This is a genomic window from Halomonas sp. Ps84H-12, from assembly GCF_024124725.1.
In the GTDB taxonomy this organism is placed as follows: domain Bacteria; phylum Pseudomonadota; class Gammaproteobacteria; order Pseudomonadales; family Halomonadaceae; genus Vreelandella; species Vreelandella aquamarina.
Genome location: NZ_JAMXSJ010000007.1, coordinates 1 through 113,431 on the forward strand (window position 1 = coordinate 1; position 113,431 = coordinate 113,431).

General features: G+C 54.2%; 110 protein-coding genes, 5 tRNA genes and 1 pseudogene (1 of these 116 cut by a window edge). 70 read left to right on the forward strand and 46 right to left on the reverse strand.

Going from position 1 to position 113,431, the window contains the following annotated elements; all coding sequences use genetic code 11:
* Positions 1-302: 302 nt before the first annotated feature.
* The 8 genes from NH344_RS04970 to ppnN all read right to left on the reverse strand — a co-directional run bounded on the left by NH344_RS04970 (position 303) and on the right by ppnN (position 6,460).
* A complete protein-coding gene (locus NH344_RS04970; protein ID WP_044630526.1) occupies positions 303-596 on the reverse strand; it encodes a hypothetical protein in 294 nt (97 codons plus the stop codon).
* 98 nt (positions 597-694) lie between these two features.
* Complete coding sequence (locus NH344_RS04975) at positions 695-1,501, reverse strand: hypothetical protein (RefSeq protein WP_044630527.1); 807 nt, start codon at positions 1,499-1,501, stop codon at positions 695-697.
* A gap of 113 nt (positions 1,502-1,614) precedes the next feature.
* Positions 1,615-1,959: a helix-turn-helix transcriptional regulator gene (locus tag NH344_RS04980; protein WP_044630528.1), complete on the reverse strand. Its 345-nt coding sequence runs from the start codon at positions 1,957-1,959 to the stop codon at positions 1,615-1,617.
* On the reverse strand, positions 1,943-2,209 hold the full coding sequence (locus tag NH344_RS04985; protein WP_044630529.1) for a type II toxin-antitoxin system RelE/ParE family toxin: 267 nt from the start codon (positions 2,207-2,209) through the stop codon (positions 1,943-1,945). Before NH344_RS04985 ends, NH344_RS04980 begins: the two co-directional genes overlap by 17 nt.
* A 14-nt stretch (positions 2,210-2,223) precedes the next feature.
* Positions 2,224-3,579, reverse strand: a complete 1,356-nt coding sequence (locus NH344_RS04990; RefSeq protein WP_044630530.1) for a site-specific integrase — start codon at positions 3,577-3,579, stop codon at positions 2,224-2,226.
* Between the two features lie 393 nt (positions 3,580-3,972).
* Positions 3,973-4,173: a hypothetical protein gene (locus tag NH344_RS04995; RefSeq protein ID WP_044630531.1), complete on the reverse strand. Its 201-nt coding sequence runs from the start codon at positions 4,171-4,173 to the stop codon at positions 3,973-3,975.
* 115 nt (positions 4,174-4,288) lie between these two features.
* The gene (locus tag NH344_RS05000) at positions 4,289-5,017 is read right to left on the reverse strand and encodes a sulfite exporter TauE/SafE family protein (RefSeq protein ID WP_089674423.1); all 729 of its coding nucleotides are present in this window, start codon (positions 5,015-5,017) and stop codon (positions 4,289-4,291) included.
* 60 nt (positions 5,018-5,077) lie between these two features.
* Complete coding sequence (gene ppnN / locus NH344_RS05005) at positions 5,078-6,460, reverse strand: nucleotide 5'-monophosphate nucleosidase PpnN (protein ID WP_044630533.1); 1,383 nt, start codon at positions 6,458-6,460, stop codon at positions 5,078-5,080.
* Positions 6,461-6,675: 215 nt separating this feature from the next.
* On the opposite strand from ppnN, the gene NH344_RS05010 reads away from it, so the two are divergent.
* Positions 6,676-7,578 (forward strand): LysR family transcriptional regulator, encoded by a 903-nt coding sequence (locus tag NH344_RS05010; protein WP_044630534.1) that lies wholly within the window; start codon positions 6,676-6,678, stop codon positions 7,576-7,578.
* 39 nt (positions 7,579-7,617) lie between these two features.
* Here the strand turns inward: NH344_RS05010 and gcvP are convergent, their stop codons facing one another.
* Entirely contained in the window at positions 7,618-10,512 is a 2,895-nt protein-coding gene (gcvP, locus tag NH344_RS05015; RefSeq protein WP_062360749.1) for an aminomethyl-transferring glycine dehydrogenase, read from the reverse strand.
* Between the two features lie 87 nt (positions 10,513-10,599).
* Positions 10,600-10,989, reverse strand: a complete 390-nt coding sequence (gene gcvH, locus NH344_RS05020) for a glycine cleavage system protein GcvH (RefSeq protein ID WP_172416131.1) — start codon at positions 10,987-10,989, stop codon at positions 10,600-10,602.
* A 409-nt stretch (positions 10,990-11,398) separates the two neighbouring features.
* On the opposite strand from gcvH, the gene NH344_RS05025 reads away from it, so the two are divergent.
* Positions 11,399-12,802 carry a sodium:alanine symporter family protein gene (locus tag NH344_RS05025; protein WP_089674425.1) on the forward strand — a complete coding sequence of 468 codons (1,404 nt, stop codon included), beginning with the start codon at positions 11,399-11,401 and terminating at the stop codon, positions 12,800-12,802.
* A 90-nt stretch (positions 12,803-12,892) separates the two neighbouring features.
* Positions 12,893-14,005: a glycine cleavage system aminomethyltransferase GcvT gene (gene gcvT, locus NH344_RS05030; RefSeq protein ID WP_172514454.1), complete on the forward strand. Its 1,113-nt coding sequence runs from the start codon at positions 12,893-12,895 to the stop codon at positions 14,003-14,005.
* A 68-nt stretch (positions 14,006-14,073) separates the two neighbouring features.
* On the opposite strand, the gene NH344_RS05035 is transcribed toward gcvT, so the two are convergent.
* The 3 genes from NH344_RS05035 to NH344_RS05045 all read right to left on the reverse strand — a co-directional run bounded on the left by NH344_RS05035 (position 14,074) and on the right by NH344_RS05045 (position 16,875).
* Positions 14,074-15,045 carry a LysM peptidoglycan-binding domain-containing protein gene (locus NH344_RS05035; protein ID WP_253027597.1) on the reverse strand — a complete coding sequence of 324 codons (972 nt, stop codon included), beginning with the start codon at positions 15,043-15,045 and terminating at the stop codon, positions 14,074-14,076.
* Complete coding sequence (locus tag NH344_RS05040; protein ID WP_074210608.1) at positions 14,982-15,863, reverse strand: acyltransferase; 882 nt, start codon at positions 15,861-15,863, stop codon at positions 14,982-14,984. The genes NH344_RS05035 and NH344_RS05040 overlap by 64 nt, the downstream gene beginning before the upstream one ends.
* A 112-nt stretch (positions 15,864-15,975) precedes the next feature.
* Positions 15,976-16,875: a LysR family transcriptional regulator gene (locus NH344_RS05045; protein WP_253027598.1), complete on the reverse strand. Its 900-nt coding sequence runs from the start codon at positions 16,873-16,875 to the stop codon at positions 15,976-15,978.
* Between the two features lie 204 nt (positions 16,876-17,079).
* On the opposite strand from NH344_RS05045, the gene NH344_RS05050 reads away from it, so the two are divergent.
* Both NH344_RS05050 and NH344_RS05055 read left to right on the forward strand, forming a co-directional pair.
* The gene (locus NH344_RS05050) at positions 17,080-17,778 is read left to right on the forward strand and encodes a CoA transferase subunit A (protein WP_044630541.1); all 699 of its coding nucleotides are present in this window, start codon (positions 17,080-17,082) and stop codon (positions 17,776-17,778) included.
* A gap of 49 nt (positions 17,779-17,827) precedes the next feature.
* Positions 17,828-18,490 carry a CoA transferase subunit B gene (locus tag NH344_RS05055; RefSeq protein WP_044630542.1) on the forward strand — a complete coding sequence of 221 codons (663 nt, stop codon included), beginning with the start codon at positions 17,828-17,830 and terminating at the stop codon, positions 18,488-18,490.
* Between the two features lie 147 nt (positions 18,491-18,637).
* Here NH344_RS05055 and NH344_RS05060 read toward each other — a convergent pair whose 3' ends face one another.
* Positions 18,638-18,901, reverse strand: a complete 264-nt coding sequence (locus NH344_RS05060) for a GrxA family glutaredoxin (RefSeq protein ID WP_044630543.1) — start codon at positions 18,899-18,901, stop codon at positions 18,638-18,640.
* Between the two features lie 150 nt (positions 18,902-19,051).
* On the opposite strand from NH344_RS05060, the gene hybE reads away from it, so the two are divergent.
* Together hybE and NH344_RS05070 are read left to right on the forward strand one after the other, a co-directional pair.
* The gene (gene hybE / locus NH344_RS05065; protein WP_044630544.1) at positions 19,052-19,492 is read left to right on the forward strand and encodes a [NiFe]-hydrogenase assembly chaperone HybE; all 441 of its coding nucleotides are present in this window, start codon (positions 19,052-19,054) and stop codon (positions 19,490-19,492) included.
* A gap of 82 nt (positions 19,493-19,574) precedes the next feature.
* Positions 19,575-20,348 (forward strand): 3-hydroxybutyrate dehydrogenase, encoded by a 774-nt coding sequence (locus NH344_RS05070; protein ID WP_062359867.1) that lies wholly within the window; start codon positions 19,575-19,577, stop codon positions 20,346-20,348.
* 51 nt (positions 20,349-20,399) lie between these two features.
* On the opposite strand, the gene NH344_RS05075 is transcribed toward NH344_RS05070, so the two are convergent.
* From NH344_RS05075 to NH344_RS05085, 3 genes are read right to left on the reverse strand one after another with little or no spacing between them, the layout of a single operon-like run.
* Positions 20,400-20,939 (reverse strand): response regulator transcription factor, encoded by a 540-nt coding sequence (locus tag NH344_RS05075; RefSeq protein WP_044630546.1) that lies wholly within the window; start codon positions 20,937-20,939, stop codon positions 20,400-20,402.
* A 36-nt stretch (positions 20,940-20,975) separates the two neighbouring features.
* Positions 20,976-22,247: an ATP-binding protein gene (locus NH344_RS05080; protein WP_058577964.1), complete on the reverse strand. Its 1,272-nt coding sequence runs from the start codon at positions 22,245-22,247 to the stop codon at positions 20,976-20,978.
* Positions 22,248-22,255: 8 nt separating this feature from the next.
* Positions 22,256-22,672: a hypothetical protein gene (locus NH344_RS05085; protein ID WP_044630548.1), complete on the reverse strand. Its 417-nt coding sequence runs from the start codon at positions 22,670-22,672 to the stop codon at positions 22,256-22,258.
* Between the two features lie 153 nt (positions 22,673-22,825).
* On the opposite strand from NH344_RS05085, the gene pyrC reads away from it, so the two are divergent.
* Complete coding sequence (gene pyrC / locus NH344_RS05090) at positions 22,826-23,863, forward strand: dihydroorotase (RefSeq protein ID WP_172514457.1); 1,038 nt, start codon at positions 22,826-22,828, stop codon at positions 23,861-23,863.
* 73 nt (positions 23,864-23,936) lie between these two features.
* On the opposite strand, the gene mtnN is transcribed toward pyrC, so the two are convergent.
* Both mtnN and folD read right to left on the reverse strand, forming a co-directional pair.
* Positions 23,937-24,647, reverse strand: a complete 711-nt coding sequence (gene mtnN, locus NH344_RS05095) for a 5'-methylthioadenosine/S-adenosylhomocysteine nucleosidase (protein WP_044630550.1) — start codon at positions 24,645-24,647, stop codon at positions 23,937-23,939.
* Positions 24,648-24,700: 53 nt separating this feature from the next.
* The gene (gene folD, locus NH344_RS05100; RefSeq protein WP_062359863.1) at positions 24,701-25,561 is read right to left on the reverse strand and encodes a bifunctional methylenetetrahydrofolate dehydrogenase/methenyltetrahydrofolate cyclohydrolase FolD; all 861 of its coding nucleotides are present in this window, start codon (positions 25,559-25,561) and stop codon (positions 24,701-24,703) included.
* Positions 25,562-25,771: 210 nt separating this feature from the next.
* Between folD and NH344_RS05105 the strand changes: the two genes are divergently transcribed.
* The 4 genes from NH344_RS05105 (at position 25,772) to NH344_RS05120 (ending at position 26,258) form a co-directional block, all read left to right on the forward strand.
* Positions 25,772-25,848 (forward strand) — tRNA-Pro (locus NH344_RS05105).
* 88 nt (positions 25,849-25,936) lie between these two features.
* Positions 25,937-26,013, forward strand: a tRNA-Arg gene (locus tag NH344_RS05110).
* Positions 26,014-26,075: 62 nt separating this feature from the next.
* Positions 26,076-26,150 (forward strand) — tRNA-His (locus tag NH344_RS05115).
* A gap of 33 nt (positions 26,151-26,183) precedes the next feature.
* A tRNA-His gene (locus tag NH344_RS05120) sits at positions 26,184-26,258 on the forward strand.
* Positions 26,259-26,377: 119 nt separating this feature from the next.
* On the opposite strand, the gene amt is transcribed toward NH344_RS05120, so the two are convergent.
* Positions 26,378-29,752 carry an ammonium transporter gene (amt, locus tag NH344_RS05125; RefSeq protein WP_253027599.1) on the reverse strand — a complete coding sequence of 1,125 codons (3,375 nt, stop codon included), beginning with the start codon at positions 29,750-29,752 and terminating at the stop codon, positions 26,378-26,380.
* 336 nt (positions 29,753-30,088) lie between these two features.
* Here amt and NH344_RS05130 point away from each other — a divergent pair, with 336 nt between their 5' ends.
* The 4 genes from NH344_RS05130 (at position 30,089) to NH344_RS05145 (ending at position 34,222) form a co-directional block, all read left to right on the forward strand.
* A complete protein-coding gene (locus tag NH344_RS05130; protein WP_172416137.1) occupies positions 30,089-31,330 on the forward strand; it encodes an FAD-dependent oxidoreductase in 1,242 nt (413 codons plus the stop codon).
* Positions 31,331-31,433: 103 nt separating this feature from the next.
* Positions 31,434-31,643: a putative motility protein gene (locus NH344_RS05135; RefSeq protein ID WP_054641201.1), complete on the forward strand. Its 210-nt coding sequence runs from the start codon at positions 31,434-31,436 to the stop codon at positions 31,641-31,643.
* A gap of 181 nt (positions 31,644-31,824) precedes the next feature.
* Positions 31,825-33,414 (forward strand): peptide chain release factor 3, encoded by a 1,590-nt coding sequence (locus NH344_RS05140; RefSeq protein ID WP_044630090.1) that lies wholly within the window; start codon positions 31,825-31,827, stop codon positions 33,412-33,414.
* A 19-nt stretch (positions 33,415-33,433) separates the two neighbouring features.
* Positions 33,434-34,222 (forward strand): TatD family hydrolase, encoded by a 789-nt coding sequence (locus NH344_RS05145; RefSeq protein WP_213262004.1) that lies wholly within the window; start codon positions 33,434-33,436, stop codon positions 34,220-34,222.
* An 11-nt stretch (positions 34,223-34,233) separates the two neighbouring features.
* Here NH344_RS05145 and NH344_RS05150 read toward each other — a convergent pair whose 3' ends face one another.
* Positions 34,234-35,184: a folate-binding protein gene (locus NH344_RS05150; protein ID WP_253027600.1), complete on the reverse strand. Its 951-nt coding sequence runs from the start codon at positions 35,182-35,184 to the stop codon at positions 34,234-34,236.
* Between the two features lie 189 nt (positions 35,185-35,373).
* On the opposite strand from NH344_RS05150, the gene NH344_RS05155 reads away from it, so the two are divergent.
* The 7 genes and pseudogenes from NH344_RS05155 (at position 35,374) to NH344_RS05185 (ending at position 42,399) form a co-directional block, all read left to right on the forward strand.
* Positions 35,374-35,571: a hypothetical protein gene (locus NH344_RS05155; protein WP_044630087.1), complete on the forward strand. Its 198-nt coding sequence runs from the start codon at positions 35,374-35,376 to the stop codon at positions 35,569-35,571.
* On the forward strand, positions 35,571-35,978 hold the full coding sequence (locus NH344_RS05160) for an OsmC family protein (RefSeq protein WP_044630086.1): 408 nt from the start codon (positions 35,571-35,573) through the stop codon (positions 35,976-35,978). The genes NH344_RS05155 and NH344_RS05160 overlap by 1 nt, the downstream gene beginning before the upstream one ends.
* A 25-nt stretch (positions 35,979-36,003) precedes the next feature.
* On the forward strand, positions 36,004-38,028 hold the full coding sequence (uvrB, locus tag NH344_RS05165; RefSeq protein ID WP_089674439.1) for an excinuclease ABC subunit UvrB: 2,025 nt from the start codon (positions 36,004-36,006) through the stop codon (positions 38,026-38,028).
* A 55-nt stretch (positions 38,029-38,083) separates the two neighbouring features.
* A pseudogene (locus tag NH344_RS05170) lies at positions 38,084-38,191 on the forward strand (endonuclease VIII); the annotation flags it as partial.
* 196 nt (positions 38,192-38,387) lie between these two features.
* Entirely contained in the window at positions 38,388-39,893 is a 1,506-nt protein-coding gene (locus NH344_RS05175; protein WP_058577954.1) for a fumarate hydratase, read from the forward strand.
* A 112-nt stretch (positions 39,894-40,005) separates the two neighbouring features.
* Positions 40,006-41,424: a cardiolipin synthase gene (gene cls / locus NH344_RS05180; RefSeq protein ID WP_137094603.1), complete on the forward strand. Its 1,419-nt coding sequence runs from the start codon at positions 40,006-40,008 to the stop codon at positions 41,422-41,424.
* Between the two features lie 57 nt (positions 41,425-41,481).
* Positions 41,482-42,399, forward strand: a complete 918-nt coding sequence (locus NH344_RS05185; protein WP_044630082.1) for a LysR substrate-binding domain-containing protein — start codon at positions 41,482-41,484, stop codon at positions 42,397-42,399.
* Here the strand turns inward: NH344_RS05185 and NH344_RS05190 are convergent.
* Entirely contained in the window at positions 42,396-43,490 is a 1,095-nt protein-coding gene (locus tag NH344_RS05190; RefSeq protein WP_253027601.1) for a bifunctional nicotinamide-nucleotide adenylyltransferase/Nudix hydroxylase, read from the reverse strand. The genes NH344_RS05185 and NH344_RS05190 overlap by 4 nt on opposite strands.
* A 176-nt stretch (positions 43,491-43,666) precedes the next feature.
* Between NH344_RS05190 and NH344_RS05195 the strand changes: the two genes are divergently transcribed.
* Both NH344_RS05195 and NH344_RS05200 read left to right on the forward strand, forming a co-directional pair.
* On the forward strand, positions 43,667-44,566 hold the full coding sequence (locus NH344_RS05195) for a YihY/virulence factor BrkB family protein (protein ID WP_230834197.1): 900 nt from the start codon (positions 43,667-43,669) through the stop codon (positions 44,564-44,566).
* A 17-nt stretch (positions 44,567-44,583) separates the two neighbouring features.
* Positions 44,584-44,862, forward strand: coding sequence for an acylphosphatase (locus NH344_RS05200; RefSeq protein WP_054641203.1), 279 nt, complete (start codon positions 44,584-44,586; stop codon positions 44,860-44,862).
* A 29-nt stretch (positions 44,863-44,891) separates the two neighbouring features.
* Here the strand turns inward: NH344_RS05200 and NH344_RS05205 are convergent, their stop codons facing one another.
* Entirely contained in the window at positions 44,892-45,842 is a 951-nt protein-coding gene (locus NH344_RS05205; protein WP_044630078.1) for a D-2-hydroxyacid dehydrogenase, read from the reverse strand.
* 198 nt (positions 45,843-46,040) lie between these two features.
* On the opposite strand from NH344_RS05205, the gene NH344_RS05210 reads away from it, so the two are divergent.
* From NH344_RS05210 to NH344_RS05270, 13 genes are all read left to right on the forward strand, one after another.
* The gene (locus NH344_RS05210) at positions 46,041-46,316 is read left to right on the forward strand and encodes a zinc ribbon domain-containing protein (RefSeq protein WP_054641204.1); all 276 of its coding nucleotides are present in this window, start codon (positions 46,041-46,043) and stop codon (positions 46,314-46,316) included.
* A 67-nt stretch (positions 46,317-46,383) separates the two neighbouring features.
* Positions 46,384-48,165 (forward strand): aspartate--tRNA ligase, encoded by a 1,782-nt coding sequence (aspS, locus tag NH344_RS05215; protein ID WP_044630076.1) that lies wholly within the window; start codon positions 46,384-46,386, stop codon positions 48,163-48,165.
* Positions 48,166-48,247: 82 nt separating this feature from the next.
* The gene (ruvC, locus tag NH344_RS05220; RefSeq protein WP_062359692.1) at positions 48,248-48,799 is read left to right on the forward strand and encodes a crossover junction endodeoxyribonuclease RuvC; all 552 of its coding nucleotides are present in this window, start codon (positions 48,248-48,250) and stop codon (positions 48,797-48,799) included.
* 68 nt (positions 48,800-48,867) lie between these two features.
* Complete coding sequence (ruvA, locus tag NH344_RS05225; protein WP_228168435.1) at positions 48,868-49,476, forward strand: Holliday junction branch migration protein RuvA; 609 nt, start codon at positions 48,868-48,870, stop codon at positions 49,474-49,476.
* Between the two features lie 55 nt (positions 49,477-49,531).
* The gene (ruvB, locus tag NH344_RS05230; RefSeq protein WP_044630073.1) at positions 49,532-50,569 is read left to right on the forward strand and encodes a Holliday junction branch migration DNA helicase RuvB; all 1,038 of its coding nucleotides are present in this window, start codon (positions 49,532-49,534) and stop codon (positions 50,567-50,569) included.
* The gene (gene ybgC, locus NH344_RS05235) at positions 50,566-50,982 is read left to right on the forward strand and encodes a tol-pal system-associated acyl-CoA thioesterase (RefSeq protein WP_044630072.1); all 417 of its coding nucleotides are present in this window, start codon (positions 50,566-50,568) and stop codon (positions 50,980-50,982) included. Before ruvB ends, ybgC begins: the two co-directional genes overlap by 4 nt.
* Positions 50,983-50,993: 11 nt before the next feature.
* Positions 50,994-51,689, forward strand: coding sequence for a protein TolQ (gene tolQ, locus NH344_RS05240; RefSeq protein ID WP_044630071.1), 696 nt, complete (start codon positions 50,994-50,996; stop codon positions 51,687-51,689).
* Positions 51,690-51,700: 11 nt separating this feature from the next.
* Positions 51,701-52,138 carry a protein TolR gene (gene tolR / locus NH344_RS05245; protein WP_044630070.1) on the forward strand — a complete coding sequence of 146 codons (438 nt, stop codon included), beginning with the start codon at positions 51,701-51,703 and terminating at the stop codon, positions 52,136-52,138.
* Positions 52,139-52,151: 13 nt separating this feature from the next.
* Positions 52,152-53,294 carry a cell envelope integrity protein TolA gene (gene tolA / locus NH344_RS05250; RefSeq protein ID WP_128082410.1) on the forward strand — a complete coding sequence of 381 codons (1,143 nt, stop codon included), beginning with the start codon at positions 52,152-52,154 and terminating at the stop codon, positions 53,292-53,294.
* Positions 53,294-54,580, forward strand: coding sequence for a Tol-Pal system beta propeller repeat protein TolB (tolB, locus tag NH344_RS05255; protein WP_044630068.1), 1,287 nt, complete (start codon positions 53,294-53,296; stop codon positions 54,578-54,580). The genes tolA and tolB overlap by 1 nt, the downstream gene beginning before the upstream one ends.
* A gap of 45 nt (positions 54,581-54,625) precedes the next feature.
* The gene (gene pal / locus NH344_RS05260) at positions 54,626-55,168 is read left to right on the forward strand and encodes a peptidoglycan-associated lipoprotein Pal (protein WP_044630067.1); all 543 of its coding nucleotides are present in this window, start codon (positions 54,626-54,628) and stop codon (positions 55,166-55,168) included.
* Positions 55,169-55,215: 47 nt separating this feature from the next.
* Positions 55,216-56,025: a tol-pal system protein YbgF gene (gene ybgF, locus NH344_RS05265; protein WP_044630066.1), complete on the forward strand. Its 810-nt coding sequence runs from the start codon at positions 55,216-55,218 to the stop codon at positions 56,023-56,025.
* A 33-nt stretch (positions 56,026-56,058) separates the two neighbouring features.
* Positions 56,059-56,820, forward strand: coding sequence for a YciK family oxidoreductase (locus NH344_RS05270; RefSeq protein WP_044630065.1), 762 nt, complete (start codon positions 56,059-56,061; stop codon positions 56,818-56,820).
* Positions 56,821-56,840: 20 nt separating this feature from the next.
* Here NH344_RS05270 and NH344_RS05275 read toward each other — a convergent pair whose 3' ends face one another.
* Together NH344_RS05275 and ubiG are read right to left on the reverse strand one after the other, a co-directional pair.
* Positions 56,841-57,512 (reverse strand): HAD-IA family hydrolase, encoded by a 672-nt coding sequence (locus tag NH344_RS05275; protein ID WP_044630064.1) that lies wholly within the window; start codon positions 57,510-57,512, stop codon positions 56,841-56,843.
* The gene (gene ubiG, locus NH344_RS05280) at positions 57,513-58,256 is read right to left on the reverse strand and encodes a bifunctional 2-polyprenyl-6-hydroxyphenol methylase/3-demethylubiquinol 3-O-methyltransferase UbiG (RefSeq protein WP_253027602.1); all 744 of its coding nucleotides are present in this window, start codon (positions 58,254-58,256) and stop codon (positions 57,513-57,515) included.
* A gap of 205 nt (positions 58,257-58,461) precedes the next feature.
* Here ubiG and NH344_RS05285 point away from each other — a divergent pair, with 205 nt between their 5' ends.
* From NH344_RS05285 to NH344_RS05310, 6 genes are all read left to right on the forward strand, one after another.
* Positions 58,462-59,754 carry a nucleotide sugar dehydrogenase gene (locus NH344_RS05285; RefSeq protein WP_062374466.1) on the forward strand — a complete coding sequence of 431 codons (1,293 nt, stop codon included), beginning with the start codon at positions 58,462-58,464 and terminating at the stop codon, positions 59,752-59,754.
* Between the two features lie 9 nt (positions 59,755-59,763).
* Positions 59,764-60,597, forward strand: coding sequence for a hypothetical protein (locus NH344_RS05290; RefSeq protein ID WP_253027603.1), 834 nt, complete (start codon positions 59,764-59,766; stop codon positions 60,595-60,597).
* A gap of 66 nt (positions 60,598-60,663) precedes the next feature.
* Complete coding sequence (locus NH344_RS05295; protein WP_253027604.1) at positions 60,664-62,514, forward strand: autotransporter assembly complex family protein; 1,851 nt, start codon at positions 60,664-60,666, stop codon at positions 62,512-62,514.
* Between the two features lie 48 nt (positions 62,515-62,562).
* Positions 62,563-66,558 carry a translocation/assembly module TamB domain-containing protein gene (locus tag NH344_RS05300; RefSeq protein ID WP_253027625.1) on the forward strand — a complete coding sequence of 1,332 codons (3,996 nt, stop codon included), beginning with the start codon at positions 62,563-62,565 and terminating at the stop codon, positions 66,556-66,558.
* Positions 66,559-66,574: 16 nt separating this feature from the next.
* On the forward strand, positions 66,575-67,192 hold the full coding sequence (gene msrA / locus NH344_RS05305; protein WP_044630059.1) for a peptide-methionine (S)-S-oxide reductase MsrA: 618 nt from the start codon (positions 66,575-66,577) through the stop codon (positions 67,190-67,192).
* Positions 67,177-67,719 (forward strand): cytochrome c, encoded by a 543-nt coding sequence (locus NH344_RS05310; RefSeq protein ID WP_230834196.1) that lies wholly within the window; start codon positions 67,177-67,179, stop codon positions 67,717-67,719. Before msrA ends, NH344_RS05310 begins: the two co-directional genes overlap by 16 nt.
* Positions 67,720-67,738: 19 nt before the next feature.
* Here NH344_RS05310 and can read toward each other — a convergent pair whose 3' ends face one another.
* A complete protein-coding gene (gene can / locus NH344_RS05315) occupies positions 67,739-68,386 on the reverse strand; it encodes a carbonate dehydratase (RefSeq protein WP_044630058.1) in 648 nt (215 codons plus the stop codon).
* Positions 68,387-68,549: 163 nt separating this feature from the next.
* Between can and gorA the strand changes: the two genes are divergently transcribed.
* From gorA to NH344_RS05335, 4 genes are all read left to right on the forward strand, one after another.
* A complete protein-coding gene (gene gorA / locus NH344_RS05320; protein WP_044630057.1) occupies positions 68,550-69,932 on the forward strand; it encodes a glutathione-disulfide reductase in 1,383 nt (460 codons plus the stop codon).
* A gap of 228 nt (positions 69,933-70,160) precedes the next feature.
* Positions 70,161-70,739 carry a diaminobutyrate acetyltransferase gene (gene ectA / locus NH344_RS05325; protein ID WP_044629105.1) on the forward strand — a complete coding sequence of 193 codons (579 nt, stop codon included), beginning with the start codon at positions 70,161-70,163 and terminating at the stop codon, positions 70,737-70,739.
* Positions 70,740-70,826: 87 nt separating this feature from the next.
* Positions 70,827-72,095, forward strand: a complete 1,269-nt coding sequence (ectB, locus tag NH344_RS05330) for a diaminobutyrate--2-oxoglutarate transaminase (protein ID WP_058577945.1) — start codon at positions 70,827-70,829, stop codon at positions 72,093-72,095.
* An 89-nt stretch (positions 72,096-72,184) separates the two neighbouring features.
* Complete coding sequence (locus NH344_RS05335; RefSeq protein ID WP_044629107.1) at positions 72,185-72,580, forward strand: ectoine synthase; 396 nt, start codon at positions 72,185-72,187, stop codon at positions 72,578-72,580.
* A 66-nt stretch (positions 72,581-72,646) separates the two neighbouring features.
* On the opposite strand, the gene NH344_RS05340 is transcribed toward NH344_RS05335, so the two are convergent.
* Positions 72,647-72,748 (reverse strand): DUF3833 domain-containing protein, encoded by a 102-nt coding sequence (locus NH344_RS05340; RefSeq protein ID WP_230834195.1) that lies wholly within the window; start codon positions 72,746-72,748, stop codon positions 72,647-72,649.
* Positions 72,749-72,924: 176 nt separating this feature from the next.
* Here NH344_RS05340 and NH344_RS05345 point away from each other — a divergent pair, with 176 nt between their 5' ends.
* From NH344_RS05345 to yidD, 6 genes are read left to right on the forward strand one after another with little or no spacing between them, the layout of a single operon-like run.
* Complete coding sequence (locus NH344_RS05345; RefSeq protein WP_044629108.1) at positions 72,925-73,761, forward strand: ATP-dependent zinc protease; 837 nt, start codon at positions 72,925-72,927, stop codon at positions 73,759-73,761.
* 38 nt (positions 73,762-73,799) lie between these two features.
* Positions 73,800-75,323 (forward strand): inactive transglutaminase family protein, encoded by a 1,524-nt coding sequence (locus NH344_RS05350; RefSeq protein ID WP_044629109.1) that lies wholly within the window; start codon positions 73,800-73,802, stop codon positions 75,321-75,323.
* Positions 75,320-76,318: an alpha-L-glutamate ligase-like protein gene (locus NH344_RS05355; protein ID WP_058577943.1), complete on the forward strand. Its 999-nt coding sequence runs from the start codon at positions 75,320-75,322 to the stop codon at positions 76,316-76,318. The genes NH344_RS05350 and NH344_RS05355 overlap by 4 nt, the downstream gene beginning before the upstream one ends.
* A gap of 31 nt (positions 76,319-76,349) precedes the next feature.
* Positions 76,350-76,799: a transcriptional repressor gene (locus NH344_RS05360; RefSeq protein ID WP_044629111.1), complete on the forward strand. Its 450-nt coding sequence runs from the start codon at positions 76,350-76,352 to the stop codon at positions 76,797-76,799.
* Complete coding sequence (gene hisI / locus NH344_RS05365; protein ID WP_058577942.1) at positions 76,799-77,272, forward strand: phosphoribosyl-AMP cyclohydrolase; 474 nt, start codon at positions 76,799-76,801, stop codon at positions 77,270-77,272. The genes NH344_RS05360 and hisI overlap by 1 nt, the downstream gene beginning before the upstream one ends.
* Positions 77,273-77,325: 53 nt before the next feature.
* Positions 77,326-77,601: a membrane protein insertion efficiency factor YidD gene (gene yidD / locus NH344_RS05370; RefSeq protein ID WP_253027626.1), complete on the forward strand. Its 276-nt coding sequence runs from the start codon at positions 77,326-77,328 to the stop codon at positions 77,599-77,601.
* A 3-nt stretch (positions 77,602-77,604) separates the two neighbouring features.
* Here yidD and NH344_RS05375 read toward each other — a convergent pair whose 3' ends face one another.
* Positions 77,605-78,021 (reverse strand): SufE family protein, encoded by a 417-nt coding sequence (locus tag NH344_RS05375; RefSeq protein WP_044629113.1) that lies wholly within the window; start codon positions 78,019-78,021, stop codon positions 77,605-77,607.
* Between the two features lie 38 nt (positions 78,022-78,059).
* Complete coding sequence (locus tag NH344_RS05380; protein ID WP_253027605.1) at positions 78,060-79,262, reverse strand: site-specific integrase; 1,203 nt, start codon at positions 79,260-79,262, stop codon at positions 78,060-78,062.
* A 139-nt stretch (positions 79,263-79,401) separates the two neighbouring features.
* Here NH344_RS05380 and NH344_RS05385 point away from each other — a divergent pair, with 139 nt between their 5' ends.
* Complete coding sequence (locus NH344_RS05385; RefSeq protein WP_044629114.1) at positions 79,402-80,445, forward strand: DNA-binding protein; 1,044 nt, start codon at positions 79,402-79,404, stop codon at positions 80,443-80,445.
* A gap of 56 nt (positions 80,446-80,501) precedes the next feature.
* Here the strand turns inward: NH344_RS05385 and NH344_RS05390 are convergent, their stop codons facing one another.
* Complete coding sequence (locus tag NH344_RS05390; protein ID WP_273681883.1) at positions 80,502-82,136, reverse strand: BCCT family transporter; 1,635 nt, start codon at positions 82,134-82,136, stop codon at positions 80,502-80,504.
* A gap of 226 nt (positions 82,137-82,362) precedes the next feature.
* Positions 82,363-82,968, reverse strand: coding sequence for a Fe-S biogenesis protein NfuA (gene nfuA / locus NH344_RS05395; RefSeq protein WP_054645091.1), 606 nt, complete (start codon positions 82,966-82,968; stop codon positions 82,363-82,365).
* 271 nt (positions 82,969-83,239) lie between these two features.
* On the opposite strand from nfuA, the gene metH reads away from it, so the two are divergent.
* The 4 genes from metH to NH344_RS05415 all read left to right on the forward strand — a co-directional run bounded on the left by metH (position 83,240) and on the right by NH344_RS05415 (position 90,608).
* Positions 83,240-86,944, forward strand: coding sequence for a methionine synthase (metH, locus tag NH344_RS05400; RefSeq protein WP_253027606.1), 3,705 nt, complete (start codon positions 83,240-83,242; stop codon positions 86,942-86,944).
* Positions 86,945-86,980: 36 nt separating this feature from the next.
* Positions 86,981-88,300: an MATE family efflux transporter gene (locus NH344_RS05405; RefSeq protein WP_253027607.1), complete on the forward strand. Its 1,320-nt coding sequence runs from the start codon at positions 86,981-86,983 to the stop codon at positions 88,298-88,300.
* Positions 88,301-88,420: 120 nt separating this feature from the next.
* Entirely contained in the window at positions 88,421-90,079 is a 1,659-nt protein-coding gene (locus tag NH344_RS05410) for a nitrite/sulfite reductase (protein ID WP_044629119.1), read from the forward strand.
* Positions 90,066-90,608 (forward strand): DUF934 domain-containing protein, encoded by a 543-nt coding sequence (locus NH344_RS05415; RefSeq protein ID WP_044629120.1) that lies wholly within the window; start codon positions 90,066-90,068, stop codon positions 90,606-90,608. The genes NH344_RS05410 and NH344_RS05415 overlap by 14 nt, the downstream gene beginning before the upstream one ends.
* Positions 90,609-90,665: 57 nt before the next feature.
* Here the strand turns inward: NH344_RS05415 and smrA are convergent, their stop codons facing one another.
* On the reverse strand, positions 90,666-91,256 hold the full coding sequence (smrA, locus tag NH344_RS05420; RefSeq protein WP_044629121.1) for a DNA endonuclease SmrA: 591 nt from the start codon (positions 91,254-91,256) through the stop codon (positions 90,666-90,668).
* 147 nt (positions 91,257-91,403) lie between these two features.
* On the opposite strand from smrA, the gene NH344_RS05425 reads away from it, so the two are divergent.
* Genes NH344_RS05425 through NH344_RS05435 form a run of 3 tightly spaced genes read left to right on the forward strand, consistent with a single transcriptional unit; the run spans position 91,404 to position 92,957 of the window.
* The gene (locus NH344_RS05425) at positions 91,404-91,880 is read left to right on the forward strand and encodes a gamma-glutamylcyclotransferase family protein (protein WP_253027608.1); all 477 of its coding nucleotides are present in this window, start codon (positions 91,404-91,406) and stop codon (positions 91,878-91,880) included.
* A 58-nt stretch (positions 91,881-91,938) separates the two neighbouring features.
* Complete coding sequence (wrbA, locus tag NH344_RS05430) at positions 91,939-92,565, forward strand: NAD(P)H:quinone oxidoreductase (RefSeq protein ID WP_253027609.1); 627 nt, start codon at positions 91,939-91,941, stop codon at positions 92,563-92,565.
* The gene (locus NH344_RS05435; protein ID WP_044629124.1) at positions 92,562-92,957 is read left to right on the forward strand and encodes a DUF2069 domain-containing protein; all 396 of its coding nucleotides are present in this window, start codon (positions 92,562-92,564) and stop codon (positions 92,955-92,957) included. The genes wrbA and NH344_RS05435 overlap by 4 nt, the downstream gene beginning before the upstream one ends.
* Here NH344_RS05435 and NH344_RS05440 read toward each other — a convergent pair.
* Positions 92,954-93,640 carry a cytochrome b/b6 domain-containing protein gene (locus NH344_RS05440; RefSeq protein WP_044629171.1) on the reverse strand — a complete coding sequence of 229 codons (687 nt, stop codon included), beginning with the start codon at positions 93,638-93,640 and terminating at the stop codon, positions 92,954-92,956. The two genes, NH344_RS05435 and NH344_RS05440, sit on opposite strands and share 4 nt — an antisense overlap.
* 196 nt (positions 93,641-93,836) lie before the next feature.
* On the opposite strand from NH344_RS05440, the gene pdxH reads away from it, so the two are divergent.
* Entirely contained in the window at positions 93,837-94,481 is a 645-nt protein-coding gene (gene pdxH, locus NH344_RS05445; protein WP_044629125.1) for a pyridoxamine 5'-phosphate oxidase, read from the forward strand.
* A gap of 77 nt (positions 94,482-94,558) precedes the next feature.
* Here pdxH and NH344_RS05450 read toward each other — a convergent pair whose 3' ends face one another.
* Complete coding sequence (locus tag NH344_RS05450; protein ID WP_253027610.1) at positions 94,559-97,306, reverse strand: bifunctional acetate--CoA ligase family protein/GNAT family N-acetyltransferase; 2,748 nt, start codon at positions 97,304-97,306, stop codon at positions 94,559-94,561.
* Between the two features lie 106 nt (positions 97,307-97,412).
* Between NH344_RS05450 and NH344_RS05455 the strand changes: the two genes are divergently transcribed.
* Both NH344_RS05455 and NH344_RS05460 read left to right on the forward strand, forming a co-directional pair.
* A complete protein-coding gene (locus NH344_RS05455; RefSeq protein WP_074210578.1) occupies positions 97,413-98,354 on the forward strand; it encodes a histone deacetylase family protein in 942 nt (313 codons plus the stop codon).
* Positions 98,355-98,423: 69 nt separating this feature from the next.
* The gene (locus NH344_RS05460; RefSeq protein ID WP_044629172.1) at positions 98,424-99,056 is read left to right on the forward strand and encodes an XRE family transcriptional regulator; all 633 of its coding nucleotides are present in this window, start codon (positions 98,424-98,426) and stop codon (positions 99,054-99,056) included.
* Positions 99,057-99,071: 15 nt separating this feature from the next.
* Here the strand turns inward: NH344_RS05460 and NH344_RS05465 are convergent, their stop codons facing one another.
* From NH344_RS05465 to NH344_RS05485, 5 genes are all read right to left on the reverse strand, one after another.
* Positions 99,072-99,422: a TusE/DsrC/DsvC family sulfur relay protein gene (locus NH344_RS05465; protein ID WP_044629128.1), complete on the reverse strand. Its 351-nt coding sequence runs from the start codon at positions 99,420-99,422 to the stop codon at positions 99,072-99,074.
* Between the two features lie 4 nt (positions 99,423-99,426).
* The gene (gene tusB / locus NH344_RS05470) at positions 99,427-99,717 is read right to left on the reverse strand and encodes a sulfurtransferase complex subunit TusB (protein ID WP_062361177.1); all 291 of its coding nucleotides are present in this window, start codon (positions 99,715-99,717) and stop codon (positions 99,427-99,429) included.
* Positions 99,718-99,729: 12 nt separating this feature from the next.
* A complete protein-coding gene (tusC, locus tag NH344_RS05475; RefSeq protein ID WP_062361175.1) occupies positions 99,730-100,095 on the reverse strand; it encodes a sulfurtransferase complex subunit TusC in 366 nt (121 codons plus the stop codon).
* Between the two features lie 12 nt (positions 100,096-100,107).
* Positions 100,108-100,497, reverse strand: a complete 390-nt coding sequence (tusD, locus tag NH344_RS05480) for a sulfurtransferase complex subunit TusD (protein WP_044629131.1) — start codon at positions 100,495-100,497, stop codon at positions 100,108-100,110.
* A gap of 101 nt (positions 100,498-100,598) precedes the next feature.
* Positions 100,599-101,279, reverse strand: a complete 681-nt coding sequence (locus NH344_RS05485) for a Bax inhibitor-1/YccA family protein (RefSeq protein WP_044629132.1) — start codon at positions 101,277-101,279, stop codon at positions 100,599-100,601.
* Positions 101,280-101,429: 150 nt separating this feature from the next.
* Here NH344_RS05485 and NH344_RS05490 point away from each other — a divergent pair, with 150 nt between their 5' ends.
* Positions 101,430-101,645, forward strand: coding sequence for a hypothetical protein (locus NH344_RS05490; RefSeq protein ID WP_044629133.1), 216 nt, complete (start codon positions 101,430-101,432; stop codon positions 101,643-101,645).
* A gap of 12 nt (positions 101,646-101,657) precedes the next feature.
* Here NH344_RS05490 and NH344_RS05495 read toward each other — a convergent pair whose 3' ends face one another.
* Positions 101,658-104,021: a putative inorganic carbon transporter subunit DabA gene (locus NH344_RS05495; RefSeq protein WP_044629134.1), complete on the reverse strand. Its 2,364-nt coding sequence runs from the start codon at positions 104,019-104,021 to the stop codon at positions 101,658-101,660.
* Positions 104,018-105,613, reverse strand: a complete 1,596-nt coding sequence (locus tag NH344_RS05500; RefSeq protein WP_044629135.1) for an NADH-quinone oxidoreductase subunit L — start codon at positions 105,611-105,613, stop codon at positions 104,018-104,020. Before NH344_RS05500 ends, NH344_RS05495 begins: the two co-directional genes overlap by 4 nt.
* A gap of 130 nt (positions 105,614-105,743) precedes the next feature.
* Between NH344_RS05500 and NH344_RS05505 the strand changes: the two genes are divergently transcribed.
* The 3 genes from NH344_RS05505 (at position 105,744) to NH344_RS05515 (ending at position 107,682) form a co-directional block, all read left to right on the forward strand.
* The gene (locus NH344_RS05505; protein ID WP_044629136.1) at positions 105,744-106,631 is read left to right on the forward strand and encodes a LysR substrate-binding domain-containing protein; all 888 of its coding nucleotides are present in this window, start codon (positions 105,744-105,746) and stop codon (positions 106,629-106,631) included.
* Positions 106,632-107,156: 525 nt separating this feature from the next.
* Positions 107,157-107,432: a BrnT family toxin gene (locus NH344_RS05510; RefSeq protein ID WP_044629137.1), complete on the forward strand. Its 276-nt coding sequence runs from the start codon at positions 107,157-107,159 to the stop codon at positions 107,430-107,432.
* Positions 107,410-107,682: a BrnA antitoxin family protein gene (locus NH344_RS05515; RefSeq protein ID WP_044629138.1), complete on the forward strand. Its 273-nt coding sequence runs from the start codon at positions 107,410-107,412 to the stop codon at positions 107,680-107,682. Before NH344_RS05510 ends, NH344_RS05515 begins: the two co-directional genes overlap by 23 nt.
* A 491-nt stretch (positions 107,683-108,173) precedes the next feature.
* Here the strand turns inward: NH344_RS05515 and NH344_RS05520 are convergent.
* Positions 108,174-108,264, reverse strand: a tRNA-Ser gene (locus NH344_RS05520).
* 58 nt (positions 108,265-108,322) lie between these two features.
* Positions 108,323-110,029 (reverse strand): potassium/proton antiporter, encoded by a 1,707-nt coding sequence (locus tag NH344_RS05525; RefSeq protein WP_054641126.1) that lies wholly within the window; start codon positions 110,027-110,029, stop codon positions 108,323-108,325.
* 147 nt (positions 110,030-110,176) lie between these two features.
* Here NH344_RS05525 and NH344_RS05530 point away from each other — a divergent pair, with 147 nt between their 5' ends.
* On the forward strand, positions 110,177-111,334 hold the full coding sequence (locus NH344_RS05530) for an ABC transporter substrate-binding protein (RefSeq protein ID WP_253027611.1): 1,158 nt from the start codon (positions 110,177-110,179) through the stop codon (positions 111,332-111,334).
* 32 nt (positions 111,335-111,366) lie between these two features.
* On the opposite strand, the gene NH344_RS05535 is transcribed toward NH344_RS05530, so the two are convergent.
* The 3 genes from NH344_RS05535 to NH344_RS05545 form a co-directional block, all read right to left on the reverse strand.
* Positions 111,367-112,170 (reverse strand): alpha/beta fold hydrolase, encoded by an 804-nt coding sequence (locus tag NH344_RS05535; RefSeq protein ID WP_074210572.1) that lies wholly within the window; start codon positions 112,168-112,170, stop codon positions 111,367-111,369.
* 16 nt (positions 112,171-112,186) lie between these two features.
* The gene (locus NH344_RS05540; RefSeq protein WP_074210571.1) at positions 112,187-112,855 is read right to left on the reverse strand and encodes a 7-cyano-7-deazaguanine/7-aminomethyl-7-deazaguanine transporter; all 669 of its coding nucleotides are present in this window, start codon (positions 112,853-112,855) and stop codon (positions 112,187-112,189) included.
* Positions 112,856-113,020: 165 nt separating this feature from the next.
* On the reverse strand, positions 113,021-113,431 hold the final stretch of the coding sequence (locus tag NH344_RS05545) for a propionyl-CoA synthetase (RefSeq protein ID WP_290443957.1). It continues 1,542 nt past the right edge of the window; the window shows 411 of its 1,953 coding nt (coding positions 1,543-1,953); its start codon lies off the right edge, out of view; its stop codon occupies positions 113,021-113,023.

The window sequence follows — 113,431 nt, forward strand, 5'->3', positions numbered from 1 at the left end:
ACCGCCAACTCTGTCGAAAGGTTATGGGGCACTATGCGTACTACGGGATAACCCACAACATCGAGTCTCTGCAACGCTTCCAATACAGGGTTCAGACAACCTGGATCAAGTGGCTCAGGAGGCGATCACAGAGAGGATGGTTCCCGTGGGAGAAGGCAAGGCAACTGTTGCTGACACTCCCGTTACCGCGAGCGAGAATCGTGCACCGAGCGTCCTTCGTGTGAACCTGACGGTTGAGGAGCCGAGTGCGTCAATCGCGCACGCTCGGATCTGTGGGGGGCCGGAACGAGCAATCGTCCGGTCTACCCGACCAATAACTCGGCAATGCTGCTCACGGCGTCACCGTCGCGTAACCACTCCAACACATCAGCCAGGCGATAACGGATACTGCGACCACGGCGCACAAACTTAGGCGCTGGGCGGCCAAGCAGTAGGCCAGTAATACGGCTCTTGCGGGCGGTGGCAGGCTGTGCGGGTATTAGGTGCGGGAATATGGCGCGTTCGGGCAGTTCAATTAAGGCGGGGTCAAAGCCAGCACGATAGCGCTCAAGGGCGCTATCTAGCAGGGCAGTAGGGGCTTGGGTTTTGTCAGTCATAGCAGCGTCTCGTTGTTGCTGGGGTACGCTGCTAATGGTGGGCTAGCCTCGAATCTAAAAATATGCGTTTAGCTAGCAGACTGTATATATGCTGGTGGTTACTTTCTCTCCCTCAGCCAGTCGTATATGGTTCGAAACTTTACTGGTTCACGCTTTGCAATTTCGTGAGCTGCTTCACGCAGGCTTTTGAACTCGCCTTTATCTTGGTCGTAGTACTCGTAGACTTGAGTTTTGATCCATTCAGTTTCTGAGTGCCTTGCTTTGGCAGCTTTTGAGGCTTTTTTTGATGACTCGTTTTGAATTAGCTCCCATTCCTTTAGCTTGCTTGAGAGACTATAAAACCATTGATAGCTGTCAGCTCCCAAGCCATCCATTAGCCATGAGATGATTAAACTGTCTAGCGCTTGAAGGATAAATGAGTTGATGCCGATCTCAATCCAACCTCGCTCGGCTTCATCGCAATATGGCCATGAACCGATCATCATATTTACTGCAATGGCAGCGCCTCCCATATCCTCCAGCTCTGAGAGTTCAAGAGGTTTCCGGTTCTCATTTACAAATACTTTGTTGCCCCGAGCGTACTCTTCACGGCATCGAATTAGCCAAGGAGAGATACTTAAGTAACAGATTTTTTCTAGTTGGCCATTATCGGTTAAACCTCCTTCAACTACCTTGTCGATTGCATCAAAAGCCTTCTTTCCTAAACGCCATGCTTCGTCGCTTTCAAATTGGCGTGATGTGCTGCTCATTAGACAAAACTGTGGAGTGCTTCGCTTGAATGTCTGGATGGCATCAAGCTCTCCCATTTGGTATTCAAAAATGGACAGTGTTTTTTTAGAGAATTCTTCCTGCCAATCGACTTCGTTAAATGTTGCAGGGTCTATGGCTACATAGTCTTCATACACAGCGCTACTCCTAACGCTTGCACTCCAATTAGGTTGGCTGGCTAACGCGGTGGAGTTATCCGCGCTTTCGGGTGTACGGCCCTAGCCAGCCAAAGCGTGCGGCAGTGGCCGCGTTACTCTTCTAGCGTGAGTTGGCGTACATGGATGCCCATAGCGGTCGCCAGCTTCTTTAGGGTGGTGTGGCGGGGCTTAGCGTTGGCGCTTTCCCACTGGGCAACTTGTGCCTGGGATACGTTCAAGCGTCTTGCTAGCTCGGCTTGTGTGACGCCAAGGTATTCACGCCAGCAGCGGTTTAGCGGCACATCATCGACCAAGTGGCGGCTGACAATTTCGTGAGGCAGCGTCAACGCATCCACTTCCCCGGCACGCTCTACCAGGGCAGTAAATTGCTCTAACGGCAGCACGGCATAGCGGCGGCCTGCCTGTTCGCTAATCTGGTAATCAATAGGTGCGTTCATCGCGTTTTTTCACCTCCTCGATAGAGACCACTTGCAGGCCCGTTTCCACATCGAACAGCACGCGATAACGGCCTACACGTAGGCGATATTGGTACTGGTGGCGGGTGAGGGGCTTAATGTCGTGGGTCTCTTTACACTCTGGCCAAGTGGCTAGGCTGCCCACCCGTTTAATGACCATGGCGCGGTCAGACGCATGTAACTTCTTGGCTTGTTTGGCCGCTTTGAGCGTCCATTGCACTTGATAGGTCATAAGGTTTTATAAGTTTAGGCGTTGGTTGAGACAACGGCAAGCGCTGGCAGTGTTTCTTGTGTAGCGTTCGGCGTCTGCTTTACCAGTGTTTCTACAATGTCGCGGGTGTGATCCGGGCGCAGGTGGGCGTAATGCTGAATGGTGGTCTGTATATCGCTGTGGGCCATGAGTTTAGAAACGGCGAGTAAGTCAGCTCCCGCCATCACCAGTTGAGAAGCGAAGTTGTGGCGCAGGGTATAAAGCACCAATTCATCAGGTAGCCCGGCAAGCGTGCGCACTCTGGCCCATGGCTTTTGCATGGCTGTTCTATCAAAGCGCTTTCCTGATTGCGGGTTGGGGAATACTAAGCCGCTCTTGGGCTTGCCTTGCTGTTCATGCCAAACATTCAGCACATAAGCGGCAGCGCTAGAAAGCGGAAAGGTCATAGGCTCAGCATGGTGGTGCGCGGTTTTCTCTATGGTCTTGCGGATCGTCTTAAACGCCAAGTTGACGTGCTCCCAACGCAGGCCCGTAATATCACCCGGTCGAAACCCGGTGTAGTACATGGTAAGCACCCATGGCATCACATGATCCACATACGTAACGTGATCCAGGTCGGGCAGGTAGGCTTTGCCATGGGCGCGACTGCTGCGGCGCTGCTCGCGCTTTTCCTGTTGATAGGCTTCAAGGCCAGCAAACAGCGCTTTCACTTCATCCGGTTCTAAGTAGCGACGTTGGCTTGCCTGCTCGGCTAAGTCGTCATCATTCAGGGCTGGGCGCTGTAAGTTCACACGCGCCAGCGGGTTGGTGGGAATCACGTCACGTTCAGCGGCATGGGCGAGAAGGCCGCACAACGCATCAAAGGAGCGCTTTAGCGTGCTAAAAGCGCGTGGCTTGTCGGCGCTCTCCTGCTCGGCCTGCCAGCGCTCCACATCTGCACGGGTAATATCGCCCATTGGCTTTTCCAGCCAGCTAGAAAAATCCTTCTCAATACGGCGTAAGGTGCCCGCACCATCCTTGCGGCGCTTCTGGTAGGCAGTGTAGGGGCCATTAAGGTAAGCGCGGAGCGTTTGCTGCTGCTGGCGTTGGCTTTCTACTTTGGCGGCTTCAATCGCGGCGCGTGGGTCGCCACCTTGTGCCACGATACCCAGCGCTTCGGCAGCATCCCGGCGAGCTTGGGCCAGCGTCAATGCGCCATAGGTGCCTAGCGTCATCATACGGCGCTTACCTGTTTTGGTGCGGTAGTAGAGTCGAAAGGTAAGGCCGCGTTTACCATAGCGCACATGAAAGCCGCCTAGCTCGGTATCCCATACATCACCAGAAGGCTGTTCACGCGCCAGCCTTTCAATGCTTTTGGCGGTCAGCTTTATACGGGTTTCCGTGCCTGCCATGGTGCGCCTCATTTTCTAGGTGACAAATAGGTGACACTTAGAGGATATATCTAGGCACATTCAGCAACAAGCGTAAACTAATGACTGAGTGATAAGTGGCTGTATTTGAAGAGTATATTTGCTTTCTTTTGTTGATGCTTGTTTCTGCTAATATACCGGGTAAACGCAATGGGGTTGCAAAGGTCGCAGGTTCGAATCCTGTCACTCCGACCAATACTAAAACGGTCGCTTGCGTTTATCGCAGCGGCCGTTTTTTTATGCCTGTTATTTCGGCTCAAAAATTGGCCCCCAGCGATAGGGGCCAAGGCGTGTTTGGGACTGTCGTACTAATTACTCCCAGTTACCTCGCTCGAGGAATGCTGTTTACCCATGTGCTCCGTTGGGGAAGGGCCATTAACCTTGCGCTTTATGGTCGGCGAGTGCTGTAGCCACCGCTTCTTCCCATTGGCCTGCGGTAATTCCCCAATGCTCCATTTCCGCTTGGTCGGGTGAACCTTCCGCAGCGCTATTGAGCTCTTCTGCGGAGTAGCGCTCAAAACAGTGCTTCGCAAAAGCTTTGGTTTTGCCATCTTGCAACTGGTTAATCATTTCCATGTATGACTCCTTTCCTTGATAAGAATCTGCCAATAATCGCGAGTGACTGCGCGGTTATTGCAGGCTTCAGTGTAGCGGCTCTCGCATCATTGTGCAGAGTGTTAACGCAATGATGTTATGTCAGCAGGGCATCCAAGATGATTTTCAGTGCGATGCTCGCCAACAAACACATAATGAGATTATCAAACCAGCGGTGGGGTAACCGCCTGCCAAGTTGTGCACCAATAGGCATGGCGGCGAGTATTACAAGCAATGCGCCCAGGCTGTAGAGCGTGCGCTCACCCGTAAGAATGCCAGCACTGAGTAGTGCAGGTATTTGCACGAGGGTAATGGCAACGAAAAATACCGAAATTGAGCCAATAAAAACGCGACGCTCAAGCTGCATGGCATTCAAAAAAGTGACTGAGGCAGGGGCTGACATGCCCGCAGCGCCTTGAAGCACACCCGCCAACAAACCGACGGGGAGTACAATTCGCTTTGCGACCGTAAAGGGTAGCGTTGCGGTACGCTTGGCCAGCTTGATGATGAGATACAGAAGGATTGCTGCAGCGACGCCTAGCGATAGCAGTGTTGGTGAGAGCACTACTAGCCCCCAGGTGCCAAGTACAATGCCAGCGCCACCGGCTACGGCAAATGAGAGTAGAAAGCGCAGGGGGAGAAGGTGCTGGCGGTACTGCCATACCTGAAGCGCATTGCTAAAAAGATTGGGAGCTACCAACACTGCAATGGCCAGCTTAACGTCATAAAGCATGGTCAATACAGGTACAACGACCACCGGCACTCCCGAGCCAATTGCTCCCTTAATAATCCCCGCAATGGCGAAAGTGAGCAGTGCAATAATCACGGCGAGTTTCCTTGAGCAGGCATCATGGGCGATACCTGCTATGGGTGAAGCGCTAAGGGCCTATCTAAGCACGTAGCAGGGCGTATAGGGTTGTCCATCAAGCTTCATGCGCCCTTGGGCAACAAAGGAGCTAAGCAACGCGTCTAAACGCTGCATCAATTCTGGCTCAGCGGTGAGCTCGAAGGGGCCATGAGCTTCAATGGCGCGAATGCCCGGCTCTTTCACGTTACCCGCCACAATGCCGGAGAAAGCGCGCCTTAGGTTGGCGGCCAGCTCGTGGGTGGGCTGCTGGCGGTGAAGGGCCAGGCCGCGCATCGCTTCGTGGGTGGGCTCAAAGGGTGCTTGAAACTCACGGGCGATGGTTAAGCGCCAGTTGTAGTAGAAGGCGTCTTGATGTTGGCGGCGGAAATCGGCAATTTGGTCAATGCCTTCGCGCATTGTGCGAGCAACGGCCACCGGGTCGCCCGTAATAATTGTGTAGTAGCGGCGAATCTCTTCACCGAGGGTGTATACCAGGAATTCATCGATTTTCTGAAAGTAAGCCGCGGAGTTGGCAGGGCCGGTAAAGATGAGGGGGAAGGGGATCTCCCGGTTGCTGGGGTGCAACAGAATACCCAGCAAATAGAGAATCTCTTCTGCGGTGCCCACGCCACCGGGGAAGACAATAATGCCGTGGCCTAGACGCACAAACGCTTCTAGACGTTTCTCGATATCCGGCATGACGACGAGCTCGTTAACGATGGGGTTAGGTGCTTCGGCAGCGATAATACCGGGCTCCGAGATGCCCAGGTAACGGCCATCTTTACGGCGCTGTTTGGCATGCGCTACGTTGGCTCCTTTCATCGGGCCTTTCATAGCCCCAGGCCCACAGCCGGTGCAGATATCTAAATCGCGCAAGCCCAAGTGGTAGCCCACATCCTTGGTGTACTCGTACTCTTCGCGGGAAATAGAGTGCCCGCCCCAGCACACCACTAAACTAGGGTCACGACCAGGTTTAAGAGTGCCCGCCTTGCGCAGGATATGAAACACCGCATTGGTGGTGCCTTCGCCCGTACTGAGATCAAAGCGCTTGTGGTGCTGAATTTCGTTATAAACATACACAATGTCGCGAATGATGGATGAGAGATGTTCGCGGATACCGCGAATCATGCGTCCATCTACAAACGCTTCTGCGGGCGCGTTAGTCAGCTTTAGGCGAATGCCGCGATCTTGCTGCAGTACTTCAATGTCGAAATCTTTATAGGCTTCGAGAATGGCCAAGCTGTCATCAGTAGCGCTACCGCAATTAAGTACGGCAAGCGCGCAGCGGCGCAGTAAATCGTGCAAACCACTTTTAGACGTGCTCTTGAGCCGATTAACCTCATGCTGCGAGAGGACTTCAAGGCTTCCTTCAGGAGAAATAATGCTGGAAATCGTGGCACGAGGCGCTGGGGTTTGCGTCATTAGTCTGGCTGTCCCTAAGAGTGTTAGTAACGAACCTGCATACTAGCACGGCGCTTGGCGCTGTTCAGCAATGCGGCTAAGCGCCCGTCTTAGCAGCGTTTGTGCTACGCTAGGGGCCTGCAAGCGCACGCGGCTGCGGGTGCGATAGCACGTCACAATAGTGCTTCACGTCAGCGCCTTACGATGATGGATAATGAGGATGTTGCTTAAACCCTATGTTTAATGCCCAATACTTTCGGACGTTTATAACGTTAGTGGAAACCGGTAGTTTCACACGAACGGCGCGTCGTTTAGAGATGACGCAGCCTGGGGTTAGCCAGCATATTCGTAAGTTGGAGAGCTATCTTGGCAAAACGCTGTTAGAGCGCCGTGGCAGAAGTTTTACCCTGACCGAATCGGGCCGCCGTGCCTATGATTACGCACTTAAGCTGTTTGCCGAACATGAGCAGTTCCGGCATGGCTTGGATGATGACTCGCTGGATAGCGGCGAATGCCGGATTGCATCCCCAGGCAGCGTAGGGCTGATGTTTTACCCGTATATTCTCGGTCAACAGCAGATGCACCCTAACCTGACCGTTAACTATAGCTTTGCGTTTAACCACGAGATTGTCAACGACCTGCTCGAAGGCCGCTACGATATCGGCATTGTGACCGAGCAGGTTAACCACCCTGAGCTCACTTGCACGGTATGGCACAAAGAGCCGCTCTGCTTGGTCGTACCTGCCGATTTTGCAGGCAGTACGCTGTCAGAGTTAATGGGTATCGGTTTTATCAACTACTACGATGGGATTAACCACGCCAACGCGCTGCTGCGGGCGAACTATCCCGATGAATTTCGCTCCATGACTCATTTCCGTCATCAAGGGTTCACCAATGAAGTGAGCATGGTGCTGGACGCAGTGGCGAGGGGGCTTGGCTTTACGGTGGTCTCGCGCTTAGTGCTCGAAACATCGCCGTGGCAGCGGCAGGTGAAGGCGTTAGCGCTTCCCCAAGCGATTAACGAAGTGCTCTATCTTCTTCGTCGCCAAGATTCTGTCCTACCTAAACGCTATGAAAAGCTGTTGAACGGCTTTCATGATCAGCGTCTCCAAGAAAAAACGCCCCTGATACCCGAGTAAACGGGCCAGAGGCGTTTCCTATCGCGCTATGGGTTCTGCTTAACGGCGATACTCGTCAATGCTGGGGCAGGAGCAGATCAACTGCCGATCACCAAAGACGTTATCGACGCGATTCACTGAGGGCCAGTATTTCGACGCCATCACTGCTTCGGTGGGGAAGGCACCTAGCTGGCGGTCATAAGGCCGCTCCCATGCGCTATCCATTAGGTCGGCTTGTGTGTGTGGCGCATTCACCAGCGGGTTATTATCCAGCGGCCACTCGCCGCTCTCTACTCGTGCAATCTCTTCACGAATTGCAATCATCGCATCGCAGAAGCGGTCAATTTCGTAGAGTGATTCAGATTCCGTGGGCTCAATCATCAGCGTACCCGGTACTGGGAACGACATGGTGGGGGCATGGAAGCCGTAATCCATCAAACGTTTGGCGATATCTTCTTCACTAATACCAGACGCGCTCTTCAGCGGACGAATATCAATGATGCACTCATGGGCGACATTGCCGTTCTGGCCGCGATAGAGAATCGGATAGGACGCTTCTAAACGCTTGGCAATATAGTTGGCGTTAAGAATGGCCAGCTCGGTGGCTTCACGCAGGCCACGGGCACCCATCATCTTAATGTACGCCCACGAGATCGGCAGAATGGAAGCGCTGCCAAAGGCTGCCGCCGACACTGCGCCGCTCTCTGGGTTAACGCCGTTGATGGGCGTCACCACATGGTTAGGCACAAACGGGGCAAGGTGCGCTTTAACGCCGATCGGGCCCATACCTGGACCACCGCCTCCGTGGGGGATGCAGAATGTTTTGTGCAAGTTCAGGTGAGACACGTCGCCGCCGAAGTCACCAGGGCGAGTGAGGCCAACCTGAGCATTCATGTTAGCGCCATCGACGTAAACTTGGCCGCCATGCTGGTGCACCACTTCGCATACTTTGCGAACGTGCGACTCAAAGACGCCGTGGGTGGACGGGTAGGTAATCATCACCGCTGAAAGCCGCTCGCTGTGCTGCTGGGCTTTGCGGGTCAAATCCTCTAAATCGATGTTGCCGTTAGCATCGCACTCCACCACCACCACTTCCATGCTCAGCATGGCGGCAGAGGCCGGGTTAGTGCCGTGGGCGGAGCTTGGAATCAAGCACACATCACGGTGAGCTTCACCTTGAGCTGCCTGATAGCGGCGAATCGCCAGCAAGCCCGCGTATTCACCCTGCGCGCCTGAGTTAGGCTGCATCGAGATATGGTCATAGCCGGTGACTTCGACTAAGAACGCTGCCAGCTCATCAATCATCTGATGGTAGCCCGCCACCTGATCACGCGGCGCAAATGGGTGCAGGTTGGAAAACGCAGGCCATGAGACAGGAATCATCTCGCTAGTCGCGTTGAGCTTCATGGTGCAGGAACCTAGCGGGATCATGGCATGGGCCAGCGACAGGTCTTTGTTCTCAAGACGCTTTAGGTAGCGCAGCATTTCGGTTTCGCTGCGGTAGCGATTGAAGGTCGGATGTTCAAGAAAATCGCTTTCCCGCTGGTAGGCGGCCGGAATACCGCTCAGCTTATCGGTCACTACCTGGTCATCCAACACTGCCACGGCCAGACCATGCTCATCGCCCAGCAGGACGTCGAATAGGGCGGCGACATCGTGAGCGGTGGTCGTTTCATCCAGGCTGATACCCACATCGCCATTGGCGAAGTAGTGCAGGTTGATATCGTGGGTCATGGCGCGGCCGTGAATCTTGCCTGCGTCTACCTGGGTAAGGCGTAGCGTATCGAACCAGGTGTTATTCGCTAGTTGAACGCCGGCTTGCTGTAAGCCGGTAGCCAGCACAGTAGTCAGGCGGTGAACGCGACCGGCAATTTTGCGTAGGCCTTCTGCGCCATGATAGGTGGCGTAGAAACCGGCAATATTGGCTAGTAGCGCTTGTGCGGTACAGATATTCGACGTCGCTTTCTCACGGCGAATGTGCTGCTCGCGGGTTTGCATGGCCATGCGCAGCGCGGTTTTGCCACGGCTGTCTTTAGAGACGCCGATAATCCGCCCTGGGATCGAGCGCTTGAGTTTGTCGGAGGTAGCGAAGAACGCCGCATGCGGGCCGCCAAAGCCCATGGGCACACCAAAGCGCTGCGAGTTACCTACGACAATATCCGCACCCATCGCGCCCGGCTCTTTCAGCAGCACCAGGCTAAGCAGGTCGGTGGCCACGCAGGTCATAATGCCGCGCTCTTGAGCCGCCTTTAGCATCGGGGCTAAGTCGCTGACGCTGCCGCTGGCAGAGGGGTACTGAACCAGAGCGCCAAACACATCGTGTTCGGCAAGGCTTTCGGCGGGGCCGGTGATCAGCTCAAAGCCAAAGAACTCGGCACGGGTTTTGACGACATCTAACGTTTGCGGAAAGAGGTCGTCAGCCACGAAGAACGCGTTCGACTTGCTCTTTTTATTGCCGCGCTTACACAGTGCCATGGCTTCTGCGGCGGCGGTGGCCTCATCCAGCAGGGAGGCGTTGGCAAGCTCCATGCCGGTTAAATCCATAATCACCTGCTGGAAGTTTAGCAATCCCTCCAGACGGCCCTGGGAAATTTCGGGCTGGTAAGGCGTGTAAGCGGTATACCAACCGGGGTTTTCCAGCACGTTGCGCTGAATCACTGCGGGCATGTGGGTGTTGTAGTAACCCTGGCCAATATAGCTTTTGCTGACGCGGTTCTGGCGCGCTAACTGGCTCAAATATTCAAGGGCTTCCGCTTCACTGCGGGGGTCGTCAAGGGCAAGTTCGCGACCTAGGCGAATATCGCTAGGCACGGTTTGCTCAATCAGGTCTTCCATGCGCTGCATATTGAGCGCTTTTAACATGGTGGCGACATCATCGGGGCTGGGCCCGTTATGGCGTTTGATAAAAGCATCGTGGTCGGCCAGTTCGGCCAAACGGCGTGATTCAAAAGGCATGGGGGGAGATTCCGGACGTAATGAGAAAACCGTGCAGAGGCGATAATAAAGCGCCTGCCGCAGGGGCAGGCGCTTTGGCTACATGACTTAGGCGTCGGCGCTCAGCGTCGCTTGATACGCATCGGCGTCTAAGAGATCTTCAAAGGCTTGGTCGGTAACACGCACTTTCATAATCCAGCCGCCTTCATAGGGGGCGTCGTTCACCGTTTCGGGAGCGTCTTCGAGGGCTTCGTTCACTTCAATTACTTCGCCATTGACCGGCGAGTAAAGGTCAGAGGCCGCTTTCACGGATTCAATGACGCCAAACTCTTTCCCTTTGCTTAGGGATTGGCCAACTTCGGGCAGTTCAACAAATACCACATCGCCTAGCGCTTCTTGCGCGTGGTCGGTGATGCCGATGGTGACGGTGCCATCTTGATGATCAAGCACCCATTCATGGCTGGCAGCGTAACGAAGATTGGCAGGAAGATTGCTCATAGTGATTCCCTTATAAAATCAGTGGACAGAACGAAAGCATACTAGCGCTTGTCGTTCGCCTTGGCGACTGTGGCCAGCTCGCAGTGAGCGTAAGTGGGTATATGGTACCGTGTTTCTTATCGGAAACAAATTTCTTCATTGCCTCCAAAAGGCTAAAAATGGATGCTCTTTTTCTGTTGTTTCAGTGCGCCAGCCAGTTTCAAAAAGAGCAGCTTTCTCTATCAGCAGGCGACATTGGCATGGAAGCGCACTAAGAAAATAGTGTAAAACATACCCATCATCCGTTTTTCCAGCGTTAATTAAGCGCTATGGTGGGAACGCTTGGTGATTCCATCTGCTATCGGATGGAGCGGGTGAACAACCTAACCTTCATAACAAATGCATTAATCAATTGGGTAAGGAGAGTCGTGTGGAAACGTTAACAAGCCTATTAGGGGCCATTAACGGCGTGGTGTGGGGCCCGTTAATGCTGATCCTGCTATTGGGGGTGGGTATCTACCTGCAGATTGGCTTGAAACTGATGCCGATACGTAAACTCGGCATGGGTTTCAAGCTAATGTGGCAAGGCCGCGATGCCAAGCCATCCGATAAAACCTCTGCAAAACCCGGCGATGAGGGGGAAATTTCTCCCTTTAACGCGTTGATGACAGCACTGTCTGCGACGATTGGTACCGGTAATATTGCCGGTGTGGCAACGGCCATCGCATTAGGTGGCCCAGGTGCTGTGTTCTGGATGTGGATTACCGCACTGGTGGGTATGGCGACCAAGTTTGCCGAGGCAGTGCTGGCAGTACGCTACCGGGAAACCGATAGCACCGGCTATCACGTGGGTGGGCCGATGTTTTACATCAAAAATGGTCTGGGCCGTAAGTGGCTGTGGCTGGGCGGTCTGTTCTCGTTCTTTGGTGCTGTTGCCGCGTTCGGGATTGGTAATACCGTGCAGTCTAACTCTGTGGCTGACGCCATGGATGCCACCTTTGGTGTTCCTCACTGGTTAACCGGCGTTATCATCATGGTACTGGCCGGTGCAGTGATATTGGGTGGCATCAAGCGCATTGCCAAGGTGGCTGGTAAGCTGGTACCGGTGATGGGCATTGCTTATGTGATTGCGGGCTTGCTGGTGCTGATCGTTAATGCGGGCCAAATCGGTGACGCCTTTGGGCTGATCTTCTACTACGCCTTCAACCCCATGGCAGCAGCCGGTGGCTTTGCCGGTGCTGCGGTAATGGCCGCCATCCGCTTTGGCGTGGCGCGGGGTATTTTCTCCAATGAAGCAGGTCTGGGCAGTGCACCGATTGCTCACGCTGCTGCGCAGACGAAAAACCCGGTTCGTCAGGGCTTGATTGCCATGCTGGGTACGTTCATTGATACCATCATCGTGTGTACCATCACGGCGCTGGTGATCTTGACCTCTACCGTATGGATGGAAGGCGAAGCGGGCGCTTCGCTCACCGCGCTCTCCTTTGATGCGGCGCTGCCTGGCTTTGGTAATCAGATCGTGGCCATTGCGCTAGCAATCTTTGCTTTTACCACCATTCTTGGCTGGTCGTTTTACGGTGAGAAATGCTGCCAGTTCCTGTTCGGTACGCGCTCTATTATGCTGTACCGAGTGCTGTTCGTACTGGCTATTCCGCTGGGTGCAGTTGCGCAATTGGGCTTTATCTGGCTGATGGCAGACACCTTCAACGCGATGATGGCGATTCCTAACCTCATTGCCCTGGCGCTGCTGTCTCCGGTTGTCTTTAAGCTCACTCGGGATTATTTCGCTGGTAAGGACGTGCTGCCGGGTGAAGCCCTGGATCATGATAAATAAGGCCTGCCTGTAAGCAGGTAATGCACGATGTAATAGAGCCGGGAAGCCTAGTAAGGCTTCCCGTTTCTCTTTTTTGACAGAGGAAATGCCATGACTGATCTGAAACACACGCCACTTCATGCGCTTCACACGCAGCTAGGGGCCAAGATGGTGCCTTTTGCCGGGTACGATATGCCGGTGCAATACCCGCTGGGTGTTAAAAAAGAGCATGAGCATACCCGCGAGCGGTGTGGCTTGTTCGATGTATCGCATATGGGACAGATTCTGGTCTCCGGAGAAAAGGTCGCTGAAGCGCTGGAAAGTCTTATCCCAGCGGACTTGGTAGGCTTGCAAAAAGGCCAGCAGCGTTATGGCCTTTTTACCAGCACCGATGGCGGTATTATTGATGATTTGATGGTGGTGAATGCTGGCGATCACTTCTATCTGGTGGTGAACGCGGCATGCAAAGACCAAGATATTGCCCATTTGCGCGCTAATCTTGGTAACACTCATCAAATCGATGTGCTTGATCGCGGTCTGCTGGCGCTTCAAGGGCCACAGGCCCGCGATGTGATGCAGCGGCTCTGCCCGCAAGCCTGTGAGCTAACGTTTATGCAACATGGTCGTTACACGCTGGCAGGATGTGACGTGTGGATCAGCCGCAGTGGTTATACCGGCGAAGATGGCTTTGAAATCTCTGTCGCGGCTGACGAGTGTCAGGCGCTTGCCGAAGCGCTGCTGGCCGAGCCTGAAGTAGAAGCGATTGGCTTGGGCGCGCGTGATTCACTGCGCTTAGAAGCGGGCTTGTGCCTATATGGTCACGATATGGATATGCAAACCACGCCTGTCGAGGCCGGCTTGATCTGGGCCATTGGCAAGCCGCGTCGCCATGGCGGCGAGCGAGCAGCGGGTTTCCCCGGAGCCGATGTGATTTTGCACCAAGTGGATACCAAAGATCATACCCGCAAGCGGGTTGGGCTGGTAGCAGAAGGGCGCGCGCCGGTGCGAGAAGGCAGTCTGCTGGTAGATGAAGCGGGCAATGAAATTGGCGTAGTGACTTCCGGAGGTTTTGGGCCAAGCGTCGGTAAACCTATTGCCATGGGGTACCTCGCCCGTGAGTGGGAAGCGCCCGGTACTACCGTCTACGCGTTAGTACGCGGCAAGCAGCTACCCATGAGCGTTTCCGCGATGCCATTTGTGGCCCCTGGTTACTATCGCGGTTAATTAGCGAGCGCAGTTAATTCAAAAAAGATGCAAAAGCCCCTCGCGGGGCTTTTGCATGCGGAATATGCTTACCTTAGCACCTGTCGTGGGTCGATGGGTTTCCCCCCCTGACGTAAGTCAAACAGCAGATCATAACGCTGTGTCGCGTTACTTTGTCCTACATCACACAGCTCATCACCTGTACTCACCTGGTCCCCTACGCGGACGAGAATCCGCTCGCAGAGCGCGTAAACGGTTTGCAAGTTATCGGCATGGTGCACAATCACGACATCGCCGAGCTGCCGCATGCTATCTGCAAAGCGTACTTCACCAGGAGCAACGGCCCTAGCACGAGCGCCTGCCTGAGTTGCCAACAACATGGGCTGTAGTGTGCCGCGGCTGTCGGCACCAAACTGACGAACCACACGATAATCCTCTAAAGGCCACGGCCATCGGCGTGCCGAAGCTGGCAAACTAGCGCTTGGCGTAGGGGCAGGCGTTGGTGCATTACGGTTATTGGCGCTACTAGCGGCTGAACTACTGCTTGATGATGCCGTTCTAGCGGTACTGCTAAGCGGTACGCTAATGATTTGCCCGACACGCAATGCCGTGGGGGAAGTGCCTTGGTTAGCACTCTGGATTCGCCCCGTTGTGGTGTTAAAGTGCCTGGCAATACCTGAGAAGGTATCACCGGGCCGGATTTGATAGCGATAAGGGCCGCCAGAAGGCGCTCGCTCCTGCTGGGTTGGGATCAATAGGCGCTGACCAACGGCTAAACGGCGAGAGTCAACCCCCGGGTTGAAGCGCTCTAGCCGTTCAAGTGGTACGTCAGCCCGTGCCGCGAGCTGCCCTAGCGTATCGCCACGTCTAACCTCTACCCAGTTGCCGCCAATAGCGCTGGCGCTGCTAGCGGCGGGCACCCGCTGGCTAGAGGAGGGGGCAGAGCTGGCGCAGCCAGTTAGCACGCTGGCCAATACACAAATGGTGAGCCAGTGGCTTAGTCGTGGTCGCTGAGGCGATCTAGCAAGGTATCTTTTTCCTGCCAGAGTGAGTTGATCCATGCGTGGAAGCGTTCCTTATGCTGCGGTTCGTCATGGTAGTTGGCAGTTTGCATCCATTCAGGAATGGCTAGCTGCCGGGCTTCAAGCGTAATGGGGGCTTCTTTACCGCATAAAAAACCCATAAACGTGGGTGATGGGTTGGTATAGCTAATAGTGACGTCAAGAATACCATCTAACTGATCACCCAGCAGGCTAAGTACTTGGGCAATTCCTCCTGCTTTAGGGCGAAGCAGATGCTGGAATGGACTTTGCTGCGACTCGCGTTTGGCGACGGTAAAGCGGGTTCCCTCGACAAAATTAAAAATAGCGATAGGGGCATGGCGAGCTTGGCGGCACATGCGCTCAGTGGATTCCCGGTCAACTGTGGCTAGCTGGGGGTTATTGGCGATCTGCTCACGGCTAAAGCGACGCATAAAGGGAAACTCAAGCGCCCAGAAAGCGAGACCAACAATCGGGATCCAGATAAGCTGGTGTTTGAGAAAAAAGCGCGGCATAGGAATGCGTCGGTGCAGTGCCATAAGCAGAATAAAGATATCGGTCCAACTGCGATGGTTGGAGATTACCAGCCACCACTGCTCAGGGCTTAATGTATCTGGCACGTTGATCGAGACATTAGGTTTTAACCAGTGCCGCATCCACCACAAATTGACGCCAATCCAGTTTAGTGCGACGGCACATAGCCCTTTAAGCAGCCACTCTTTTTGCCGCCGCCCAGGGACGATGACTTTGAGCAGCGTCAGAATAATCAGGGGGACACCCCAAACCAGCGTGTTCAACGTCAGCAGCAAGATGCTAACGCCCCCTTTAATAATTGGCATACCACAATCCTCACAGCAATTCGTCTGCGTGCTAAAGGCCTTTTAAACACGCGCTTAGCGATAAATGCTAATAGATCAGCGCCACGCTGCCCAGCATAACCGTATTAAAGCGTTATGCATCAATCGGTAGGGAAGGTGCTTTAACACTCGCAAGCAACACGCTACGCAGCGCATGCGCCGCCACGGAAAGCTCTTCCTGGGTCAGGATCCCCACTCGGCAAGCGATGCTTGGCTCGACAAGTGGTACGCAGCGCGCACCCAGCTCATGCATTTGCTGAATGCACATGGAAGGCACAGCGCTGACCCCTAGGCCTTCCGCGACCATTCGTCCGACGCTAGAGAGCTGGTGGCTTTCAAAGGCGACAGGGAGGTCTATATGGCGCTTTTCAAGCTCTTGCTCCAGTAAACGCCGTACCATGGAAGGGCGTTGTAGCGTGATAAAGTCATTCTCAAGCAGCTGCGTCCAGGGCAGTGTGTCGTGGTAAGCCAGGGGCGAGGTAGGAGGAACCACGGCGACAAACTGATCCTCAAACAAAGGTGTAAAACTTAAGCTTCCCTGGCCCTCCGGCGAGAAGGCAATGCCAATCTCTACCTGTCGGGAGCGCACCATATCCGTGACTTCTTCATTGATCACATCGTGCACCGTGACGTTGATTTTGGGGTACTGTTGTCGAAACTTAACCAGTGCACTGGGTAATAGATTGCAGGCAAAAGACGGCATGGCCGCAACGCTGAGTCGCCCTAGCTGTAACGTAAACCGCTGGCGCAGGCGTTCCTCGGTGTTATCCCACTGCGCCAGCAGATGTTTGGCAAGCGGGAGCAGCGACTCCCCCTCTGGGGTTAGTCGCACGCTACGGGTGCTACGGATAAGCAGTTTGCCGCCTAGCGAATCTTCTAACCCTTTGATGGCAAGGCTTAGGGCGGGCTGTGAAAGGTGCAGGCGCTCACATGCCTGGGTAAAGCTTAGGGTCTGTGCCACGGCTAAAAATGCACGAAGCTGCTTGACGGTCATGGCGTCTCTTTATAAGTTATTAAAATAAATTGATAAGAAAAACAAACTTAACAAATATATCATCTAGGACAACACTGGCAATACTGTTCTGATCGTCATACTCACTATGTATGGCGCGACATTCCAACAAACGCTTCTTGCACACTATTCTCGACAAACGCTCTCAACACCGATACGTACTCAACAACAATGTGAGGCATAACAATGGCAGGATTCGACAAGCGTGTAGCTTCTTACGAAGAAGCAATGGAAGGCATTGAAAGCGGCATGACCGTCCTCGCAGGTGGCTTTGGTCTGTGTGGTATTCCAGAAAATCTGATCGCAGAAATCAAACGTCGTGGTGTGAAAGACCTTACTGTTGTCTCTAACAACTGTGGCGTCGATGGTTTTGGCTTAGGCCTTCTGCTCGAAGATCGGCAAATAAGCAAAATCTTCGCCTCCTACGTAGGCGAAAACGCGCTGTTTGAGCAGCAAATGCTGAATAATGAAATTGAGGTGGTACTGACCCCTCAAGGAACGCTGGCAGAAAAAATGCGTGCTGGCGGAGCGGGCATTCCCGCCTTCTACACGGCTACAGGTTATGGCACCCCGATTGCAGAAGGCAAAGAAGAGCGTGTGTTCGATGGCCGCCACTATATTTTAGAAGAAGCCATTAAAGGCGATTTTGCGATTGTGAAAGGCTGGAAAGCCGACCGCTATGGCAACGTGATTTATCGCCATACTGCACAGAACTTTAACCCCATGGCCGCCACGGCAGGCAAGATCACCGTTGTAGAAGTTGAGGAGATTGTTGAACCAGGCGAACTGGAGCCAAGCCAGATTCATACGCCGGGTATCTACGTGGATCGTATTATTCAAAGCACATTCGAGAAGCGTATTGAGAAGCGCACGGTGCGCAGCTAAGTGCAACAACGCCAACAATCAACTAACTGCTAAGACAAGAGGTGGCACCATGGCTTTAACTCGCGAACAGATGGCACAGCGCGTTGCCCGTGAACTGCAGGATGGTTTTTACGTCAATTTAGGCATTGGTATTCCTACCCTGGTAGCTAACTATATCCCAGATGGTATAGATGTCATGCTCCAGTCTGAAAATGGCTTGCTGGGCATGGGGCGCTTCCCCACTGAGGAAGAAGTGGACCCCGATATGATTAACGCGGGCAAACAGACCGTTACCGCTCGTCCTGGCGCTGCCATTTTCTCATCCGCTGAGTCGTTTGCCATGATTCGTGGCGGACATGTGGACTTAACCGTACTGGGTGCGTTCGAGGTTGATCAGGAGGGCAATATCGCCTCTTGGATGGTCCCCGGTAAGCTCATCAAGGGTATGGGTGGAGCGATGGATCTTGTGGCTGGCGCAGAAAATATTATTTGCACCATGACCCATGCATCCAAACACGGTGAATCCAAATTGCTGGAAAAATGTAACTTGCCGCTCACTGGCGCCGGGTGCATCAATCGAGTGTTAACGGATCTGGCTTACCTGGAAATTAAAGATGGTGCCTTCATCCTCAAAGAGCGCGCGCCCGGCGTTAGCGTTGAGGAAATTGTCGAGAAAACTGCAGGCAAGCTGATCGTTCCTGACCACGTTCCAGAAATGACCTTCGACGAGTAACACTGAAAGCGAGCATGGTGAAATGGCGTGGGTCTTGGCTCACGCCATGCTTAGCTGTTTTTGGGTGAGTGCCAAGCCTCCCAAGTAATCCGGTAACAGTCAAAGCCTGAGTTAAGCGTCACCAGCGTTAAATATTCAGCAGTGGTGCTAAGAGGCCATTAATTGCTTATCACGGACAAACTGGTCGAATTCGGTAAAGCCGCCAATGTGCTGCTGGTCGACAAAGATTTGCGGTACGGTATGAATGGGTTTGCCCGCAGTTTTGGCGATATCTTCCTTGGTAACGCCTTCTGAGGGCATGTCTACATAGCGGTAGCCATCAATTTTGCCGTTACTCTCGAGGTGTTCGGCAAGATGCTTGGCACGTACACAGAATGGGCACGACATGCGCCCAAAAATGACCACAAACATGGCAACAACTCCTTTACGATACAGAAATAAGTAAGTGCTTGAATTAGGAATCAGCGCCCATTGTGGCGTAGGGCACAGGTTTTCGCCAATAGCACCACACTACGTGCCCTATAAAGCCGCACAATGAGCAATGGAACAGTAGGAGAAGCCATGCAAACCCTGGCTCCGCATGAATATGGTTATTTAGCTGAGCTTGCTAAGTGCTACCGCGATGAGCACTTAGCAGGACTTAAGCAGCAGGCGCACTTCAATCCGCGATTAGGCGTTGATGCGCTCTGTTTTCAGCATATTGAGTCGCGCATTAGCGGCGCCAGCGTGATGGCTGGCGCTTTAATTACGCCTTGTGAGCTATGGCTTGTCGCGCTGCCAGAGCAGTCTGCTTTACAAGCGCCGCTTGAGTCACAGTGTGCGTTAACGCTTCCTTCAGGCCGTTACTCACTGCAACTAGAGCGTTTGCCCGCGGGTATCGAGCTTTATAAGCGAAAAATCTTAGAAGATCTAAGCGATCTTGAAACGCTTCAAGAGACAGCACGATTAGCACAGCGCATGATGGAACAGCTAATGACCCCGAACGCTGTACCGCAAGGGTAGAGTAGGCAGAAGCTACCGGCGACTCCTATACTCATGAGCGTTTATACATTCATTACCGTGCAGTTAATAAAAGGACGTCTGAATGTCATCCCAAAAAGCTTCAACCCCTCGGGTTGCCGTGGTGACTGGTACCAGCAGTGGTATCGGTGAAGCCGTTGTTAAACACTTTTACGAGCAGGGCCACCAAGTCCTGGCCGTCGATTTTAATCCTGCTGGAAAAGAGATTGCAGAAGCGGCAGGCGCGGCGTTTTACCAAGCGGATCTCACCGACGCAGATGCATGCCGTGGCGCGATTGCTGAGGCAGTGAAACGCTTTGGTAGCGTGGATATTTTGGTGAATAATGCCGGAATTCAGCATGTCGCTTCTATCGAGACTTTTCCCGAAGAGAAGTGGCGGCAAATTATCGACCTGATGCTGACCGCGCCATTCCTTCTCACCCAGGCCGCTTGGCCTTATATGCGTGAAAAGGGCTGGGGGCGAGTGGTAAATATTGCCTCAATCCATGCGCAGGTGGCATCGCCGGGTAAGGCGGCGTATATCAGCGCCAAACACGGCATGATTGGGTTAACCAAAACCGCTGCGCTGGAAGGCGGCGAACAGGGCATTACCGCCAATGCGATTTGCCCTGCGTATGTTAAAACCCCGTTAGTAGATAACCAGATTGCCGATCAGGCCAAGCTGCATGGTATGGATGAGCAAGAGGTGATCGAGAAAATCATGCTCAAAAACGCCGCGATTAAGCGCTTAATCGACCCCTCCGAAGTTGCTCAGTTGGTTGCTTACCTGACGTCAGATGCGGCGGGCGCAGTCACTGGCGCTAGCTGGAATATTGATCTCGGCTGGACAGCACACTAATCCAACCCCCCGCCTGTTACGATAGCTAGTGGAGCTTGATAACGGGCGGGCTCAGCGGCGAACCGGGCGTTTTTGCAACTTGCGCTGTAGTGTGCGGCGGTGCATGCCTAGCGCCCGAGCCGTGGCGGAAATATTGCCATCATGCTCTTGCAGCACTTTTTGGATATGCTCCCAGGTAATCCGGTTGATGGAAGGGGGATTATCCGCCAGCTCGATATTGGGGTCAGCGTCAGGGTGTTCAAAGGCCGCCATCACATCGTCGGCATCTGCCGGTTTACACAGGTAGTTGATCGCGCCAAGTTTGATAGCTTCTACCGCCGTAGCAATGCTGGAGTAGCCCGTGAGCACAACGATGCGACAGCTTGGTACTGCGGAGAGCAGTTCAGGCAGCAGCTTAAGGCCAGAGCTATGCTCCAGCTTTAAATCAAGCGTGGCCATGGTGGGCGTAAACTGTGCCGCGATATTCAGCGCTTGGTCGGCGTCGTGAGCGACCATCACTTCAAAGCCGCGGCGGGTCAGTGCGCGGCTTAGTACGTGGCAAAACATTTCATCGTCATCGACAATCAGCAGACGTTGCTCTTGGTTCTGCATAGTACCCTCATTTGTCTAAATAGCTGCCGTCTCACCCTAGGTTGGTGCTGAGCAACGCGGCAGGGTGACCTCGGTCAGCGTTCCACCTTCTGGATGGTTATAAAGGCTAACGCCGCCGCCGAAGCGGTTAATCGTGGCGTGGGTGAGAAATAGGCCAATGCCCATGCCTTTGCTTTTAGTGGAGACAAAGGTATCGCCTAGCTGATCCGCAATTGACATCGCCACGCCTGGGCCGTGATCACGAATATCAATCACCACCTCCTCGTCTTGCCAATCCAGGCGAATAGCAATGTGCTCGGGGTTGGCATCGGCGGCGTTATTCAACAAGTTAGTCAGTGCTTGGTCTAAGGTGGCATCAACTGCCAGCCAAGGTCTGCCGCGGCGTTCAGCGACTTCAAAACGATGGCTAACATCGGGCCGAATTACGAGCCAGCGCTGTACCACGCCTGCCAGCCATACTTCCGCATCGAGTATTTCAGGTTCGGCCATGCGCCGACGGTCAGCATTGCTGACCAAGTGCTGCAGGCGCGATTTACAGATATCCACCTGCTGGCGCAGCAGCGCAATGTCTTGCCCTAGTGAGCTCTCTTGCTCCGCGTCCGCCTGCATCTCTTTCAATAGCACGGCCATCGTAGAAAGCGGCGTTCCCAGTTCATGAGCAGTACCCGCTGCTTGGGTGGCCACGGCGAGCACTTGCTCGTTGCGTAGCGCAGCCTCCCGGGTGCGGGAAAGCGCTTTATCCCGGCTGCGCAGGGCGTGGGCCATTTTATAAATAAAGAAGGTGACTAGGCCGGCAGAAAGTCCGAAGTTCAGCCACATTCCTAGGATATGTAGACTTAACGGGCCATCGCTACTGATATGTCCTAGCTGCGGTATCGGGTGGTAGTAAAACATCAGGAAGCTGTAGCCTGCCATGGCGCAGGCGGCGATGATCCACGCGTGGCGCCAAGGTAGGGTGGCTGCGGCAATAGTCACCGGCACCAAGTAGTAAGTGATAAACGGGTTGGTGGAGCCCCCTGAAAAGTAAAACAGCAGCGTGAGCCCTGCGATGTCGGCTAATAAATGCGATAAATACTCGCCATGGCTAACGGCTCTAGGCCTACCCAGCCGCCACCACGTGGCAATGTTCAACATGCCCATGGCAATGACTACGCTGACCACGGCTGTGACGGGCAATTTAAATGCTAGTAGTTCGATGCCTACAATAATGGCCATCAAAAACCCCGTCCAGGTGATCCCCCGAACGATGGTGAGCCGTACTAGATTGCGGTTAGGCGTAGAGAGCGGCAAGGGCAGAGCAGTAGGCATGAGGCGGCTTATTTACTTGATGTTTTGACGCTATGGATAACGAACTTAATAAATAGGGTCATGACAAACGTCATCCAACCCGCAGAGGCTAACAGGTTAAACAGCAGCATCTTAGGAGGGAGCCAGGCCGAGCCGAGCAACGCTTCCAACATAATGTGGAAAAACATCGCCAGTAGCAGCGGGAGCGCCAGCGTGTGAATCCACATGTCAGTGCGGCGCTTACGAATGTGGTAACGGCGCAGTAAATAGCGCATAGGTCGATGTGCCCAGCTAAACAGGACCAGCGTTGCCACCACAAATAGCATCGCCAGAGTAGGTTCGGTGCTTTGACGGTGCATTGATATAGAAATCGACCATGCGAGCCCCAGCCACGCCAATCCCTCGATGCTGGCGATAAAATCCGCATAGCGTCGTACGTTCTGCATAAACAACTGAATCCTTGATCTTACAGCGTGCCGCCATGATACGACACTTGCGCTTATCTGTGGGGGTGACGCGCAGATTTATCCTATCGCCGTATTGAGTATACTGTGGCAGCTCTCTGAACTCCCTTACCCAAGATCAGAATAGGATTTGCCGTGGACGCTATTACCATTACCCGCCCCGATGATTGGCACCTGCATTTACGTGATGACGAGGCGTTAAACGCCGTGGTGGGGCATACTGCTGCGCAAATGGGGCGCGCTATTATTATGCCTAACCTGAAACCGCCGGTGACGACGACAGAGCAGGCAATAGCATATCGCGAGCGAATCCTGGCAGCGCTACCAGAAGGTAGTGCGTTTGAGCCTTTGATGGTGCTTTATCTGACGGATACGACGCCACCTGAAGAAATTGAGCGCGCGGTAAAAAGCGGTATTGTTAAAGCCGTGAAGCTCTATCCAGCAGGGGCGACGACCAATTCTGCGTCAGGTGTGACGGATATTGCTCACTGTGACGCCACGATTGCTATGATGGCCAAGCTAGGCATGCCGTTATTGGTGCATGGAGAAGTCACTGATCACGAGATCGATATTTTCGATCGGGAAGCGATGTTTATTGAGCGGGTGATGAAACCGCTGCTGGCGCGTCATCCTAGTTTGAAAGTGGTATTCGAGCACATTACCACTCAGCAGGCCGCTGAGTTTGTGGCCAGCGCCTCCGATAACGTAGCGGCGACTATCACCGCTCACCATTTGCTGTTCAATCGCAACAAAATGTTAGCGGGCGGCATTCGTCCTCACTACTACTGCTTGCCTATTCTCAAGCGTGAACAGCACCGCCAAGCCCTGCTGAAAGCGGCGACCAGCGGTAGCCCGAAATTCTTTTTAGGCACGGATAGTGCACCCCACGCGAAAGGCGATAAGGAGTCGAGCTGCGGCTGTGCAGGTGCCTATACCGCTCCCGCTGCCATCGAGCTATACGCGACGGCGTTCGAAGAGATGCAGGCGCTGGATAAGCTAGAAGCGTTTGCTAGCCTGAACGGCCCACGCTTCTACGGCTTGGCGCCGAATACGGATACGGTAACCCTTGAGCGCCGCCAATGGGTAATGCCGGAGAGTTACCCCTACGCATCGGGACAAACCATTGTGCCGCTGCTGGCAGGTGAAACACTGCAATGGGCGATGAAAAAGTAACGCGCTGTATAAGTCTCAACGAAAACGGAGCCATTAAGGCTCCGTTTTCGTTAGCGCAGTTAGGCGATGACACTTACTTAGTTTCGCCCAGGGCGATGAGCATCTGATCCACCATCCGTGATGAGTGGTCGGCGGCAATATCGAGGAACTGCTCGAAAGAGAGGTGGTTGTCGCCACTGCCAGGGATGTCAGAGAGGGCGCGAATGACGACAAACGGGCAGTCATAGAGGTAGCAAGTTTGGGCAATCGCAGCGCCCTCCATTTCCACTGCCAGCATGGTGGGAAATTGGGCGCGTGTGGTGGCTACCCGCTCGGGGTCGGCCATAAAAGCATCGCCAGTGGCAATCATCCCTTCGCGTACGTTTACCTCGCCAAGTGCTGCAATCGCGCCGCGAGCGATGTCGCGCAAGCGGCTATCCGCATGATAGGCAGCCGGCATACCTGGTACTTGGCCTAGCTCATAGCCAAATACCACTGCATCGACATCGTGGTGGCGAACTTCATCGGAAATGATAACGTCGCCAATGGCTAAGTCGGTGGCAAACCCGCCAGCTGAGCCAGTATTGATGATCGCATCCGGCTGATGGCGCTCTAATAAAATCGCCGTGCCAACCGCCGCGTTCACTTTTCCAATACCCGATTGCAGAATGATTACTTCCAAGCCGTGGCGCGTACCGGTATGAAATACAAATCCGGCGTGCTCGTAGCGCTCAGCGTTATCAAGCTGCCCCGCTAAAATGTTCACTTCCTGCGCCATTGCGCCAATAATTCCAATCCGTTGCACTGTCGCATTCTCCGTCGTAATTCGTGAGGTTTAATTGTTGAAACGCTCAGTGCTTAATGCTGCTGATCGTGTCGTTCGGCGGCTTCAAGAGTGTTTTCCAGCAACGTGGCAACGGTCATGGGACCAACGCCACCCGGTACGGGAGTGATATAGCTGGCGCGCTCTGCAGCTGCAGCAAAGTCGACGTCACCGACGAGGGTGCCGTCATCTTGACGGTTAATGCCGACATCAATCACCACGGCGCCTGGTTTGATCCATTCGCCCTTCACAATGCCGGGCTTACCGACGGCAACAACGACTAAATCTGCACGGCTGACATGGCCGGCTAAATCCTGGGTGAAACGGTGGCATATCGTAGTGGTGCAGCCTGCCAGCATTAGCTCAAGTGCCATCGGGCGTCCAACGATGTTAGAAGCTCCCACAATGGTGGCGTCCATGCCGCGTACCGCGATACCGCTTTGCGCCAGCATGGTCATAATGCCTTTTGGCGTACAGGGGCGTAGTGAAGGTAAGCGCTGGGCCAGGCGGCCAAGGTTATAAGGGTGAAAACCATCGACATCTTTGTCAGGGCGGATGCGTTCCAGAATTGGCCGAGCGTCGAGGTGGGCGGGCAGGGGGAGCTGAACCAGAATGCCATCCACAGTTGCGTCGTTATTCAACTCATCGACCAATGCCTCTAACGCTTCCTGGGTGGTGTCCGCTGGCAGGGCATGTTGAAAAGAGAGAATGCCAGCCTGCTCACATGCGCGATGTTTATTGCTTACGTACACATGAGAGGCTGGATCTTCGCCGACCACAACAACGGCTAGTCCGGGTGCACGAGCGCCAGCTTGCTGACGTGCGGTAATTTTCTCGGCAACGCGTTGACGGACATTAGCGGCGATGGCTTTACCATCGATGAGTTGGGCGGTCATGTAATGAGATCCCTATGAAGGTTGAAAAGCAAAGCAAACTGACAAGCGCTGGTGGCAGAACGCGCTTTTAAGGGGGCAATTTTCGCATGGTAGCGCGGCAAGGCAAAGCGCCTATCGAATCAATCACTTTAAGTGTTGACTTTAAAATTAGAAATAGTAATATATGCCTCGCTTGAGACGGGACACGCAGCAACGTCTAAGGTAAGAAATCGGGATGTAGCGCAGTCTGGTAGCGCGCCTGCTTTGGGAGCAGGATGTCGGGGGTTCGAATCCCTCCATCCCGACCACGTACCTAGCACGGAAGGTGTTAATCTGCTTCTCCAAACTTTGGTTGTGGTCAAGTGCTCATCAGTATTCACTCTGGATACACTATGTGCGCCCATAGCTCAACCGGATAGAGCAACGGCCTTCTAAGCCGTAGGTTGCGGGTTCGAGTCCTGCTGGGCGTGCCAATCAAATACTTTTCAGTGTTTGTTCTCCAGTTGGGTATTCTCAAGTTTGCTTTTTGTCAGTGGTGGATGTAGCTCAGTGGTAGAGCCCCGGATTGTGGCTCCGGTGGTCGTGGGTTCGATCCCCATCATCCACCCCATTGACAAGGCAGCATTAAAAGTTTCAGGTTCTGGTGGATGTAGCTCAGTGGTAGAGCCCCGGATTGTGGCTCCGGTGGTCGTGGGTTCGATCCCCATCATCCACCCCATTAACCTGTAATTTACTCTCTTATATCTCTTCTTCTTTTACAAAGCTCTCCAGCGTCTCTGCTAGTTAAATAAGCATTTCTTTTTTGGCTTTTTTAGCCCTTGTCTATTTTATACCCCTCTATCGCGGCATCACTTTAATCTGGTTACCTGCTGTAGCGGTAATAGGCTCCGGTTTGCCCAGCAAATACCCCTGTGCATAGTCAATTCCTAATGAGCGCAGCTTGTCCAGCGTTGCTTGATTCTCTACGTATTCGGCAACTGTATCGATATTGAGCGCTTTGCCAACGGCGTGAATCGCCTCTACCATGGCGCTATCAATCGGATCGTGGTGGATATTGCGGATAAAATTGCCATCAATCTTCAAATAGTCGACTGATAGCTGTTTTAAGTAGCTGAAAGAGGAGAGTCCGGTGCCAAAGTCGTCCAGCGCGAATCGGCAGCCGAGTGCTTTCAGCGCTTGAATCAGTTCGCTCACCTTTGAAAGCTGCGCAATGGCTGCACTTTCAGTAATTTCAAAACATAAGGTGCCTTCAGGTAACCCGGCGCGACGTACCTGCTGTACCAACTCCTGACAAAAATCGCTGTCTGATAGCGAATCCCCAGATAAATTAATACCCCAGTGGCCTATGGTATGGTTCTCCGCGCAGCGATAACGGTCACCCAACCACGCCAACGTGTTGCGAACCACCCAGCGATCAATTCTGACCATAAAGTGATAGCGTTCGGCGGCGGGTAGAAAACTGCCGGGTGTAATGAGTATGCCGTTCTCCTCCAAACGCAGTAAAATTTCCCGATAGCCCGGCCCGTTGCCGCATACGGCGCTAATCGGTTGCGCGTAAAGTCGAAAGGCGTCGTTATCTAGGGCATTTTGTAGCCGCTGAACCCACTGCAGTTCGCCGTGACGTTCTAGCAGCAGGTGGTCGTTAGGTTGATAGCAGTGAATGCGGTTGCGACCAGCCTCTTTGGCGGTGTAGCACGCTGCATCGGCTGCGTGTAGTGTGTCAGATAAGCGTCTGGGATGTTCCTTGTCGATCGCTACCAAGCCAATACTGACGCCAATACCAAACGTGTGCCCCTGCCAAGCAAAGCGAAAGTGATCAATGTCTCGGCGTACGGCTTCACAAATAATCTTGGCCTTTTCTAGTGGGCAGTCAGGTAGCACCAGGGCAAACTCATCGCCCCCCAGGCGGGCAACCGTATCGCTATTGCGCACATGGGCTTTGAGCTTCATGGAAACTTGGCGAAGCAGTTCGTCTCCTGCTAAATGACCACAGGTGTCGTTAACGATTTTGAACTGATCTAAGTCTAGATAGCAGAGCACATGATGATGCTCCGTTTGGGCAAGCAATTTAGTGAGCAGTGTCTCGAACGCGCGCCTGTTCAGGAGTCCGGTAAGGTTGTCATGGGTGGCTTGGTAGTTAAGCTGCTCTGATAGCTTGCGCGTCAGACTCACGTCTTGAAACACCACAACGGCCCCCAGCGTGATGCCACCGCGGGAACGGATAGGGGCGGCGCTATGCTGAATGGGATAGCGTTTGCTGGTGCGATGAACAAGCTGGCAGTGCTCGCTGTAATGAACCGCTCGGTGCTGGGTGAGCACTTGGCGGGCAGGATTGTTGATCGGTTCATCGCTTAGCTCGTCACGTAGTTGATAAACCGTCTGGATAGGCTTATTGGTGACTGCTTGAAGCGGCCAACCGGTTAATCGTTCGGCTTCCGCGTTCATAAACGTGATATTGCCGCTGGCGTCGCAGGTAATAACGCCGTCGCCAATGGAAGCCAGCGTGGTACGGGCGAGGTCGCGCTCACGGTTCAGCTGCTCTTGAAGCTGTTTGCGCTCGGTAATATCGCGCACCATTCCCGAACACTCTGAGACTGAACCAGCGGCTCCTTCGCTTACCTGAATTTCTAGGTAGCGCACCTGCTGATCATCCGTACGCAGTTTGATTTCATGCAGCGCCCCAGGCGCAAGCGGTTTATTAGGCAGTAGCGTGCTGACAGGCTGGCCAATCAACTGCTCCGCATTAACACCAAAGAGGGCTTCCGCTCCTGGGTTTAGGCCGGTCAGCGTTCCGTCGGCTTGCCAGGTAATCACACCGTCGCGAAGATTGCGTAACATCACCCGGGTGTGGCCTACCGCGCGTTCAAGCGCCGCAGATACGCGGTTGTAGCTTGCTGCAATTTCCCCGACCTCGGTAAATGGGTCGGCATCAATGCGTTGGCGCATATCCCCCTGTTTTTCGTGCTGGCGCATATGCTCCAGAAGCTGATGAAGCTCATTTTGAGCCCCGTGTTCTGCTAGGTTAAGCCCCATTTTTTCCGCATCTTTGGAGGCGCGAAGGGGTAAAAAACGCCTCGTGATACGAAATAGCAGCCAAGCAATCCCAAAACTCCATAGGCCACACACCACCACGCCCAGTAGTTGCACCGTGAATTGATCAAAACGGCTAAGCGAGGTACCTAATTTATTTAGATCTGCCAGCCAGGGTAGGGCCAGGGTGCCCCATAGGCCGGTCACCAAATGTGCGGGGATGGCTCCCACCGCATCATCAATACGCCGTTTTAATAGCCATTCGCTTGCCAGCACCATGAGTACGCCGCTAACGCCTCCCATTAAAAAGGCGGCTGGTAAGGAAAGCGCATGAGCGCCAGCGGTGACGGCGACCAAACCTGCAATTGCGCCGTTAATGGCGTACATCACATCCGCATAGCGGCGCACCCGCCAACCAACCAGCATGGCGGATAAGATGCCGCCTACGGCGCCCAACATGGTATTCGCGATAATGCCAGGCACCGAGCTATTCAATGCCAGCGTGCTACCACCATTAAAGCCGAACCAGCCCAGTACCATAAAAAGGGCACCCAGCATGGCAAGCGGTAAATTTCCAGCAGGAAACGCAGTAGGGGGCTTGTCTACTTGAAAGCGCCCCTCACGAGGGCCTATCACCAGCACAGCGGCTAACGCGACCCAGCCGCCTACGCTATGCACCACGGTGGCCCCGGCAAAATCAATAAACCCCAGCGCCGCTAGCCAGCCTGGCGTTCCGCCCAGCAGGCCGCCCCATGCCCAGTGGCCAAATACCGGGTAAATCAGTAGTGCAATCCAGAAGGCCGTCCATAAATAGCCAAGGAACGGCATCCGCTCGGCGACTGCGCCAGCCACGATGGTGGCTGCCGTTGCGCAAAACATGGCTTGAAAAATAAATACAGTGACAAGCCAGGTGTCGGTCGACTCCAGTTCCCATCCAAACAGTGAGCTACCCATCCAGCCTGATTGGGAAGTTCCAAACATCACCCCAAAACCGACCAGCCAAAAGACACTGACGGCAATGGCAAAATCCGCTAGGTTTTTCATAGCGACGTTAATGGCATTTTTTGTTCGTGTGGTGCCCGCTTCCAGGCAAAGAAAACCAGCCTGCATGACGAAAACCAGCGCAGCTGCCCACAGTACCCAAAGCATATCGATGAGTGTTGTATCAAAGCTGTCGGTCATTGGCGTGATCCTTGTGCTGATCTGGTGCAAGGTGAACACTGACATGGTGCATTGTTAGGAAAGATGTCTTCTATTAATGCCGCGCTGTGGCTTCTGTCGCGGAAGGTTTCTGGGGTGTTAAACGCAGTGTTAACTGAGATTAAGCAAATGTTATGCCGTGCTTAGCAAAGTCATCCTTAATTAAGCTTTTTGCGTCATAAAAGACTAAAAAAATGTCTAAAAATAGTGTTTATAACTGTGCAAAAGCTGTTTGATTGGTGATATTTTTCAATATGTTACTTGTGTGATTAACAGCATATGGCTGGGCAAACAATAGAGCGAGAGGAGTGCATCATAATGGCGCGTCAAACGGTGGTTTTAGGAGCAGGCATGGTGGGTGTCAGTATTGCTTGGCAGCTGCAAAAGCGTGGCTATCAAGTAACGCTGGTGGATCGCCGCCAGCCTGGACGCGAAACCTCGTTTGGAAACGCGGGCATTATCCAGCGTGAAGCAGTTAGGCCTTATCCGTTTCCCCGTGATATGAAAACGATATTGAGTGTGCTTCCAAACCGTCGGGTCGATATCCGTTACCGGCCTGCCGGTATGGTCAATGCGGCCTCGCCACTGCTGAGTTACTGGCACCACTCTTCGTCACGGCTCTACAAAAAAATCGTGCCTGAGTACGCCTCGTTAATTCAGCTCTGTTTGGACGCCCACGCGCCGATGATTGAGGCCGCTGGTGCTGAGCATCTAGTGCGTAAGGAAGGGTGGCTTGAAATCTATCGCACGCCGGAAAAGCTCGCTAAGCGAGTTAAAGAGGCTGAAGAAGCCCGCGAGCTTTACGGCGTACAGTTCACCGTTCTTGATCGCGAAGCGCTGAGTGAGAAGGAGCCGCAGCTAGGCAATAAAATCATCGGCGCTATTCACTGGCTAGACCCCTGGACAGTCGCTGACCCGGGTGGCTTAGTGGCTGCCTATGCGGCGTCTTTTGAAGCGATGGGCGGACAACTGGTACAAGCGGACATCACTGGTGTCACTCAGCAAAATGATCGCTGGAAAGTGACGACCAGTGCGGAGTCGTTTGAGGCTGAACAAGTTGTCATGGCCCTTGGCCCCTGGGCTGGCCAATGGATGAAGCCGCTGGGTTACCATTTCCCCACGTTTGTGAAACGTGGCTACCACATGCACTACGCGACACAGCCAACGGCCAAATTAAACTACTGGTTGATGGACGCCGAGATCGGTTATTTGCTGGCACCGATGAATGCAGGTGTGCGGCTGACGACGGGGGCAGAGCTAGACCGCCTTGAATCTCCTGCGGATGAAGAGCAGCTGGGCGCTGCCGAAAAAGTGGCGCGGACAATTTTCCCGCTAGGTGAGCGAAAAGATAGCGCGGCGTGGAAAGGCGCACGGCCTTGCTTGCCAGATATGAAGCCCGTTATTGGCCCAGCGCCACGCCATCCTGGCCTGTGGCTAGCGTTTGGACATGGCCACCAAGGGTTCACCCTCGGTCCGGCGACAGGCCAGCTGCTGGCGGACATGATGGAAAACAAACCAACCGCCATTGATATGGCACCGTTTCGGGCAGACCGGTTTTAAATATGACGCCGCAGCCTGTTACATAATGAAAAAGTACAAACATGGCCTAGGAAGGCTGGGTTTGCTAGGCTGAATGAGTCACTCAATAGATTGAGGTGCAATAATGGATGTCGCCGCAAGTAATGCAGTTAGCACGGCACTGTATATGAACCAGGCGCAAACTGCTGAGCAGGCACAAATGCAACTGTTCAAGCAAGCACTGGATATGCAGTCCGAACAAATTACCGAGGTGCTCGCCTCTGCAGATACCGGGGCACAGCCTAGCTTGGCTCAAGAAGGTAGTGTAGGCACCCAGGTAAACACCTACGCTTAACCCTTCTGTTGCTAGAGACCCCAAACGCCGACCCTGTCGGCGTTTTTTATATCTATCGGCACGGCGCCCCGCATGTGATGGTATGCCGTTGAAGGCGAGTTGCGTTACCATAGGCACACACAACGCCGAAGGTTTGGCGCTACGTTTTAAGTCATCACGTTGTACCATCTTAGAGAACTCCATGTCTGACGCCCAATTAGCGCGCGAAGCTGAGCTACGCCGTACCTTTGCGATTATTTCGCACCCTGATGCCGGTAAAACCACTATTACAGAAAAGATGCTGCTGTTCGGGAACGCGATTCAGCTGGCGGGTTCTGTGAAAAGTAAACGCAATGATCGTCATGCTACGTCTGACTGGATGAAGATGGAGCAAGAGCGCGGCATCTCGGTGACCACGTCGGTGATGCAGTTCCCCTATGGTGGGCGTATCGTCAACCTACTGGATACGCCGGGGCACGAAGACTTCTCTGAAGACACCTACCGCACGCTGACGGCGGTTGATTCCGCGCTGATGGTCATCGACGGTGCGAAAGGCGTCGAGGATCGCACCATCAAACTGATGGAAGTGTGTCGTCTGCGCACTACGCCTATCCTCACGTTTATCAACAAAATGGACCGCGATATCCGCGATCCTATTGAAGTGATGGACGAAGTAGAAACGGTATTGAACATCCAATGTGCGCCCATGACATGGCCCATTGGCATGGGGCGTCACTTTAAAGGGGTTTACCACCTCTATAATGATGTTATTCATCTCTATACCCAAGGTCAGGGTAGTCGCATACCTGATGACAAGCGTATTGAGGGGCTAGATAACCCAGAAGTTGACGCCGTGCTAGGTGAAGAGCAGGCGGAAGAGCTGCGTATGGAAGTAGACTTAGTACGGGGTGCTTCCCATGAGTTTGACTTGGAAGCCTATCGTCGTGGTGAGCTAACGCCGGTCTATTTTGGTACCGCTATGGGTAACTTCGGTGTGCGTGAAATGCTAGACGGCTTTGTCGAGCACGCGCCGGCTCCGCAGCCACGTGAAACTGATACGCGTGAAGTGACCGCCCACGATGATCGCTTCACTGGATTCGTATTTAAAATTCAGGCCAATATGGACCCGAATCACCGGGACCGTATCGCCTTCCTACGGGTGTGTTCCGGCAAGTACGAAAAGAACATGAAAATGCGCCATGTGCGCATTGGTAAAGACGTCAAAATCGCTGACGCCCTGACCTTTATGGCCTCAGACCGCTCTCAAGTGGAAGAGGCATGGCCGGGCGATATTATTGGCCTGCATAACCACGGCACTATTCAAATTGGTGATACGTTCACCGTGGGTGAAGATATGCGCTTTACCGGCATTCCTCACTTTGCGCCTGAACTTTTCAAGCGCGTGCGCCTGAAAGATCCGCTCAAGATGAAAGCGCTACAGAAAGGCCTGCAGCAGCTGTCGGAAGAGGGTGCCACCCAGGTCTTTATGCCGATGGATAACAACGACCTGATTCTAGGGGCGGTTGGTACGCTGCAGTTTGATGTTGTCGCTCACCGCTTGAAGGAAGAGTATAAGGTCGACTGTATTTATGAAGGCGTTAACGTGCAAACCGCCCGCTGGGTGTATTGCAACGATGCCAAAATGCTTGAAGAGTTTAAGCGCAAGGCCAGTACTAATCTCGCCATTGATGGCGGCGGTTACCTGACCTACATCGCGCCTACGCGGGTTAACCTGCAAATGACCCAGGAGCGCTGGCCGGATATTCGCTTCCAGTCTACCCGCGAGCATTAAACCCCTTAAAGAGGGCAATATGCTGATAGACGCCCACTGCCATTTGGATGTAGCGGGGTTCGATACGGATCGTGATGCCGTGATCGCCGCCGCCCAGGCAGTGGGCGTTTGCCGTTTTATTGTACCTGCCACGGTGCGTGCGCGTTGGCAAAACGTATTGGCGCTGGGTGAGCGTGACGATGTCAGCATCTGCCTAGGGCTTCACCCGTACTTCATTGAGCAGCACCAGCCAGATGATTTGAAAGCGCTCGAAACCCTCATACTTCAGCAGCTTGCTGGCGCTTGCCCAGCCCGGCCAGTCGCCATTGGCGAATGCGGTATTGATGGGCGCTTTACGGATAGCCTAAATGAGCAATGGCACTATTTCGATAAGCAGTTAAACATCGCTAAACGCTGTAAGCTGCCCGTGGTGGTGCACTGCGTTAAGGCAAATGATACGGTCAGCAAGCGGCTTCGTCAGCAAGCGCTGCCAGGCGCCGGGCTCGTTCACGCCTTTTCCGGTTCTTACGAGCAGGCCGTCAAGTTTTTGGATCTTGGTTATGTGCTGGGGCTGGGCGGTGCTGTGACCTATGAGCGCGCTCAAAAGTTACGCCGTGTGGTGGCAAAACTACCCGATGATGGGTTTGTGCTGGAAACTGACAGCCCCGATATGCCGTTAAGCGGTTATCAGGGCCAGCGGAATGAGCCTTCTCGGGTAATGCTGGTGGCTCAGGAGGTGGCGAGGTTACGTCGGCAATCTTTTGATACCGTAGCAGCGCTGAGCAGTGACAACGCCGCACGAGTATTTAAGTTAACTAACGATGAGTGAAAATCCTGACCTCAAGCAAGTTGAGCCGCGATCTGCTCCGGGTCCAAGCGCTCAATGGGGTAGGGCATCTCATACAGCGTGATAGGCTGCTGTTGCCAATAAACTGCTAAATTCTCTTCCATGACCTTGGTGTTCATCACCGTTAGCAACTCTACCTGCTGCTTGCCGCTAAATGCGCTGCTGACCACTTCTCCCAACGTCTTACCGTTGTCATCAAGCAGTGACTCGCCAATCTCAGGAAGGGTGGCCGCATTAATACTAGCGTGAACTAAGCGTTTTTTCACTTGGCCACGAAAGTGAGCGCGGGCGACGACTTCTTGGCCTGTATAGCACCCTTTTTTAAAGCTAATGCCGCCTAATGCTTCCCAGTTCAGCATTTGGGGGAGAAAGTGATCCTGCTGTTTAGCGGTAAGCCAAGCAAGACCGCTGCGAATATCTGCAAGCTGCCACTCGTTGTGTAAAGCATCATCACTGTTGACGAGGTCGCTGGCATCCTCTTCAAACATCAACAGCCAACGGGGTTTGCCGGGCATCCGCAACGCCGTTCCCTTTGAACTGGTAGTGTGGGTATAAGGTTGGTCGGGCAGCGTGATGTCTAGTTGATTGGCAAGCGTATCTGCAGGCTCGCTGGCGCCTGCAAACGTGACGCTGCCTACCACTGAAAGCTCTGCTTTATAGAAAGCGGCAAATTTTTTCAGATGGGTGAGCAGTCCCTCCGCAAGAGAGGCATCTAGTACCAAGCGGAAATGGTCGCTGCCGAGCCTCAATAACTGCCCATTGGCCAACATGCGCCCTTTAGGGGTACAGAAGCAGGTGAGCGGTGCGAAAGTGCCATTCGCCAATCCCACCTGTGCGCTAGTTTGGCCCTGTAAGAATTTCTCCGCATCGGCCCCTTTAATATCGAGCGCGGCATACTGGGTCAAACGTACGGCGCTGGGGGGCTGCGTGTTCGCGGTGGCCATAGTCACTCCTGGGCGTAGTTAGTGGGATGTGTCAGTAAAGCGTGCTTGTAAAAGTGTGGGCAGAATAGGCAGATTGCAAGGCCTTGGGAGCATGCTAGACTCTTTGTCCTGTATCAGGTTTGCATAGGTAATTTCCTGTATACAGTCCCATTGTATGTGAGTTGACAATTATTCAGCAAAGGACGCGGCATGGCAGTTCAATCATTAAGCTTTCAAGGCGTCACTACCGCCGAACAAGTTAACAAAATCACCACCGCACTGATGATGCTTGACGGCGTCGATAGCGCCGAAGTGGGGCGCTATGGGGCGGAAGTGGAAGGTCGTGCTAAGCGAGAAGCGCTAATTAAAGCGGTTGAAAAACTTAATCTTCGCATCAAGGTATCGTAATGCATCCGCCTATCGTGGTGATTAGCGAACGAAATAGTGTTTTTCGTCAGCGTATCGAGGTAAGTGGTATGGAAGATCTCTATGCCGACGTACCCACTGCGGTGGGGGGCGATGATAGTGCCCCGGACCCCCACGACTATTTCGATATCGCGTTGGGAACCTGTAAGGCAATTACGGTCCAAATGTACGCCAAGCGCAAACAGTGGCCACTGGAAGGCATCACCGTCAAGGTTCAACGTGACGATAGCGAGGAGCGCAAAGGCGTTTACAAGCTAGATGTGACGTTAGAATTGCATGGCATCAGCGATCCAGAACAGCGAGCAAAGCTGGAAGACATTAGCCACCGCTGTCCGATTCAGCGCCTGATGACCCAGGCAACGATAGAGATAGCGACCCATACCGCGTAGGCCTACTTCCTCAACAGGAGCAACGATGAGCAAGGAATTTCGTCTGCAGTCAAAATTTCAGCCTGCGGGCGACCAGCCTGCGGCCATACGCGGGTTGATCAGTGGTTTGGAATCCGGGCTTGCCCATCAAACGCTGCTCGGGGTCACCGGTTCAGGTAAAACCTTCACCATGGCCAATGTGGTGCAGCAACTTCAGCGGCCCACCATCGTGATGGCGCCGAACAAAACCCTGGCGGCACAGCTGTACGGCGAATTTAAATCGTTTTTCCCCGATAACGCTGTTGAGTACTTCGTCTCCTACTACGACTACTACCAGCCCGAAGCCTATGTGCCCTCGTCAGATACGTTTATTGAGAAGGATGCCTCAATCAATGACCATATTGAGCAGATGCGTCTTTCCGCTACGAAAGCGTTACTGGAGCGCCGTGATGCGCTAATCGTGGTATCTGTATCGGCGATCTACGGTTTGGGTGATCCAGACCAATACCTGAAGATGCGGCTGCATTTCACTCGTGGTGAGCTGATTGACCAACGCGCCTTCCTACGTCGCTTGGCAGAGCTTCAGTACACCCGCAACGATATGGATTTCCGTCGCGGTACTTACCGCGTGCGCGGCGACGTGATTGATATCTTCCCGGCGGATTCGGATGAGGAAGCGGTGCGCGTTGAGCTTTTCGACGACGAAATCGATTCTATCCGCTTATTTGACCCGCTCACTGGCGATGTGCGCGGGCAAGTCCCAAGGATGACGATTTACCCAAAATCCCACTACGTGACGCCTCGTGAGACCATTCTAGAAGCCATCGAATCCATCAAAGCAGAACTCAAAGAGCGCTTGGAGTGGCTGCGTAAGCACGAGCGTTTAGTAGAGGCCCAGCGGCTTGAGCAGCGTACGCTTTACGATATTGAGATGATGCTGGAGCTGGGGTACTGCAACGGTATTGAAAACTACTCTCGCTACCTCTCTGGCCGTGCACCTGGCGAGCCACCGCCCACGTTTTTTGATTACCTGCCGGATGATGCGCTGCTGTTTATCGATGAGTCACACGTGAGCGTGCCCCAAGTAGGCGGGATGTACAAAGGCGACCGTTCGCGTAAAGAGACACTGGTCGAGTATGGTTTCCGCCTGCCGTCAGCGTTGGATAACCGCCCCATGAAGTTTGAGGAGTGGGAGGCTATATCGCCACAAACGATCTTCGTATCCGCAACACCAGGCAACTATGAAGCTGAGCACGCAAGCCAGATCGTCGAACAAGTCGTTCGGCCAACAGGGCTACTGGATCCGCAAGTTGAAGTACGCCCGGCCAGCACGCAAGTCGATGATCTGCTGTCGGAGATCGGTTTGCGAACAGCGGTAGGCGAGCGGGTGCTCGTTACTACTTTAACCAAGCGCATGGCAGAAGACCTGACTGATTACCTTGATGAGCATGGTATTCGCGTGCGCTACTTACATTCCGATATTGATACGGTCGAGCGGGTGGAAATTATCCGTGACCTACGCCTGGGCAAGTTTGACGTGCTGGTGGGCATCAACTTGCTGCGGGAGGGGTTGGATATCCCTGAAGTCTCTTTGGTGGCGATTCTGGATGCCGATAAAGAGGGTTTCCTGCGCGCCGAACGCTCGTTAATTCAAACCATTGGTCGTGCAGCGCGTAACGCCAACGGTAAAGCGATTTTATATGGCGACCGCATTACGGACTCCATGCGGAAAGCAATTGATGAGACCGAGCGTCGGCGCCATAAACAGATGGCGCATAACGAGAAGCACGGCATTACCCCCACGACGGTTACCCGCTCGGTTGCAGATATCCTAGAAGCCGCGCAGACGCCAGGTAAGAAGAGCAGTCGGCGTAAGGGCAATGAGCGTAAGGTGGCCGAGCTTAAAGGTAGTTACGATGTGACTGCCATGAGTAAGCAAGACTTGCTCACGGCCATTAGTAAGCTTGAAGATGCCATGTTTGAAGCGGCTCAAAATCTCGAGTTTGAAGAAGCGGCGCGGTTGCGCGACCAGCTCCATCAAATGAAAGAGAAGCAGCTGGCGCTAGGATAAGCGATGTCTGAAGATCCAGAGATTCGCCGCGCAGCGATCGCATTGAAAAACAGATTGGCGGTTCAGCGTATTTGAGCGCGCCGGGCTCTCGTGCCATCGTTGCGGCAGTGTGATTGAGCGCATGATGGTCGGGTCTCGGCGGCTATACTCTTGCCCACAATGACAGCCTTCTCCTTAGGATAAATTTTATACCGTTATCTTAATAGCTATGTTCAAACAATCAGACCAAAGCGCTACGTAACAGCCAGCGGTTACTCGGTGCATTGGCTGCCGCGTGATTCTCAATACGGTATACTTCCCGCACACTTAGACGGCCGCGAAGGCTGCAGCCAAGACGATAACCGAGGAGCTGTTAATCCATGACCGTGATTCGCCAGGACGACGTGATCCAAAGCGTTGCCGATGCTCTGCAGTACATCTCTTACTACCACCCGAAAGATTTCATCGATGCAATGGCCGCCGCTTACGAGCGTGAAGAGAACCCCGCTGCAAAGGATGCCATCGCTCAGATTTTGATTAACTCGCGCATGTGCGCAACAGGGCACCGCCCAATTTGCCAGGATACCGGCATCGTGACAGTGTTCGTTCACGTAGGTATGAACGTCACATGGGACGCCGAGCTAAGCCTCGACGACATGATCAACGAAGGCGTGCGCCGCGCCTACCAACTGCCGGATAACGTACTGCGCGCCTCGGTTCTTGCCGACCCGGATGGCAAGCGCCAGAACACTAAAGACAACACGCCCGCCATCATTCACCACAAAATTGTGCCGGGCGATAAGGTCGATATTCATGTGGCAGCGAAGGGCGGCGGTAGCGAGGCGAAATCGAAGTTTGCCATGCTCAACCCCTCCGATAGCGTGGTCGACTGGGTGATGGAACAGCTTCCCAAAATGGGTGCTGGCTGGTGCCCGCCGGGTATGCTTGGCATTGGTATTGGCGGTACCGCTGAAAAAGCAATGGAAATTGCCAAAGAAGCGCTATTAGATCCTATCGATATTCAAGAGCTTCAGGCCCGTGGCGCAAGCAACCGTGCCGAAGAGCTGCGCCTTGAGCTGTTCGATAAGGTGAACAAAAGCGGTATTGGTGCCCAGGGCCTAGGTGGCCTGACCACGGTACTGGATATCAAAGTCAAAGATTATCCGACCCACGCTGCCAATAAGCCGGTGGCGATCATTCCCAACTGTGCAGCCACCCGGCATGCGCATTTCACGCTGGATGGCTCTGGCCCAGTAGCTTTACCGGCTCCGAAGCTGGAAGACTGGCCGGAGATTACCCGTGAAACGGGCGATAACGTCAAGCGTGTCAATTTAGACACTGTCACGCCCGAAGAAGTCAAAACCTGGCAGCCCGGTGATACACTGCTGTTAAACGGCAAACTGCTGACGGGCCGCGATGCTGCCCACAAGCGTATGGTGGATATGATCGCCAAAGGCGAGCCGCTGCCGGTCGACATGAAAGGGCGCTTTATCTATTACGTTGGCCCAGTCGACCCGGTCGGCAATGAAGTGGTTGGCCCTGCAGGCCCCACCACGGCCACACGCATGGATAAGTTCACTCGGACGATGCTGGAGGAGACTGGTTTGCTGGGTATGGTCGGCAAAGCAGAGCGCGGCCAAGCTGCCATTGAGGCGATCCGTGACAACCAAGCAGTGTATCTCATGGCGGTGGGTGGCTCTGCTTATCTGGTTGCCCAAGCGATCAAAAAGTCACGCGTGGTGGGCTTTGAAGACCTGGGAATGGAAGCCATCTACGAATTTGAGGTGGAAGACATGCCGGTCACGGTAGCGGTAGATAGCCAAGGCACCTCTGTTCACCAGACAGGCCCGGCTAAATGGAAAGAAATTATTGCCGAAAAAGCATGATACGCTGAGGTGATATAGGCGTTGCTTAACCACAGGAGCCCCGTTCTAACGGGGCTCCTGTTTATGGAGTAGTCAGAAATAACAGGTCCTAACGGATGGTGAGGAATAGCGAATGGCCTCTTGGTTGCTAGGGACAGGGATCATGCTGATTCACGTGCTGGGAATGATCTCGGCGGTGATGGCATTAATGTCGAGCCGTACGTCACAGGGTGCAGTGGCGTGGATTATCTCACTGCTAACCTTTCCCTATGCGGCGGTGCCAGCGTACTGGCTGTTTGGCAGGCCACGTTTTTATGGGTATGTGACGGCAAGAGGCGCCAGGGATTCGGTGTTGCGCCGAGTGCTCGCTCGCTATCGACATGACGTAAAGCCCCATGTCGCTATTTCCGAGAATACCGATATTCAAGCGGTTGAACAGTTGGCCATGATGCCACTGACGAAAGGCAATAGCACCGAGCTGTTAATTGATGGCGATGCCACTTTTGACAGCCTGTTTGCAGGCATTAATCAAGCGCAGGATTATCTACTGATCCAGTTCTTTATCGTTCGCGATGATGAGCTTGGGCGGCAGTTGCTGCAGCATTTAATAGCGGCGGTTAAACGCGGTGTGCGTGTCTACTTCCTATATGACGAAATTGGTAGCCGCAAGCTTAATGAGGGTTATTTAAAAGAGTTGAGTGAGAGTGGGGTAGAAGTAAGCCCTTTCCGTTCGTCTCGTGGGCTTAAACATCGCTTTCAACTTAATTTCCGCAACCATCGCAAAATCGCTGTTGTCGATGGTAAGCAAGGGTGGGTCGGTGGCTTCAATGTAGGCAACGAGTATCTGGGCAAGAGTGTGAAACATGGCCCTTGGCGCGATACTCACTTAAAAGTACAAGGCCCCTGTGTGCTAGGCCTGCAAGAAGCCTTCTGGGAAGATTGGCACTGGGCGACAGGCGCCGTGATTACGTTAAACTGGCACGCTGAAAGCCACCCACAGCAAGACCAGCAGGTAGTCATTGTGCCTTCCGGCCCAGCCGATAAACAGGATACGGCTGGATTACTTGTTCAGCAGCTGATTCATAGCGCTAACCAGCGGTTTTGGGTTACAAGCCCCTATTTCGTACCTGATCAGGGCGTCCAAGACTCTTTACGATTGGCAGCTATGCGAGGCGTCGACGTGCGCGTGATGATCCCGGAGCGCCCCGACCATTTGCTGGTATTCCTCTCTGCGTTCTCTTTTTTACCGGATATGTTAAAAGCGGGCGTAAAAATATACCGTTATCAACCTGGCTTTCTACATCAAAAAGTCATGCTTATCGACCATTCATCCGCCGCTGTAGGTACGGTGAATCTTGATAACCGATCGTTTCGGTTAAATTTTGAAATCACTGCGTTCATTCCCAGCGCCGATTTTGCCAACGATGTTGCCACCATGCTGGAAGCTGATTTTTCCAAGTGCCGCCGAGTGACTCTCGATGAAGTGAGTCAGCGCCCCATGTGGAAAAAAGTCGTGTCCCGTGCTGCTTATTTGATGGCACCCGTACAGTAATCGTTTGCCCCAACCAAATGACGCAAGCCATCAACGTTCAAATAACAGGAGTCATGGGTGAATCTAGAAACAAAATGGCTAGAAGACTTCGTCGCACTGGCGAATACCCGCAGTTTTTCTGCCTCTGCCCGACAGCGCCATGTCACCCAACCTGCATTTAGCCGGCGTATTCGGGCATTAGAGCAGGCAGTTGGCGTTACCTTAGTGGACCGATCAACGACGCCGATTGGCTTAACCTCAGAAGGGCAGCTATTTTTGGTGACTGCCCGCAACTTAGTCGAACAGTTAAACGAATCGCTCAGCCATTTGCGAGGGCTCTCCATTGCCAACGAAGCATTGGATATCGTCGCGGCGCACTCGTTAGCGCTCAGTTTTTATCCGCCGTGGATCTCTAGGCTACAAAAAGGGCTAGGGGAGTTGCCAACGCGTTTGGTTGCCATGAACGTCGGTGAAGCCATTCATGTGCTGCGTGAGGGGAACTGTGACTTAATGCTGGCTTACTACGACCCTTTCGCCACAATGCAATTAGATGCGGAGGTATTTCCTTCGTTTTCGATCGGCAAGGTCAAGATGCTTCCTGTTTCGCTGCCTGACGAGCATGGGAAACCGTTGTTCTCTTTGCAGCGCGATAGCTCCATTCCTTATCTGGCCTATACTCAGGGGGCGTTTCTAGGTCGCAGCGTGCGGATGCTGCTGAAAAACGACCCGCTGCGCATGAAGCTTAGAACGGTCTACGAAACCGCCATGGCTGAAGGTTTGAAGGGCATGGTATTACAGGGCGTAGGGGTTGCCTGGATTCCTGATTTCTGTATTCGTGAGGAGCTAAAAACCGGTAAGCTTGTGCGAGCAGGCGATGAGAGTTGGGACATTCCACTGGAAATTCGCCTCTATCGCTGCTCTCTGGTCCACAAGCCGGGAGTAGAGCGCCTATGGCGGCAGATGATGAAGCTGCCGCGTGATTTCCTGCAGGCTTAAAGGGACCCAAAATCCGCAGGCAGGCCGAGGAAATTCTGAATAATAAAGAAGTGATCCTCAAAGAGGCTCTCTGGCTCCAAGTCGGCGAGTGCCACCCAGCGGGCATGGTCGCCACCCTTGACGGGTTTAAGGCGCGGCAGCTGCTGGTCAGGCCGCAAAGCAAAGTAGAACGCTTCGGCCAGTGTGCGCCCTCGCCAGCTACGGTGGGGCTCATCAAACAGCCGCTGGCCACGCAGAGAGCCTTTCAATACCGGTTCTGGCACTTTTAAGCGCAACCGTTCACGCAGCTCACGCAAACAGGCATCTAGTAATCGCTCATGGGGATTGATAAACCCACCGGGCAGCGCGAATAGGCCTTTCCCTGGGGCCGCAGTACGCTTCACCAGTAATACGTGCCCTGATTGCACAACCACCGCGTTAACGGTGACAAAGATGGGTGGGTAGGGCGCCTGTGACCATGCTTGTCGATACTGATCGAGCAACTGCTGCTCTTCCAACAGTCGATGATAGGCCTCGCCTTTGCAGAATTTACCCACGCTTTCTACCACGCCAGGGGGCAAGTCATGGTAAGCCCCCGTACTGAGGTAATCATTGGTTGAGCCAGGTGAGCGGAAAAGCCGCTCCCTAATTTGGCTGGCCGAAATGCCCTCCACGAGCGGTACGCTCACCGACTCCCATTGGGGAAAAAGCGATAAATAGTAGCTGGACTGCCCACGACTTGCGCCGATTAGACCAATCCTTGGCAACCGTGCATTGGCGGGAGCTGCTAAATCGCGCACTTTCCGCTGTACGTCCCTGACCCATACATCGTCGTTGTAAAGCGCATCCAGAAGCGGAGTGATTTCAAGTCGTTGATTATCCGCATTATCAAATCCTGAGCGGATCATGGCTTGGCGCTCATCAAAATGCCACGGGTTACGAAGCGAGCGCGCCTGCCAGGAGGAGCCCACCATGACGATTACCTGTCGAGCCTGTTTAAGGGCTTCGCAGATGATGGCAAGGTGGCCTAAATGGGGAGGCTGAAAGCGACCAATAAATACTAAGCAATCAAAGTCATAAGGCGTTACAGACCGAGCTGCATCTGAGTTCATTGCGTGTCCTTGATTGCTGAAAATGTGAGAATAAAGCGTTGCCATTATGGTCGGCCCCATCAGCCTCTGCAACGCAATCATACCTGCGCTGAGCGTTTTCATTGGGTATGCTTATTGATTAATCAGTATATAAGCGTTGTATGAAAACTCTGTGATTTGCTTTTAAGGGAATGATGATGCTTAAGTGCACGCTCGTTTTTTGGTGGAAGGTAATTCAAGATGCAACGTCACTCTGGCTTGAGCGTAACGCGTTTAGCTACGCTGGGTCGCTGGCGTTCTACACGCTGTTCTCGTTAGCTCCCACGGTGATTATTGCGGTTACAGTGATTGGCGTGGTCCTCGGCGAAGAGGCGGCTCATGGTCAGATCGTGGCGCAGTTACAAGGAACCTTAGGCACAGAAGCTGCCTTGGCAATAGAGCAGGCGGTTGCCCAGTCTCGCATTGAAGAGTCGGGGGTTCTGCCCACAATTCTTGGCTTTATTGCCCTTGTAATCGGTGCAACGACCGTATTTGCGCAGATGCAGTTCTCGCTGAATACCATTTGGGGGGTTAGAGCGAAGCCAAATAGCAACAGCGCACTTATTTTTATCAAAAACCGTTTGTTATCGTTAACCGTTGTACTGTCTATCGGCTTTATTTTGCTGGTGTCGCTAGTGCTTGGAGTGGTGCTTCGCGGCATGCTAGACGCGACAAACGACCTGTTGCCATTTGCAAGCCTACTAACCACCACCGCCGAGTCGTTAATATCACTTGCCATGGTCGCTCTGCTGTTTGCGACTATTTTTAAAGTGCTGCCCGATGTAGTGCTTCGCTGGCAGGATGTATTCATTGGTGCGGTGGTGACAGCAGTGCTGTTTACCATTGGTCGCAGTGTTATTACCATTTACCTCGCCTACACGGCCACGGCATCCACCTATGGTGCGGCGGGTTCGGTGGTTATGATTTTACTATGGGTATACTACAGCTCGCTTATCTTACTCTTTGGTGCAGCGTTCACGCGCTCGTTGCTACTACGACGTGGGCGTCCACTGGTGCCCCGCAATAGCGCTGTTCTGGTTAAGCATGAGCTGCTTTAACGACGGAGGAGTTTGTCATGGCCCATTGCTGCGTACGTGCCTACATAACAGGAAAAGTGCAGGGAGTATGGTACCGGCGTGCCACTCAAGAGCAGGCATTGATGCGTGGCTTAACCGGCTACGCTAAGAACCTGCCTGATGGCAGGGTTGAAGTGCTAATGTGCGGGCCCTCTTCAGCCGTTGCCGAGCTTAGCCAATGGCTTTGGCAGGGCCCAGAAGGGGCGCGGGTGACCCATGTCACACTTGAAACACTGGATGCTCATCACCACGCTCCTGACCACTTTTCGACCTATTAGGCACACGTTTAGTGTGCCTAGCTGGCAAGTTAGTGATTCTCTGTCTGCCACGCACGAATATTGTCGGCGGTTAAGCCGACGATGTTTTGCCGTGCTTCGGGCGTGATCCACGCGTTGTGCGGCGTTACGATCAGATTGAGGGGTTCTGCATTCGCCAGCGCATCTAATAGTGCGTGTCCATCTTTGGGTGGTTCGACAGGTAGCACATCGACGGCTAGACCACCGATGCTACCGCTACGAAGCGCTTCCAGCGCGGCTTCTTCATCAATAATACCGCCACGAGCGCAATTGACGATTAGCAGTGACGGCTTTGCTTTCGCTAGACGCTCTTTATTGAGAAGGTGCTTAGTAGCATCGTTCAGTGGGCAGTGCAGGCTAATCACATCTGCCGAGGGCAGTAGGTCATCCAGCGAAGGTCGCTGATCGTTTTGCTCGTTGCCAGGACGGGCGGCAAATGTGACCTGCATACCAAACGCCTCTGCAAGCCGAGCCACTTCAGACCCCAGCTCTCCTTGACCCACCATCACCAACTGCTTGCCAGCAAGCTGGAGTGTTGGGTGATCTTGTAAGCAGAAAAAATCACTCGCTTGCCATTTCCCATCGGCAATATCCGCTTGATAGCGGGGTAAGCGATTCGCCAGTGATAACATCAGCATCAGCGTGTGCTGCGACACACTAGCGGTGCCATAGGCCGACACGTTTTTAACTGTAATGTTGTGGGCTTTGGCAGCATCTAGGTCAATGTTATTCAAGCCAGTGGCCAGCACGCAGATCAATCGTAACGAAGGAAGCTGTGAAAGCGTCTCAGCATCCAGCCTTACTTTATTGACGATGGCAATTTCGGCATCTGCTAGGCGTTCACGCGCCTGCGCTGTGGTGCTTTGCTGATGTATTTCTAAGTGCGTGACGGCATCACGAATAGCCGTCAAATCAATGTCAGGGCCAAGGCTTTGGGCATCCAGTATGACCGCATTGGGCATTTTATTTCTCCATTAACTGCCGAAAGCCGCTTGGCCTTGCTCGGCAGGGGGCACAAAAGGGTATAATGACCGCTCTATCGACCGCAGTCTTGGAATTTATCTCGACAGGCCACATATTGTCAGCCTGGTAACATTAAGTTTGCCACGACACTGTCAACATAAAACCTGTCGGAGTTGAGCTTTTCAGGAGCCATCAACATGCCCATCTATGAGTACGAGTGCAAGGCCTGCGGCCATCGCATGGAAAAACTTCAGAAAATTAGCGCCGATCCGTTAACAAGCTGTCCTGCGTGTCAGCAAGATGATCTAGAGCGCTTGGTCTCAGCAGCCGGGTTCCGCTTAGCGGGTGGCGGTTGGTACGAAACTGATTTCAAAACAGGTAGCAAAAAGAATTTAGCTGCCGACGGTCAAGCAGCGGGTAGCGCGAAAGGCGATGTCGGCAGCACGTCAACGAAAAAAGGCGCCGCGGCGTAGCCGCGGCTGTCAGGGCCTTTAAAGGCTAAAGACAACTTAATTGCCACGAAACAGAACAGGATGTGACATGCGCAGCCATTATTGCGGCCAGCTTAACGAAACATTGGTGGATCAAACGGTCACCGTTTGCGGTTGGGTTCACCGCCGTCGTGACCACGGTGGGGTTATCTTTCTCGACATGCGTGACCGTGATGGTATCGCTCAGTTTGTCGTAGACCCCGATACCGCCGAGGCGTTTGCTAATGCCGACCGTGCACGCAGCGAATATGTTCTGCGCATTACTGGTCGTGTTCGGCTGCGTCCTGAAGGCACCCAGAACCCCAACATGCCCACCGGCATGATTGAAGTGCTGGCCAAAGAAGTTGAAGTACTGAATAGCGCAGCGACACCGCCTTTCCAGCTTGATGAGCATGGCAAAGTCGGTGAAGAAGTGCGTCTGAAACACCGCTATATTGATCTACGCCGCCCGGATATGATCGAAAAACTGCGGCTGCGTTCGCGTATTTCTCATAACGTACGTGCTTACCTAGAAAACCAAGGCTTTCTAGATATTGAAACGCCTGTGCTGACACGAGCCACGCCTGAAGGTGCCCGGGACTACCTCGTGCCTAGCCGTACTCACGCGGGCAGCTTCTTTGCACTGCCACAGTCTCCCCAGCTGTTTAAGCAGCTGCTGATGGTGGCGGGTTTTGACCGCTACTACCAAATCGCAAAGTGCTTCCGCGATGAAGACCTGCGCGCTGACCGTCAGCCTGAATTCACACAGATCGATATCGAAGCCTCTTTCGTGGAAGAAGACGACATCATGGGCATTACCGAAGCCATGATTCGTCAACTGTTCCAGGAAGTGCTGAGCGTCGAACTGCCGGAATTCCCGCGAATGACTTGGCAAGAAGCCATGGATCGCTTTGGTTCGGATAAACCCGATCTGCGTATTCCGCTGGAGCTCACCGACGTTGACGACCTGATGCAGCAGGTTAGTTTCAATGTGTTCTCAGGGCCGGCCAAGGCAGAAGATGGCCGCGTGGCGGCTCTTAAAGTACCGGGTGGTGCCAAGCTTTCCCGTAAAGAGATCGACGAATACACCAAGTTCGTAGGTATCTACGGTGCTAAAGGCCTTGCCTGGATCAAAGTGAACGAGCGTGCCAAAGGGCTAGATGGCCTGCAGTCGCCGATCGTTAAGTTCATGGAAAACGTGGTCGAAGAGCTGCTTGATCGTGTCGGCGCTGAAGATGGTGACATTATCTTCTTCGGTGCGGATAAAGCGCGTATCGTCAACGAAGCCATTGGCGCGCTGCGTGTCAAGCTGGGTGCCGACCTGAACCTTTACACTCAAGCCTGGGCGCCGCTGTGGGTCGTTGACTTCCCCATGTTCGAAGCCGACGACAATGGCCGTCTAAGCCCGCTTCACCACCCGTTTACAGCGCCCTCCTGCTCGCCGGAAGAGCTGAAAGCAGACCCGGCTAGCGCGCTTTCTCGCGCTTATGACATGGTGCTTAACGGTACCGAACTGGGCGGCGGCTCTATCCGTATTCACAATCAAACCATGCAAAGCACCGTGTTTGATATTTTGGGGATTGGCGAAGAGGAAGCGCAAGAGAAGTTCGGCTTCCTGCTGGATGCCTTGCAGTACGGCGCACCGCCCCATGGCGGCTTGGCCTTCGGTCTGGACCGCTTAGTCATGCTCATGGCTGGTGCGAAAACCATTCGTGAAGTCATCGCCTTCCCGAAAACCCAAAGTGCTGCTTGTTTGATGACCGATGCACCGGGTGAAGTCAGCGCTGATCAGCTCAAAGAGCTGAACATTCGCTTACGCCAAAAAGCCAAAGCGGAAGCAGCGGGCGAGTAAGACCGCCTTCACGTTTTGACGAGTACAACACCGACGCTTAGCGTCGGTGTTTTTGTTTTAGGCAGTGCCAAGAGAAAAATCCATGGACGAAAAACAGCTGGCGACCACGGTCAGAATTTTAGGCATTGACCCAGGCTCACGTATCACCGGTTACGGCGTGATTGATCTAATAGGCGTGAAGCCTCGCTATGTGGCCAGTGGCTGCATTCGTACGGCTGATGGTGCACTGGAGCAGCGTTTGGCGCAAATATATGCCGGTATTAGCGAAGTGATTGGCCTGCACCGCCCTGATGCTGTTGCAGTAGAGCGGGTTTTTATGGCTAAAAATGCTGATTCGGCCCTCAAGCTAGGCCAAGCCCGCGGCGCAGCATTGGTTTGTTTGGCTAACCATGGGCTGAGTATCGCGGAGTACGCCGCTCGGCAGATTAAGCAAGCGGTAACCGGGCAGGGCGGCGCTGATAAAAGCCAGGTGCAGCATATGGTCACCACGCTGCTCGGCCTGTCGGCGACACCCCAGGCAGATGCCGCCGATGCACTAGCCATTGCACTGACCCACGCTTTTGCTGGCAACGCCCTGGTGGCGGCGACTCCTTCACGCAGTAAGCGCCGCTCATCAGGGCGATGGCGGCTCTAGGCATTACTGGTCATCTGTACAGAGTGGCTTTATAGTGGCTGCTGTTTTGATTGGCTGCGAGGCATATAATGATTGGACGTTTAACCGGCCTGTTGTTGGAAAAACAGCCGCCCTGGATGGTGGTAGATGTGCATGGCGTTGGTTATGAGCTTGAAGCCTCCATGAACACCTTTGTAGCGCTGCCCGCTCCCGGCGAGCAGGTGTCACTCTATACCCATCTCACCATCCGTGACGATGCGCATTTGCTCTATGGGTTTGGGCGAGAGCATGAGCGAGCGCTGTTTCGCGCCTTGATCAAAGTGAATGGCGTAGGGCCGAAACTTGCGTTAGCGATCCTGTCGGGTATGGATGAAGATGCCTTTATGCGCTGTATCAGAGATGACGACAGCAAAGCGCTGACAAAACTGCCAGGCGTTGGTAAAAAAACGGCGGAACGGTTGATTATCGAAATGCGTGACCGCTTTCCTGAGTGGGAGCATGGCAACGATGCGCCGTTGGCTCTTGAAGCGACAAGCGTGCGAGCTGCTCCAAGGGATCATTTGGCGGATGCCGAAGCAGCCCTGGTGAGCTTGGGTTATAAGCTGACAGAAGCGACGAAAATGTTAGCCGACGTCGACCCCAATCAAACTACCGAAGCTTTGATCAAAGCCGCGTTAACCAAACGCATGTCCGGTTAGACCAGCACGAGTGCAATAGCGTGTACTCATTAGTCAGCACTCTAGAAGAGTCTTTATGTTAGAACACGACCGATTAATTGCCGCTGAGCCAGAGCAGGGCGAAGTGCGCATCGACTATGCTATTCGTCCGAAACATCTCAAAGACTATATTGGCCAGCCTCGGGTTCGCGAACAGCTTGAGATTTTTATTGGAGCAGCCAGGCTACGCGAAGAGAGCTTAGACCACACGCTGGTGTTCGGACCGCCAGGCTTAGGTAAAACGACGTTGGCGAATATTATCGCTACTGAAATGGGCGTGGGACTTAAATCTACTTCTGGCCCGGTGCTGGAGCGCGCGGGGGATCTCGCCGCTATGCTGACCAATCTTGAACCGGGCGATGTGCTGTTTATCGATGAAATCCATCGCCTCTCACCCGTGGTGGAAGAGGTCCTTTATCCCGCGATGGAGGACTTTCAGCTCGATATCATGATTGGCGAAGGGCCCGCCGCACGTTCTATTAAACTTGACCTGCCCAGATTTACGCTGGTGGGCGCCACCACTCGTGCGGGGTTGTTGACCTCACCGCTGCGTGACCGCTTTGGTATCGTTCAGCGTCTTGAGTTTTATAACCTGGAAGAGCTGACCGAGATTGTCGCCCGCTCAGCACGGCTACTAGGCGTTGAAACCAGCCATGAAGGTGCCATTGAAGTCGCGCGCCGCTCCCGTGGTACGCCGCGTATCGCCAACCGACTGTTGCGCAGAGTGCGGGACTACGCCGAAATAAAGGGAGATGGCGTTGTAGATGTGACATTAGCGGATGCGGCGCTCAATATGCTAAATGTCGATCACCACGGTTTGGATCACATGGACCGCCGTTTACTGCTGGCGATGATCGACAAATTCGATGGTGGCCCGGTGGGCGTTGACTCACTCTCTGCCGCCATCGGTGAAGAGCGCGATACCATCGAAGATGTGATTGAACCTTATCTGATTCAGCAGGGGCTAATGATGCGTACACCAAGAGGCCGTGTGGTGACTCGTCAAGCCTGGCTGCACTTTGATAAGACGCCCCACGAACAGTCAATTGATGTTGAGGGAGAACGTCGGCCATGACGGGCGAATTTAGCATACCAGTGCGTGTTTACATGGAAGATACTGACGCCGGTGGAATTGTCTACTACGTTAACTACCTGAAGTTTATGGAACGGGCGCGCAGCGAGTGGCTAAGAGAATTAGGCCTTAACCAGCAAACGTTGCTAGACGAAGGTACGCAGCTAGTGGTATACCGCATGGCCTGCCACTATGCCAAACCCGCACGATTGGATGAGGCACTGACGGTAACTGCCAACATTGCGGAAAAAGGTCGTTGCCGGATGACATTTGAACAACAGGTTCGGCGCGACGAGGAACTCTTGTGCTCCGCAACAGTCGAGATAGCCTGCTTAAACGCTACGACACTGCGTCCAAAAGCGTGGCCATTGTCGCTTAACACCACACCCCAGTCGAAAACGACATTAATTGATTGATGAGGGCAACTGTGAACGATAACACCATGTCCATTCCCCACTTAATAATGAGTGCCAGCGTTGTGGTACAGCTGGTCATGCTGCTCCTAGTGGTGGGGTCAATCCTCTCATGGGTGGTGATCTTTCAGCGTAGCATTGCGCTACGCCGAGCCAAGCAAGAGTACAACCAGTTTGAAGAGTCGTTTTGGTCAGGTGTTGACCTAAACGAGCTCTACCGCGAAATTCCCGCTGATGACCCTCGTCATGGAGCGGAGCACATTTTCCAGGCAGGTTTTCGGGAATTTAACCGCCTGATGCCTAAAACCCGCAGTGCCGATACGGTACTGGAAGGTGTCCAGCGCAGCATGCGAGTCGCCTGGTCGCGGGAAGAAGACCGCCTGACCCAACATCTTGTTTTTCTGGCAACGGTTGCCTCCGCCAGCCCTTATATCGGCTTATTTGGTACGGTATGGGGCATTATGGGCTCATTCCAATCGCTTTCCATGACCCAGCAAGCCACACTAGCGACCGTTGCACCCTGGATTGCAGAAGCGCTGATTGCCACGGCAATGGGACTTTTCGCAGCGATTCCCGCTGTTATTTTCTACAACCGTCTATCCAATAACGCTTCTCGCTTACTGGGTAAATATGAAGACTTTGCTGAAGAGTTTCACGCAATCTTGCACCGTAACTTGCAAGGACGTGACGGCAAACCTAGCGCTAGTTAAGGGAGTCTGCCATGCAAGGTCCGTTCAATCGTAGCGGCAAAAGCAAGCCGATGGGGGAGATCAACGTTGTCCCTTTTATCGACGTGATGCTGGTACTGCTTGTCATTTTTATGATTACTGCTCCCATGCTGACACAAGGCGTTCAAGTAGATCTGCCTCAGGTCACCTCTGAGCCTATTGAAACCCAGGAAGATAATGACCCGATCATCATCTCGGTAGATCGCGATGGCGGCTACTTTATTACTCTGGGAGAAGATTCGACGGCGGTTTCTCTGGAGCAAATGTCGGAGCGAGTGACTGCTATTCTTCAGCGTCGTCCCGGTACGCCTGTGATGGTGCGCGGAGATCGCAATGTGCCTTATGGCCAGATTGTACTGCTGATGAGCACACTGCAGCGCTCGGGTGTCGCCAACGTAGGGCTGCTCTCAGAGCCGCCCCAAGATGGTTAAGGGCGAGTCGCACATGGCTGTAAAACCACCGCGTGACCCTCAAGACGTTGGCTACACGTGGCCAACGATTTTGGCTGTTGCCGTGCACTTGCTCGTGGTTATCTTTAGCTTGGTCAAGCTGCCCAGCATGTCGGCGGAACCAGACTCTTCTTCGATCGTACAAGCGACGTTCGTGAGCACGGAAACGTTCACTGATCAGGCCCAGCAAGTCACTGAGCAACAGGCCGCAATGAACAATGCCTCTGAACCCGAAGAGCCCGATCCAGAGCCGCCTAGCGATGAGCCTTCCGCGGCGGAGCAGCAAGCTGCCGCCGAGGCAGCCCAGCGCGAAGCAGAAGCTGAGGCAGCGGAACAGGCTCGCGCGCTAGAACAAGCCCAAGCAGAAGCTGAAGCCGAAGCCGAAGCCCAGCGTCGCGCAGAAGAAGCTGAGCGATTAGCCGAACAGCAAGCGGCAGAAGCCCAGGCACGTGAAGCGGAAGAGCAGCGTGCGCAGGCAGAGGCCGAAGCCCAGCGCCAGCGTGAAGCGGAAGCAGAGCGTGCACGGGCGGAAGCCGAGGCTCAGCGCCAACGTGAGGCTGAAGAGCAACGCGCTCGGGAAGAAGAGGCCCAACGTGCCCGTGAAGCAGAAGCCCAACGCCAGCGCGAAGCGGAAGAACAACGTGAGCGTGAAGCCGAAGCACAGCGCCAGCGGGAGGAAGAAGCTCGTCGCCAACGGGAAGCGGAGGAGCAGCGCGCTCGCGAAGCAGAAGCCCAGAAACAGCGTGAAGCAGAAGAGCGTCGTGCTGCTGAGGCAGCCGAAGCGGCCATGCAACGTCAGTTAGCAGGCGAGGCAGAAGCGGCCGCTAATGCACAGCAGGCCCAACAGGCGGCAAACAGCTTTATTAACATTGTCCGGCGTGCTGTAGAGCAAGCGTGGGTTATCCCTCCAGGAGCGAGCAACGCAATGAGTGCTACGATACAAGTGAGGCTTGGTCCATCGGGTGAGCTACTAGCGACCTCTGTCGCTTCATCCAGCGGTGATAGTGCTTTTGATCGCTCAGCTATGCAGGCGGTGGAACATGCAGCACCGTTTGGCGAGTTACGTGACTTGCCAGCGGAACAGCAGCGTACTTTACGTCAATTTAATCTGCGATTTACCCCGGGGGATGTTCGCTGATGCAAACGTTAAGCAAAGTGTGGTTTTTTTGCATACTGCTACTAATCAGCAGCGTAGCAAGCGCCAATTTAACCATTGAGATAACGCGTGGTAGCGATCAGGCGTTGCCTATCGGGGTCGTGCCATTCGCAGGCAGCGAAGGCCTACCTGAAGATGTCGCGCAAATTGTACAAGACGACCTTGAACGTAGCGGATTTTTCGCACCGCTAGAGCGTAGTGCTATGTTCGACCGTCCAAGCCAAGCGTCTGACGTAGAGTTTGGCACTTGGAGATCGCTGGACGTGCGTTATCTCGTCGTTGGGCGCGCGCAGCAGACAGGCAACGGTTATGAGTTGCAGTTCGACCTGGTCGATATTAGCGGCCAACGTCCCATGATCAGTGAAACCGTGACTGCCAGTGGCAACGACCTTCGTGGTGCGGCGCACTACATCAGTGACCAAATTTTCGAGGCGATTACCGATATTCGCGGCGCTTTCTCAACCCGCATTGCTTACGTTACGGCTCAGGGCCTAGGCGATAACATGCAGTTTGGGTTGTATGTGGCTGATGCCGATGGCCGTCGAAGCCAGCAGGTGCTGACCTCGGATCAGCCCATTATGTCGCCCGCTTGGTCGCCGGATGGCCGCAAGCTGGCGTATGTCTCTTTCGAAACAGGCAAGGCGTCTATCTACATCCAAGACGTTAATACAGGTCAGCGCGTTCAAGCCACCTCATTTGGTGGTATCAATGGTGCGCCAACATGGTCGCCAGATGGCCGTCGTATCGCCATGTCGTTATCCAAAGACGGTCAGCCAGAAATTTACGTGCTGGACGTAGCTAACCGTTCGCTGGACCGTATTACTAACAGCAACAGTATCGATACCGAGCCCGCGTGGTCTCCTGATGGTCGTAGCTTGATTTTTACGTCGGATCGCAGCGGTGGCCCGCAGATTTATCAAACCTCGTTAGGCAGTGGAGAGACCAACCGACTGACCTTTACGGGCAACTACAACGCCCGTGCACGCTTTTCGCCAGACGGTGAAGAAATCTTTTTGATTCACCGTTCCAGCCGCGGTTTTCAAGTGGCGAAGCAGAATCTTGAGAGTGGCCGCTTAGTGGTATTAAGCGAATCAACAAGAGATGAATCTCCTAGTGTTGCGCCGAACGGGACCATGGTAATCTTCGCTACCCAACAGGGTGGTAGCGGAGTACTAAGTGCCGTTTCAGCCGATGGCCGCTCGTCATTTAGGTTGCCCGCAGCACAAGGTGATGTACGTGATCCCGCGTGGTCACCTTTCTTAAATTAATAGATGAACAGCACTAACTTCTGTTTTCAGGCAAGGAGTCTGATTATGCAACTTAAGCCGTTGGCTCGCTCATTAGCAGTCGCTTTATCTATCGTAGTTATCGCTGGCTGTTCCAGCACCGGCGGAACCCAAGACGGAGACTCGTACGGAAGCCAGGATGGCAGCAGTATGGGGTCTAGCACGTCTGGTGTTGGCACTAGTGGTCAGTATGGCTCAACGTCAGGTTCTGGCGCTGCTGGTCAGCAGGCGGATTCTCGTATTCCTGAAGTACGCACTATTTACTTCGATTACGATCGCGATACCATTAAGAGCGAATACGAATCTGTGGTAATGGCTCATGCGCGCTACCTGCGTGCTAACCCGAACGCCCGTGTTGTTCTTCACGGTCACACCGACGAACGCGGTACCCGTGAATACAACATGGCGCTAGGTGAGCGTCGTGCGGGAGCCGTACAGCGTTTCCTGAATATTCAGGGCGTATCACCTTCACAAATGAGCGTGGTTAGCTACGGTGAAGAGCGTCCGGCAGTGAGTGGCCAAAACGAAAGCGCCTACTCGCAAAACCGTCGCGTCGTCTTTAACTACTGATAGTATTGGCGTGCCCTGGCACGCCAACTGTATCACTCGGAGCTATCATGAATCACAGTCTCAAACGCTATTTTGAGAGGCTGTGCGGTGCGGGAGCCATAGCGCTCCCGCTGTCCGTATTGCCTTTATCCCTTCTGTCAGCATCCGCCTTGGCGCAGCAGCCGCTGGTCCAAGACCTCTCCTCAGGTTCGTCCAATAGCTTTTATCAGCAAACTCAGCGGCAAGAGTCGTCAGGCGGTAATCTTGTCCTGTTTAACCAAGTGCAAGAGCACCAGCAGGAAATTCAACAGCTGCGTGGCCAGATTGAAGAACTGCGTCACCAGTTAGAGCAACTGCGAAACCAATCGCAGCAGCAATACCTGGATATTGAAGACCGCTTGATGAGCAGCGCGCCCAGTCAAATTGAGCAGGCAACGCCTCAAGTTGAGCCAGAAGTAGCGGAGCAGGTTGTGCAAGCGCCTTCCGCCCGTAATGTAAGTGAAGACGCACAAGCGGCTTATCAAGCTGCATTTGCCCACGTTCAGGCGCGCCAGTTTGAAGATGCTATTGCGGCCTTTGAGTCCTTTGTGGCCGACCACCCAGAAAGTAGCTTGACGGCGAACGGCCATTACTGGCTGGGCGAACTTTATGCTGCAGAGGGTGAGTTAGATGCAGCTGATCAAGCCTTCACGCGCGTTATTGAGCAGTACAACGGTAGTACCAAAGTACCCGATGCACTCTACAAGCTCGGCTTGGTTAAGGCGCGTAAAGGCGAAGCAGAGCGTAGCCGCGAGCTGTTGGAACAAGTGCGGGATGACTATCCCCAAAGCAGTGCCGCTGGGTTGGCCAATGACTTCTTACGCCAGTCGGCGGGTTAATACCGTTTACTTTTTTAGCTTCAAGGAAACCTCATGAGCTGCAAAATCGACTATCAACCAGCGCCCAATCTGCTAGAAAATCGCGTCGTGTTGGTAACCGGTGCGGGAGATGGGATTGGCCGCGCGGCGGCATTAACCTATGCCCGTCATGGGGCTACCGTTATATTGCTAGGCCGCACTATTGCTAAACTTGAACGCGTTTATGATGAAATTGAAGCGGCTGGCGGGCCACAGCCGGCTATTTTTCCGCTCAATTTTGAAGGGGCGACACTCAAAGATTTTCACGATATGGCAGAAACGCTGGATAAAGAGTTTGGCCGTCTAGATGGGTTATTGCACAACGCTGGGCTGCTTGGCCGCATTACTCCGTTCGAGCAGTATAATCCCGAACTGTGGAGTCAGGTAATGCAGGTCAATATCAATGGTCCCATCTGGATGACTCAAGCGCTGCTGCCATTGCTCCAGGCGTCTGATGATGCATCGGTTATCTTCACTTCCTCCAGCGTTGGCCGTAAAGGGCGAGCGTATTGGGGTGCCTATTCTGTGTCAAAATTCGCCACAGAAGGATTTATGGAGGTGCTGGCTGATGAATTAGAGAATCAGACGAATGTTCGGGTGAATACGCTGAATCCAGGTGCTACGCGTACCCAAATGCGCCGCACTGCTTACCCAGGTGAAGATCCGTTTACACTGCGTACGCCTGAAGAGGTCATGCCCACTTACCTATGGCTGATGGGGCCTGATAGTAAAGGCGTTAGCGGCCAGAAGTTTGATGCCCAGCCGCCACGCGTCTAACGTTTCCACACTGGCGAAGGCTAATCAGTGCGGTGGTCATGAAGAGCGGCTACCAGCTCATCACACGTTGTAAACCACAGGTCGGCAGGCCAGCTCTGGTAGTCGTCTTCTTCACTGATATAGCCATAGCCCACGGCGACAGCCGTCATACCGGCTGCTTTAGCCGCTTGCATATCGCGAACATGGTCGCCGATATACCAGCACGCCTCGGGGGAAACACCGAGGCGTTTAGCTGCTTCCCAAAGCGGCTCAGGCGCAGGTTTTTTAACACTTAAGTCATCAGCGCAGAGCAGCGCCCCTGGCGTTAGCGCCAGCGCTTCCAAAAGCGGCAAGGTATAGCGCCGCGGTTTATTAGTCACAATTCCCCAAAGTCGCTCTTCACTGTGCCACTGCGTTAGCCACTCATTTAACGGCTCGAAAAGCTTGCTATGGACCGCCACCGCTTGCTCGTAAGCATCCAGCAAGAACTGCCTTGCCTCATCATGCTCGTCACTACCGCTTTCAAGGCCAAGCGCCAGCGTGACCAGGGCGCTGCCACCATTAGACACTTGCCCACGTATTTCCTGGAACGGCAGGGCCGCTAAGCCGTGATGGGCTCTTAACGCGTTAGTTGCGGCAGCCAAGTCGGGGGCGGTATCTACCAATGTGCCATCTAAATCAAACAGTATCGCCTGGGGGGAGGGTATCAACATTTACTCGCTCGCTTTGCGGCAGTACATCATGTAATTGACGGATACATCATGAGGAACCAGACGATAGTGCCGTGTAATAGGGTTATAAGTAAGTCCCGTTTGCTCACGCACCTCAAGAGATGCCGTACGCGCCCAGTTCGCCATTTCGGAAGGGCGAATAAACTTGGCGTAGTCGTGGGTACCACGGGGCAGCAGCTTCAACACGTATTCGGCCCCTAGGATGGCAAAGGCGTAAGACTTCGGTGTGCGGTTAAGCGTTGAGAAAAATACATAGCCTCCAGGGCGAACCAGTGTACTGCAGGCACGGATAACCGAAGCGGGGTCGGGTACATGCTCCAACATCTCCATGCAGGTCACCACATCGTAGTGCCCGGGCTCTTCAGCGGCTAAACCTTCAACGCTGATATGCCGGTACTCTACCGTAACGCCACTCTCTTCAGCGTGAAGCCGCGCCACCCCTAGCGGTGCTTCCCCTAGGTCAATGCCCGTCACGCTGGCTCCTCGATGGGCCATCGATTCGCTCAAAATACCGCCACCGCAACCTACATCCAGCACTTTCTTACCAGCCAGCCCAGCCCGAGCATCGATAAAGTCCAAGCGCAGAGGGTTAATATCGTGAAGCGGTTTAAATTCGCTCTCTGGATCCCACCAGCGACTGGCAAGTGCTTCAAATTTCGCAACTTCTGCGGCATCGACGTTGTCTTGATAGCGGCGAGTGGTGCTATCCTGAAGTGTCACTGACATGGTGTAACCCCCATCGGCAGTTGGTCTTGAGTGAAATGAATATGGTTTGCCATTTCGCGGTGGTTAGCGGCAAGGTGGCATCCACTCAAACGTTGAGTATTATGGTTATTCTAACCACTCCTAACGCGAAACGCATGGAAAGGAACTCAGCATGACGCCTAACACTTTATTTTATCGGCGCTTATTGGCCAGGGAGAGCATCTGAATGCGTGTATTGCTGCATGGTAGTGAATTAAGCGCCGCAACTGCGGCGGCGGCGCTTGCTTGGGTAGGTCATCACGTTGACTGGTTACTCCACGAGAGCGTTCCCTGGCCAACGCTGGCCAGTGCTGACTGGCTACGCCGAGAACCATCGCTGATGGCACAGATTGAGCAAGCCATGGCAGCAGGCAACTTAACCATCGTTGCTACTCCTGACGTCTCTGAAACGCCTGATATTGTTTGGTTAGCGCTTTCTCCTAGTCAGCGTCAGTCAGCCAATTCGCTTTTACAACACCCAATGTTTCAGGAGTACAGCGGCGCGGTGCTGGTCAATAATTCAACATTCCCAGTGGGCGAGACCGAGCGTTTGCATTCGCTAATGGGACACCAGCATAGCCGTGTGGCACTGCCTGACACTCTGGAAGAAGGGCGAGCCTGGCTCTCTTTTACTCGTCCAGTGCGCTGGCTGCTCGGGTGCGATGACGCCATGGGTGAGCAAATGACAAGAGAGCTACTGCGTGCCTTCAATCGTCGTAGCGAAGTGTTTCAATGCATGCCTTGTCGTGCCGCTGAACTGACCAAGCTGGCCATCAATGGTATGTTGGCTACCCGTATCAGTTATATGAATGAAATTGCAGGTCTTGCCGATACGTTAGGAGTGGACGTTGAGCATGTACGCCAGGGTATGGGCGCAGATACGCGGATAGGGTTTGAGTACCTTTATCCAGGATGTGGCTTTGGTGGCCCTAACTTCTCGCGTGATTTGATGCGCTTAGCCGATGTTCAGTCATCCAGTGGTCGCTACTCGGCGCTGCTTGAGCAGGTGATGGACATCAATGAGCAGAAAAAAGAGACGCTGTTCAGAAAGTTGTGGGGATTTTTTGAGGGTGATTTAGCAGGCAAAACGGTAGCGATATGGGGTGCCGCGTTCAAACCAGGCACCGCCCGGATTGATCATGCACCGGTGTTAACGCTGCTTGAAGCGCTCTGGGCACAGGGAGTCACGGTCAAACTACACGACCCGGCGGCTATTCCAGCGCTCTACTCGGCGGTTGGGCAGCGGAATGATTTAATGACGTTCGAGGATGATCCTTATCTTGCCTGCCAGGGTGCAGACGCCCTGATGCTAGTGACCGAATGGAAAGCCTACTGGAATCCTGACTGGCACCGCTTAGCCTCACTGCTACGCGAAAAGCTAATATTGGATGGACGCAATATCTACGACCCCACTTTTGTAGCCAGCTGCGGCTTACATTATCGGGGAATTGGACGACGCGCCGATCCAACGACGCCCTAAGGAAAACATATGTCCGATGTCACTTCATCTCAGCGTATTGTTCCCGACGTGGATCAAAGCCTGACAGCACAGCACTTACGCCATCGCAGGGGGCCGCGATTATGGCCGCTTTGGCTCGTATTGATTCTGTTGATGTTGCTATTAGGCGCAGCAGCAGTAGGGGTTTGGTACGAAAGAGAGAGGTTGCTAGCAGAAGTGCATCGTGTGAGTGGTGAGGTGTCTAATCTTCATGCAAGGCTCGACTCCGATGACACAGAGGCCCAAGATGCGATAACCTTTGTACAAGCTCAGATATCCACTCTATTCCAAGAGCAGGAGCAGCTGGCTGTGGCATTGACTAATACGCGTGAAGAGCTCTACGGGCTTCTCACAGAAAATGAAGAGCTTGTATCAAATGAGGCCCTTGAGACATTTTCACAACGATTCGAGCAATTTCAGGAGCAAGCAGCCCTTCGTGATAGCCAGCTAGCCGCTATTCGGACATCGCTAGATGCCTTAGAGCAAGCGGGTACCTCTGGTAGGCAAAATTTAGTGGAGGAGGTTACTCATTTAGAGGGGGTCATCAACCAGCGGCTCGATACCATGGAGCGCCAGGTAGCCAGCGACCGAACCGCTACTGAAGAGCAGTTGAGTATCTGGCGGGAAAATGTCGAGCAGCAGTTAACGCAGCTCTCTTCTACTGTCGCTGAAGTTAATACTCAAGAAGAGCCTGCTAGCCAAGCTGAATTAACAGCGCTGGAAGCGCAGTGGACCCAGCGCTTAAACACGCTTGAGAGCGACTTACGGCAGGTCCGGCAGGCGCAGCTAGCCTTTAGTGCGCAGATGGAAATGCTGCGCAATTAAATAGCAGCATCACGATGTGGAATAAACAAGCCACTAAGCCGGTGATAGGGTTAGGGATATAACGGTATGGGAAGACAACGGCGGTGGCCTACGGCCAAACAAGTGGCGTATTTACTGGTGCTGCCGCTGATGTCTGCTTCATCGGTCTCTTGGGCCCTTGAAGCAGACATCAGCGGTGTTGATGGGCGTGTGCTAGTTAATATTGAGGCCTATTTAGAAAATATTGAGGCCGACCAGTACACCGATGCCCGCTTGGAAGGTGAAATACGCCAGCGCACGCAAGAAGCCATGCGAGTATATGGCTATTACGAACCTGATATTACTGTCGAGCTAGATCAGCCGCCCATCGCCGTGCGTATTGAATCAGGGCCTCAGGTAGTGATTGAAGTACTCGACATCAGTATTACAGGGGATGCGAACAATGACCCCCCTTTCCAAGACGCGCTTGATGATTTTCCTTTAAAGCAGGGGGAACCGCTGCGTCATGCCCCCTGGGACAGTCTACGTAGCCAGTTTGCCGGTCTAGCTATTGAGCGGGGCTACTTCGACTGGGGGTTTTCAGATCGACGGATGGAAGTGCGCCCTTACTTGGAAAGCGCTCGCCTCTATATGGCCTTTGATAGCGGGCCACGCTATCACTTTGGCGATACATTTATTACGGGCAGCCATATTGAACCTGAGCGGCTGCGAAAAATGCAGACGTTTCGTGCTGGTGAGCCTTACCTAGCGGAATCCCTGGCCCGCTATAATCAGCGTTTAGCTGAAACAGGATGGTTTAGTTCTGTCTCCGTACGGCCCCGGCTGGAAACAGCTCAAGAATTGACAATCGCTCCGCCGAGTGGAGGGTCGCCCTGGTGGAACGAAGCCACTGCATCGCAGCCTGAACGCTCTAGAGTAAGTAGCGCAGCGCTTGCCAGTGCTCTCAGTATTAACAGCCGTGACGATACCCGCTTGCCCATCGATGTCAGTGTCGAACCGGCAGATCGCCACCAGTTTGAGGTAGGTATAGGTTATGCCACAGATGTAGGCCCACGCCTGCATTTTGGCTGGCAGCAGCCATGGATCAACCGGTTTGGTCACAGTCTGGATCATGATCTCTATCTTTCTGCCCCTGAACAGCGTTTTACGGGGGTATACAATATTCCGCTAGAGGACCCGATACGGGATAACTACCGCCTGCAGTATGGCGTGCGCAATATTGACGATGGCGACACAAAATCCTTGGAAGGCACCGTAGAAGTGGCTCGGCGTTGGGAATTTGAGAACCGTTGGGTACAAACGCTCTACTTCCGCACAACGTATGAAGACTTTACCCAGGGCGGCCAAGCTGATGAGGTTTGGCTGTTTTATCCAGGGATTCAGTGGTCGCGAACCCGCACTCGTCCTCAACGTTTTCCTCTGTGGGGCGATCGTCAGCAGTTATCGATTGAGTACTCTGACAGAGCCTGGGGGTCTGACGCCAAATTCACCCGGCTAACCGGCGATACCGAATGGATTCGCACCATCGGCAATGACAACCGCTTTTTAGCTCGATTAAGCATTGGCGCTATCGAGACCGGTGACTTTGACAAGCTTCCGCCATCGCTGCGTTTCTTCGCAGGCGGTGATCGCAGCGTACGCGGTTACTCCTACGAGAGCTTGTCACCGCGTAATGAAGAAGGTCGCTTACGTGGCGGCCAACAAATGCTGACCTCCACATTAGAGTATCAGCGTCGTGTTACGGGAGACTGGTGGGGCGCCACCTTTATTGATACAGGGGATGCGTTCGATAATTGGGGCCCGACTGGCCTTAAAACAGGTGCGGGCGTGGGCGTGCGCTGGGTGTCTCCCGTTGGCCCGATACGTTTCGACATCGCACATCCCTTTGATATCGACGACGCTTTCCGCGTGCACTTTTCGATTGGTCCAGAATTCTAGGAGAGCTCTTTGGCTAAGGTTGATTCAAAAGCGCCCCAAAACCGTCAGATGCTCTCACCTAAGCGCCGTACTTGGTTAGCGTTCTGGAGCCTGTTACGCCTTATCATCGTATTGCCGTTATGGCTGTTTGGGTTAATTGCCTTAGTTGCCGGGGTGGCGCTCTCCCCTTGGGGAACCGGGCAGCTGTTTTCCCAAGGTGAACAACGTGGTTTTTTCACCTACGAGCAGCAAGAGGGCGCGCTACTGGATAGCTTTCGTCTGCAAGGCTTTCAAATGGCTGTTGGTGGCACTCAAATTACGCTAGCGGATTTTGAGCTTGCCTGGGCAGAAGATTGCTTGCTATCCGGTCAGTTATGCTTAGACACGCTACGCGTTGAGGGTGCAGATATTCGCTTAGCTGAAAGCTCAGCAACCGAGGAGCCGCCACAGGAAAGCAATGCACCGTTCAGCATTTATCTGCCGTTTCCGATTGAACTGCGCGATATCGCTCTCAATAACGTACAGCTGACGCTGGCCGACGGTACACAAGTGGGCTGGGAAGCATTTGCTACTTCCATAACCGCCGAGCAGCAGCAAGTCACTATCGCACCTACCACACTGGAAGAGCTTTCTCTCTACTTGCCGCCATCTCCCGGCGTGCTGTTGACGCAAAAGATAGATACATCGCTAAACGCCGCCGGTATAGACGGCGCTATTCAGCTAGCTCAGCCGGCGAAGCCTGCGGCTGACAATGAGGCTATTGCCCTTAGCGAGCGTGAGCGGCTTACGCTTCCCGAGATTCAGCTGCCGATTAACGTAGAGCTGGCATCACTGTTAGTCACTGACGTAACAATAAGTGGCGCTGCTGAGTATCAGGTTGAGCGACTGCTTGTAGAAGCTCGGGCCGAGGGCAGCGACATAACGCTAAGCACTCTGGAGCTTGCCACACCTGATGCTGACGCCACCTTATCTGCCAATGTCACTCTAAGCGGCGACTACCCACTGGATGCTGCGGTTCGTGCAGAACTATGGCTACCCGAATTATTCCCAGCACTTAGCGGTGAGCAGGTGGCACTGAATCTTTCTGGTAGCCTTGCTGACCTGGCCGCGAATCTCAACGCAACCGGGCCCGTGAATGCGTCATTGACTGCACAAGTAGATGCGTTGGCTCCCACGCTCCCATTTGAAGCGCAACTAGAGAGCGACCGTTTGCAGTGGCCGCTAGTTGACAACAGCGAGATTCCAGAGGCGTCATCGGATGAACCTGCCACTACAGCTGAGAGCTACGTGCTAGAAAACCTTAGCCTTGGTGTCAACGGCAGCCTGGAGGCCTATCAAGTAACGCTTGAAACGAATGCCGAAGGCCCACAAGTGCCTGCCACCGCCATCCGTTTGAGTGGAGAGGGCGGTTTAGCCTCTTTCCATTGGTCACCTCTCACCCTCACTATTAATGATAGTGAGCTTAGCAGCGAGGGCCGGGTAAGCTGGGAAGAAGCGATTGAGGTCGATACCAACGTGCGCTTGGAAAATGTAGATCCATCGCTGTTTGTTCCGCAGCTAGCTGGCAATCTAAGTGGCGATATCGTCGCCAGCGTACGCCAGCGCGGCGAGCGCTGGGACATTAGCCTGCCGGAGCTAGATATCCAAGGGCAGCTACAGGAGTACCCACTCACGCTCAAAGCTTCTCTTGAGGCTAACAGCGAACTGGAAGTTGATATTGAAGAGCTGCTCTTTACCCAAGGTGATAACCGTCTAACGGCATCAGGACAACTCAGCCAAGAGGCGATGTCTCTTGAGGCCAATATCGCGCTGAATCAGCTCCAAAGCTTACATCCTGATCTAGCAGGGACATTAACCGGTGATATTCAAGCCCAAGGCAGTTTCTCCCGGCCAGAAGTGGTAGTAGAGCTGAATGGTCGCAGTTTACGCTTTGCTGAAAATAGGCTAACTACGCTCTCTCTGTCGGGTAATGTCGAGGGTCTTGACGACCCCGATCTCAATATCGAACTGGATCTGCAAGGCGTTAATGCAGGTGGGCAAGCGCTAGCGTCGGTCGCCCTTGACCTCACCGGGCGACTTTCCGAGCATGCCTTGCAACTCAGCACCACAGGCGAAGCCGATAACGTTCTGAGCCAAGCTAATTTGGCCTTAGACGGGCGCTTTAACCAGCAGGCTCAACAGTATCAGGCGCGATTAACCCCGCTGGAAGTTGATTCAGAAGCAGGGGACATTCGCTTGGAAGCGCCGCTGGATATCACTTACAACCTTGCTAACGGCCAGGCACGCTTAACACCTTTCTGCCTGCGTCGGTTGCAGGGTGGCCTCGTATGCTCTGAAGAGCCCATTACCGCGTCATCCGACCAGGGGCGTGCAGTGCTGAGTGTTCGCGAAGTGCCCATGGAGATGCTGGAACCTTTCTTGCCAGAGGAGTGGAGCTTTGAAGGTGATACCACGGCGGATCTAGTAGCCAACTGGGGGCAGGGAGGCGCCCAGTGGCAAGCCAATCTTCAGCTGCTCAGTGAGTTAGCCATCACGGCAGTCAATGATTATGGTCAGCCAGTAGAGCTTCCCACTATTAATCTGGATGCGAAAATTGAAGCCAATCAAGCACAGGCCCAAGCGGATGTACTGCTTGCTCTGTCGGAAGTAGGTGAGCTTACGCTTAATCTAGCGGTAAACGACCCATTGGGTCAGGGAGTGCTTGATGGTCAGCTACGGGCAAATAACATCACGTTAGCTCCCTATCGCCCTATGTTGGTGGGTATGGATGAGCTTGAAGGCGGCTTAAATGGCAACGTGCAAATTGGTGGCACCACAAGCCAGCCTGATTTACAGGGTGAACTAGCCTTACGCAGCCTGCGTATTAGCGGGCCCGATATTCCCATTACTATTGTGGATGGCGAGCTGGCGGTAGCCTTTGATGGCGAAGAGGGAAATATAGACGGTTTTCTCGCTGCCGAGCGAGGCCGGCTTTCGATTAGCGGTAACGCTTATTGGCCTACCGATGAAGCGTGGCGTATTGGCATAGACCTAAACGCAACTCAAGAGCCTTTGTTGGTGGTATTACCGCAGTTCGGTCGCCTGGAAGCCGCGCCAGATATTCGCATTCGTATTACCCCAAAGCGTCTGCAGGTACGGGGCAATGTGGATCTTCCCTGGGCTCGCTTAGAGGTGGGTGATCTACCTTCGTCAGCAACATCGCCAAGCCCGGATGAAATTATCATTACCGAGCGCGATGATCGTGAGGCTGAACGGCAAGCACGTCTTGCGGCAGAGGCTGGGAATGATCCCAGTGCAGCTGATGAACTGGCAGACACCGGTATGGCTCTGGATGTGCTGATTACACTGAATCTTGGGCGCGATATGCAAATTTCCGCCTATGGCCTGGAGTCAGGATTGGGCGGTAGCCTGGAGATTCGTCAGGATAGCGGAGCGCTTCAGCTGTTTGGCGACGTCAACTTAGTAAATGGCCGTTTCCAGGCATTCGGGCAAGATCTATTGATTCGTCGTGGTCAACTGATCTTTAGTGGTCCTCCGGGCTTGCCAGTGCTAGATTTTGAGGCCATCCGCAACCCGGATATCACCGAAGATGATGTGATTGCGGGGCTGCGCGTAACAGGCGATGCCGAACAGCCCAATGTGATGATCTTTTCAGAGCCCGCGATGGACGAGACCCGTGCGCTATCGTATTTGCTACGCGGCCGCGCGCCGGATGCTTCAGGTGGTGGTGTTGATAGCGCACTAACCACTGCGCTCATTGGTATGTCCCTTGGCCGCACCGGTGGGGCCGTTGGCTCTATCGGAGAAGCGTTTGGAATTGATGACCTGACACTTGATACCACCGGGGCGGGTGACGACAGTCAGGTAGCGGTGAGTGGCCAACTGTCTGATGATCTTCGCATTAGCTATGGCGTAGGTATTTTCTCCCCAATTGCAGAACTAACCTTACGCTATACGCTATGGCGGAACCTGTATCTACAGGCGGTGTCTGGTGCTAGCCAAGCCGTTGACCTAATTTACACGTTCACGCGCTCAGGCGATCCTTATATTTATCCGCAGCAATAGAATAGAAGAGGGTGTTATGACGCTATTTACGAAACAGCAAGCACCAGAAGGGCGCGATACCCCCATTGAGACCAGCGACCTTCATACCATTACCGGACACTCTATACACCCACCGTTTCCTGAAGGTTATGAGGAAATTGTATTGGGTATGGGATGCTTCTGGGGGGTAGAACGGCTGTTTTGGCAGCAGCCGGGAGTCTATGTGACGGCAGCGGGCTATGCTGGGGGCATCACGCCCAATCCAACGTACAAAGAGACTTGTACAGGCTTAACAGGGCATACCGAAGTGGTCAGAGTGGTTTATGATCCGAAAAAGGTAAGCCTTGAAAATTTACTGCAAATCTTTTGGGAACAACACGACCCCACCCAAGGAAACCGCCAAGGTAACGATATTGGCAGCCAGTACCGCTCGGCCATTTTCACGACTACGGAGGCACAGCTTGCCGCTGCTCAGAAGAGTGCAGAAGCTTTCCAAGAGGCCCTACAGCGTGCCGATAGAGGCCGTATCACGACGGAAATTAAGCCGCTTGACGTTTTCTATTATGCCGAGGCGTATCACCAGCAGTATTTAGATAAAAATCCAGGCGGTTACTGTGGCTTGAAAGGTACGGGTGTCACGTGTCCGATTGGCTGAGGGGTGAAAAGATGCTTCGTTGTTTGCAACCCCAACGCCTTACGCAGGCTACGTTAGCTGCTGCGGTGTTAGGCTTTTTCAGCATAGGGGCTCACGCTGAGCAAGCAGCCCCGGCAATGCCGCAATCTGTTGACGAGACGCCCTTTGCTAGCGAGCGTGAAGCGGTCATCTGGCGACAGGATGAGTTGAAAGACTTAGAGCGCCTGTTGAGGCAGCTGCGCTTTGACCTAGTGAATAATCAAGATGCTCAAGGTGCCGCCCCCCGACTAGCTGAGCTGCAAGAAAAAGCGACGCAAGCACATTTTTTACCTGCGTTTATCGCAGGTACCCATGGGCGAGGTTCAGATGCGAAACCAGAGATCTGGGAAGAATGGGATCAATTTGCGACGGGCTTCACGGACTTAGAGCAAAAGGTGTCCACGCTTGTGGAAGCAGCTGAGCAGGAAGATTACCGGGCAGCCACACGCGCTTTTTCAGAGGTTGGGTTAAGCTGCCGCAGCTGTCACCGCGCCTACCGTTACAATTAGGGCAGGCGAAGCGCTTAAATCAGTCGCTTGGTTGCACGCGATCAATACGATAAAGGGTCGCCACTTGCTCCAGGCCACTGATGGTGCAGTTTAAGTCTTTAACGCGGCCATCGCTTAGGCCATAAACCCAGCCATGCACTGAAATTTCTTGGCCTCGCTGCCAGGCACGCTGCAGAATTTTGGTTCGACACAGGCTGTTGACCTGGGCTTTCACATTTAGCTCGCACATGCGATCAATCTGATCTTCCATGGGCAGATGCTCTAGCGTGTCGCGGTGGCGGTTGTACTGTTCACGCACTGAGTGCAGCCAGTAATCGACAATGCCGCACTCGCCACCGGTGACAGCAGCCTTGATGCCACCGCATCCGTAGTGGCCAACAATCATGATATGTCTGACTTTAAGAACGTCCACCGCGTACTGCACAACCGATAGGGCATTCATATCGGTGTGATGCAATAAGTTAGCCACGTTACGGTGTACAAAGACTTCACCCGGTGGTAGCGCAATAATCTGGTTAGCCGGTACACGGCTGTCCGAACAGCCAATCCATAGATAGTCGGGGTTTTGCTGGCTAGAAAGGCGTTTGAAATAGTCCGGATCCTCTTCACACATCCGTTCAGCCCAAACGCGATTATTATCCAGCAGCGTAGCAATTTGATCAGACATCGAATCTCCGTGAGATAACATTATTCAGGGGTTGAGGGAGCCCATGCGTAGCGCAGCAGCATTTTTGTTACAAGGTAGGGCGTTTTAACCCCCCTTGCATAGAAGGTCAATCTTAGCGCTTACCTTAGCAGAGGGTAAGCACGGCAGTGGATAGGAGATAACCATGTCAGCGGATGCTGCATATGACTTCGATTTATTTGTAATTGGAGCGGGCTCAGGTGGGGTTCGCGCGGCACGTATGGCAGCAGCTACCGGCGCACGTGTTGCTGTTGCGGAAGATCGCTATTTAGGCGGTACTTGTGTCAACGTGGGCTGTGTACCCAAAAAGCTATACTCGTATGCTGCTCATTTTCATGACAGCTTTGATGATGCGGCAGGTTTTGGCTGGCGGCTGGCCTCACCAGCAACCTTCGATTGGCCTACGTTAAGAGATAATAAAACCAGCGAAATCAAACGGCTTAACGGCATCTACCAGCGCATGCTAGAAAGCGCAGGGGTAACACTGTTTAACGCTCGGGCCCGCGTTGTTGATCCACACACAGTGACACTAACCAATGCAGATGGCGAAGTGAGCGTCAGCGCCGAAAAAATCTTACTCGCGACAGGCGGCTGGCCCTGGGTACCCGAGTTTCCAGGGAGCGATCTTACCTTAACCTCTAACCAAGTATTTGACTTAGATAGCTTTCCTGAAAGGTTTTTAGTACTGGGTGGTGGCTATATTGCCGTCGAGTTCGCCAGTATTTTTAACGGATTGGGCAGCGAGACACATTTGATTTATCGAGGCGACCTGCTTTTAAAAGGGTTTGACCAGGAAGTCCGCGAGTTCACGCGTGATGAAATGGCCAAAAAGGGCGTTAACCTCCATTTTTCTGCCAACATTGCGCGCATTGAACGGACAGAGGGTGCTCTGCAGGTTGAGCTAACCACTGGGGAAACCCTAGAAGTGGATGCGGTGCTTGCCGCAACTGGGCGCAAGGCGAATACAAGCGGCCTGGGTATCGATGTACTAGGGATTGAGCTAAACAGCGAAGGCAAGCTGTCCGTGAATGAGCGTTATGAGACGCAGATTCCTTCAATACTAGCTTTGGGTGATCTAATCGCTGGGCCTGAATTAACGCCCGTCGCCCTGGCAGAGGCGATGCAACTGGTGGATATTCACTTCCATAAAAAAACGCCTAGGCCATTGGACTATGACACCATTCCTACTGCCGTTTTCTGTCATCCCAATATCGGTACGGTAGGCTTATCTGAAGAGGCGGCTAGGGAGAAGTTTTCCAAAATACGGGTCTACCGCACTGATTTCAGAGCCATGAAGCACACGCTTTCCGGTAGCCAGGAGCGCATGTTGATGAAACTGATTGTCGATGACGCCAGCGATGTTGTTGTCGGTGCCCACATGGTAGGTGAAGAAGCAGGCGAGCTGATTCAGGGTATTGCCATCGCCGTTCGAGCAGGCCTTACCAAAGAAGATTTCGACCGTACGGTAGGTATTCACCCCACTGGGGCCGAAGAGTTCGTCACCATGCGAACCCCCGCGCGCTATTAACCTTATTGATCAACAGCAATAGGCGAGCTTCGGCTCGCCTTTTTTGTCTCGCGCATCGGTATCACTGATCTAAACTCTGATGGTAGCCAGAAACTTGATGCTAGAGTACGTAACGCTCGTTTGATAACCAAAAATTATAGAAGATGCGAGGATGAATAATATGGTTTTTGAATTGCTCATAATCAGCTGTTATAATGATTCTCAAATTCGCTACAGCGAAGCATAACCATGAGTACGCCTATTAAGCCTTTTACACCTTCTGCCGAGCTGGCTCGCCCAACCGTTGCTGATGCCGTGGTAGGCCATGCCGAAATGCCGCTTTTTATTCGTAAGCCTAATGCTGATGATGGTTGGGGGATTTACGAACTCATCAAAGCGTGCCCGCCGCTCGATGTTAATTCAGCCTACGCTTATCTGCTGCTAGCAACGCAGTTCCGCGATACCTGTGCTGTGGCTACCAACGAAGAGGGTGAAGTAGTTGGTTTTGTATCCGGTTATGTCAAAGATAATGCCCCTGACACCTATTTTTTATGGCAAATCGCCGTAGGTGAAAAAGCTCGGGGCACAGGTCTGGCACGCCGTCTGGTGGAAGCGATTATGTCGCGCCCTGAACTTGACGACGTTCACCACTTAGAAACCACGATCACCCCTGACAACCAAGCATCGTGGGGGTTGTTCCGTCGCCTAGCTGCACGCTGGCAGGCACCTTTGAACAGCCGTGAATACTTTTCTACCGAACAGCTTGGGGGAGAGCACGACCCGGAAAACCTAGTACGTATCGGGCCATTCCAGACGGACCACATCTAAAGGCCGTCTCGATAGATCGTTTTCCCGCTCGTGTTGCCCTAGCTGTTTTAACTCGCTTAGCTCACATACTTGATAAGGAGGTCGCTAATGCAGACCCAAACACTCGAACGCATGGAATCCAATGTTCGTACCTATTCACGTTCGTTTCCTGTTGTCTTTACCAAGGCACAGAATGCGCGGCTGACCGATGAGAATGGCCGTGAATACATTGATTTTCTCGCCGGCGCTGGCACGCTGAATTACGGTCACAATAATCCCCACCTTAAACAAGCCATGATTGACTATCTCTCCAGTGATGGGGTGGTTCATGGCTTAGATATGTGGACAAGCGCTAAGCGTGACTACCTGGAAACCCTAGAGAACGTCATTCTGAAGCCCCGTGGACTTGATTATAAAGTCCACCTGCCTGGCCCGACCGGCACAAATGCAGTGGAAGCGGCCATCCGTCTGGCCCGTGTTGCTAAAGGTCGCCATAACATTGTGACCTTCACCAACGGCTTCCACGGTGTGACCATGGGTGCCCTGGCAACCACCGGTAACCGTAAGTTCCGCGAAGCGACGGGTGGCATCCCTACACAAGGCGCAAGCTTTCTGCCATTTGATGGCTACATGGGTGAGCATGCCGACACGCTGGACTACTTTGAAAAGCTCTTAAACGATAAGTCAGGCGGCTTAGATATCCCAGCGGGCGTGATTGTTGAAACTGTGCAAGGCGAGGGCGGTATCAACGTCGCAGGCCTGGATTGGCTCAAGCGCCTAGAAAGTATCTGTCATGCGCATGACATCCTTCTCATTGTGGATGATATCCAGGCAGGCTGTGGTCGCACGGGTAAATTCTTCAGTTTCGAGCATGCAGGCATTACGCCAGACATTGTCACTAATTCGAAATCGCTCTCAGGCTTCGGTTTACCGTTTGCACATGTGTTGATGCGTCCTGAACTCGATAAGTGGAAGCCTGGCCAGTACAACGGTACGTTCCGTGGCTTTAACTTAGCGATGGTGACGGCGACCGCAGCGATGAAAAAGTATTGGTCTAACGACACCTTTGCGCGTGATGTTCAGCGTAAAGCGCGTATCGTCGAAGAGCGCTTCCAAAAACTGGCCGCTATGCTGACAGAAAATGGCATGCCGGCGACCGAGCGTGGCCGTGGCCTGATGCGCGGTATTGACGTGGTATCTGGCGATATCGCCGATAAGATCACCAGCCATGCGTTTGAGCACGGTCTCATCATCGAAACCAGTGGTCAGGATGGTGAAGTGGTTAAGTGCCTTTGTCCGCTAACTATTCCGGATGAAGATCTGCTGAAAGCCTTAGATATCCTTGAAGCGTCAGTTAAGTCTGTTATTAAGGCATAGTGTAGCGTTACGCTAAATCGTCACACGCCATTACGTCCCTTACAGGAATAGGCAGCCAACAGCTGGCTGCCACGCAACGGAGCACGTTTATGATCGTTCGTAATCTCGAAGAAGCACGTAAAACAGATCGCCTGGTCACTGCTGAAAACGGTAATTGGGACAGCACGCGCCTTGTTCTGGCCAACGATAATGCAGGTTTCTCTTTCCATATCACCCGCATTTTTCCTGGCACTGAGACACACATTCATTACAAAAACCACTATGAAGCGGTATTTTGTTATGAGGGTGAAGGCGAGGTAGAGACCCTGGCCGACGGCAAAATCTGGCCGATCAAGGCCGGCGACATCTACCTGCTGGACCAGCACGATGAGCACCTGCTGCGCGGCAAGGAAAAGGGCATGACCGTAGCTTGTGTCTTTACTCCGCCAATCACTGGTAACGAAGTCCATCGTGAAGACGGCTCCTACGCAGCGGCAGACGACTAAGCACTACTGTATGCTAAGTACTGTCCGTATGAAAGCAGCCTAGCAAAATGCTAGGCTGCTTTTTTGCTAAGTATTGATCAGCCGACCATCCGGCTGCAGGTACATCCAGTCATCCATGGTGAAACCTAATAGATGCCCACCTACATCAATATCGAGCGGGTAGCGCATATGGTTTGCCAGGTAATAGGCTTTATTTGCTCAAGCAACTGATCAGCTAGGTTCGCATAATATATATTATGTTAAATCAGCTAAACTAGACGAATGAAAAACCGCAGCCATGTTGGACAAGCGGTCACCCTTCTCCTTATCATTCGTGCTCTTATTGTCCAAGGATATCCCTCGTTATGCGCTCAGGTGTTTTATGGCTAATGGCCGGTTTGTCGATGTCGTTTGCAGGCTGCGCAGTGACACAGCCAGAGTCAAATGAGCCGCCGCCGTTAAGCGAGGCGTCTTTTAATACCCGCATCCTTGAGCTTGAGACATCACTGGCCCAGCAGTGCGACGCCTCTACCGCGTTCATTGAGCAGCAGCTCAGCCAGCAGCAGGTACTGACGGCAGATGTTCGTGAGGTGGGCAGCCTGCTGCGCCATTTACGTCAAGAAGTTGCCAGTTTGGAAGCGCGTAGCGAAGATCCCGTCATTATTCGCGAAGAGTGCCGTGTTGAAGAGCCCGAAGATAATAAAACACTGCTTGGCCGCAGCGAATGGGTGGGCCTGCCTAGCATTGGCACCTATTTAAAGGCGCGGGTCGATTCAGGAGCCAATACGTCATCCTTATCTGCTTCCGAAATCACTCGCTTTGAGCGTGATGGTGAAGACTGGGTGCGCTTTAAGCTGGCACTGAATGAAGATGACGTGGTTGTAGAGCAGATTCGCGACGAGTGGATTGAGGCGCCTATTGAACGCCGCGTTAAAATCATCCAAGCATCTGGCGAAGAGTCCCGCCCGGTAATTTCACTGTTGATGACTTTAGGGCCAATTCGTGAAAACGTCGAGTTCACTCTGAACGACCGCTCGCATCTGGATTATCCGGTACTGCTTGGGCGTCGTTTCATGATGGATATAGCAACGATCGACGTTGCTGAAACCTATCTGCATGACCGCCCCGAATTCCCGGGTGGCGAACCCTCTGAAGAAGCGGCTGATGATGAAGCGGCCGATCAAGACGATACTGAAGAGTAATCACACTCCCCTGCCGCTTTACGCTGAAAGGAATCACCATGTCACGGTTGCCATTTTATTTTATCGTTGGATTGCTGCTGCTGGTTGGTATCGTCGCCAGCGTGCATCGCCATTTGCAGTTTGAGATTCCCTGGTTTCCAGGCGAGCAGCGTCAAGTATGGGAGATTGAAGCGGTTATTAACTTCAACGCTCAAAATGGCCCGGTACAGGTCGATCTAGCGCTGCCATCCCACCAGGCAGGATTCCGTGTATTGACCGAAAACACGGCATCTTCTGGCTATGGGCTGGCTTACCTGGCAGATGAGCTGGGTCGGCGGGCGCAGTGGACCATCCGTGAAGCGGTGGGCAGCCAGCAGCTCTATTACTCCGTTCAGATGCTGGTATCACCTGACTCTCGCGCTCCCATACAAACGCCGCCCGGCATCCCTGCTGTTACTCCCTGGGAAAGCCCCTACGATACGGCCGCTAGCCAGCTAATTGATCGTGCTTGGGATCGTAGCGCCAATAACGCTACGTTTGCCCGCGAGTTAATTCTCGATATTAATGGAGAGCGTCAGGGAGAAAATGCGCGCCTGCTGCTAACCCAAATGCAACCGTCAGCTCTGATTGTGCGCTTGCTGAATCAAGCAGGCGTGCAGGCCAGAGAAGTAAGCGGCTTACTGCTGGAAGATGGTCGTCGCCGTCAAACCCTCAGTAGTTGGATTCAGGTGTTTGACCAAACTGCCGAAGAGTGGACGCTGTTTAACCCAGCGACCGGCGAACAGGGGCAACCCGAGAACTTGCTATTATGGGAAACTGGCGGTCGTGCGGTGCTTGAGGTTCAAGGTGGCACGAATTCCCGTGTTTCCTTCTCAATGCTAACCCACTACCAGCCTGCTTCGGCGGCGGTGCGTAACCACTACTCCGACGACACGCTGCTAAACTTCTCGATTCACAGCCTGCCGCTGGAAGAGCAGGCGCTATTCCAGACGATCCTGTTGATCCCGATCGGTGCGCTAGTGGTTGTATTCCTGCGCGTACTTGTGGGTGTGAAAACGTCAGGGACCTTTATGCCAGTACTGATTGCTCTGGCGTTTATTCAAACCAGCCTACTGACCGGTTTGATTGGTTTCCTGCTCATCGTGGCGGTTGGCTTAATTATCCGTAACTATCTCTCGTACCTCAATTTGCTCTTAGTCGCGAGGGTCTCGGCGGTCATTATTACGGTTATTGCCATCATCTCGATCTTTACCGTGCTTGCGTACCGCATGGGCTTGAGCGCCGGGTTAACGGTGACGTTCTTCCCGATGATCATCTTGGCGTGGACCATTGAGCGGATGTCGATCCTTTGGGAAGAAGAAGGTCCCAAACAGGTATTGGTACAGGGCGGTGGCAGCCTGCTAACAGCGGTGCTGGCATTCCTTGCAATGAATAACCCGTGGGTACGCCACATCACCTTCAACTTCCTGGGTGTGCAGCTCATCTTGATGGCCTTTATTCTGCTATTGGGTAATTACACGGGCTATCGCCTGCTGGAACTTCGTCGTTTCAAACCCATTACCGAAGATGAGAAGCCTTCATGAGCTGGCTAAAAAACTGGACGTGGCCGACCCGCCTTCGGGATAAAGGCATTGTGGGCATGAACCGGCGTAATATTCGTTATATTGGCCGGTACAATGCGCGCCGGTTATATCCTCTAGTGGATGACAAGCTCAAAACAAAGCTACTGGCTCAGCAGTATGGCATTACCACGCCCGAACTCATCGGTACGGTGACGACACAGTTTGGCGTTAAGCATATGAGTGACATGCTTGACGGCCATCAGGGCTTTGTTGTCAAACCGGCCAAAGGGAGTGGTGGTAAGGGTATTCTTGTTATTGAAAAGGTAGAAAATGGCCTTTTCTACAAACCCAGTGGTGCCAGCCTGACGATGGAAGACATTGAGCGACACGTCTCAAACCTTCTCTCGGGCCTTTATTCATTAGGCGGCTCGCCCGATGTAGCGGTCATTGAAACGCTGATTAACTTTGATGAAAGCCTACTTGAGTACACCTACGAAGGTGTTCCTGACATTCGCGTGATTGTCTTTAAAGGCTATCCGGTGATGGCCATGATGCGCCTCTCCACGGCGGCATCCGATGGCAAAGCTAACCTTCACCAAGGGGCTGTCGGGGTTGGCTTGAATATCGCCACTGGAGCAGCGCTACGGGGTGTGCAGTTTGACCGCCCTTGCTATAGCCACCCCGATACGGGGCATGACCTGGCAAGCCTTGTCGTGCCCCAGTGGGAAACTCTCCTTCACCTGGCGGCGGGCTGCTACGAGATGACCGGCCTTGGCTACCTGGGGACCGATATGGTGTTGGACCGTAAGCACGGGCCAATGCTACTGGAGCTCAACGCCCGCCCCGGCTTGGCAATTCAAATGACCAACGGTGAGGGACTACGTCGCCGGCTGGACTTGATTGAGCGTCAGCCTGATAACGTGCCGGTGGCTAAGCGCGTAGCGTTCGCCCAGCACCACTTTGCGCGTAAAAGCGAGCTGGTCGATAACCCTGACACTCCCTCGGCAACGGCGTAGACTACACGCGAGACGTTCAACGAGTTATCTAATGACTGAAGCGAATACGCTATTGCAGCAAGCAGAATCTCAGTGTCACACGCGCGGCGTTCGGTTTACCCCGATACGCCGCCGGGTACTTGAGCTTATCGCAGAAAACGGTGGCGGCCTCAAAGCATATGATCTGCTGGATCAGCTCTCCACTGAGCATGCCGCTGCCCGCCCGCCTACTGTCTATCGCGCGCTGGAATTTCTGATCGAACAGGGGCTGGTGCATCGCATTGAATCGCAAAATGCCTATGTGGCTTGCGCATGCCCAGAGCACGCCCATGGCTTCCAGCTACTTATCTGTCGCCAGTGCGGCTACGTCGAAGAGCTGCACCTTGATGAAATTAGCGATCAGCTTGCCGCCCTGGCCCAGCGCCAAGGCTTCAACGTTGAGCGCCAAACGATTGAGCTTCAGGGCTTATGTCAAGCATGCCGATCCGTGAGTAATGCCTAATGTCCCAATTTGATGAACTCGCCCCTCAACAGCTTTTTAAGGCGTTAGAGTCAGCGACCACAACAACCTCCCTGCCCAAGCTTGCAACGCTACTAGATGCCGTTCGCTTTAATGAAGACGGCCTGATTCCCGCCATTGCCCAGCAACATGATACGGGCGAAGTACTGATGATGGCGTGGATGAACCGAGAAGCCCTGGAAGAGACGCTAACAACGCAGCGAGTTTGCTACTTCTCACGCTCGCGCCAAAAGCTATGGCGCAAAGGTGAGACATCTGGCCAGCAACAGCACCTTAAAAGCGCAGCGCTAGATTGCGATGGGGATACGCTGCTGGTTAAGGTGGAGCAAACTGGTCCCGCGTGCCATTCCGGCCGTCGCAGCTGTTTTTATGTGTCGCTCGGTGCAGACAGCGCCAAGATTACCAGCGAGCCGCTGATTGATCCGGCCACGCTATACGGTAAAAAAGCGCCGTGAAAAATTGGCTGTTCGCCATTAAACAGGTTTTTCTTAAGCTGCTAACAGCAGTGATGGTGGGCTGTATTCGCGTTTACCAATACACCATCAGCCCACTGCTTGGCCCTCGCTGCCGTTTCTGGCCAAGCTGCTCTTCCTATACCATCGAGGCCATCCAGGTGCACGGTCCTTTCAAAGGCGGCTGGATGGCTGTCAAACGCATCGTGAAATGCCACCCAGGCAGCCCAGGCGGCATGGATCCGGTGCCCGGTGGGCGCAGCGAAGCGCTCTGCCGTGAAAATGACGACCGCCCTACTGAGCGTTGCCGCTCAACCTCCTGCCGCCACTAACGTTTATCCTTGCTTAGCCACCTGATAGATACGCTCTAACATGGCGTGCAGGCCGTTACTGCGCGTGGGTGAAAGGTGCTTATCAAGCCCGAGATCTTTCAAGAAATGCGGCTCGGTCTGATTGATCTCTTCGGCTGTGCGCTCACTATAGATACGCAGCAATACGGCAATTAACCCTGATACGATGGCAGCATCCGATGTAGCCTTGAACACCAGTTTGTCGCCTGCCTGTTCATGGCACATCCACACGTTGGATTGGCAGCCTTGGATTTTATATTCTTCCGTACGACGCTCCTCCGGAAAGTCAGGCAGCTGCTTTCCCATATCAATAATGTACTGATAACGGTCCATCCAGTTATCAAACATCTCAAACTCTTCGACCAGCTCCTGTTGGGCTAGCTCTGCGCCTGAAGTTGCCATGGCGTATCCTTTGCGTTGATGAATCACAGTCGCGGCTATTATAACGTTTCAGCCCCTGCTTTTGGGGGCGTTTTCAAGCGGTGGCGCTGCTGCTCTTGATGCCACTCATCGGCTTCGGTGTGCAAATAACGGCTGGTGGTATCTAGCTTGGCATGGCGAGCGCTTTCCGCTAAGTAACGCAGGCTAACGCCGGATTGGGCTTGATGAGTGATCGCCGTATGCCTCAGCCAGTGAGGCGTTGCTCGGCGAAGCGCATTCACATACGCAGGCTTACCGCCCTCCTCTTCTAGCACATCAGCGGCCTTGGCAAAGGTTTCCTTAATCAATCGGTAAAGCTGGTTATCGCTAATGCCTCGGCGTTTATCCAGCGCACGAATGATTGGCGCTGGCTCATGGTAGCTTGGCAGTGCCTTTAGCCCTAGCGCTGCCCGCCATGTTTTCAAACTCTCCAGCATGTCATCAGGCACCGGTATACGAGCCTGTTTACTACCCTTGCCTATCACACTCCACCACCAGCGCCCCTCCACCTCATGAAAGTCATCCATTTGGGCGCTGGCCATCTCACTAATACGTGGAGCCAATAAATAGGCAAAGCTAAAGATGAAACGTCGACGCGCATCCTCGTAAATGAGGCGAGCATCATTACTACTCAAAGGCTGGTTTAACCACTGCCAAAACCAGGCCCACAGCGGTTGCTCCAGATAGCGCTCTACGGCCTGCGACTGATTATTCATCCGTCGCGCTTTATCGCGCATCAGCACAAAGGGGTTATGCCCAACCCACCCTGCTTCTACCAGCCAGCTAAATAAGCCCTGAAGAATAATCAAGCTTTGCCGGCGACTAGTGGGCGACAGTCCATTTCTAAATGGCCGCCACTCAGGATGCTCCCTTGGCTTTGAAGGCCCCACCCACGCCGCCCGTGGCTGAGGGTCTTCTAGAAAAGCTTCAAACTGGCGCAGCGCCTCACGGTTCATATCGCGTAAGCCTTTCCCTTGGCTGACCAGCCAAAGCAGCAGTCTCTCCGCTTCTCGGCGGTAGCTTTTTAGCGTTTGCGGGCTGTCACGGTACTCCGCCAGCCATAGCCACACGGCTTGGTAGTCATTTTCCGCCTCGATTCGCGGGTACTGAGTAGACGCGAGGACAGATTGGCTTGTTGGCCAGTGCTCCTCCTCTATCAGGCTTGGCATTTCAGCGCTCTCTTCGTCGTTATTCAATGGATTAAGTGTGGCGCTACGCCTCATAAAATTCAAGATAATGAGCGTAATCTTGAATCTATACACTATAAGATAAATAATATTACGTTTTATGTATTACGTAATTATTGTGTTTTTCAGACACAACCACGACAATAGCGCTCTCTAACTGCAAAGGATGACGACCATGGCACGCAGCGGAATTCAGTACAGTGACGTCCAGCACGCGATTGATACGCTGCTGGCCCGCGGGGACACACCCAGCGTGCAGCGCATCCGAGAAGTGCTCGGCACCGGTAGTTTTACGACCATCAGTGAGCATTTCCGCTTATGGCGTACCGAGCGTGAGCAGAACCGGGATGTACCGCCCCCCAAAGGCGTGCCTGAAGTAGTCGTTAATGTCGCCAGCGAGCTATGGCGCGAGGCCCAAGACGCCGCTAACCAAGCGCTGGTTCACTACCGTGAAGATGCCAATCGCCAAGTAGAAAGTGCTCAACAGGCAGCTGCCGAGGCTCGACAGCAGGCGGCAAACGCCGAGCAGCGTGAAAGCGCACTGGCTGCTCACTTTCGCCAGACTGAAGAGCGCCTTGAAACGCTTAATCGAGAGCTGGCAGAGAGCCAAGCCAATGAGCGCCACTGGCAGCAACAAGCAGAAAAGCTCCACCAGGAAGCTGCCCAACACCGCCATCAGCTAGACCAAACCCAGCAAGCGTTAAAAGAAGCGCAAACGCATTACAGTGAAAAGCTCGAAGAGCAGCAGAGGAGTTGGGAGCAGCGCTTAGCCCAAGAAGAGCAGCGCAACGAGGCATCAGAAGGAAAGTTGATGGCGCTATTGGATACGTTACGACAAGAACGCGCCCAGGAAGAGAGAGCGTTGCAGAAGCGCCTACAGCAGTGGGAGCAACGAGCAGATGCGCTGAGCCATGAGCTGAAGCAAAAAAATGACGCTCTTCAGGGTTATCAGCAAGAGTGTAGCTTGCTCAAGCAGCGCATCACCGAGCTTGAGCGCCAAAACGGTGAGCTGCATACCCATCGCAGCACGCTCGAAGAGTCGCTAGAGAAAGCGCACAAAGCACTGGAAACTCAGCGGCAGCAAACGCGAGACAGTGAGCACTGGCAAGAGCAGCTATGGCAGCGCATGGCTTCCTTGCAAGCGCAGCTGGCAGACCTGCCCAGCACGTTCGCCAGTAGCAGTGACGACACACCAGAGACAAAAAAGCCATCCCGATAACGGGATGGCCAATAGTGGTTAGGGCATTAAAAGATTAGGAGTAGCTGTCCAGTCGGTTAAGACTTACTGGGCTCACCGCTCTGCTCATCGGGTAACTCCCAAGTGCCCTTTTCGGTCCATGGATCGTTTTCCGGAAACTCTTCGATATTGATTTCTGGCTCATCGTAGTCGGGCTGGAAGCGCAAATCGTAGTGCGCCGCCCTAACCATAGAAACCATCAGCAACATGGAAATCAACAGCAGCGGCACACCGCTCACAATGCTAGCGGTCTGTAGTGTTTGCAGCCCTCCTAAGAACAGCAGAGACATTGGCAGCAGGGACAGCGTGAAGGCCCAAAACAGGCGGTGCCACCGCGCTGGCTCTTTATCGAGCTTCTTTTCTGCGGCAGAAGAGAGAATGTAGGCAATCGAATCAAAGGTAGTGGCAGTGAAAATAGACAGCAGAATCACCACTGCTAACGTCACCAGCCAAGAGAGCGGCAGTTGGCTCAGCACCGTATAAAAGGCCGCATTAGCTGACTGATCGTTCATCACCTGGATAACGTCCAGCGTGCCTGAAAGCTGTAGGTAAAGGCCATAGTTGCCCAGGATGATGAAAAACAGCGCGCAGCCCAGTGAGCCAAAGAAAATTGATCCGGCCACCATGGTTTTGATGCGGCGCCCTTTCGAAATGCGCGCAATAAACAGACCCACGGTTGGCGCAAATACCAACCACCAAGCCCAATAAAAAATCGTCCAGGATTGATGGAAACCGGTGTCTTCGAAGCCATTCAGATCACCGAAAGGCTCTGTCCACGTCGCCATTTGAACCAGGTTGCTGAGCATTAAGCCGATGGAGTTTAGGCCAGTATCCAAAATAAAGACGGTAGGCCCCATCACCAAGACAAACAGCAGCACAGCTAAACCAAGCCACATGTTGATGTCAGACAGCATCTCGATGCCGCCCTTCAAACCGCGCCATGCACTTACCGCAAAGATCGCCGTAGTGCCTACCAGTACCGCAATTTGGCTGGTGGCATTAGGGGTGAAGGAGAACAGACCACCCAGCCCTTCATTGATCAGCGGTACCAGAATACCTAGCGACGTTGCGCCGCCGCCCAGCATGCCAAAAATAAATAGAATATCAATGATGTTGCCCAGCCAGCTTCTAGCCAGCTTCTCACCTAGCGCTGGGCGAATGGCTTCACTGATGCGCAGCACTTTATGTTTACGCACGTGCAGGAAGTAAGCCATGGGCAGTGCGGGTACAAGGTAGATCGACCAAGCAATAGGGCCCCAGTGGAACATACCGTAAGTCGCTGCCCATGCGGTTGCCTCCTCAGAGAAAGGCTCCACATGAAAAGGAGGGCTCTGCAGGTAGTACATCCACTCGACCATACCCCAGAACACAACCGCCCCGCCGATGCCTGCTGCGAACAACATCGCGCCCCAGGAGAGCAGCGAAAACTCCGGCTCGGCGTCTACATCGCCCAGTTTGATTTGCCCTATATCGCTAAACACGATGTAGAACATAAAGCCCAGCGAAGCGACGCCCATGGCGAGATAGAGCACGCCAAAGTTAGTGGTCACGAAGCTTTGCGCTGCCATCACCCAGACGCGGCCCATCTCTGGAAACAGTATGAGCGGAAGCGTCACTGCAAGTAACAGGCCCAAAGACCCAAAAAAGATAGGTTTATGGATATTAGAAAACACAGATGAGCGTTTAATGGCCGTCTCTCCATGGCACTTTGTTGGGAATTCTCTTGCTATAACGGCTTAGAGAATAGCTTTACAATAGTGTTACATGGAATAAACGTTGACTGCCAGCAGCGGCTTCTATCGTCGATCGTTTTTGCATATAAAAGCGCACCACAAAAAAGCCCAGCAGAGTGACCTGCTGGGCTTTTGCGACGCTAGCTTAAAGTATCTGAATAATGCTTTAGCGGTAATAAGCGTTTGTCGTGTCGGTATGGTCAGTCACATCACGGATGCCTGCCAGTTCGGGGATACGATCCATCAGCGTTTTCTCTACGCCATCTTTAAGCGTGAGATCCACCGCTGCGCACCCCTGACAACCGCCGCCGAACGCTAGAATCGCCACGCGGTCTTCTGTCAGCTCGACGAGCTTAATCTCGCCACCATGAGCCGCCAATCCAGGATTGATTTCACTGTAGAGCGTATAGTTGATACGGTCTTCCAGCGGGCTGTCGGCATTCACCTTGGGCATTTTAGCGTTGGGTGCTTTAATCGTCAGCTGTCCGCCCATACGGTCGGCATTAAAGTCGACAACCGCTTCCTCTAAAAACGCCAAGCTGTTTTTGTCGAGAAATACACCAATTTTCTCAAGCTCAAGCTTAACGTCGGTGGGCTCTTCTTCCCCAGGACGGCAATAGGCTAAGCAGGTTTCTGCATAGGGCGTGCCGGGCTGAGTGATGAAGATGCGTACAGCGATGCCTTCAACATTCTGCTTTTCCAGCAGTTCCGCTAAGTAGTCTTGCGCACTGTCGGTAATGTTAATGCCGGGCGCTTCGATAGTCGTGGTCATAAGGGATGTTATCCTCCCGTGGTAGTGGCAAGGCCACATCACATGTCATTTGTCCCTATGGTAAGCAAAACCGCGTGCCGACACAATCCCGAGTGTTTTAGTCGGCTATTGCTCTCGCCTATGAGTGCGGCTAATAAGGATGCTGCAATAACTTCACGCCCACGCTTGCTGCCCTATGGGGCGCCCTTTGGTATGATAGCCGCCGCTCAACTAATGACGACGACGATAAAAATATCCTTTCTGACTGAGACGCTGGAGATTTCCCCCTGCCATGGCTGCTAGTGATTTGACTGCTTCCCTCACCCAACGCCTTGCCCAACGCATCCTGATTCTGGATGGCGGCATGGGCACCATGCTGCAGAATGCCCAGCTCAGCGAGGATGATTTCCGCGGTGAACGCTTCCGCGATTGGCCGTCGGATTTAAAAGGTAATAATGACCTACTAGCGCTGACCTGCCCGGATGTCGTCGCTCGTATTCACCGCGATTATTTGGAAGCTGGCGCGGATATCCTGGAAACCAACACGTTTAACAGCACCCGGTTATCCCAGGCCGACTATGGCATGGAAGACTTGGTGCCCGAGCTTAACCGTGAATCGGCACGCTTGGCACGCGAAGTGTGCGATGCGGTTGCCGCCGAGACCGATATCCCACGTTACGTGGCCGGGGTGCTAGGCCCAACGTCACGCACGGCATCACTCTCTCCAGACGTTAACGACCCTGCAAAACGTAACGTGACGTTTGATGCGCTGCGCGAAAACTACTACGAAGCGGCCAGTGCCCTGATCGAAGGCGGCGCTGACCTGATCATGATCGAAACGATCTTTGATACGCTTAACGCTAAAGCCGCTATCTATGCGCTTGAAGAGCTGTTTGAGGATCTTGGCCGCCGCCTGCCGGTGATGATCTCCGGCACGATTACCGATGCCTCCGGGCGCACGCTTTCCGGGCAAACCACAGAAGCCTTCTGGAACTCCGTGCGTCATGCCAACCCGCTCTCCGTGGGCTTGAACTGCGCGCTGGGTGCTGAAGAACTCCGCCCCTATTTAGAAGAGCTCTCCACCAAAGCCGATACGTTTGTGTCTGCTCACCCCAATGCGGGCTTGCCTAATGAGTTTGGTGAGTACGACCAAACGCCTGAAGAGATGGCCGCCATCGTCAGCGAGTTTGCCCAGAGTGGTTTAGTCAACATTATTGGTGGCTGCTGCGGGTCAACGCCTGAACATATCCGTGCCATTGCCGATGCCGTGCGCTCTATGGCGCCCCGCAAAATACCCGAGCGCAGCAAAGCGTGCCGCCTGTCAGGTCTTGAGCCGTTTAATATCGAAGCCGACTCCCTGTTTGTTAACGTTGGTGAACGTACCAACGTGACTGGGTCGGCACGTTTTAAGCGCTTGATCGTTGAAGAAGATTTCACCACGGCGCTGGAAGTGGCCCTAGAGCAGGTTGAGAACGGCGCGCAAATTATCGACATCAACATGGATGAGGGCATGTTGGAGTCGAAGGAAGCCATGGTACGCTTCCTGAACTTGATTGCGGGCGAGCCGGACATTGCCCGAGTGCCGATCATGATCGACTCCTCGAAGTGGGACATCATTGAAGCAGGATTAAAGTGTGTTCAGGGCAAGGCCGTTGTTAACTCTATCTCTCTGAAAGAGGGTGAAGCCGCCTTCCGCGAGCAGGCCACGAAATGTCGCCGCTTCGGTGCCGCCATTGTTGTTATGGCCTTTGACGAAGAGGGCCAGGCCGATACCTTTGCCCGCAAAACTGAAATCTGCGAGCGCGCTTACCGGCTGTTAGTGGACGAAATTGGCTTCCCGCCGGAAGACATCATCTTCGACCCGAATATTTTCGCCATCGCCACGGGTATCGAAGAGCACAACAACTACGCCGTCGATTTTATCGAAGCCACCCAGTGGATTCGTGAGCACCTGCCCCACGCTATGGTCTCTGGCGGCGTGTCCAACGTGTCTTTCTCGTTTCGAGGCAACAACCCCGTGCGGGAGGCGATTCACTCGGTCTTTCTCTACCACGCCATTCGTGCAGGCCTCACCATGGGCATCGTCAACGCGGGGCAGCTCGCAGTCTATGACGACCTGCCCACCGAGCTGCGAGAAGCCGTCGAAGACGTCGTGCTCAATCGCCGCAGCGATGGCACCGAACGCCTTCTCGATATTGCCGACAAGTATAAAGGCGATGGCAGCGGTGCCGCCAAGAAGGAGGATCTGGAGTGGCGCAACTGGCCGGTTAACAAGCGGATTGAGCACGCACTGGTCAAAGGCATCACCGCCTACATCGAAGAGGATACGGAAGAAGCACGTGCCCAGGCAGCCCGCCCCATCGAGGTGATCGAAGGCCCGCTGATGGACGGCATGAACGTGGTGGGCGACCTGTTTGGCGCTGGCAAAATGTTTCTGCCCCAGGTGGTCAAGTCGGCTCGCGTTATGAAACAGGCCGTGGCCTACCTGATTCCCTATATCGAAGCGGAAAAGAGCGAAGACACCCAGGCCAAAGGCAAAATTGTCATGGCTACCGTCAAGGGTGATGTACACGACATCGGTAAAAATATCGTCGGTGTCGTGCTGCAGTGTAATAACTACGAAGTGATTGACCTTGGCGTGATGGTGCCCACCGAAAAAATCCTCCAGGCAGCCATTGAACACAAAGCCGACATCATCGGCCTTTCCGGGCTGATCACCCCGTCGCTGGATGAGATGGTGCACGTGGCCAAAGAGATGCAGCGCCGCGGTATGAACCTGCCGCTGCTGATTGGCGGTGCCACCACCTCAAAAGCGCACACGGCAGTTAAAATCGAACCGCAGTATGAGCACCCCGTGATTTATGTCACCGACGCATCTCGCGCCGTGGGCGTGGCAGGCAGACTGCTAGCCCCCAATTTGAAGTCGGCCTACGTGGCCGAGATTCGCGAAGAGTACGAAAAAGTACGCGAGCGTAACGCCAAGCGCCGCCCGAAAGCCGCCGACCTGGATTACACCCAGGCACGTAAACGGCGCTTTCGCACCGACTGGAATAGCCACACGCCGACGAAGCCGAACACACTTGGCCTGATGACGTTTGACGATTATGACCTTGAAGAGCTGGTAGAACGCATTGACTGGACGCCTTTCTTTATGAGCTGGCAGCTCACCGGGAAGTATCCAAAAATCCTCAATGACGAAGTAGTAGGTGAAGCCGCACAGAACCTATTTGCCGACGCCCAAGTGATGCTACGCAAACTGATTGATGAAAAGCGCGTGCATGCCCGCGGGGTCATTGGTTTATGGCCCGCTAACAGCGTGGATGACGATGTCATCGAAGTTTACGCTGACGAAAGCCGCACCGAGGTAGTCGAGCGCTTACACCATATTCGCCAGCAAACCACTAAAGGTCGAGATGGCATCTGCTACAGCCTAGCCGACTTTATTGCTCCTAAAGAGAGCGGTAAAGCGGACTGGATTGGCGGCTTCGCGGTCACCACTGGCCACGGTGTCGATGAGCTATCCAAAGCCTATGAAGCGGCCGGCGATGACTACAACGCCATTATGGTGCAGGCGCTTACCGACCGCTTGGCAGAAGCCTTTGCCGAGCGGATGCACGAGCGGGTGCGTAAAAAGTTCTGGGGCTATGCGCCCGAAGAAACGCTGGATAACGACGCGCTGATTGCGGAGAAGTACCAAGGCATTCGGCCAGCGCCTGGCTACCCGGCCTGCCCTGACCATACCGAAAAGGCAACGCTATTCCGCCTGCTTAACGCTTCGGAAAATACAGGTCTTACGCTGACTGAAAACTTCGCCATGTGGCCGGCAGCGGCCGTGTCGGGCTGGTACTTTTCGCATCCGCAATCCAAGTACTTCTCTACCGGCAAAATCACCCGCGACCAAGTTGAAGTGCTTGCCGAGCGTAAGCGGATGCCGCTGGAAGAGATGGAACGCTGGCTGTCGCCGGTACTCTCTTACGACCCAGCTAAACCGTTCTAACGAATGTCGCCAGTGGTTCATCGCCAGGGAAAGGTCATGCGTTTGGCCTTCCCTATTATGTTGGGCATGCTCTCCCAGAGCGTGCTCAACCTGATTGATGCTGCGCTGATCGGCCATCTAGGCCAAGAGGCTCTGGCGGGCGTAGGCATCGGCGGTTATGCCATGTTTATGATGACGGCACTGGTCTTTGGGCTCTCCTCCAGCGTGCAGTCGCAAACCGCCCATGCTTCAGGTGTTGAAAAAGCTTGCACTGACCAGCCATTCACTACCCAGCCGCTTCGAGCTGGATTAATGATTAGCTTAGCCATTGGCCTGCCGCTCTCATGCCTTGCTTGGTGGCAAGCACCTGCCCTCATCCAACTGATCGCGCCCTCGAAGGAGGTAACGCAGATTGCCCTTGAGTACTTCCGCTGGCGCGTTGTAGCGCTCACGGTGATTGCGCTGACTCTTTGCCTGCGCGGCTACTGGAATGGATTGCAGCAGACGCACCTTTATCTGCGTATTATCGTGTTCGTGCATGTTGTGAACGTCGCCCTCAGCGCGGCGCTGATTTACGGTGTTGGATGGTTACCAGCATTAGGCGTGAACGGCGCCGCTATCGGCACCACTCTGTCGCTTCTGCTCGGGTTATTCATCTGGGCTGTCATTACGTGGCGGCAAAGCCCCCCGCTTACTCGCCTCTTACCTTCATGGCATGGCGTGAAGGTTACTCTGAAGCTCGCGCTTCCCCACTCGTTACAGCAGTTATGGTTTGCCGCAGGCTACATGGTGCTGTTTTGGCTGCTGGGCCAGTTGGGTACATCCAGCGTGGCCGTGGGCCATGTGCTGGTGAATTTATCTCTCTTACTGATTTTGCCGGGAGTCGGCGTTGGCGTGGCCGCCATGAGCCTTGTAGGCGAGGCCCTAGGCCGCGACGATCAACAGGCCGCGCACCGCTGGGGCATTGACGCCTTAAGTGTTGCCGGTATGCTGCTGACTGTTTTAGCGTTACCCATGCTTGTTATGCCCGAGCCCATTTTAAGCATCTTCTTTACCGATGAGTCGCTGGTGCAGTTGGGGAGACTGCCGCTGCAAATCACCGGCTTGATGATTGTGCTTGATGCTGCCGCGCTGGTGCTGGCGCAGGCATTGATGGGCGCAGGTGCGCAGCGTACCGTCATGCTGCTGACGCTGGGCATGCAGTGGCTACTCTTTTTGCCGCTGGCCTGGTGGGTGGGCATTTGGCTTGGCTATGGCCTTGTCGGTGTATGGTTGTCGCAGCTCTTTTACCGGCTTCTCAACTCCAGCAGCTTTTTGTGGGTATGGCAGCGACGCCGCTGGCTAGCCCACGGCTTTAAGATTGATGCTTCTAAATAGCATTTAACGATAAAAAGATAATTATATATTCTTTTGTAGAATATGACGCCCGCGTTAAGGTGACGGTACATTACCGTCCGTCTCGACGTGACCATTTCGCTTTTAGCAGGATCGTGCCCCATGTACCGTTATGATATTCACGACCAAACGCTGGTTGACGAGCGCGTAGCTCAGTTCCGCGATCAGATGGAACGCTACCAAGCTGGACGTTTGGGAGAAGAAGAGTTTCGCCCGCTACGGCTGCAAAACGGCCTGTATATTCAAAAGCACGCGCCGATGCTGCGCATTGCCATCCCATACGGGATGCTAGCAGGCGCCCAACTGCGTGCACTGGCCGATATCACCCGCCGCTACGACCGCGGCTACGGTCATTTTACGACGCGCCAAAACCTGCAGCTCAACTGGCCTGCGCTGGAAGACGTGCCAGATATCTTAGCTGAGCTGGCCAAAGTACAGATGCACGCTATTCAAACCAGCGGCAACTGTATTCGTAACACCACTAGCGACCAGTTTGCTGGTATTGCCAACGATGAAGTGGAAGACCCACGCCCCTGGTGCGAGCTTATTCGTCAGTGGTCTACCCTGCATCCGGAATTCGCCTATCTGCCACGCAAATTCAAAATTGCCGTGAGCGGTGCTGCCCAAGATCGCGCGGCTATTCAAGTGCACGATATTGGCCTGCGCCTGTGGCGCAACGATGACGGCGAGCTGCGCATTAAAGTGCTGGCCGGTGGTGGTCTGGGCCGCACGCCCATGATTGGCGATGTGGTGCGCGAAGACCTGCCCTGGCAGCACCTGCTGACGTATCTTGAAGCCTGCGTACGGGTTTACAACCAGTTCGGCCGCCGGGACAACAAGTTCAAGGCGCGCATTAAGATATTGGTGAAAGCGCTAGGCATTGAAGAATTCCGCCGCCGGGTTGATGAAGAGTGGGCCTACCTGAAAGATGGCCCGCAGACCCTTAACCAAGCAGCGGTCGAGGCAGCCAAGGTGCACTTCCCTGAACCCGAGCGTCGCCCGGTAGCAGCGAGCGCCACGGAAGATTTCGACAAGCTACGCAGTGAAAACCGCAGCTTTGCGCGCTTTGTGACCAATAACGTGACCGACCACAAAGTGCCGGGCTACAAAGCCGTCACGCTGTCGCTGAAGCGCCGTGAGCACGCACCGGGGGATGTCACCGCTGACCAGATGGAAGCCGTTGCTGATTTGGCTGACCGCTACAGCTTTGGTGAAGTGCGTGTTACTCACGAGCAGAACTTGGTGCTATCAGATGTGCCGGTTGACGAGCTAGAAGCGCTGTGGAAAGAGCTGGACGCGCTCGGCATGGCCAACCCCACGGTTGGCACGCTGAACGACATTATCTGCTGCCCCGGTGGCGACTACTGCGCCCTTGCCAATGCGGTCTCTATTCCAATTGCCCAGGCGCTTCAAGAGCGGTTTGAAGACTTAGACTTCCTTTACGACCTTGGCCCGCTGGACCTGAACATTTCAGGCTGCATGAACGCCTGTGGTCACCACCACGTCGGCCACATTGGTATTTTGGGGGTCGATAAGAAAGGCGAAGAGTACTACCAAATCTCGATTGGCGGTAACTCCACCGATGATGCCTCACTGGGTAAAATCTTGGGCCCCTCTTTCTTCCGTGAAGACGTGCCGGGCGTGGTTGAGAAAGTGCTGGAAGTCTACGTGGCCGAGCGTCACGAAGATGAGCGTTTCTTGGATACTTATCGCCGCATTGGCCTAAAACCCTTTAAGGAGCGTGTTTATGCCCAGCAATGACACCCAAACCGAAGTGGTTGAACAAACCCCGGTTCATGTAGATCATTTAATTGAAAACGGTGAGCTGGCCGCTGAAAATGCCTGGTGTGTCTCATACGATGCCGAGGCGCTACCCGAGCAGCGCCCTGCGTTTGTTCCACTGGCGCTATGGCAGGCGAACCAGGACGACAACGAACTCGCCCCTCTGCTCACGAGTGACACTGAACTCACTACCGAGCTTGGCAGCACGTTGAAAGGCGCTTCTGCCATTGCCGTAGACTTTCCGGCATTCACCGATGGTCGCGGCTACACCATCGCTCGCCTGCTGCGCGAGCGTTATGGCTATACAGGCGAAATTCGTGCGGTTGGCGATGTGCTGGTGGATCAGTTGGATTACATGCGCCGCTGTGGTTTCTCCGCCATGGCACTGCGTGATGACCAGCATCCAGAGGATGCCCTTCGCGCTCTGAACGCCTTTAGCGTACGTTACCAAACCGACGTTGAAGAGCGCCAAGCGCTATTTGAAAAGCGTTTAACGGCTAGCCATTAAACCGCTCTACTGCACTACAAACGCCGACAGGGGCCAGCCCTTGTCGGCGTTTTTGGTTTAACCACGCCGTTTCTGCTGGCGCTCGCGATTATTGGCTTTGGCGCGATCACTTTTTCGCAGCATCACCCAGGTTGCGCCTAATCCCCCTTCGGAGGGCTGAGCCGATACATAGGCTTGCACCTCATCAAACTGAGTGAGCCACTTGGCAATATAAGAGCGCAGTACGTTGGCCGGGCTATCCAGCTCCCGCCCACGGCCGTGAACGATTAATACCGAGCGCAGGTCGTGCGCATAGGCCTCTTGGATGAAGGGAAACAGCATTCGCCGGCACTCTGCCAGCGGGCGCCGTAGCATGTGCAGTTGCGCCTGCACACTGTAGCCACCGTGCTTTAATTTATCGACGACCCCTTGTTGAATGCCCTCTCGGCGAAACTCAATAGGATCAAACGGGGGCAGCAGATCAACAAAGTCGTCGGATAAAAAATTACGCTCATCTAAGCGCTCTGCAGCGCTTTCACGTCTGGCCAGCTGGGCTTCTGAGGGCCGTTGACGTTGGGGGCCTGTGTCTGCACGGTTACGCTGGGGAAGTGGCTTCACATCGCCAACGAGTGCGCGGAAATCCATCTCATCACGAAGTGACTGGCTCATAACAGGCTCCTCCGATAGGGTCCGATGCTTAGTCTGATGCCTAAGCGACGATGCTTATCGTAGCAAAATCACCGACACTGCTTAAGACTTGTCTTACGGCGGTCAGTTCTTCACCCTAGATAGCCATTCGTTGCCTAGGACATCAGCATGATTTGGTTAAAGCGGTTAGTGGTAGTCTCGCTACTCTGCCTAATGGGAGTGGCCACTTGGCTATGGTTGACCATGCTTAGCCCATGGTTCTACGAACGCCCGGAAGAGCTGCCGGACATCGAACAGCGCACGCACCAGGTCTTTGTTTATGGCACGCTACGTTACTTGCCCATTCGATGGGTGGTGATGGGCACCTCAGGCTCGCCTAAGCCTGCCCGCCTAGACGGATTTGAACGCCAAGGGCTGGATCTTTCCCGCAACGCAGACAGTCATGTCGATGGCTTACTGCTGACCGTTTCGCCCGAGGCCTTGCAGCGGTTGGACCGCTACGAGCGGCTGGGCATTCGCTATGAACGCGTTGAACAGACACTCGCGGATGGTAGTACTGCCTGGGTATACGTGCGACTCCCCATGGTAAGTGAGCTCGACATCCACCCTCCTGCCCACCAGATAGCTCTGGTAACATACGACTAGTTTTTTGTGGCCGTAGAGTCCCACCGACGGTCGCCACCCCTACTGTTTAGGACACGCCATGAGTGAAGCCACGCCGTACGTATTAATTCTGTATTACTCCCGTTCAGGAGCCACTGCAGACATGGCACGCCAACTAGCTGCGGGCGTTGAAAGCATCCCTGGTATTGAGGCGCGCTTGCGCACCGTGCCAGCAGTGTCGCCAACCTGTGAAGCGGTGGATCCAGAGATCCCAGAGGAGGGGGCTGTTTATGCAGGCCTGGATGACTTGCGCCACTGCAGCGCGCTAGCGTTAGGTAGTCCGACGCGTTTTGGCAATATGGCAGCACCGTTAAAGTATTTTCTCGACACCACCAGTAGCCTCTGGATGAACGGTGCGTTAATTGATAAACCCGCCAGCGCCTTCACCTCCACGTCCAGCTTGCATGGCGGCCAAGAAAGCACGCTATTGACGATGCTGGTACCGCTACTCCATCACGGCATGGTGTATGCGGGCATTCCCTACAGTGAAACCGAGCTGCTGAACACTCAGCACGGCGGCACGCCTTACGGGGCTAGCCATGTGTCAGGGGCGCGCAGTGATCGCCCGGTAGACGAGCACGAACGGGCTCTGTGCAAGGCACAAGGTAAACGGCTCGCGAAACTAGCGCTGGCAATGCACAAGATGCGCCTGGAGGAAACACCATGAGGCAGTGGTTAGAGGGGCTTGAGGAGAAACACGGGCTCGATAAATTAACTCGACAAGCACGACAGTTAGTAATCATCAGCTTTGTGCTGCTACTGCTACTGGTGATTTATCGTGGCTTCTTTGTACAGGGCGATACGTTTAACTGGCGGCCAGTCGTGGCGTTTGTGCTTCCACTGGTGCTGTTCTTGCCGTCTATTATTGGCCAGAGAGCTCGTGGGCACGCTTGGCTTGCGTTCGTCAGCCTGCTCTACTTCACCCAAGGCGTTATGTTAGCCACGCTACCGGGGCAAGGCATGCGTGGCGTTCTGGAGGCCTTAGTAGCCCTGGCGCTGTTTGCAGGCTGCATGGGCTATGCGCGCTTTCGTAGCCGCCAGCAGCGCCTTAACGGCTAATAAAACCAGAGCCAGCCACTCACGCCTGCTGCTACCAGCAACGCGCCAGTCGCATAGCGCTTTTGTACACGGTAAGCGGCAGGCTTTTCATCCGCTGGCACGTTTGAAAAACGCTTCACACCCGTCAGCATAGCGGGCACTAAGCGTTCGCCCTGCAGGGTATGCCAAACCAAACCCACCAGATGCAAACCAATCAATATCAGCAACAGGTCGCTATTCAACGAATGCAGCCGGGCTAGCACGTCACCTACTGATGGGCCCAAAAGCCCATACAGCGGTGCCTGAAAGAAAATATCATCGCTCAGAAATAGCCCGCTAAGCGCTTGAAAACCCAGTGACACTAGTAATAGTACCACCATCCATCCGCCTACCGGGTTATGGCTTGCATAGTGCGGTGCGCGCCGTGTTATCAGCGCTTTGGCGTACCCGGCCGCTTTCTTCGGGCCGTATAAAAAAGTGCTAAACCGAGCGTAGGGGGGGCCTACCAACCCCCAAATAAAACGGAACACCAACAGGCCAATAATGATGTAGCCTGACTGAGCATGCACTTCGATAGGAAATAAAAACGGTTGCCCCGTGGTTTTGGTGGTGTAAAACGAAATCACCACCGCCGCCAACAGGGACCAGTGAAACAAACGAATTAACTTATCCCATACGGCCATGCGTGTCGTGCGACTCTGCATCAAGCTATCCTCTAACGTCATACTGGTAGAGTTTCTCATTTATTGCTGTTTTCTCATAGAACGATTCAGCGCGCCTGCTAACGCTTTGCTACTGCTCTTATCGTTTGCAACCACAAACCGAACAACACTTGAGCTTTATCGGTAGACCAGCGAACATGACAATAATGCAACTTATCACTGCAAGGGAGCTTCACCGATGACACGAAAGATTGCCGACGTCAGGCGTGACTATGAGGGTGGGCGTTTAGAAGAAGCGCAAACCCCAGATAACCCGTTTGTCATGTTTGATGAGTGGTTCAGCTTAGCGCTGGAAAGCGAAGGCAAGGATGGCAATGCCATGACCCTCGCCACGGTGGACAGCCAGGGTCGTCCTCATGCACGCGTTGTGCTGCTTAAGGGATTCGATGAGCAGGGCATGGTGTTTTTCACCAACTACCATAGCTATAAAGGCAGCGAGTTAAACAACGTGCCTTATGCTGCCTTGACGTTCTGGTGGCCCTCCTTATCACGCCAAGTACGCATCGAAGGCCCAGTGGAGCAAGTGTCTGCAGAAGAGTCAGACGAGTATTTTGCCAGCCGCCCGCGCGGCAGCCAGTTAGGGGCTTGGATCGCGACCCAAAGCGTGGTCATTCCAGATCGCAACTGGATTGAGGAGCGTCAAAAGCGCTTTGAACAGGCTTACGAAGGCCAGGATATTCCGCGCCCTATCCATTGGGGCGGCTACCGAGTAAATCCTGAAATGATCGAGTTTTGGCAAGGGCAACCCAGCCGTTTGCACGACCGCCTGCGCTATGAGCGCCGTGATGGCGGTGAGTGGAGCCGGTTCCGTTTAGCGCCCTAATCATCTAGCGCGACATGTCATTCAACAAATGGCCTGCCGGTATTCCAGCAGGCCATTTGTTTGAGCGTGGCTTAGGCTTAATCCGGCTGGCTCTCCAAGCGGTGCCGTTGCCACTCGCTGTCGGGTTCGTTTAGCCGTAACACTGCATCAATCACCTGCTCTTCCATGTTGTACCGACAGCGGAAGCCAAGGTGCTTCATCAGTGCCCGCATCGGGTGGTTATCCACCATGATCTTGCCGATCATTTCGAGCGTGCCGATGCTGGTGCAGTAGTCGATCATCTTCTTCATCAGCAGGCTGCCAATGCCCAGCCCCTGAAGATCATCCCGAATGATAATAGAGAACTCAGTGCGGATATTGTCTGGATCATTCCAAACCCTCACCACTCCCAGCATCTCCTTACTGCCATCATCGTGCTGATGCTCGGCAATAAATGCCATTTGCCGGTCATAGTTGATATGCGACAGGATGGAGAGGTCCCGCTGGGTAAGGTTCGACTTGTTGTGGAAGTAGCGAAAACGAATGCTCTCTTCCGATAGCTGGCGGTGGAAGGTAGTAATGAGCGGAGCATCCTCGGCGCGAATAGGCCGCACCTCCACCTGCCAGCCGTTATTGAGTGTGACCCACTCCCTGAGCTCTTCCGGGTAAGGCATGATCGCAAAGCGTGCGGGGTGCCCCAAATCCATCGCAAAATCGACTGCCAGCATGCCGTCACGGTTTAGCAGCAGCGGGTTGAGCTCCAAACCACGCAGATCCGTCAGGTCAGAGGCCATTTGTGACAGCTTAACCAGCAGTTGGCAAAGGTGCTGAATATCTCGCTCGGGGTCGGCAGAGTGCTCACGAATCAATGACGCCGCATGAGTGCGGCCTACTACATCTGAGGCGAGGCTCATATTGAGCGGCGGCAGCGCCACTTGGCGGTCGGCAAGTACGTTAACCTTGTAACCGCCAATACCGAAGACGATCAGCGGCCCAAACACGGGGTCCCGAGTGATGCCTGCACAAATTTGCATAGAGTGTTTGCCACGCTGCATGGGCTGTAAGCAGTACTCACGAATGGCGTGTTCGGGAAATTTCTCTTGTACTTTATCGCCTAACCGCCGCACGCCCTCAGCGACTTGCTCCGGCGTTTCCAAGTCTTGCAGCAGCCCAGCGGAAATTTTATGCGGGTGCTTGCGATAGCGATAAGGCCGGCAGTTACCCTCATGAACCACTTTCAGCGCCTTGGGCCCCGGAAAGCGCTCGGCGACCACCAAAGCCTCTTCTGGCGAGTGCACATAGGCGCTGGTGGAGGTAGGAATGCCGTAAGCCTCCAACACTTGCGCGGTTTCAGAGTGGGTGAGTGTCTGCCTGCCCTGCTCTTTTGCCTGCTTGATCAGTGCTCGGCATTCTGCACGTATTTCCGGGCTGGTAGAAAACGGCAGGCTGGGGGGGATTTCATGCAGCAGCGCCTGCACACGCTGGTAATCCACCATGTGCATAAACGCCTTCACTGCCTTTTCAGGCGAGGTATAGGTGGGAATCCCTGCCAGGTTGCAGACATGGCGAGCATTTAGCGCTTCTTTCAAGCCCATCCAGCTAGTGAGTAAATTACGCTTAAAGGTTTTACGGTGATCGATCAGCGCTTGGGCGGTGACCTGGGAAGGCGCTAACCTCGTGGGGGCATGCACTACCAGCACGGCATCCACATTAGGGTCAGCGGTGACGATTTGCAGCGCCTCCACAAAACGCTCTGGCGTCGCGTTACCGCCTAAGTCCACAGGGTTTTCACCCGGCTTACTCATATCCACTTGGCTTTTATGCAGAGCCGCCTGGGTGTCTGGGCTGAACTCAGCGAGCTTGCCACCCGCGCTAATCAGCTTATCGATGGCCAGCATGGCAGGCCCAAGCCCGTTGGAAACAATCGCCAAACGGTCGCCGTGTAGTGGCTTCATGCGTGATAGCGTTTCCAGCGCATCGAGCATTTCATCCGAATCGTTTACCCGAACCACGCCTGCACGGGCGAAAGCAGCATCGAACACCACGTCGCGATTGGCGATTCCCGGTGTAGGGGGCATGCTGGAAATATCCGACTGCGGCGTGCGGCCACTTTTGATCGCCACCACCAAACGGTTACGGGAAGCATCCCGTACGGAGGTCATAAAGTGCTGGGCATCCGTTACCCGCTCCAGATGCAATAAGATGGCCTGAGCAGGGGAAAACTGGTTCACATAGTCGATCAAATCAGGCAGCAGGACATCAACGCTGTCCCCTACGGTAATCAAATGGGAGAAGCCAACATCGCGACCCGCTGCCCAGTCGATCATCGCGTTGGCCAGCATCCCTGACTGGCCTAGGTAGGCGACCCTGCCGGCTTTAACCGGCTGGCTGGCGTAGGAGGCATTGAGCTTTTTGCCGGGCACAATCAGCCCCATACACTCCGGACCAAGCACACGAATGCCTGACTCCCGGGCAGCTTGCAGCATGCGTTGACGAATAGAGCCTTTACTGCCCTCTTCACGGTCAAGGTAGGCCCCACCAGAGAGCACCAAAGCGGCTTTTACGCCAAACTTTCCGAGCTTTTTAATCAGTTTGGGGACGCCCTCAATAGGCGAACACACTACTGCAAGGTCTGGCACTTCCGGCAGCTCATCAACCGTACGCACACAGTCAACGCCAAACACCGTCTCGTAGCCCTTGAGGTTAACGGCCCAGAGCTTACCTCTAAAACCACCCTCTTGAAGGTTGCCCAAAACCAAACCACCCAAGGACTCAGGCTTTTCAGAGGCACCGAACACGGCCGCCGAACGAGGTTCGAAAAAATGATGCAAAAAACGTGTGCTCACGAATGTGCCTCCCCTGGAGTGAATGACTACTGTGTACGACTTATTGACACTGTCGCGCAAGTCCCCGTGGCGATTAAGGTAGCTTTATTGTTATCGGAGCGCTTGCATGATCACTGCCTACCTTACCCACCCCGACTGCGCATTGCACCACATGGGGCCAGAACACCCTGAAAGCCCACTGCGGCTGGAGGCAATTCGTGCGCGCCTATCACTCTCTGGGCTATTGCAGCAAACCATGCAAGCCGATGCGAAAGAAGCCTGCGATGTGGCCTTGGCAAGAGTACACCCCCTTCGCCACCTAAATGCGCTGGAAAAGTGCCTTCCCAAAGAGGGGATTGTCACGCTGGACAGCGACACTATGATGAACCCAGATAGCCTAAAAGCCGCACGAGTAGCCGCAGGTGCAGTCGTGCGTGGTGTTGATCAGGTGTTTAAACGCCAGGCAGATAACGTATTTTGCGCCGTTCGTCCGCCTGGGCACCATGCAGAAGCTGCGGATGCGATGGGCTTCTGCTTTTACAACAACATTGCCGTGGGAGCCGCTCACGCAAAGGCCAAATACGGCGCTAAGCGCATCGCCATTCTCGATTTTGATGTGCATCAATGTAACGGCACTATCGATATTTTTAAAAATGACCCCGAAGTACTGATTTGCACTAGCTTTCAGTACCCCTTCTACCCGTGGCGTTACCTGCGCAGCGAATGGCAGAACGTAGTGAACACGCCGTTAGAAGTAGGCACGGCAAGTCAGGAGTACCGTCGCGTGATAGAGCATCAGTGGCTGCCCGCACTGCACGCGTTCAAACCCGATCTCGTGATGCTATCGGCAGGCTTTGACGCACATAAAGATGACCCTATGGGCGACATCTGCCTAGAGGATGAAGATTTCTACTGGGTAACACACTTGGCTATGGAAATCGCGGCGCTCTACGCCGATAACAGAGTCGTGTCTGTGTTGGAGGGTGGCTACAATCCCACGTCATTGGCTAGCGGTGCCGAAGCACACCTGAAAGCGCTCTTGGGCCTGCCCTTCACCAATGTTCCCTAGCCGCACCCGCGGTTAGGGAGCTGTGGTACTATGCAGCCACTATGTTGGCCTCCATTCTACGTGACCGTTATGACCGCCACTTCTGAAGAGCACGCAGCGCTGCGCATCGCGTCAGGGCGCAAACCTTTTGTCGAGCCGTTACGCCTGGGCGAGCGCCTCAAGCAAATTCGCCTTGCCAATCAGTGGACGTTGGAAGATGTGAGCCAGCGCACCGGCATTGCTCGCTCCACGCTCTCCAAAATCGAGAACGATCAGGTGTCGCCGACGTTTAGCGTGGTGCAGAAACTGATTAGTGGTCTCAATATCGACCTGCCCCAGCTCTTTACGCCACCCAAACGCGAACGCTACACCATGGGTAGGCGCGATCTCACGCGGAAAGGAAAAGGGCAGTTGCACCCTACTCCCACCTACGAGCATGAGTTGCTGGGCCATCAGCTTGCGCAAAAGCGCATGATTCCGTTTAAAACCATCGTACGGGCGCGTAGTTTCGAAGAGTATCACCAGTGGGTGCGTCACGATGGCGAAGAGTTTTTGATGGTGCTGCACGGCGACATCATGCTTTATACAGAATTCTATGCGCCGCTGGTACTGGCCGAGGGCGACAGCATCTACTTCGATAGTGACATGGGCCACGCCCTAGTCTCTACCAGCCAAGACGATGCTGTCGTGCTATCGGTGTGTACCCGAGGGGATTTGGTTTAGCGCTAAGGTTGCTTACTACAAGCAGTTCGTGGGCTTCGGCAACCCAGCAATACGAGCCAAACGTTTCGGCGGGCTGCCGGGGAATAGGCTCATTAAATAGACCGAGCGCCCTTTTTCCTCGCCTAATGCTTGCTTGGTGGCTTTGACTAGCGGTCGCATCGCTGGTGCCATTTCATAGCGGGCATAAAAATCCCGCACCACGCGAATGAGCTCCCAGTGCTCCTCTGTAAGTGTTAGCTCTTCATCCTTAGCTAACAAATCGGCAACCCCCTCGTCCCAGTCCCCTTGCTTTACTAAATACCCCTCAGGGTCGAGTTTGATTTGTTTATTAGCATCAAGATAACGGTATAAATTTTCATCACTCATTGATTTAGTACCATGACAGAATCTTAGTATGCTGCTCAGTCAGTTCGACAAAGCCTTCCATATCCACCAGGATTGCTTGGCTATTGAGCGCAGCTCCGCTTAAGCCGCGAGAAGCCGCATCCTCTTTTAGCACACACACGCTCACATCAGCCGCCGCATCCCAACCTTGCCAATCAGCATGCAGTAACGCCTGCACGGCATCTTCAATCAGTAAAATACCATCGCCCTCCGCAACGGTAGAGAGCATCTGCGCGGCCGCTTCGCTGTGCGGGGGCTTGTTCAGAATATGTAACATGTTGCTGCCCGTTTAAAAATTCATGACATAGGAGTGACGCTGTACCAATTCGGGTAAGGTATCGTCGGCCACTACCGTCGCCCCATCCACTAGTTGGGCTGCTTGCAAGTTCAACGCATCCAGCGCGCTTTGAGGCACTAGCAGCTGATCGATATCATACATCTCCAGCATATCAATGGTCGGTAGCGTTGCCTTTTGTCCTGGCGCACCGGCTGCCTGCTCTTTGAGAAGCGCCAGCACTCCCTGGCCAAGAAACAATAGACTAACCGTTTGGCCAAAGGCCGCAGCGACCAGCGCTACATCTAGCCCTTCTCTCAAGGCATTGGAGCTATAGGGGGCATGGCGAATAATCACTAGCCGTTCGTGTTCATGACTCATTGGGCGCTCTCTCTAGGCAAATGTGATTAAACGGTCACAGCGCTGCTGAAGCGTCAGCAGTTGCCCTAACCCGGTTAACTCAAATGGCGCATCCAGATTAAAGTGCGCTTGCCCATGGCGTTTTGCCTCAGCTTCACTCATTACGCCACGGCGCAGCGCCGCCGCAATGCACACGTCCAGCATCACGCCATGCTCATGATGCAGCGCTATCCAAGCGTCGCGCATGTTGAGTTCATCCTGCGGAGGTGTCATTAAGCTGGAGGCGTTATGAATCCCTTCTTGATAGAAGAATACGCCCGCCACTTGATGGCCTCGGCTGATCACTGCTTTAGCAAAGCGCAGTGCCGAATGAGGTGCCGCACTTGTGTAGGGGGCACCCATGACTAATAAGCCGTACTCCATTGCATCATCTCGTGCCAATTCAACGAAAAAAAACAGACCCTACTGAGTAGGGTCTGTCATTGATGTCACTTCGATCAAGTGATCGCGTTCTTACTACCCAATCAATCGTTGCTCATGATGCCCAGAATAGACAGCAGGCTGACGAACAGATTGTAGATAGAAACGTACAGCGTCACGGTAGCGAGGATGTAGTTGGTCTCGCCAGCGCGGTGCACAATTTCGCTGGTTTGATAGAGAATCGCGGCAGACGCAAATAGCACGAAGCCTGCAGAAACCATCAGCGACAGCGCAGGAATGTTGAAGAAGATGCCTGCAACCATCGCCAGAATCAACACGATGGCACCTGCCATCAGGAAATTGCTGAGGAAGCTGAAATCTTTCTTCGTGGTCAACGCAACCGCAGAGAGGCCAATAAACGTCAGGCCGGTCATAGCCAGCGCATTCATAATCAGCGCACCGCCATTAGGCAACGTTAGGTACGCAGAAATAATTGGGCCCAGGGTAAAGCCCATAAAGCCAGTAAACGCAAAGGTCGACAGCAGTCCAACTGCGGAGTTAGCTGTTTTGTGAACCAGGAACATCAAGCCGTAAGCACCGATGAAGAATACAAAGATATTCATCTGCTGGATGCCCATCGCCACTGAGGCACCCGCGGTGACGGCAGAGAACAGCAGCGTCATTGCCAGCAGCGCGTATGTGTTGCGTAACACCTTATTGGCGCTCGCACTACTCACCGAACTGTGTGTTTGCGTTCTTGCCATATTCGAATCGTTAAAAGCCATGTATCTATGCTCCCTAGTAGTCATACTATCAACGGACAAGCATGCCGTTACCTAGTTCCAGACGCAAGTCTTTGTCTTCCACGCAATCCGCACGTTTTTACGCATCTCCTCTCGGCATGCTTTAACTCCCACATCGACTTGGACACTACAATGCGCTTTAAAATCCCCACTCCCCTCTCAGTAACGGGTATTTCTACACTTTCTGCCCTTACCTTTTCCACCTTATTACTTTCCACAACGGTCTATGGCTATACCCCTAGCGGCAAAGACATCACTTACGGCCTGAATGGCGAGAGTTTTGAAGGTTATTTGGTCTCCGCTGGAGAAGACGCTAAAGGCAGCGTGCTCATCGTGCCTCAGCGCTGAGTAGCTCGCCCCTCAAACGGCAACCGGCTGCCAGCCTTCTGGCGAATAGCGCTCAAGGCCGTTATCCCCCATCCGGGTGAGCCACAGCCAGCGGTGGTTGATTAAATCGGCCACTACCGGCTGGCGTTCAATAATCGCTTCGATGCGTTCTCTGGGCGCGTCGATCACCACGGTTAAGCGCAACGGCTCGTGATGAAGCTTCTCGCCATCGCGCAGCGACTGCTCCGGCAGGCCAATGCGCAGTTGGGGCGAATTACCTTCAATAACGCCCACATGGCCACCCACCACTGAATGCAGCAGCTTATTGCCAGCGCCGTACAGCCCAGGCACCACGGTAGACGCGTAGTACTGCAGGTTGATCCAACTGGCCACCAGCATCGGTGCCATCATCAGCCCTTCTAACACCTTGCCTTCTGGATCTTGCTCTGGGTGGTAGTCGTGCAAGAACGCGCGCCCTTCCAACGCTTTCCCTTGGGTACGCGCCCGTGGCGCTAAAATAAGCGCGGCGTTATTTACCAGCCCCCACTCAGGCCGTGGTTGCGACCAGTCGGCACCGCGCGTAGCGAAGGTTTTCAGGCGCTCAATAGGGTCGGCGTCATCCACCCCCAGGTCAGGTGCCCGCTCTAGACGAGTAGCCTCACCCGCCACGTGTACACCGCTTTCAAATGCGGCCAGCGCGTCTTCTAGCGCTTCGGGCATCTGCTCATCCCGATAGACGTGCACGCGGTCGGTGAGCGTGCAGTGGGTGGCGGCCAATACGTGAAAAGGGCTGGGCAACGTCATACCTGCGTGTTGTACGGCCTGCTGTACTTCTAGGTCGTTCAGCAGCGCAGCGGCCACTCGCGCATTCATGCCGCCGCCCTGCCCGCCGCAGGCCCCGCAGGTCAGCCCGGCGTGATGCGGGTTGTTTTCGCTTTGGGAGTCGTGGCCCACCAGCACCAGCAGCGACGCCGTGGGGGTTCCCAGCAGCGTTAGCAGGTTTTTCGCCAGCGCTATTTTTTCATGGCGGGCAATTGGCTCGCCGTCGTAGGTGTGAAAAAGCCCGGCGGGCGCTTCGCACTGGGGCACGGTTGCCTGTTTACGCAGGCTGTCTTTAATCAGCTTCCAGCCCCAGGCAATGCCGGTTGTTTCCACCAGGGTAAAGGTTGAAAGCGGCGCGTACTTCGCGTGGCGCACGCTTTGGCGCAGGCTCTCTTTTTGATAGCGCTGAACGCCCCGCTGCTGCGGCTGCAACGAGCCCACCCGATAAGTCGGTTTTAACAACCCCGGCACGCGGGGCTGGGCACGCTCAGGCCCTGTAGCCGCATCGGCCACCGGCATAGCGAAGAACCCCGCGACGCCTAATGTGGCAACGGTAGGGGTGGCCTGCTCTAAATGGCGACGGAACCGCTCAGAGCGTACATCGATACAGAACGCAGCCTGTACCTTGGGAGCGGAGGAAGACTCGGCACTCGGCGCGGCTAACGTTATGGCTAGCGCCCGCTGATAGCCCAGCTCATAGGCATGCTGCCAACACCACAGCGCCTCATGCGCAGAAGTAATGCCCGCATCGGCGGTTTGCCACTGGGCAAACCACTCGCTCTGTTGGATGCTGGTGAGCTGGTCAACGCCTATCCACTCCCATGCCAGTACCATGGCAGCCAGCTGGGTAATGCCCGCCTCTGCCTGCTGGTGGGCGGTATGCCAACCAATGCCTTGGCACCAGGAAGCCCAGCCGTTAATCCGTAACAACAGGGTGTGGGCCAGTACCTCAAACGCTTCTGGGGTGAGCGCCCAATCCTCAGCTATTTGCTCAACCGCTGCTGTGGGGTCATCTGGCAGAGCTTGTAACGCCTGGCGCTGCGCTTTAGGCCAGCGCAGATCGTGTTGTGCCGACGTTTTCCAGAAGTGATAAAGCGAAGGCACAAAACGGCTTGCCCAGCGCTGTTGATGGTGATCGAAGTAGCTGGCACAGCTTTCCGCCAGCGGGTCAAACCCATCATGCCCTGCCAGGGAATCCCAGGCGCTGCGTAGCGGCGTTACCGGCTTTGGCGGTGTTGCCAAGTAGCTCACTAAGCTCTGCTCGCTATAGGCGTAGCCGCCTTGGCGCAGCACCTGCTGCAGGTCTTGCGGGGTAATCCGGCCCGATTCCCAAGCATTACGATAAAACTCGGCAGGCATGGTCATCGGCTGCCCGGCCCGGCGGCTGAGCGCTTGGCTCACCTGCTCAATGGGCTGATGCTTCAGGCCCCACCAGGGGTTGACCGCAATCCACTGGTCCAGCGGCCACACCGGGGCAATGGCGTCGGTCGCGCGCTTTAGCGCATCGCGATACTGCTCTGGCGACGGCACTGACGAATGGTGTGAGGATGTGTCTACGGCAATAGGCTGACTCATGACCACTCTCCTTTTAAACCAGGGGCAAGCGATGAAGGACGCGACCAGGCACGAATGGGGGCTACCGCATCCACCGCACGCTGAAACGGCAGTGCCAGGTAAAGCCCCTGGCTAAAGTGAACGCGCCAGCGGGCTACCCAGGCAGCCTGAGGGAACAGCGTGACGGCTCCAGCGGCCAACACTAGGCTTGCCAGCATCAGTGTCCCTAAAAGTCCTGCCGTGAGTGTTAAGGGCGTGTAGGCGCTGGGCAGTGCAGGTGCCAGCACGCTGTGTAGCAAGGCATACAACGGCACCAGGGCAAGCGCCATTCCTACCAGCGCTAAACGCTTGGGTTTGGCGGTGCCCACCGGCATGCCCAACAGCGTGCTGCCCACCGCCAAGCTAAGCAGTGCACCCAGCAGCGGATTATGGCTAACCAGCGAGGGCCACAGCATCAGTACCATCGCCGCGACAGCGGCCGCAGGCAGCGCAAGAGAAAGACGCTGACGCAGCGGTGCAAGCGGCAGGCGCTCACAGCGCGAGGCCCTCACGGTACGGCCAGACGCCAAGAAGGAGTGAGCTTTGTAAAGCGAGTGCGCCAACAGGTGAGCCAGCGCCAAGGTGTACGCCCCTACGCCAATTTCAAACAGCATAAAGCCCATTTGCGCGCAGGTAGACCACGCCAGAGCATGCTTGACGGAGGTTTGGGTCAGCATCGTCATCACCGCGACCAGTGCGGTAAAACCACCCACCGCAATGAGCAGGTAGTGGCCCAGCGTTAGGCCATCAAACACCGGGAACAAACGCAGCCACACAAAGCCCCCCAGGTTAATCACCCCCGCATGCAGCAGCGCGGAAACCGGTGTGGGGGCTTCCATGACTTTGATCAACCAGCCATGCATCGGCACCTGGGCGCATTTGCACAGTGCCGCGATGGCCAGCGCCACTGAGGCGGCCTCCACCTGCCAGCCGCTAGAGGACGCCGCAGCGGCCGCAAACAGCTCAGGTAGCTGAAAGGTACCGAAACGTGCATATAAAAGCACTACCGCTACAACCAGCGCCGCATCGCCTATACGGCTAACCACAAATTTTTGCCATGCCGCCCGTTGGGCTTCCACACGCTCAGGGTAGAGCGTTAATAAGTGGTGCAGCGCCACACTCACTCCCACCCAGGCAATCAGCATCACGACCAAGTGATGGGTAAAGACCAGCAGCATCACGCTTGCCAGCACCACCAAACACCAGGGCAAAAACCGACGCTCGCCACGGTCGCCCTTTAGGTAGTTCTCTGCAAAACGCAGCAGCACCGTGCCTAACAAGCTGATCAGTAGCGCCATCCACACGGCCAAACCATCCGGATACAAGCCCAGCGGCTGAGCGGCTTCGGGCAAGCCGGTAGGTACACCCAGCGCATCCAGCACCAGTAGCCCGCCCACCGCTAGGCTCGCGACCAGCGCACTTGCCGTTAACCAGCGGCCTATTTGCCAAGCGCGCTTCAGCGATGCGGGCGTGCTGGCCCGTGCGCTGACGCCCGCCATCACTAACAGCGAAACCGGGACCAGTAACCACAGCGCTAGCAGTGATAGCACCGTTATGTTGATAAAATGTGGCATAGCCTTTCCCCTTCAGTCGTATGCCACAAACTATGCCCAGCTCGCCACCATATAAAAAATAGTTTATTTTTCAATAATCGTTCTTTAAAACAGAACGAATAGCCAACACGCAGCCTGAGGCCCCTCTGCCATGAAGCTCAACTACCATCACCTTTACTATTTTTGGCAAGTGGCGAAATCAGGCCACCTGACCCGCACGGCCGAAGCGCTGCACGTGTCACAGTCGTCGCTTTCCCAGCAAATTCGCCAGCTAGAGGAGCGCCTAGGCCAAGCGCTGTTTATTCGCGAAGGGCGGCAGCTGCACCTTTCCGAAGCGGGCAGGCTGGCGTTTGATTACGCGGAAACCATCTTCACCCAAGGCGAAGAGCTGAGCGCGCTGTTTGCTGAAGGCGGCCACGCCCATCGCGAAGTGGTGCGCGTCGGGGCAGTGGCCACGCTATCGCGCAACTTTCAGGAAGGATTTGTACGGCCGCTGCTGGGCCGAGACGACCTAGATTTGATACTGCAAAGCGGTGGTCTGGATGACCTGCTAAGGCGGCTTTCGGCCCACAAGCTAGACGTGGTGCTCTCTAACCAACCCGTGCGTGGCGATAGTGAACACCCCTGGCGCTCCCAGCGGTTAGCGCGCCAGCCGGTAAGTTTAATTGCAGCACCCCACCTCTCGCCGCCCCCTGCTTTTCCCAAAGGCTTAAACGGCCACGCGTTTATTCTGCCTGGGGTTGAAAACGCCACTCGCCACGCCTTCGACCAGCTGTGCAGCCACTACCGGCTAACGCCCAAGATTGCCGCCGAAGTCGACGACATGGCAATGATGCGCCTACTGGCGCGGGACACGCAGCACATTGCCGTTATGCCCCCCGTGGTAGTACGTGACGAGCTGCACAACGGCACGCTAAAAGATTACGGCGCGCTGCCCGGCGTATGGGAAGAATTCTACGCCATTACCATTCAACGCCGGTTTGAATCCCCCAGCCTAAAAGCGCTGCTCACTCGCTCTGGCGAATCGCTGTTGGATTAGCGCGTAGGCAAGCGCTCTACTTAGCCAACAAGCCCGCCACACCCCGCTCGGCGGCTTCAATGGCACCGCCTAAATACCCGGCATACTGTTCACCCCATTCGCTACCAATGCCAGTTAAGCAAAGCTGCCAAGGCCCCATCGCAAGCGCGAGCAGACGGTGCTATCCCATGATGCTCGCTGGGCTGTTGATAGGTGTGGGTAGCGGTGAACGTCTCCTGCGCCCAATCTTTAATCACATCCCGCGTTGGGTTAGCCGCCTCAGGGCCAACAACCTGGCGAGCTGAGCGCGGCAGTGCTGGCGCAAGGCTTCATCGCCCACCTGCGCTCGTACACGCTCAGCCCCCGCAACACACTAAGGTAGGTGGGCGCTTTACCTTCCCCGGCTTGCCCGCTTTCAAGCGGTGGCCAGGCAGCCCAAGCTAATAATGGAATACCCTACCCCAGCAAACAACGGCGTAGCTATGACCCTAGCGCCAGCTAGATAGAACTTTCCTTTCTTTCTTTTTGTCCATACAATTAAATAACATGATAATCGACTTTGACCCGAACAAAAGCGCTCGCAATGAGGAGGAGCGCGGCTTACCTTTCACAGCGGTTGAACGCTTTGATTGGGACGGCGCGCTATTCCATGAAGATGACCGCTACGACTATCCAGAACAGCGCTTCATCGGGTTGGGCAAGATCGGGCAACGGGTACACGTGGTGTGCTTTACGCCCATTGAAGGCGGCATACGGGTTATCAGCCTGAGGAAAGCCAACACACGGGAGGTAAGGCGCTATGAAAACGCGGCTCACGAATAAAGACGGTGAAGTAAGAGAACTCACAGACCAGGACGTTAAGCAGATGCGCCCTATGTCTGAGGTGTTGCCCGCTAACCTACAACGCGCCATTGGTCAGCGTGGCCGCCAGCAGGCACCCACCAAGGTAAAGACTTCCATCCGCTTATCGCCGGAAGTGATCGAGCACTTCAAGGCGCAAGGGGAAGGCTGGCAACGGCGCATAGATCAGGCGCTAAAGACTTACATTCAAGAGCACAGCCACAGCCGTTAAGGTGGCGCGTGGCTATAATTCCGATTCTCTGAAGGAATTACGCTAAATCAATGCGTTGCCCATAGTTTCAGCGTAAAAGGTGCGGATCGTCACCTTTTACGGCTGGCTATGACCACCACCTCCACAGCATCGAATGCTTGAGACTTCGGCTAAACAACAATCAACCGCACCCGGTGCGGCTCGCTCACATCAATTTCAGCGCTACTTGTCACCCGCACGCCCCCCCGCGGGAGTTCGGCGGGGCGTGTCGGCTGACTAGCGGCGGGATCGGTGGCGCTCGCTACAGCGCGGCGGCCCATATCGGTTAGGTGCCCAGCAGAATGAAAGGCTAGAAAGAAGGTCAGGAGGGAACCGACTTTTCACCATGAAACTGGAAATCTATCCAGTATGACTACCTGAGAATAGCTCTCAAAAAAATGGTTAGAAAAGTGGTTAGAATGCAAAAAAAATCAAAGCCCGCAAGTCGTTGACTCTACGGGCTTTTTTAATAATGGCGGAGGGACAGGGATTCGAACCCTGGATAGGCTATTAACCTATGCCGGTTTTCAAGACCGGTGCATTCAACCGCTCTGCCATCCCTCCGGCTTATGGGTGCGTATACTAACAGCTTCTCCTTGTAAGTCAACGCCTTTTGAATAAATTAGTAGAGCCTTAAGCCTACCCGGGTAATGTCGCCGCCTTCCATTTCACTGACGACCCAGTGAATGCCGTGCCAGTCCACGTCGTCCCCCACCACTGGGTGGCCGCCTACCCGCAGAGAGACGAACTCGGCCAGGGTCATCTCCTGCTCGCCGGGGCTCAGAGTCAAGCCGTAGGCTTGAGCGATGTCTTGCATTTGGGCGTTGCCGTCCAAAGTAAAGGTGCCAAAGAAGGCGCGCTCTTGCTTGAGCTTGGCATCGCCATTGAACAAGCGATTCAGGGCCACCAGGTCTTCACTGCGACCAATCACGCAGACCACATCCCCCAGTTTCAGTCGGGTGCTGCCTTTGGGGTGGAGCATGACATGGTTGCGGAACAACGCCGAGATCAAGGCGCCGGAGGGAAACCGCAGCAGCCGGATAGGCACATCGTCCAAGTCCTGGTTTTCTACCGTGTAGACGAACATTTCAAAATCGTTTTCCGGCAGGATGCCCAGTGGACCGCGACGGTTGGGCATGGTACCCGCGGGTACTTCTACTTTCAGCCAGCGGGCCATGAGGGTGAGAGAGCCGCCTTGAATCAGCAGCGACATCAGCACCACCGCAAAGGCGACATTAAAGTAGAGCGACGCGTTTTCGACTCCGCCAATCACTGGAAAAATGGCGAGCACGATCGGAACGGCTCCGCGCAGGCCGACCCAGGCAATGAAGAGGGTTTCGCGCCAACGGAATTTGAAAAAGGGTTTAATGCTAATCAAGACGGCCAGCGGGCGAGCAACGAAGATCAACGCCAACGCAACGAAGCCAGCGGGCAGGGCCACGTCCCAAAGCTCGCTGGGCGTCACCAGCAATCCCAGCACCAAGAACAAGCCAATTTGGCTCAACCAGGCCAAACCATCGTGTACGGGCAGGATGAAATTGAGGTGGCGGCCTGGCTGATTACCAATCATCAGGCCCGCTAGATAAATCGCTAAAAAGCCGCTGCCTCCCAGCACGCTGGTCAACCCGAACACGCTAAAGCCAAGTGCCAGCGCCAGCATGGCATAAAGACCAGGTGCCAAGTCCAGCCAGCGGAGCAGTTTAGCGCTAAGCCATCCGCCCCCAATGCCGACGGCCAACCCAATACCAAACTGAGAAACAAAGAACAGCAACGTTTCGCTGACAGCGCCGATGTCACCGACCAGCAGCTCTACCAGCATCAGTGTTAGAAAGATCGCCATCGGGTCGTTGGTACCCGATTCGATTTCCAGCGTCGCCCCTACCCGTTCGTTAAGGTTCACTCCCCGTCCGCTTAACATGGAGAAGACCGCCGCAGCATCGGTAGACCCGACGATGGCACCTACCAGCAGCCCTTGCACCAAGGAGAGATCAAATACCCACATGGCAATGACGCCGACGATGGCACTGGTAATGAAGACACCGAACGTCGCCAGAGAGAGCGCAGGACGAAACCCGACTCGGAACGTTTTAAGACGCGTGCGCAACCCACCATCGAGCAGAATCATGGCGAGCGCTAGATGGCCGATCGTAAAGGCCATGGAATAATCATCGAACTCGACGCCTAGCAGGCCTTCCTCTCCGGCCAACATCCCGAGGCCCAAGAAAATCAGCAGTATCGGTACGCCCACCATGGAAGAGAGACGACTTGCGAGGATGCTGAGCGCCATTAGGGAACCACCCACTAGGAAGAACGTATAAATTGCGTCCATGTCTCTCCATCTCTACATTAATGCCGTTCTATTATTGCATATCGTTGCTGAATTTACTGAGCGTGTTCGCTAGGTTTATGCAAGGGACTAGCCAGATGCTTTGCCTGACAGCTAAACTCCGCCGTCCTACCATCGGGAGTTGAGGTTATGTTGAACGCTTTTTGGCGTGAACGTTCATTTCTAGCACTTTCATTGTTCTTTTTTTTATTATTTTCATTTTCAGCAACTTACGCAAACGAAGAGCGTGATTCAGGAAACCTCGACGCCCCTCTTTCTTTAGAAAGCGATGTAGCGCTTCCTGAAGGGCTGTGGCCCGCAGGCGATAACAGCGCAGCTGAAGTGCCTGAAGAAGCGCCCAGTATGGCGGTGATTCCCCCGCCGCCTCTTGACCCGCCGCCGCTGAAACAGCTCACACTAATGCTAGACTGGTACTTAAGCCCCCAGCATGCCGCCCTTATCGTGGCGAAAGAGCGGGCCCTGTTTGCTGCCCAAGGGCTTGAAATCGAGCTATTAACCCCAGCCGACCCATCCATTGCGATTAAGCTGCTGGCGGCCGGAGAAGTTGATTTAGCGCTCACCCGCCAGCCGCTGCTACATTTACATGCCCACGATGGCGCGCCAATTACACGCATCGCCACGCTGATAGAAACACCGTTAAATGCAGTGATCGTGGCAGGTGAAGCGCCAGCACCCGCAGCGGTTGCCGACGCCCTAGCCGATTTACACTACGGTTATTCCACCCGCGAGGGGCGTGATGTGTTAGTGGAACAACTTCTGCCCCGTTCAGTGCGCCAAGTCGATGACTTCGTTGCGCCTGAAAGCGTCCATTTTGATGCCGCCGATGCACTACGTTCGAGCAGAGTAGACGCCGTGGCGGATGGTTTTTTTCATACGCTACCCCAGCAGCTCGCCTCCGATGGTATCGTCACTCATACCGTGCGCTACAGCGACATCGATATCCCGCGCCACGATGGGCTGATTCTATTAGCCAATAGCGACTCCGTTGCTCGTCAGGCCACCACCTGGTCGCGGGTGCTGATCGCTCTGGAAGAGGCCAGCAACTGGATGATTGAGCACCCCGAAGAAGCCTGGACGCTGCTGGTCACAACACACCCCGTACTGGATAACCCCATCAATCAAGAGGCGTGGGATGACCTGCTCCGCCGCGTTGCGTTAAGCCCTGCGGCACTAGACGAGCGGCGCTATGCGGCGTTTGAAAGCTACTTACAGAGTGCGGGAGTCACAGAAAATTCAATTCCCATCACGCGGCTGGCGGTGAACCCCCACTTACTGATGGAGCGCTAACCCCTGATGGAGCGCTAACCCGCACGCCGTAATTACGATTGCGCCGCTATAAAGGCGTCGATCGCTTGCTGAAACGCATCAGGCTGGTCTGCATGCAGCCAGTGGCCAGCGTTTTTGAGGGTGACCAGCCGCGCCCGAGGCAGCACTTCACGCAGCGCTGGCAGCATATCGTCGCTCACGTAGTGGGAATTGGCACCGCGCAGTACCAGCGTCGCGCCTTCAAACGGGGAATCACCATCGGGCTCACCGATAATGGCCTCGTAGCCGCGTTGGATTTCATCCAGGCCAACCCGCACGCCCATAATGCCCTGCTCATCGCGCACGAGGTTGGTGGCCAAAAACAGCCGCGTAGGGCGCGAATCGACGTGCTCTGCTAGCAGGGCGTCTGCTTCGCGGCGATTGGTTGGCTTGCCTTTTCGTACTTGCTCCAGGGCAGCAAACACATCGTCATGGCCGTGCTGATAGGCCACCGGGGCAATATCGGCCACCATTAGCGAGAGGCAACGCTGCGGCGCTTGGCGCGCCAGCGTAATGGCTACCTTGCCGCCCATGGAGTGGCCTAAAATATGCGCTTGCTCAATACCCAGCTTATCTAACGCTGCCAACACATCCTGGCTCATGGCGCTATAGCTCATGCCTTCTGCGTGTGGGGAGCGTCCGTGGTTTCGCAGGTCCACCGCCACTACCCGGCGCTTGCGCTGCCACACTTTCAAATGCGAGCGCCAATTATCGGCACTGCCGAGCAAGCCATGAATCACGACCAGCGGCTGGCTATCCGCGTCGGCGTCAGCAGGCAGGTCAATCGCGTAAAGATCCACGGGGACATTGTCGGTCATGCTATTTCCTTATCGGTTAAGCGGTTCGCGGCGCAGCATCGTCCTGCCCTGTCCATACCACCAAACGACGCGTTAGCCATGCGAGCAGCAGGCCATAGAGCGGCAGGAAGAACAGCAGGCTAATGCCCAGCTTAATGGCGTAGTCAACGGCAGCAATTTCTACCCAGTGCTGAGCCATAAAGGGGTCAGGACTGTTATAGAAGGCGGTGGCAAAGAAGGCAAACGTATCGGCAAGATTGCCCACAATGGTCGAGCACACAGGTGCGACCCACCACGCCCACTGGCGCAGGCGGTCAAACACCTGCACATCGAGCAGTTGCCCCAATACGTAAGCAAGGAAGCTGGCAACTGCAATGCGGGCAACAAACAGGTTCCACTCGCCGAGTGCCTCAATGCCGGCAAAGCTGCCGCGTGGGAAGATCACTGACACCACGTAAGACACCAACAGCGCCGGAAACATCACGCGTAGGATAATCGTGCGGGCTGGCCCTTTACCAAATAGGCGCACCGTTAAGTCGGTGGCTAGAAAGATAAACGGAAAGCTGAACGCACCCCAGGTGGTATGAAACCCAAACAGCGTAAACGGTAGCTGCACCAGATAGTTACTGGCAGCAATGATGGCGATATGGAAGGCGACCATTACCATGAGGCAACGGCGATGCTGAGCGTCGGTTAAAGCAAACATACAGATTGGCCTTTTTTTGGTTGATAGAGGGGTTAGGGAACCCTCGAAAAAGCGCGTTGAGCGCCACTGGGCCGCGCATTATACGCGTTCCTCACGGCAAACGCACAAAGCCGCCCATGGGGTTGGGCGGCTTTGTGCGTGGTTTGAGCGTGGCAGAGAAGATGCTTAGCTATCGGTGGAGGTTGCTTGATCGGCAGCACCCACGTTGCGTTCACGCATCGCGGCATGTACATCTTCCAAACTGGTGGGGTCGTCAATGGTAGAGGGAATGCCGAAGGATTTTCCATCGGCGATACTGCGCAGCAGTTTGCGCAGTATCTTGCCCGAGCGGGTTTTGGGCAACCGGTTCACTACCAGCACCTGCTTAAAACAGGCGATGGGGCCGATATGTTGACGCATGCGCTCAATCAGTTCTGCTTCCAAGGTTGCTTCGTCGCCGTTAAAGCCATCTTTGGGAATCACTAGCCCCACTGGTAGCTGCCCTTTTAGTTCATCATGAATACCGATTACCGCACATTCCGCCACTGCCGGATGCGCGCCCACTACTTCTTCCATCTCACCGGTAGAAAGGCGATG

Excerpts from the sequence above, each read along its gene's own strand:
- NH344_RS04970 (WP_044630526.1), bottom strand. The coding sequence starts at position 596 with ATGACTGACAAAACCCAAGCCCCTACTGCCCTGCTAGATAGCGCCCTT.
- NH344_RS04980 (WP_044630528.1), bottom strand. The coding sequence starts at position 1,959 with ATGAACGCACCTATTGATTACCAGATTAGCGAACAGGCAGGCCGCCGC.
- NH344_RS04985 (WP_044630529.1), bottom strand. The coding sequence starts at position 2,209 with ATGACCTATCAAGTGCAATGGACGCTCAAAGCGGCCAAACAAGCCAAG.
- NH344_RS04990 (WP_044630530.1), bottom strand. The coding sequence starts at position 3,579 with ATGGCAGGCACGGAAACCCGTATAAAGCTGACCGCCAAAAGCATTGAA.
- NH344_RS04995 (WP_044630531.1), bottom strand. The coding sequence starts at position 4,173 with ATGGAAATGATTAACCAGTTGCAAGATGGCAAAACCAAAGCTTTTGCG.
- ppnN (WP_044630533.1), bottom strand. The coding sequence starts at position 6,460 with ATGACGCAAACCCCAGCGCCTCGTGCCACGATTTCCAGCATTATTTCT.
- NH344_RS05010 (WP_044630534.1), top strand. The coding sequence starts at position 6,676 with ATGTTTAATGCCCAATACTTTCGGACGTTTATAACGTTAGTGGAAACC.
- gcvP (WP_062360749.1), bottom strand. The coding sequence starts at position 10,512 with ATGCCTTTTGAATCACGCCGTTTGGCCGAACTGGCCGACCACGATGCT.
- gcvH (WP_172416131.1), bottom strand. The coding sequence starts at position 10,989 with ATGAGCAATCTTCCTGCCAATCTTCGTTACGCTGCCAGCCATGAATGG.
- gcvT (WP_172514454.1), top strand. The coding sequence starts at position 12,893 with ATGACTGATCTGAAACACACGCCACTTCATGCGCTTCACACGCAGCTA.
- NH344_RS05035 (WP_253027597.1), bottom strand. The coding sequence starts at position 15,045 with ATGGATCAACTCACTCTGGCAGGAAAAAGATACCTTGCTAGATCGCCT.
- NH344_RS05040 (WP_074210608.1), bottom strand. The coding sequence starts at position 15,863 with ATGCCAATTATTAAAGGGGGCGTTAGCATCTTGCTGCTGACGTTGAAC.
- NH344_RS05045 (WP_253027598.1), bottom strand. The coding sequence starts at position 16,875 with ATGACCGTCAAGCAGCTTCGTGCATTTTTAGCCGTGGCACAGACCCTA.
- NH344_RS05050 (WP_044630541.1), top strand. The coding sequence starts at position 17,080 with ATGGCAGGATTCGACAAGCGTGTAGCTTCTTACGAAGAAGCAATGGAA.
- NH344_RS05055 (WP_044630542.1), top strand. The coding sequence starts at position 17,828 with ATGGCTTTAACTCGCGAACAGATGGCACAGCGCGTTGCCCGTGAACTG.
- NH344_RS05060 (WP_044630543.1), bottom strand. The coding sequence starts at position 18,901 with ATGTTTGTGGTCATTTTTGGGCGCATGTCGTGCCCATTCTGTGTACGT.
- hybE (WP_044630544.1), top strand. The coding sequence starts at position 19,052 with ATGCAAACCCTGGCTCCGCATGAATATGGTTATTTAGCTGAGCTTGCT.
- NH344_RS05070 (WP_062359867.1), top strand. The coding sequence starts at position 19,575 with ATGTCATCCCAAAAAGCTTCAACCCCTCGGGTTGCCGTGGTGACTGGT.
- NH344_RS05075 (WP_044630546.1), bottom strand. The coding sequence starts at position 20,939 with ATGCAGAACCAAGAGCAACGTCTGCTGATTGTCGATGACGATGAAATG.
- NH344_RS05080 (WP_058577964.1), bottom strand. The coding sequence starts at position 22,247 with ATGCCTACTGCTCTGCCCTTGCCGCTCTCTACGCCTAACCGCAATCTA.
- NH344_RS05085 (WP_044630548.1), bottom strand. The coding sequence starts at position 22,672 with ATGCAGAACGTACGACGCTATGCGGATTTTATCGCCAGCATCGAGGGA.
- folD (WP_062359863.1), bottom strand. The coding sequence starts at position 25,561 with ATGACCGCCCAACTCATCGATGGTAAAGCCATCGCCGCTAATGTCCGT.
- amt (WP_253027599.1), bottom strand. The coding sequence starts at position 29,752 with ATGACCGACAGCTTTGATACAACACTCATCGATATGCTTTGGGTACTG.
- NH344_RS05130 (WP_172416137.1), top strand. The coding sequence starts at position 30,089 with ATGGCGCGTCAAACGGTGGTTTTAGGAGCAGGCATGGTGGGTGTCAGT.
- NH344_RS05135 (WP_054641201.1), top strand. The coding sequence starts at position 31,434 with ATGGATGTCGCCGCAAGTAATGCAGTTAGCACGGCACTGTATATGAAC.
- NH344_RS05140 (WP_044630090.1), top strand. The coding sequence starts at position 31,825 with ATGTCTGACGCCCAATTAGCGCGCGAAGCTGAGCTACGCCGTACCTTT.
- NH344_RS05145 (WP_213262004.1), top strand. The coding sequence starts at position 33,434 with ATGCTGATAGACGCCCACTGCCATTTGGATGTAGCGGGGTTCGATACG.
- NH344_RS05150 (WP_253027600.1), bottom strand. The coding sequence starts at position 35,184 with ATGGCCACCGCGAACACGCAGCCCCCCAGCGCCGTACGTTTGACCCAG.
- NH344_RS05155 (WP_044630087.1), top strand. The coding sequence starts at position 35,374 with ATGGCAGTTCAATCATTAAGCTTTCAAGGCGTCACTACCGCCGAACAA.
- NH344_RS05160 (WP_044630086.1), top strand. The coding sequence starts at position 35,571 with ATGCATCCGCCTATCGTGGTGATTAGCGAACGAAATAGTGTTTTTCGT.
- uvrB (WP_089674439.1), top strand. The coding sequence starts at position 36,004 with ATGAGCAAGGAATTTCGTCTGCAGTCAAAATTTCAGCCTGCGGGCGAC.
- NH344_RS05175 (WP_058577954.1), top strand. The coding sequence starts at position 38,388 with ATGACCGTGATTCGCCAGGACGACGTGATCCAAAGCGTTGCCGATGCT.
- cls (WP_137094603.1), top strand. The coding sequence starts at position 40,006 with ATGGCCTCTTGGTTGCTAGGGACAGGGATCATGCTGATTCACGTGCTG.
- NH344_RS05190 (WP_253027601.1), bottom strand. The coding sequence starts at position 43,490 with ATGAACTCAGATGCAGCTCGGTCTGTAACGCCTTATGACTTTGATTGC.
- NH344_RS05195 (WP_230834197.1), top strand. The coding sequence starts at position 43,667 with ATGCTTAAGTGCACGCTCGTTTTTTGGTGGAAGGTAATTCAAGATGCA.
- NH344_RS05200 (WP_054641203.1), top strand. The coding sequence starts at position 44,584 with ATGGCCCATTGCTGCGTACGTGCCTACATAACAGGAAAAGTGCAGGGA.
- NH344_RS05205 (WP_044630078.1), bottom strand. The coding sequence starts at position 45,842 with ATGCCCAATGCGGTCATACTGGATGCCCAAAGCCTTGGCCCTGACATT.
- NH344_RS05210 (WP_054641204.1), top strand. The coding sequence starts at position 46,041 with ATGCCCATCTATGAGTACGAGTGCAAGGCCTGCGGCCATCGCATGGAA.
- aspS (WP_044630076.1), top strand. The coding sequence starts at position 46,384 with ATGCGCAGCCATTATTGCGGCCAGCTTAACGAAACATTGGTGGATCAA.
- ruvC (WP_062359692.1), top strand. The coding sequence starts at position 48,248 with ATGGACGAAAAACAGCTGGCGACCACGGTCAGAATTTTAGGCATTGAC.
- ruvA (WP_228168435.1), top strand. The coding sequence starts at position 48,868 with ATGATTGGACGTTTAACCGGCCTGTTGTTGGAAAAACAGCCGCCCTGG.
- ruvB (WP_044630073.1), top strand. The coding sequence starts at position 49,532 with ATGTTAGAACACGACCGATTAATTGCCGCTGAGCCAGAGCAGGGCGAA.
- ybgC (WP_044630072.1), top strand. The coding sequence starts at position 50,566 with ATGACGGGCGAATTTAGCATACCAGTGCGTGTTTACATGGAAGATACT.
- tolR (WP_044630070.1), top strand. The coding sequence starts at position 51,701 with ATGCAAGGTCCGTTCAATCGTAGCGGCAAAAGCAAGCCGATGGGGGAG.
- tolA (WP_128082410.1), top strand. The coding sequence starts at position 52,152 with ATGGCTGTAAAACCACCGCGTGACCCTCAAGACGTTGGCTACACGTGG.
- tolB (WP_044630068.1), top strand. The coding sequence starts at position 53,294 with ATGCAAACGTTAAGCAAAGTGTGGTTTTTTTGCATACTGCTACTAATC.
- pal (WP_044630067.1), top strand. The coding sequence starts at position 54,626 with ATGCAACTTAAGCCGTTGGCTCGCTCATTAGCAGTCGCTTTATCTATC.
- ybgF (WP_044630066.1), top strand. The coding sequence starts at position 55,216 with ATGAATCACAGTCTCAAACGCTATTTTGAGAGGCTGTGCGGTGCGGGA.
- NH344_RS05270 (WP_044630065.1), top strand. The coding sequence starts at position 56,059 with ATGAGCTGCAAAATCGACTATCAACCAGCGCCCAATCTGCTAGAAAAT.
- NH344_RS05275 (WP_044630064.1), bottom strand. The coding sequence starts at position 57,512 with ATGTTGATACCCTCCCCCCAGGCGATACTGTTTGATTTAGATGGCACA.
- ubiG (WP_253027602.1), bottom strand. The coding sequence starts at position 58,256 with ATGTCAGTGACACTTCAGGATAGCACCACTCGCCGCTATCAAGACAAC.
- NH344_RS05285 (WP_062374466.1), top strand. The coding sequence starts at position 58,462 with ATGCGTGTATTGCTGCATGGTAGTGAATTAAGCGCCGCAACTGCGGCG.
- NH344_RS05290 (WP_253027603.1), top strand. The coding sequence starts at position 59,764 with ATGTCCGATGTCACTTCATCTCAGCGTATTGTTCCCGACGTGGATCAA.
- NH344_RS05295 (WP_253027604.1), top strand. The coding sequence starts at position 60,664 with ATGGGAAGACAACGGCGGTGGCCTACGGCCAAACAAGTGGCGTATTTA.
- NH344_RS05300 (WP_253027625.1), top strand. The coding sequence starts at position 62,563 with ATGCTCTCACCTAAGCGCCGTACTTGGTTAGCGTTCTGGAGCCTGTTA.
- msrA (WP_044630059.1), top strand. The coding sequence starts at position 66,575 with ATGACGCTATTTACGAAACAGCAAGCACCAGAAGGGCGCGATACCCCC.
- can (WP_044630058.1), bottom strand. The coding sequence starts at position 68,386 with ATGTCTGATCAAATTGCTACGCTGCTGGATAATAATCGCGTTTGGGCT.
- gorA (WP_044630057.1), top strand. The coding sequence starts at position 68,550 with ATGTCAGCGGATGCTGCATATGACTTCGATTTATTTGTAATTGGAGCG.
- ectA (WP_044629105.1), top strand. The coding sequence starts at position 70,161 with ATGAGTACGCCTATTAAGCCTTTTACACCTTCTGCCGAGCTGGCTCGC.
- ectB (WP_058577945.1), top strand. The coding sequence starts at position 70,827 with ATGCAGACCCAAACACTCGAACGCATGGAATCCAATGTTCGTACCTAT.
- NH344_RS05335 (WP_044629107.1), top strand. The coding sequence starts at position 72,185 with ATGATCGTTCGTAATCTCGAAGAAGCACGTAAAACAGATCGCCTGGTC.
- NH344_RS05340 (WP_230834195.1), bottom strand. The coding sequence starts at position 72,748 with ATGCGCTACCCGCTCGATATTGATGTAGGTGGGCATCTATTAGGTTTC.
- NH344_RS05345 (WP_044629108.1), top strand. The coding sequence starts at position 72,925 with ATGCGCTCAGGTGTTTTATGGCTAATGGCCGGTTTGTCGATGTCGTTT.
- NH344_RS05350 (WP_044629109.1), top strand. The coding sequence starts at position 73,800 with ATGTCACGGTTGCCATTTTATTTTATCGTTGGATTGCTGCTGCTGGTT.
- NH344_RS05355 (WP_058577943.1), top strand. The coding sequence starts at position 75,320 with ATGAGCTGGCTAAAAAACTGGACGTGGCCGACCCGCCTTCGGGATAAA.
- NH344_RS05360 (WP_044629111.1), top strand. The coding sequence starts at position 76,350 with ATGACTGAAGCGAATACGCTATTGCAGCAAGCAGAATCTCAGTGTCAC.
- hisI (WP_058577942.1), top strand. The coding sequence starts at position 76,799 with ATGTCCCAATTTGATGAACTCGCCCCTCAACAGCTTTTTAAGGCGTTA.
- yidD (WP_253027626.1), top strand. The coding sequence starts at position 77,326 with ATGGTGGGCTGTATTCGCGTTTACCAATACACCATCAGCCCACTGCTT.
- NH344_RS05375 (WP_044629113.1), bottom strand. The coding sequence starts at position 78,021 with ATGGCAACTTCAGGCGCAGAGCTAGCCCAACAGGAGCTGGTCGAAGAG.
- NH344_RS05380 (WP_253027605.1), bottom strand. The coding sequence starts at position 79,262 with ATGAGGCGTAGCGCCACACTTAATCCATTGAATAACGACGAAGAGAGC.
- NH344_RS05385 (WP_044629114.1), top strand. The coding sequence starts at position 79,402 with ATGGCACGCAGCGGAATTCAGTACAGTGACGTCCAGCACGCGATTGAT.
- nfuA (WP_054645091.1), bottom strand. The coding sequence starts at position 82,968 with ATGACCACGACTATCGAAGCGCCCGGCATTAACATTACCGACAGTGCG.
- metH (WP_253027606.1), top strand. The coding sequence starts at position 83,240 with ATGGCTGCTAGTGATTTGACTGCTTCCCTCACCCAACGCCTTGCCCAA.
- NH344_RS05405 (WP_253027607.1), top strand. The coding sequence starts at position 86,981 with ATGCGTTTGGCCTTCCCTATTATGTTGGGCATGCTCTCCCAGAGCGTG.
- NH344_RS05410 (WP_044629119.1), top strand. The coding sequence starts at position 88,421 with ATGTACCGTTATGATATTCACGACCAAACGCTGGTTGACGAGCGCGTA.
- NH344_RS05415 (WP_044629120.1), top strand. The coding sequence starts at position 90,066 with ATGCCCAGCAATGACACCCAAACCGAAGTGGTTGAACAAACCCCGGTT.
- smrA (WP_044629121.1), bottom strand. The coding sequence starts at position 91,256 with ATGAGCCAGTCACTTCGTGATGAGATGGATTTCCGCGCACTCGTTGGC.
- NH344_RS05425 (WP_253027608.1), top strand. The coding sequence starts at position 91,404 with ATGATTTGGTTAAAGCGGTTAGTGGTAGTCTCGCTACTCTGCCTAATG.
- wrbA (WP_253027609.1), top strand. The coding sequence starts at position 91,939 with ATGAGTGAAGCCACGCCGTACGTATTAATTCTGTATTACTCCCGTTCA.
- NH344_RS05435 (WP_044629124.1), top strand. The coding sequence starts at position 92,562 with ATGAGGCAGTGGTTAGAGGGGCTTGAGGAGAAACACGGGCTCGATAAA.
- NH344_RS05440 (WP_044629171.1), bottom strand. The coding sequence starts at position 93,640 with ATGCAGAGTCGCACGACACGCATGGCCGTATGGGATAAGTTAATTCGT.
- pdxH (WP_044629125.1), top strand. The coding sequence starts at position 93,837 with ATGACACGAAAGATTGCCGACGTCAGGCGTGACTATGAGGGTGGGCGT.
- NH344_RS05455 (WP_074210578.1), top strand. The coding sequence starts at position 97,413 with ATGATCACTGCCTACCTTACCCACCCCGACTGCGCATTGCACCACATG.
- NH344_RS05460 (WP_044629172.1), top strand. The coding sequence starts at position 98,424 with ATGACCGCCACTTCTGAAGAGCACGCAGCGCTGCGCATCGCGTCAGGG.
- NH344_RS05465 (WP_044629128.1), bottom strand. The coding sequence starts at position 99,422 with ATGAGTGATGAAAATTTATACCGTTATCTTGATGCTAATAAACAAATC.
- tusB (WP_062361177.1), bottom strand. The coding sequence starts at position 99,717 with ATGTTACATATTCTGAACAAGCCCCCGCACAGCGAAGCGGCCGCGCAG.
- tusC (WP_062361175.1), bottom strand. The coding sequence starts at position 100,095 with ATGAGTCATGAACACGAACGGCTAGTGATTATTCGCCATGCCCCCTAT.
- tusD (WP_044629131.1), bottom strand. The coding sequence starts at position 100,497 with ATGGAGTACGGCTTATTAGTCATGGGTGCCCCCTACACAAGTGCGGCA.
- NH344_RS05485 (WP_044629132.1), bottom strand. The coding sequence starts at position 101,279 with ATGGCTTTTAACGATTCGAATATGGCAAGAACGCAAACACACAGTTCG.
- NH344_RS05490 (WP_044629133.1), top strand. The coding sequence starts at position 101,430 with ATGCGCTTTAAAATCCCCACTCCCCTCTCAGTAACGGGTATTTCTACA.
- NH344_RS05495 (WP_044629134.1), bottom strand. The coding sequence starts at position 104,021 with ATGAGTCAGCCTATTGCCGTAGACACATCCTCACACCATTCGTCAGTG.
- NH344_RS05500 (WP_044629135.1), bottom strand. The coding sequence starts at position 105,613 with ATGCCACATTTTATCAACATAACGGTGCTATCACTGCTAGCGCTGTGG.
- NH344_RS05505 (WP_044629136.1), top strand. The coding sequence starts at position 105,744 with ATGAAGCTCAACTACCATCACCTTTACTATTTTTGGCAAGTGGCGAAA.
- NH344_RS05510 (WP_044629137.1), top strand. The coding sequence starts at position 107,157 with ATGATAATCGACTTTGACCCGAACAAAAGCGCTCGCAATGAGGAGGAG.
- NH344_RS05515 (WP_044629138.1), top strand. The coding sequence starts at position 107,410 with ATGAAAACGCGGCTCACGAATAAAGACGGTGAAGTAAGAGAACTCACA.
- NH344_RS05525 (WP_054641126.1), bottom strand. The coding sequence starts at position 110,029 with ATGGACGCAATTTATACGTTCTTCCTAGTGGGTGGTTCCCTAATGGCG.
- NH344_RS05530 (WP_253027611.1), top strand. The coding sequence starts at position 110,177 with ATGTTGAACGCTTTTTGGCGTGAACGTTCATTTCTAGCACTTTCATTG.
- NH344_RS05535 (WP_074210572.1), bottom strand. The coding sequence starts at position 112,170 with ATGACCGACAATGTCCCCGTGGATCTTTACGCGATTGACCTGCCTGCT.
- NH344_RS05540 (WP_074210571.1), bottom strand. The coding sequence starts at position 112,855 with ATGTTTGCTTTAACCGACGCTCAGCATCGCCGTTGCCTCATGGTAATG.